At 65.4% G+C, this 102,380-nt stretch carries 92 protein-coding genes and 4 pseudogenes (1 of these 96 running past the window's edge); 47 read left to right on the forward strand and 49 right to left on the reverse strand.

Features of this window, described 5'->3' with window-relative positions; all coding sequences use genetic code 11:
- From AC07UK_RS22770 to cyoA, 7 genes are all read right to left on the reverse strand, one after another.
- A protein-coding gene (locus AC07UK_RS22770) for a quinone oxidoreductase family protein (protein ID WP_436223665.1) crosses the window boundary here: on the reverse strand, positions 1 to 253 show its start. Its footprint begins 728 nt before the window's first position; 253 of the gene's 981 nt are visible here — the first part of the coding sequence; it begins with the start codon at positions 251 to 253; the stop codon falls past the left edge of the window.
- A gap of 219 nt (positions 254 to 472) precedes the next feature.
- Positions 473 to 1,465: a Bug family tripartite tricarboxylate transporter substrate binding protein gene (locus tag AC07UK_RS22775; protein ID WP_436225314.1), complete on the reverse strand. Its 993-nt coding sequence runs from the start codon at positions 1,463 to 1,465 to the stop codon at positions 473 to 475.
- 173 nt (positions 1,466 to 1,638) lie between these two features.
- Positions 1,639 to 2,625 carry a hypothetical protein gene (locus AC07UK_RS22780; protein WP_494686304.1) on the reverse strand — a complete coding sequence of 329 codons (987 nt, stop codon included), beginning with the start codon at positions 2,623 to 2,625 and terminating at the stop codon, positions 1,639 to 1,641.
- 59 nt (positions 2,626 to 2,684) lie between these two features.
- Positions 2,685 to 3,110: a cytochrome o ubiquinol oxidase subunit IV gene (gene cyoD, locus AC07UK_RS22785; RefSeq protein ID WP_436223667.1), complete on the reverse strand. Its 426-nt coding sequence runs from the start codon at positions 3,108 to 3,110 to the stop codon at positions 2,685 to 2,687.
- A complete protein-coding gene (gene cyoC, locus AC07UK_RS22790; RefSeq protein WP_436223668.1) occupies positions 3,107 to 3,763 on the reverse strand; it encodes a cytochrome o ubiquinol oxidase subunit III in 657 nt (218 codons plus the stop codon). Before cyoC ends, cyoD begins: the two co-directional genes overlap by 4 nt.
- Positions 3,756 to 5,759 (reverse strand): cytochrome o ubiquinol oxidase subunit I, encoded by a 2,004-nt coding sequence (cyoB, locus tag AC07UK_RS22795; protein ID WP_436223669.1) that lies wholly within the window; start codon positions 5,757 to 5,759, stop codon positions 3,756 to 3,758. Before cyoB ends, cyoC begins: the two co-directional genes overlap by 8 nt.
- Positions 5,760 to 5,840: 81 nt before the next feature.
- A complete protein-coding gene (gene cyoA / locus AC07UK_RS22800; RefSeq protein WP_436223670.1) occupies positions 5,841 to 6,878 on the reverse strand; it encodes a ubiquinol oxidase subunit II in 1,038 nt (345 codons plus the stop codon).
- 177 nt (positions 6,879 to 7,055) lie between these two features.
- Here cyoA and AC07UK_RS22805 point away from each other — a divergent pair, with 177 nt between their 5' ends.
- The 3 genes from AC07UK_RS22805 to AC07UK_RS22815 all read left to right on the forward strand — a co-directional run bounded on the left by AC07UK_RS22805 (position 7,056) and on the right by AC07UK_RS22815 (position 10,305).
- A complete protein-coding gene (locus tag AC07UK_RS22805) occupies positions 7,056 to 8,375 on the forward strand; it encodes an MFS transporter (RefSeq protein ID WP_316154080.1) in 1,320 nt (439 codons plus the stop codon).
- A 111-nt stretch (positions 8,376 to 8,486) separates the two neighbouring features.
- Entirely contained in the window at positions 8,487 to 9,395 is a 909-nt protein-coding gene (locus tag AC07UK_RS22810; protein ID WP_436223671.1) for a DMT family transporter, read from the forward strand.
- Between the two features lie 349 nt (positions 9,396 to 9,744).
- Positions 9,745 to 10,305, forward strand: a complete 561-nt coding sequence (locus AC07UK_RS22815) for a cysteine peptidase family C39 domain-containing protein (protein ID WP_436223672.1) — start codon at positions 9,745 to 9,747, stop codon at positions 10,303 to 10,305.
- Between the two features lie 320 nt (positions 10,306 to 10,625).
- Here the strand turns inward: AC07UK_RS22815 and AC07UK_RS22820 are convergent, their stop codons facing one another.
- A complete protein-coding gene (locus AC07UK_RS22820) occupies positions 10,626 to 11,672 on the reverse strand; it encodes a hypothetical protein (RefSeq protein WP_436223673.1) in 1,047 nt (348 codons plus the stop codon).
- Here AC07UK_RS22820 and AC07UK_RS22825 point away from each other — a divergent pair.
- Positions 11,671 to 11,913, forward strand: coding sequence for a hypothetical protein (locus AC07UK_RS22825; protein WP_436223674.1), 243 nt, complete (start codon positions 11,671 to 11,673; stop codon positions 11,911 to 11,913). The two genes, AC07UK_RS22820 and AC07UK_RS22825, sit on opposite strands and share 2 nt — an antisense overlap.
- 507 nt (positions 11,914 to 12,420) lie before the next feature.
- Here AC07UK_RS22825 and ppk1 read toward each other — a convergent pair.
- Complete coding sequence (ppk1, locus tag AC07UK_RS22830; protein ID WP_436223675.1) at positions 12,421 to 14,556, reverse strand: polyphosphate kinase 1; 2,136 nt, start codon at positions 14,554 to 14,556, stop codon at positions 12,421 to 12,423.
- A gap of 154 nt (positions 14,557 to 14,710) precedes the next feature.
- Here ppk1 and AC07UK_RS22835 point away from each other — a divergent pair, with 154 nt between their 5' ends.
- From AC07UK_RS22835 to AC07UK_RS22855, 5 genes are all read left to right on the forward strand, one after another.
- The gene (locus tag AC07UK_RS22835) at positions 14,711 to 15,040 is read left to right on the forward strand and encodes a hypothetical protein (protein WP_436223676.1); all 330 of its coding nucleotides are present in this window, start codon (positions 14,711 to 14,713) and stop codon (positions 15,038 to 15,040) included.
- A gap of 88 nt (positions 15,041 to 15,128) precedes the next feature.
- Positions 15,129 to 15,359, forward strand: a complete 231-nt coding sequence (locus AC07UK_RS22840) for a hypothetical protein (protein WP_436223677.1) — start codon at positions 15,129 to 15,131, stop codon at positions 15,357 to 15,359.
- Positions 15,360 to 16,892 carry a CYTH and CHAD domain-containing protein gene (locus AC07UK_RS22845; RefSeq protein WP_494686305.1) on the forward strand — a complete coding sequence of 511 codons (1,533 nt, stop codon included), beginning with the start codon at positions 15,360 to 15,362 and terminating at the stop codon, positions 16,890 to 16,892.
- Positions 16,893 to 17,203: 311 nt separating this feature from the next.
- Entirely contained in the window at positions 17,204 to 18,244 is a 1,041-nt protein-coding gene (locus AC07UK_RS22850; protein WP_436223679.1) for an isocitrate/isopropylmalate dehydrogenase family protein, read from the forward strand.
- Positions 18,245 to 18,431: 187 nt separating this feature from the next.
- Positions 18,432 to 19,754 carry a CitMHS family transporter gene (locus tag AC07UK_RS22855; protein ID WP_436223680.1) on the forward strand — a complete coding sequence of 441 codons (1,323 nt, stop codon included), beginning with the start codon at positions 18,432 to 18,434 and terminating at the stop codon, positions 19,752 to 19,754.
- Positions 19,755 to 19,885: 131 nt separating this feature from the next.
- Here AC07UK_RS22855 and AC07UK_RS22860 read toward each other — a convergent pair whose 3' ends face one another.
- Positions 19,886 to 20,239, reverse strand: coding sequence for a hypothetical protein (locus AC07UK_RS22860; protein ID WP_436223681.1), 354 nt, complete (start codon positions 20,237 to 20,239; stop codon positions 19,886 to 19,888).
- A 177-nt stretch (positions 20,240 to 20,416) separates the two neighbouring features.
- On the opposite strand from AC07UK_RS22860, the gene AC07UK_RS22865 reads away from it, so the two are divergent.
- Together AC07UK_RS22865 and AC07UK_RS22870 are read left to right on the forward strand one after the other, a co-directional pair.
- Positions 20,417 to 21,640 (forward strand): polyhydroxyalkanoate depolymerase, encoded by a 1,224-nt coding sequence (locus AC07UK_RS22865; protein WP_436225315.1) that lies wholly within the window; start codon positions 20,417 to 20,419, stop codon positions 21,638 to 21,640.
- A 353-nt stretch (positions 21,641 to 21,993) separates the two neighbouring features.
- Positions 21,994 to 23,220, forward strand: coding sequence for a cyanophycinase (locus tag AC07UK_RS22870; RefSeq protein WP_436223682.1), 1,227 nt, complete (start codon positions 21,994 to 21,996; stop codon positions 23,218 to 23,220).
- Here the strand turns inward: AC07UK_RS22870 and AC07UK_RS22875 are convergent.
- Positions 23,217 to 24,515, reverse strand: a complete 1,299-nt coding sequence (locus AC07UK_RS22875; RefSeq protein ID WP_436223683.1) for an MFS transporter — start codon at positions 24,513 to 24,515, stop codon at positions 23,217 to 23,219. The two genes, AC07UK_RS22870 and AC07UK_RS22875, sit on opposite strands and share 4 nt — an antisense overlap.
- A 436-nt stretch (positions 24,516 to 24,951) precedes the next feature.
- On the opposite strand from AC07UK_RS22875, the gene AC07UK_RS22880 reads away from it, so the two are divergent.
- Positions 24,952 to 25,395 (forward strand): cupin domain-containing protein, encoded by a 444-nt coding sequence (locus AC07UK_RS22880; RefSeq protein WP_436223684.1) that lies wholly within the window; start codon positions 24,952 to 24,954, stop codon positions 25,393 to 25,395.
- Positions 25,396 to 25,475: 80 nt separating this feature from the next.
- Here AC07UK_RS22880 and AC07UK_RS22885 read toward each other — a convergent pair whose 3' ends face one another.
- A complete protein-coding gene (locus tag AC07UK_RS22885) occupies positions 25,476 to 26,123 on the reverse strand; it encodes a TetR family transcriptional regulator (protein ID WP_035827749.1) in 648 nt (215 codons plus the stop codon).
- Positions 26,124 to 26,285: 162 nt separating this feature from the next.
- Here AC07UK_RS22885 and AC07UK_RS22890 point away from each other — a divergent pair, with 162 nt between their 5' ends.
- A complete protein-coding gene (locus AC07UK_RS22890; RefSeq protein ID WP_436223685.1) occupies positions 26,286 to 29,573 on the forward strand; it encodes a bifunctional cytochrome P450/NADPH--P450 reductase in 3,288 nt (1,095 codons plus the stop codon).
- Between the two features lie 171 nt (positions 29,574 to 29,744).
- On the opposite strand, the gene AC07UK_RS22895 is transcribed toward AC07UK_RS22890, so the two are convergent.
- The 7 genes from AC07UK_RS22895 to AC07UK_RS22925 all read right to left on the reverse strand — a co-directional run bounded on the left by AC07UK_RS22895 (position 29,745) and on the right by AC07UK_RS22925 (position 36,428).
- Positions 29,745 to 31,274, reverse strand: a complete 1,530-nt coding sequence (locus AC07UK_RS22895) for a catalase (RefSeq protein WP_436223686.1) — start codon at positions 31,272 to 31,274, stop codon at positions 29,745 to 29,747.
- Positions 31,275 to 31,441: 167 nt separating this feature from the next.
- Complete coding sequence (locus tag AC07UK_RS22900; RefSeq protein WP_436223687.1) at positions 31,442 to 31,783, reverse strand: zinc ribbon domain-containing protein YjdM; 342 nt, start codon at positions 31,781 to 31,783, stop codon at positions 31,442 to 31,444.
- A 57-nt stretch (positions 31,784 to 31,840) separates the two neighbouring features.
- Positions 31,841 to 32,224, reverse strand: a complete 384-nt coding sequence (locus tag AC07UK_RS22905; RefSeq protein ID WP_436223688.1) for a hypothetical protein — start codon at positions 32,222 to 32,224, stop codon at positions 31,841 to 31,843.
- Positions 32,225 to 32,358: 134 nt separating this feature from the next.
- A complete protein-coding gene (locus tag AC07UK_RS22910; protein WP_436223689.1) occupies positions 32,359 to 33,369 on the reverse strand; it encodes a Bug family tripartite tricarboxylate transporter substrate binding protein in 1,011 nt (336 codons plus the stop codon).
- Between the two features lie 114 nt (positions 33,370 to 33,483).
- Positions 33,484 to 34,542 (reverse strand): beta-keto acid cleavage family enzyme, encoded by a 1,059-nt coding sequence (locus AC07UK_RS22915; RefSeq protein WP_018309550.1) that lies wholly within the window; start codon positions 34,540 to 34,542, stop codon positions 33,484 to 33,486.
- Positions 34,543 to 34,592: 50 nt separating this feature from the next.
- The gene (locus AC07UK_RS22920; protein WP_436223690.1) at positions 34,593 to 35,435 is read right to left on the reverse strand and encodes a TauD/TfdA dioxygenase family protein; all 843 of its coding nucleotides are present in this window, start codon (positions 35,433 to 35,435) and stop codon (positions 34,593 to 34,595) included.
- Positions 35,436 to 35,447: 12 nt separating this feature from the next.
- Entirely contained in the window at positions 35,448 to 36,428 is a 981-nt protein-coding gene (locus AC07UK_RS22925; RefSeq protein WP_494686306.1) for a quinone oxidoreductase family protein, read from the reverse strand.
- A 161-nt stretch (positions 36,429 to 36,589) separates the two neighbouring features.
- Here AC07UK_RS22925 and AC07UK_RS22930 point away from each other — a divergent pair, with 161 nt between their 5' ends.
- On the forward strand, positions 36,590 to 37,588 hold the full coding sequence (locus AC07UK_RS22930; RefSeq protein ID WP_035827764.1) for an AraC family transcriptional regulator: 999 nt from the start codon (positions 36,590 to 36,592) through the stop codon (positions 37,586 to 37,588).
- Positions 37,589 to 37,598: 10 nt separating this feature from the next.
- Here the strand turns inward: AC07UK_RS22930 and AC07UK_RS22935 are convergent, their stop codons facing one another.
- A complete protein-coding gene (locus tag AC07UK_RS22935) occupies positions 37,599 to 38,018 on the reverse strand; it encodes a PaaI family thioesterase (RefSeq protein WP_051591818.1) in 420 nt (139 codons plus the stop codon).
- Between the two features lie 305 nt (positions 38,019 to 38,323).
- Between AC07UK_RS22935 and AC07UK_RS22940 the strand changes: the two genes are divergently transcribed.
- Together AC07UK_RS22940 and AC07UK_RS22945 are read left to right on the forward strand one after the other, a co-directional pair.
- A complete protein-coding gene (locus AC07UK_RS22940; protein ID WP_013952633.1) occupies positions 38,324 to 39,730 on the forward strand; it encodes a selenium-binding protein SBP56-related protein in 1,407 nt (468 codons plus the stop codon).
- Positions 39,727 to 40,392: a hypothetical protein gene (locus tag AC07UK_RS22945; RefSeq protein ID WP_436223693.1), complete on the forward strand. Its 666-nt coding sequence runs from the start codon at positions 39,727 to 39,729 to the stop codon at positions 40,390 to 40,392. The genes AC07UK_RS22940 and AC07UK_RS22945 overlap by 4 nt, the downstream gene beginning before the upstream one ends.
- A 9-nt stretch (positions 40,393 to 40,401) precedes the next feature.
- Here AC07UK_RS22945 and uraD read toward each other — a convergent pair whose 3' ends face one another.
- A complete protein-coding gene (uraD, locus tag AC07UK_RS22950; RefSeq protein WP_010809719.1) occupies positions 40,402 to 40,920 on the reverse strand; it encodes a 2-oxo-4-hydroxy-4-carboxy-5-ureidoimidazoline decarboxylase in 519 nt (172 codons plus the stop codon).
- 124 nt (positions 40,921 to 41,044) lie between these two features.
- Positions 41,045 to 41,989, reverse strand: a complete 945-nt coding sequence (locus tag AC07UK_RS22955; RefSeq protein WP_041228594.1) for a LysR family transcriptional regulator — start codon at positions 41,987 to 41,989, stop codon at positions 41,045 to 41,047.
- A gap of 390 nt (positions 41,990 to 42,379) precedes the next feature.
- Here AC07UK_RS22955 and AC07UK_RS22960 point away from each other — a divergent pair, with 390 nt between their 5' ends.
- From AC07UK_RS22960 to uraH (AC07UK_RS22970), 3 genes are read left to right on the forward strand one after another with little or no spacing between them, the layout of a single operon-like run.
- Positions 42,380 to 43,729 carry an MFS transporter gene (locus AC07UK_RS22960; protein WP_436223694.1) on the forward strand — a complete coding sequence of 450 codons (1,350 nt, stop codon included), beginning with the start codon at positions 42,380 to 42,382 and terminating at the stop codon, positions 43,727 to 43,729.
- Between the two features lies 1 nt (position 43,730).
- A complete protein-coding gene (gene uraH / locus AC07UK_RS22965) occupies positions 43,731 to 44,240 on the forward strand; it encodes a hydroxyisourate hydrolase (protein ID WP_436223695.1) in 510 nt (169 codons plus the stop codon).
- A gap of 31 nt (positions 44,241 to 44,271) precedes the next feature.
- The gene (uraH, locus tag AC07UK_RS22970; protein ID WP_011616942.1) at positions 44,272 to 44,607 is read left to right on the forward strand and encodes a hydroxyisourate hydrolase; all 336 of its coding nucleotides are present in this window, start codon (positions 44,272 to 44,274) and stop codon (positions 44,605 to 44,607) included.
- A gap of 66 nt (positions 44,608 to 44,673) precedes the next feature.
- On the opposite strand, the pseudogene AC07UK_RS22975 reads toward uraH (AC07UK_RS22970), so the two are convergent.
- Positions 44,674 to 44,991 (reverse strand): annotated as a pseudogene (locus tag AC07UK_RS22975) (winged helix-turn-helix transcriptional regulator); the annotation flags it as partial.
- A 167-nt stretch (positions 44,992 to 45,158) separates the two neighbouring features.
- Between AC07UK_RS22975 and AC07UK_RS22980 the strand changes: the two are divergent.
- A complete protein-coding gene (locus AC07UK_RS22980) occupies positions 45,159 to 45,752 on the forward strand; it encodes a hypothetical protein (protein WP_436223696.1) in 594 nt (197 codons plus the stop codon).
- A 17-nt stretch (positions 45,753 to 45,769) separates the two neighbouring features.
- Here the strand turns inward: AC07UK_RS22980 and AC07UK_RS22985 are convergent, their stop codons facing one another.
- From AC07UK_RS22985 to AC07UK_RS23000, 4 genes are all read right to left on the reverse strand, one after another.
- Entirely contained in the window at positions 45,770 to 47,359 is a 1,590-nt protein-coding gene (locus AC07UK_RS22985; protein ID WP_436223697.1) for a gamma-glutamyltransferase family protein, read from the reverse strand.
- A 66-nt stretch (positions 47,360 to 47,425) separates the two neighbouring features.
- Positions 47,426 to 48,403, reverse strand: coding sequence for a Bug family tripartite tricarboxylate transporter substrate binding protein (locus tag AC07UK_RS22990; protein WP_494686307.1), 978 nt, complete (start codon positions 48,401 to 48,403; stop codon positions 47,426 to 47,428).
- A 273-nt stretch (positions 48,404 to 48,676) separates the two neighbouring features.
- Positions 48,677 to 50,128 (reverse strand): NAD-dependent succinate-semialdehyde dehydrogenase, encoded by a 1,452-nt coding sequence (locus tag AC07UK_RS22995; RefSeq protein WP_035827814.1) that lies wholly within the window; start codon positions 50,126 to 50,128, stop codon positions 48,677 to 48,679.
- A 9-nt stretch (positions 50,129 to 50,137) separates the two neighbouring features.
- Positions 50,138 to 51,403 carry a 4-aminobutyrate--2-oxoglutarate transaminase gene (locus AC07UK_RS23000; protein WP_436223699.1) on the reverse strand — a complete coding sequence of 422 codons (1,266 nt, stop codon included), beginning with the start codon at positions 51,401 to 51,403 and terminating at the stop codon, positions 50,138 to 50,140.
- 140 nt (positions 51,404 to 51,543) lie between these two features.
- Between AC07UK_RS23000 and pdxR the strand changes: the two genes are divergently transcribed.
- Positions 51,544 to 53,058, forward strand: coding sequence for a MocR-like pyridoxine biosynthesis transcription factor PdxR (gene pdxR, locus AC07UK_RS23005; RefSeq protein ID WP_494686308.1), 1,515 nt, complete (start codon positions 51,544 to 51,546; stop codon positions 53,056 to 53,058).
- Positions 53,059 to 53,104: 46 nt separating this feature from the next.
- Here the strand turns inward: pdxR and AC07UK_RS23010 are convergent, their stop codons facing one another.
- Positions 53,105 to 53,320, reverse strand: a complete 216-nt coding sequence (locus tag AC07UK_RS23010) for a CDGSH iron-sulfur domain-containing protein (RefSeq protein WP_041228590.1) — start codon at positions 53,318 to 53,320, stop codon at positions 53,105 to 53,107.
- 248 nt (positions 53,321 to 53,568) lie between these two features.
- On the opposite strand from AC07UK_RS23010, the gene AC07UK_RS23015 reads away from it, so the two are divergent.
- Both AC07UK_RS23015 and AC07UK_RS23020 read left to right on the forward strand, forming a co-directional pair.
- Complete coding sequence (locus tag AC07UK_RS23015) at positions 53,569 to 53,910, forward strand: hypothetical protein (RefSeq protein ID WP_153955875.1); 342 nt, start codon at positions 53,569 to 53,571, stop codon at positions 53,908 to 53,910.
- Between the two features lie 63 nt (positions 53,911 to 53,973).
- On the forward strand, positions 53,974 to 55,014 hold the full coding sequence (locus AC07UK_RS23020) for a ribonuclease Z (RefSeq protein ID WP_436223700.1): 1,041 nt from the start codon (positions 53,974 to 53,976) through the stop codon (positions 55,012 to 55,014).
- On the opposite strand, the gene AC07UK_RS23025 is transcribed toward AC07UK_RS23020, so the two are convergent.
- Positions 55,011 to 56,912 carry a potassium transporter Kup gene (locus tag AC07UK_RS23025; protein WP_436225317.1) on the reverse strand — a complete coding sequence of 634 codons (1,902 nt, stop codon included), beginning with the start codon at positions 56,910 to 56,912 and terminating at the stop codon, positions 55,011 to 55,013. The two genes, AC07UK_RS23020 and AC07UK_RS23025, sit on opposite strands and share 4 nt — an antisense overlap.
- A 217-nt stretch (positions 56,913 to 57,129) precedes the next feature.
- Between AC07UK_RS23025 and AC07UK_RS23030 the strand changes: the two genes are divergently transcribed.
- Entirely contained in the window at positions 57,130 to 57,678 is a 549-nt protein-coding gene (locus tag AC07UK_RS23030; protein WP_436223701.1) for a ProQ/FinO family protein, read from the forward strand.
- A 28-nt stretch (positions 57,679 to 57,706) separates the two neighbouring features.
- On the opposite strand, the gene AC07UK_RS23035 is transcribed toward AC07UK_RS23030, so the two are convergent.
- The gene (locus AC07UK_RS23035; protein WP_436223702.1) at positions 57,707 to 58,846 is read right to left on the reverse strand and encodes an acyl-CoA dehydrogenase family protein; all 1,140 of its coding nucleotides are present in this window, start codon (positions 58,844 to 58,846) and stop codon (positions 57,707 to 57,709) included.
- Positions 58,839 to 60,035 carry a CaiB/BaiF CoA transferase family protein gene (locus AC07UK_RS23040; RefSeq protein WP_436223703.1) on the reverse strand — a complete coding sequence of 399 codons (1,197 nt, stop codon included), beginning with the start codon at positions 60,033 to 60,035 and terminating at the stop codon, positions 58,839 to 58,841. Before AC07UK_RS23040 ends, AC07UK_RS23035 begins: the two co-directional genes overlap by 8 nt.
- 116 nt (positions 60,036 to 60,151) lie before the next feature.
- On the opposite strand from AC07UK_RS23040, the gene AC07UK_RS23045 reads away from it, so the two are divergent.
- Together AC07UK_RS23045 and AC07UK_RS23050 are read left to right on the forward strand one after the other, a co-directional pair.
- Positions 60,152 to 61,057 (forward strand): LysR family transcriptional regulator, encoded by a 906-nt coding sequence (locus tag AC07UK_RS23045; RefSeq protein ID WP_436223704.1) that lies wholly within the window; start codon positions 60,152 to 60,154, stop codon positions 61,055 to 61,057.
- A 142-nt stretch (positions 61,058 to 61,199) separates the two neighbouring features.
- Complete coding sequence (locus AC07UK_RS23050) at positions 61,200 to 61,424, forward strand: DUF3820 family protein (protein ID WP_013952607.1); 225 nt, start codon at positions 61,200 to 61,202, stop codon at positions 61,422 to 61,424.
- 18 nt (positions 61,425 to 61,442) lie between these two features.
- Here AC07UK_RS23050 and garD read toward each other — a convergent pair whose 3' ends face one another.
- The gene (gene garD / locus AC07UK_RS23055; protein ID WP_436223705.1) at positions 61,443 to 63,008 is read right to left on the reverse strand and encodes a galactarate dehydratase; all 1,566 of its coding nucleotides are present in this window, start codon (positions 63,006 to 63,008) and stop codon (positions 61,443 to 61,445) included.
- A gap of 391 nt (positions 63,009 to 63,399) precedes the next feature.
- Between garD and AC07UK_RS23060 the strand changes: the two genes are divergently transcribed.
- The 4 genes from AC07UK_RS23060 to AC07UK_RS23075 all read left to right on the forward strand — a co-directional run bounded on the left by AC07UK_RS23060 (position 63,400) and on the right by AC07UK_RS23075 (position 67,508).
- Positions 63,400 to 64,455, forward strand: a complete 1,056-nt coding sequence (locus AC07UK_RS23060; protein ID WP_436223706.1) for a cyclase family protein — start codon at positions 63,400 to 63,402, stop codon at positions 64,453 to 64,455.
- 28 nt (positions 64,456 to 64,483) lie between these two features.
- Positions 64,484 to 65,725, forward strand: a complete 1,242-nt coding sequence (locus AC07UK_RS23065; RefSeq protein ID WP_436223707.1) for an ABC transporter substrate-binding protein — start codon at positions 64,484 to 64,486, stop codon at positions 65,723 to 65,725.
- Between the two features lie 156 nt (positions 65,726 to 65,881).
- Positions 65,882 to 66,157, forward strand: coding sequence for a helix-turn-helix transcriptional regulator (locus tag AC07UK_RS23070; protein WP_436223708.1), 276 nt, complete (start codon positions 65,882 to 65,884; stop codon positions 66,155 to 66,157).
- 4 nt (positions 66,158 to 66,161) lie between these two features.
- Positions 66,162 to 67,508: a type II toxin-antitoxin system HipA family toxin gene (locus tag AC07UK_RS23075; RefSeq protein WP_494686309.1), complete on the forward strand. Its 1,347-nt coding sequence runs from the start codon at positions 66,162 to 66,164 to the stop codon at positions 67,506 to 67,508.
- 28 nt (positions 67,509 to 67,536) lie between these two features.
- Here the strand turns inward: AC07UK_RS23075 and AC07UK_RS23080 are convergent, their stop codons facing one another.
- The 3 genes and pseudogenes from AC07UK_RS23080 to selB form a co-directional block, all read right to left on the reverse strand.
- On the reverse strand, positions 67,537 to 68,130 hold the full coding sequence (locus AC07UK_RS23080; protein WP_436223709.1) for a helix-turn-helix transcriptional regulator: 594 nt from the start codon (positions 68,128 to 68,130) through the stop codon (positions 67,537 to 67,539).
- 444 nt (positions 68,131 to 68,574) lie between these two features.
- Positions 68,575 to 68,739, reverse strand: a pseudogene (locus AC07UK_RS23085) (pyruvate kinase); the annotation flags it as partial.
- A gap of 58 nt (positions 68,740 to 68,797) precedes the next feature.
- Complete coding sequence (gene selB / locus AC07UK_RS23090) at positions 68,798 to 70,708, reverse strand: selenocysteine-specific translation elongation factor (protein ID WP_494686310.1); 1,911 nt, start codon at positions 70,706 to 70,708, stop codon at positions 68,798 to 68,800.
- 612 nt (positions 70,709 to 71,320) lie between these two features.
- Between selB and AC07UK_RS23095 the strand changes: the two genes are divergently transcribed.
- Together AC07UK_RS23095 and AC07UK_RS23100 are read left to right on the forward strand one after the other, a co-directional pair.
- Positions 71,321 to 72,370 carry a Dyp-type peroxidase gene (locus AC07UK_RS23095; protein ID WP_436223711.1) on the forward strand — a complete coding sequence of 350 codons (1,050 nt, stop codon included), beginning with the start codon at positions 71,321 to 71,323 and terminating at the stop codon, positions 72,368 to 72,370.
- Positions 72,363 to 73,181, forward strand: coding sequence for a family 1 encapsulin nanocompartment shell protein (locus tag AC07UK_RS23100; protein ID WP_436223712.1), 819 nt, complete (start codon positions 72,363 to 72,365; stop codon positions 73,179 to 73,181). Before AC07UK_RS23095 ends, AC07UK_RS23100 begins: the two co-directional genes overlap by 8 nt.
- A gap of 128 nt (positions 73,182 to 73,309) precedes the next feature.
- Here the strand turns inward: AC07UK_RS23100 and AC07UK_RS23105 are convergent, their stop codons facing one another.
- The gene (locus AC07UK_RS23105; RefSeq protein WP_436223713.1) at positions 73,310 to 74,848 is read right to left on the reverse strand and encodes an FAD-dependent oxidoreductase; all 1,539 of its coding nucleotides are present in this window, start codon (positions 74,846 to 74,848) and stop codon (positions 73,310 to 73,312) included.
- Positions 74,849 to 75,079: 231 nt separating this feature from the next.
- Between AC07UK_RS23105 and AC07UK_RS23110 the strand changes: the two genes are divergently transcribed.
- The 6 genes from AC07UK_RS23110 (at position 75,080) to AC07UK_RS23135 (ending at position 80,989) form a co-directional block, all read left to right on the forward strand.
- Positions 75,080 to 75,658 carry a DUF1345 domain-containing protein gene (locus AC07UK_RS23110; RefSeq protein WP_436223714.1) on the forward strand — a complete coding sequence of 193 codons (579 nt, stop codon included), beginning with the start codon at positions 75,080 to 75,082 and terminating at the stop codon, positions 75,656 to 75,658.
- Between the two features lie 107 nt (positions 75,659 to 75,765).
- On the forward strand, positions 75,766 to 76,050 hold the full coding sequence (locus tag AC07UK_RS23115) for a CppA family protein (protein WP_436223715.1): 285 nt from the start codon (positions 75,766 to 75,768) through the stop codon (positions 76,048 to 76,050).
- A 113-nt stretch (positions 76,051 to 76,163) separates the two neighbouring features.
- Positions 76,164 to 77,267 carry a malate/lactate/ureidoglycolate dehydrogenase gene (locus AC07UK_RS23120; protein WP_436223716.1) on the forward strand — a complete coding sequence of 368 codons (1,104 nt, stop codon included), beginning with the start codon at positions 76,164 to 76,166 and terminating at the stop codon, positions 77,265 to 77,267.
- Positions 77,268 to 77,781: 514 nt separating this feature from the next.
- On the forward strand, positions 77,782 to 79,116 hold the full coding sequence (locus AC07UK_RS23125; RefSeq protein ID WP_494686312.1) for an MFS transporter: 1,335 nt from the start codon (positions 77,782 to 77,784) through the stop codon (positions 79,114 to 79,116).
- 27 nt (positions 79,117 to 79,143) lie between these two features.
- The gene (locus AC07UK_RS23130; RefSeq protein WP_436223718.1) at positions 79,144 to 79,713 is read left to right on the forward strand and encodes an RBBP9/YdeN family alpha/beta hydrolase; all 570 of its coding nucleotides are present in this window, start codon (positions 79,144 to 79,146) and stop codon (positions 79,711 to 79,713) included.
- Positions 79,714 to 79,825: 112 nt separating this feature from the next.
- Entirely contained in the window at positions 79,826 to 80,989 is a 1,164-nt protein-coding gene (locus AC07UK_RS23135; RefSeq protein WP_436223719.1) for a porin, read from the forward strand.
- Positions 80,990 to 81,125: 136 nt separating this feature from the next.
- Here AC07UK_RS23135 and phaZ read toward each other — a convergent pair whose 3' ends face one another.
- The 7 genes from phaZ to AC07UK_RS23170 all read right to left on the reverse strand — a co-directional run bounded on the left by phaZ (position 81,126) and on the right by AC07UK_RS23170 (position 88,965).
- A complete protein-coding gene (phaZ, locus tag AC07UK_RS23140) occupies positions 81,126 to 81,956 on the reverse strand; it encodes a poly(3-hydroxyalkanoate) depolymerase (RefSeq protein ID WP_436223720.1) in 831 nt (276 codons plus the stop codon).
- A 64-nt stretch (positions 81,957 to 82,020) separates the two neighbouring features.
- Entirely contained in the window at positions 82,021 to 82,440 is a 420-nt protein-coding gene (locus AC07UK_RS23145; RefSeq protein WP_436223721.1) for a phasin family protein, read from the reverse strand.
- Positions 82,441 to 82,499: 59 nt separating this feature from the next.
- Entirely contained in the window at positions 82,500 to 84,236 is a 1,737-nt protein-coding gene (locus tag AC07UK_RS23150; protein WP_436223722.1) for an alpha/beta fold hydrolase, read from the reverse strand.
- 47 nt (positions 84,237 to 84,283) lie between these two features.
- Positions 84,284 to 84,748, reverse strand: a complete 465-nt coding sequence (locus AC07UK_RS23155; protein WP_436223723.1) for a MaoC family dehydratase — start codon at positions 84,746 to 84,748, stop codon at positions 84,284 to 84,286.
- 40 nt (positions 84,749 to 84,788) lie between these two features.
- Positions 84,789 to 86,591 (reverse strand): acyl-CoA dehydrogenase, encoded by a 1,803-nt coding sequence (locus AC07UK_RS23160; RefSeq protein ID WP_436223724.1) that lies wholly within the window; start codon positions 86,589 to 86,591, stop codon positions 84,789 to 84,791.
- A gap of 244 nt (positions 86,592 to 86,835) precedes the next feature.
- A complete protein-coding gene (locus AC07UK_RS23165) occupies positions 86,836 to 87,834 on the reverse strand; it encodes an AraC family transcriptional regulator (protein WP_436223725.1) in 999 nt (332 codons plus the stop codon).
- A gap of 84 nt (positions 87,835 to 87,918) precedes the next feature.
- The gene (locus AC07UK_RS23170; RefSeq protein ID WP_436223726.1) at positions 87,919 to 88,965 is read right to left on the reverse strand and encodes an AraC family transcriptional regulator; all 1,047 of its coding nucleotides are present in this window, start codon (positions 88,963 to 88,965) and stop codon (positions 87,919 to 87,921) included.
- Between the two features lie 175 nt (positions 88,966 to 89,140).
- On the opposite strand from AC07UK_RS23170, the gene AC07UK_RS23175 reads away from it, so the two are divergent.
- The 4 genes from AC07UK_RS23175 (at position 89,141) to AC07UK_RS23190 (ending at position 92,348) form a co-directional block, all read left to right on the forward strand.
- On the forward strand, positions 89,141 to 90,196 hold the full coding sequence (locus AC07UK_RS23175; RefSeq protein WP_114135346.1) for a beta-keto acid cleavage family enzyme: 1,056 nt from the start codon (positions 89,141 to 89,143) through the stop codon (positions 90,194 to 90,196).
- A gap of 70 nt (positions 90,197 to 90,266) precedes the next feature.
- Positions 90,267 to 90,470: a DUF1289 domain-containing protein gene (locus AC07UK_RS23180; protein ID WP_013956807.1), complete on the forward strand. Its 204-nt coding sequence runs from the start codon at positions 90,267 to 90,269 to the stop codon at positions 90,468 to 90,470.
- Between the two features lie 61 nt (positions 90,471 to 90,531).
- The gene (locus AC07UK_RS23185) at positions 90,532 to 91,239 is read left to right on the forward strand and encodes a DsbA family oxidoreductase (protein WP_436223727.1); all 708 of its coding nucleotides are present in this window, start codon (positions 90,532 to 90,534) and stop codon (positions 91,237 to 91,239) included.
- Positions 91,240 to 91,361: 122 nt separating this feature from the next.
- Positions 91,362 to 92,348: a Bug family tripartite tricarboxylate transporter substrate binding protein gene (locus AC07UK_RS23190; protein ID WP_436223728.1), complete on the forward strand. Its 987-nt coding sequence runs from the start codon at positions 91,362 to 91,364 to the stop codon at positions 92,346 to 92,348.
- A gap of 294 nt (positions 92,349 to 92,642) precedes the next feature.
- Here AC07UK_RS23190 and AC07UK_RS23195 read toward each other — a convergent pair whose 3' ends face one another.
- Genes AC07UK_RS23195 through AC07UK_RS23205 form a run of 3 tightly spaced genes read right to left on the reverse strand, consistent with a single transcriptional unit; the run spans position 92,643 to position 96,148 of the window.
- Positions 92,643 to 94,289: a fatty acid--CoA ligase gene (locus AC07UK_RS23195; protein WP_436223729.1), complete on the reverse strand. Its 1,647-nt coding sequence runs from the start codon at positions 94,287 to 94,289 to the stop codon at positions 92,643 to 92,645.
- Between the two features lie 20 nt (positions 94,290 to 94,309).
- Positions 94,310 to 95,158: a TauD/TfdA dioxygenase family protein gene (locus AC07UK_RS23200; protein WP_436223730.1), complete on the reverse strand. Its 849-nt coding sequence runs from the start codon at positions 95,156 to 95,158 to the stop codon at positions 94,310 to 94,312.
- A 9-nt stretch (positions 95,159 to 95,167) separates the two neighbouring features.
- A complete protein-coding gene (locus AC07UK_RS23205) occupies positions 95,168 to 96,148 on the reverse strand; it encodes a quinone oxidoreductase family protein (RefSeq protein WP_035816476.1) in 981 nt (326 codons plus the stop codon).
- A gap of 355 nt (positions 96,149 to 96,503) precedes the next feature.
- Here AC07UK_RS23205 and AC07UK_RS23210 point away from each other — a divergent pair, with 355 nt between their 5' ends.
- Positions 96,504 to 97,412: a 2-hydroxy-3-oxopropionate reductase gene (locus tag AC07UK_RS23210; protein WP_436223731.1), complete on the forward strand. Its 909-nt coding sequence runs from the start codon at positions 96,504 to 96,506 to the stop codon at positions 97,410 to 97,412.
- A 30-nt stretch (positions 97,413 to 97,442) separates the two neighbouring features.
- Positions 97,443 to 98,309, forward strand: a complete 867-nt coding sequence (locus tag AC07UK_RS23215; protein ID WP_436223732.1) for a DMT family transporter — start codon at positions 97,443 to 97,445, stop codon at positions 98,307 to 98,309.
- On the opposite strand, the pseudogene AC07UK_RS23220 reads toward AC07UK_RS23215, so the two are convergent.
- Positions 98,306 to 98,861, reverse strand: a pseudogene (locus AC07UK_RS23220) (flavin reductase family protein). The gene AC07UK_RS23215 and the pseudogene AC07UK_RS23220 overlap by 4 nt on opposite strands.
- Positions 98,858 to 100,036, reverse strand: a complete 1,179-nt coding sequence (locus tag AC07UK_RS23225) for an acyl-CoA dehydrogenase family protein (RefSeq protein ID WP_436223734.1) — start codon at positions 100,034 to 100,036, stop codon at positions 98,858 to 98,860. The pseudogene AC07UK_RS23220 and the gene AC07UK_RS23225 overlap by 4 nt, the downstream one beginning before the upstream one ends.
- Positions 100,037 to 100,182: 146 nt before the next feature.
- On the opposite strand from AC07UK_RS23225, the gene AC07UK_RS23230 reads away from it, so the two are divergent.
- A complete protein-coding gene (locus tag AC07UK_RS23230) occupies positions 100,183 to 101,187 on the forward strand; it encodes an AraC family transcriptional regulator (RefSeq protein ID WP_436223735.1) in 1,005 nt (334 codons plus the stop codon).
- Positions 101,188 to 101,263: 76 nt separating this feature from the next.
- Here the strand turns inward: AC07UK_RS23230 and AC07UK_RS23235 are convergent, their stop codons facing one another.
- Complete coding sequence (locus AC07UK_RS23235) at positions 101,264 to 101,407, reverse strand: entericidin A/B family lipoprotein (RefSeq protein WP_013952585.1); 144 nt, start codon at positions 101,405 to 101,407, stop codon at positions 101,264 to 101,266.
- Positions 101,408 to 101,664: 257 nt separating this feature from the next.
- On the opposite strand from AC07UK_RS23235, the gene AC07UK_RS23240 reads away from it, so the two are divergent.
- Both AC07UK_RS23240 and AC07UK_RS23245 read left to right on the forward strand, forming a co-directional pair.
- The gene (locus AC07UK_RS23240; protein ID WP_013952584.1) at positions 101,665 to 101,937 is read left to right on the forward strand and encodes a DUF2188 domain-containing protein; all 273 of its coding nucleotides are present in this window, start codon (positions 101,665 to 101,667) and stop codon (positions 101,935 to 101,937) included.
- Positions 101,938 to 102,203: 266 nt separating this feature from the next.
- Positions 102,204 to 102,380, forward strand: a pseudogene (locus tag AC07UK_RS23245) (IS110 family transposase); the annotation flags it as partial.

Raw genomic sequence — 102,380 nt, forward strand, 5'->3', positions numbered from 1 at the left:
TCACACGGTCGCCGACCGCCAGATGGCTAACGCCGGCACCGACGGCCTCGATCACGCCAGCGGCCTCGTTGCCGATGCCGCTGGGCAGCGGAACCTTGTAAGTGCCGCTGCGGAAGTAGGTATCGGCAAAGTTCAGGCCTGCCGCCACGTGGCGGACGCGGACCTCCCCCGGTCCGGGCTCACCAACGCTGCCATCCTCAAAACGAAGGACGTCGGGTCCGCCTGTTTCATAAAACTTAACGAGTTTTGCCATGTCGTCTCCTGTGCTCTATCGAATATGACCGTTCACGTGCGGATCGCCGCTTGAATTCGCCAAAGGACAACCGGTTTGGTGACGCAGTGGATCGGTTGATGTCTGAGTGTCTTTCGCGACGATTGAATCATGTGGCAAGGCGCGATGTTCCGCTTAACCTTGCACGCCTTGAACTTTCCTTCTTGTGACAAGGATCCGCTGGCGCAGGGGCGCCAGCTCCTATTCGTCGACCTTGATCCCTGCGTCGTTGGCGATCTTCGTCCAGACTTGCAGATCGTTCCGGACGATCTCGCCCAACTGCGCGGAGGTCTTTACCGGAGGTGGCTCGAAGTTCAGTCTCTTCATCAGCGCCGCGATCTCCGGCAATGCCTGCACCTTGTTGGCCTCATCGGCCAGCCGCTTCACGATCGCCGGACTGGTTCCGGCCGGCGCGAACATGCCGAACCATCCCACCGTATTGAACTTGTAGCCCTGTTCGCTCATCGTCTTGACGTTGGCAAGCTGTGGCGAGCGCACGTTGCCGACAATGGCAATGCCACGCACCTTCCCCGAGCGCAGGAACGGAACCGCCACGCTGGGATCAGTCCAGCCGATCTTCAGCACCCCCGAAGAAAGCTCGGTGAGCAGTTGACTGGATGTCCGATACGCGACGTGCTCGGTCTTCATGCCGGTCTGCTTCTTCAGCCATTCCATCGTCAAGTGCGCGGACGAGCCGGTGGCCCAGCTGCCATAGCTGTACTTGTCCGGATTCGCCTTCACCAGCTCGATGAGTCCTGGCAAGTCGTGCACCGGCAGGTCCGGGCTCACCAGCAGCAACACCCCACCCGCGGCTGTCTGCGCGATCGGCACGAGGCTCTTCCTTGCCTCCTGGGATACGGACTTCATGACAGCCGGCGCAACCACCATGTTGGATGCCGTTGTGTAGAGAATCGTGTAGCCGTCCGGCGCCGCCTTGAGAACGGCATTGGTCCCGATCACCCCGCTGCCGCCCGGCCGGTTCTCCACGACCACAGCCTGCTTCAGCGATTCGGAAAGGCGTTGCGCCATGGCCCGCGCCAGCGCGTCGGTTCCCGACCCGGGAGACGACGGAACGATCATTTGAATCGGGCGCGCGGGCCAGGCTTCCTGTGCCTGCACGGGCCCCGGTGCGCCCAGGGCAATGATTGCCCCGGCGCACAATGTGATGGCGAGCAGCTTTTTCAGTGATGACATCGTCGTCCCCATGTTCTCTCGACTATTTCCCAGCCTGAAAAGTGCTGCCAGCCCGCACCACTGTGCGGCAAGCGATTTCTACCAGCTCAGGCTATCGTGCGCCCAATCATAGCAGTCGTATTTTTTATTGTCGACATGAATATATTGGCGTGTCGTGAGGTGCCGCAATCGACTCAGTCCGGCCTCTTTCCCGTTGGCGCCGTGCCCTCCGCCGCAGCCGCCTCGAAGGCGTCGAACATCAAATCGGGGGCGCTGGTGTTGTGACGCGACCGGACCGTACGGCCGAATCGCACCGCGGTCGCCTGGATTGAAGTGACGGCCATCACCGGCTTCCTGATGGCCTCACCAGCCGGCCCGGTGGTCCAGGTGACTTCGCTCGCGTCTGCGTTGTCGTCGGCAACATACATGGAACGCAGCATTGCAAACGGACGTCTGGCGTCATGGGCCGGCAGAAACCGGACATCGAGCGCCGTACGGATGTCGCTGATTTCAGTGATCGTGACCGTTGCCTGGCCTCCTTCCGTGAAATGCAGCCTGAAGGCCAGGGCCTGCGGCTCGATTTCTATCCGCGCGATGTTGACCACCGGGCGCCCTTCCTGCTCTACCGGCCCCAGCAGGAACGAAGAGCCATACGCATTGACACCCAGATGGCGGGCTGGCAACGGTTTCGCCCGCCAGTAGCCATCGGCGGGATAGAGCACCAGGACCTCGGTACGCGTCCGGCCAGCTTTCCGGAACACCTGGATCAGGTGAAAGCCGGCATCGGCCCTGCCCGCTACCGTGACCGGGACCCGATGTGGCCGCCAGAAGCTGGCGAACGTGATGCCGACAATGGCAATGTTCCTGTCGTCATGAAGGATGACCGTGCGCGGCACGAAGACATGGCGCGGATCAGTCGGGTGAGGCGTCTTGCCGAAGTTGCACCCGGAGAAATCCGGCGCGGAGCTGTCAATGCGGATGGCGTTGACGTAGGGGGGATGCAATGCCTGGATCCGGAACCTGCCAACCGCGGCGGCGGACAGGGCGAACGAGACATTGTCTTCTTCCGCACAAGGGCCTGGCGTGCTGAAGTTCTCGACCTCCACGGCCAGCTGCTGCGCGCAAGCCGGCACGGAAAGCAGCGCCAGGCACAGGGTCGCGACCAGGCGCGTTGCGCGCATGCCAGGCCCCGTGAACGGGAACGAGGCGGGAATCCATTCCCGCCGCCGCGGGCCCGTGCCTACTTGGTCCTGGGCGGCACGATCGCCGTGCCGGCGTCTGTCGTGCGCTCATGCTGCAGGGTCGGCATCATGTTGCTGTTCAGGTGGAACATCACCCATAGCGAACCTGTCAGCGTGATCACCACCAGCACCAGCGTGAACATCAGCGACAGCATGTTCCAGCCGCCCTCCGACCTGGCGTTCATGTGCAGGAAGTAGATCATGTGCACCACGATCTGCACGGCGCCGATCAGCAGGATGACGATGGCGGTGGTGGACGACTTGTCGAACACCTTTCCCATCACCAGCCAGAACGGGATGGCGGTCAGGAAGACGGACAGCACGAAGCCCGTCAGATAGCCGCCCAGCGTGGCGTGCGGCCCCACTTCCTCGTCATGTCCATGGCTGTGTCCGTGGCTGTCCAGCGTTTCGTCGTGCGCGCTCATGGCAACGCTCCCATCAGGTAGACGAAGGTAAAGACGCCGATCCAGACGACGTCGAGAAAGTGCCAGAACATCGACAGGCACATCAGCCTGCGCTTGTTGGCCGTGATCAGCCCGTGCTGCGCCACCTGGGTCATCAGCACGGTCAGCCAGATGATGCCGCACGTCACGTGCAGCCCGTGGGTGCCGACGAGCGCGAAGAACGAGGTCAGGAACGCACTGCGCTGCGGCCCTGCGCCCTCATGGACCAGGTGCGCGAACTCATAAAGCTCGACCGCCAGGAACCCCGCGCCGAAGACCCCCGTGATGGCCAGCCAGATCTGGGTGCCGGCGATGCGGTTCTGCTGCATCTGCAGCATGGCAAAGCCGTAGGTGATCGACGACAGCAGCAGGAACGAGGTGTTCAGCGCCACCAGCGGCAGCTCGAACAGCTCTGCCCCGCTCGGTCCCCCCGCATACTCCCGGCCCAGCACGCCATACGCGGCGAACAGGCACGCGAATACCAGGCAGTCGCTCATCAGGTAAAGCCAGAACCCGAGCAGCGTCCCGTTCTGCGGGTGATGGTCTTCGGGCAGGTAGAACTGGTAGCCGCCCGGCGGGGCCGTGTCCGCGGCGGCGGTGCCGCTCACATGGTTGGGAAAGGTCGTGTCAGCCATGGCCTGCCATCCGTTGTGTGCGCGCCGCCTCGGTCTGGACCACCAGATCGGCCGGGAGGTAATAGTCGCGCTGGTAGTTGAACGTATGGATGATCGCGCCGATGATCGTCGCCGCGAACGCTGCCGCCGCGAGCCACCAGATGTGCCAGATCAGCGCAAAGCCGCAGAGCGTGGAGAACCCCGCGAGCACGATGCCGGCCGCGGTGTTCTTCGGCATGTGGATCGGAATAAAGCCCTGCTGCGGCCGCGCGTAGCCATTCTGCTTCATGTGCCACCAGGCGTCGGTGTCGTGCACCACCGGCGTAAAGGCAAAGTTGTACTGCGGCGGCGGGGACGACGTCGACCATTCGAGCGTGCGGCCGTTCCACGGATCGCCGGTCAGGTCGCGAAGCTCCTCGCGGTGGATGAAGCTGACTACCAGCTGGACCAGGAAGCAGGCGATGCCGATGGCGATCAGCAAGGCGCCGAACGCAGCCAGCTGGAACCAGGCCTGGTAGGTTGCATCCTCGAAATGGCTCATGCGCCGGGTCACCCCATGCAGCCCGAGCCAGTACAGCGGCATGAACGCAAAGTAGAAGCCGACCAGCCAGAACCAGAACGATGCCTTGCCCCAGGACGAGACCAGGCGATAGCCAAATGCCTTCGGGAACCAGTAGGTAATGCCTGCCATCAGGCCGAACAGCACGCCGCCGATGATCACGTTGTGGAAATGCGCGATCAGGAACAGGCTGTTGTGCAAGGAGAAGTCAGCGGGCGGCACCGCCAGCAGCACGCCGGTCATGCCGCCGATCACGAACGTGACCATGAAGCCGATGGTCCAGAGCATCGGGGGCTCGAAGCGGATCTTGCCGTGGTACATCGTGAACAGCCAGTTGAAGATCTTGGCACCGGTCGGGATCGAGATGATCATGGTGGTGATGCCAAAGAACGAATTGACGCTGGCGCCCGATCCCATCGTGAAGAAATGGTGCAGCCAGACCAGGTACGACAGCACGGTGATCACCACCGTGGCGTAGACCATCGACGCGTACCCGAACAGGCGCTTGCGGCAGAAGGTGGCGACCACTTCCGAGAACACCCCGAACACGGGAAGCACAAGGATGTACACCTCCGGATGGCCCCATATCCAGATCAGGTTCACGTACATCATGGCGCTGCCGCCCTGCTCGGTGGTGAAGAAATTGGTGCCGGCGTAGCGGTCCAGCGCAAGCAGTGCCAGCGCCGCGGTCAGCACCGGGAACGCGGCGATGATCAGCACGTTGGTGCACAGCGCGGTCCAGGTGAAGATCGGCATGCGCATCAGCGTCATGCCGGGCGCCCGCATCTTGACGATGGTCACAAGCAGGTTGATCCCGGATAGCAAGGTCCCTACCCCGGCCACCTGCAGCGCCCAGATGTAGTAGTCGACGCCGACGTCAGGGCTGTGGATGATGCCGGACAACGGCGGATAGGCCAGCCAGCCGGTGCGCGCGAACTCGCCCACGAACAGCGACATCATGACCAGGATGGCACCGCCCGTGGTCATCCAGAAGCTGAAGTTGTTCAGGAACGGAAAGGCCACGTCGCGGGCGCCGATCTGCAGCGGCATGACGAAGTTCATCAACCCCGTGACCAGCGGCATGGCCACGAAGAAGATCATGATCACGCCGTGCGCGGTAAAGATCTGGTCGTAGTGGTGCGGCGGCAGGTAGCCAAGGTTGTCGCCGAACGCGACGGCCTGCTGGATGCGCATCATGACCGCATCGGCAAAGCCGCGCAGCAGCATCACGATGCCCAGGATCACATACATGATGCCGATCTTCTTGTGGTCGATGCTGGTGAACCATTCCCGCCACAGGTAACCCCAGAGACGGTAGTAGGTAAGCGCCGCGACCAATGCGCCCCCGCCGAGCACCACCACGAGGAAGGTGCCGAGCAGGATGGGTTCATGCAGCGGGACGGCCTCCCATGAAAGACGGCCGAAGATCAAATTGGCGAGTTCCGAGCGCTCGGGCATGTTTGTCACCTGGGGCCTGAATTAACCAACCATGGCCGATGGGGCTGGCCAGTACCGCAAGGGAAGATCCGGATCCGCGCCTTACTGCAGCATCACCCGGCCGTCATTGCGCGCGAACACCGGTGCTGTGGCCGGGGTGTTGCGCGCCGTGCAGACCGCGCCGGACGGGTCGAATTTTCCGCGGCTGCGATCAAGCGCCATGGTGTCCGCCATACACGGCCCGCCGCCCACGCAACGGTTCAGGATCAGGTCGTAGAGGCCTGGCGCCACGTTGGCATAGCGTTGCACCGCTTCGCGCTCGCTGGGCTGCGCAAGCTTGAGGTAGGTGTCCGTGGACAGCCCCTGGCCCGATGACTTGACCTGCTGGATCCAGCGCTCGAAGTCCTCGCTCGACAGCCCGTGGAACTTGAAACGCATGTGCGAGAAGCCCGCGCCGCTGTAGTTGGCGGAGAAGCCTTCATACACGCCGGACTTGTTGATCACGGCATGCAGCTTGGTTTCCATGCCGGGCATGGCGTAGACCATGCCGGCCAGCGACGGGACGAAGAATGCGTTCATCACCGAGGTGGCGGTGATGCGGAAAGCAATGGGCCGGTCGACCGGTGCAGCCAGCTCGTTGACGGTGGCGATGCCCTGCTCGGGATACAGGAACAGCCACTTCCAGTCCATCGCCACCACCTCCACCGTCAGCGGCTTCACGTCCGCCGCCACCGGCCTGCCTGGTTCGAGCCGCGTCAGCGGGCGGTAGGGATCGAGCTGGTGGGTGCTGACCCAGGTCACGGCGCCCAGCGCGATGATGATCAGCAGCGGCGCGGCCCAGATCGCCAGCTCAAGCACCGTGGAGTGGTCCCAGTCGGGGTTGTAGGGCGCGTCGGTTGCGCTTTCCCGATAGCGCCACGCAAACAGCAGCGTAAGGATGATCACCGGAACGATGATCAGCAACATCAGGCAGGTGGCGATGATGATCAGGTCGCGCTGGCGCACGGCCATGTCTCCGGATGGCGCAAGCAGCACTGCATTACAGCCGGCCAGGCACGCCAGCATGACTGCGGCGGCACACCGAAGCAGTAATCTTCCCTGCACACGTCTTAGCGGCACTACAGCGTCGAAGCGGCCCATAGTCTCGGATGTGGCGTCTGAGGAATATCGGCAAACTGCCGGTGAACCCACCTTTCGTTTTTCTATGGCAGTTTAGGCGCTATTCTTGTCTGTGCGAGACTTAAGAGCCAATTTCATCCGAATGGGGTCGGCTCCACGTGCAGTATCGAAGCACTCCTGCCAGAAGGAGACTTGACGATGGCCAGCCTCACCCACCAGCATCGCGCATCGCCGACTGCACCTCCGGCGCCCGGCCACCACCAGGTGGCACCCGCCGAGATCGCCACCGGGGTGGTGATCGGACGCGCCTCGGAGTACTTCGACTTCTTCGTGTACGGCATCGCCTCCGTGCTCGTCTTCCCGGCGGTCTACTTTCCGTTCGCGGGCGAGCTGGCCGGGCTGCTCTACAGTTTCACGATCTTCTCCTTTGCGTTCATCGGGCGCCCATTCGGCACCGCGCTGTTCATGCGCATCCAGCGGCGTTGGGGCCGGGGCATCAAGCTGACGGCGTCACTGTTCCTGCTTGGCACGGCCACGGTGGGAATTGCATTCCTGCCGTCGTACGCATCGATCGGTGCAGCGTCGATCTACCTGCTGGCGCTGTTCCGCTTCCTGCAGGGGATTGCGTTCGGCGGGTCGTGGGACGGGCTGCCGTCGCTGCTGGCGCTCAACACGCCGGAGAACAAGCGCGGCTGGTATGCGATGGTGGGCCAGCTCGGTGCGCCCACCGGCTTTATCATCGCCAGCTCGCTGTACCTGTTCCTGCATGCCAGCCTGACCCCGCCTGAATTCATCGAATGGGGCTGGCGCTATCCGTTCTACGTGGCCTTCGCCATCAACGTCGTGGCGCTGTTTGCACGGCTGCGCCTGGTGGTGACCCATGAATACACGCAGCTGCTCGAAGAAGACGAGCTGGAGCCGATCAGCACCTTGCAGATGGTGAACGCGCAAGGCTTCAACATCTTCCTGGGGGCCTTTGCCGCGCTGGCCAGCTATGCGCTGTTCCACCTTGTCACGGTGTTTCCGCTCTCCTGGGTGATCCTGCACCGCACGCAGGACATCTCTGACGTGCTGGCCGTGCAGATCGTGGGCGGCTTCATCGCGTTCATCGGCACGCTGCTATCCGGCTGGATCGCGGACCGCATCGGCCGGCGCACCACGCTGTCGGCAATGGCCGTGCTGATTGGCATCTTCAGCCTGGCAACGCCGTGGCTGCTCGGTGGCGGCGCCACCGGCCAGGACACCTTCATCCTGGTCGGCTTCGGCCTGCTGGGCCTGTCGTACGGGCAGGCCGCGGGCGTAGTGACGTCAAACTTCGAACGCCGTTTCCGCTACACCGGTGCCGCCCTGACCACGGACTTCGGCTGGCTGTTCGGCGCCGCCTTTGCGCCGCTGGTGGCGCTGGGGTTGTCATCGCTGTTCGGCCTGGCGGCGGTCAGCCTCTACCTGCTGTCTGGCGTGATCGGCACCCTGGGAGCGTTGCGCATCAGCCGCGCGCTCGGGACACCCGACCAATGACTACGGTCATGGCCTGCGCAAGGCCATGACACATTCCCCCTGGATCTTGGCGCCAGGCGCCCCGGCGCCGTGCATGGCGGATAATGCGCTTTTTACAAGCGCCCCATCCCCATGCACGCAAGCAGCAACATCACTGGACGCATCGACTGGACAACGCTGTTCCTGCTTACCTTCCCGCCCCTGAGCTGGGCCGGCAATGCCATCGTCGGCCGCCTGGCCGCCGGCACGGTGCCACCCATCACGCTGAACTCTGTGCGCTGGGTGCTGGCCGGGCTGCTGCTGGCACCCTTTGCCTGGCGCGGCGTGATCGAGCACCGCGCGGCACTGCGCCGGCACGCCGGCGTCATCACCGCGCTGGGCGTGCTTTCGATCGCCAGCTATAACGCCCTGCAGTACCTGGCGCTGACCACCTCGACACCGATCAACGTGACGCTGATCGGCGCATCCACTCCGCTGTTTCTGATCGTGATCGGCGCGATCTGTTTTGGCGAACGGGTGAAGCCATGGCATGTCGCCGGGGCGCTGCTGTGCATGGTAGGCGTGACCTTCGTCCTGGTACGCGGCGAGCTGGGCCGGCTCGCCCAGCTGGACCTGGTCGCCGGCGACCTGTTCATGCTGGCCGCCACCATCGCCTGGAGCGGCTATACCTGGCTGCTGCGCAAACAGCGTCCCGCCATGCCCCTGCCCGTGCTGCTGTTCGCGCAGATCGTCACCGGCGTACTGGCAAGCGCGCCCGTGACAGCATGGGAGCTGATGACGCTGGACCAGCCCCTGCAATGGAACGGCAAGGTCGCGGCCATCCTGCTCTATGTAGCGACCATTCCTTCGCTGCTCGCCTACTTTGCCTGGGACCGCGCCATCGCCCGCGCGGGCGCTCAGTTGCCGGTGTTCTTTATCACCCTGACACCGGTGTTCGCCGCCCTGCTGTCCACGCTGCTGCTGGGCGACTGGCCCCGCTGGTACCACGCAGTGGGGCTGGCCGCGATCGCGGCGGGGATCTGGCTGGCACAGCGGCGTTGAGGGGGCCGGCCGGTCCGCGCCAGGGAACAGGCATGCCCCGGGTGTTTCAATCCTGAATCATTCTTGCCGCGGCGGCACTAGCCTGTTTGCATGATGGGCTCGCGCACCCTGGTGCACTACCCTCGCAGTAGAGCTCACACCACTGAAGCCGGGGGGAATCATGGGTGAACGGAATCCGCGCGCGCGACATGCGCCGGCTGACCTTGCACTATGCGAGGCGCCAGCAGAAGACATCGAAGCTGAATCAGCGCGACCACGGCGCACCCAGCAACCCAGGACAACGCCTGCGGTGCATCGCGGCACTTCCGACCTGTCTTTCATGACTGGCCGCCGGGAGCCTCCTGCCGCAATGAGCCGGCTCACGGGTGCGGACGATCCGATGCTGGGCTGCCTGCTGTTGCTGAACCGGGCCTTGCAACGGACGGTGCCTGCAGCGGTCCTGCTGGAAGGGCTGCCGCTGGACGGGCAGGCCCTGACGTTGCCGCTGCTCTGCGCCGCGGCGGCGCGCGCCGGCTTGTCGACCCGGCTGGCGGAACGCGAGCTCGACGATATCCCGGATACCTCGATACCGGCCATCCTGTTGCTGGACAAGAACAGGCCATGCGTACTGCTGCAGCGCTGCGAGCACGGACGGCTCCTCGTCGCCCTGCCAGGCTGGGGCGGTGGGGTGCAGGAAGTCAGCCGCGAGGAACTGCTGGCCCAGTACAGCGGGCACGCCGTCTTCGCACAGCCCGCGCTGCAAGCGGACGAGTCAGCCGAAACGGAGCCGGCACAGCCGTGCCCGTTGCCCGGCGACGCGATGCGGCCATCATGGCGGCGCCGTTGGAAGCGGCTGCTTGCCGCGACCCTCAGGGTACTATGCCTGCGGGGCAGGCTGCCGGCTGAAGATGTGGCCCGCGCTGGTGGCTAGCGCGGCGCTGATGACACATCAGCATGTCGGCGATGCCGACGTGTTGCCCGAACTGCTCCGCCAGATCCCCACCGATAGGTCATGTTGAGCGGAAACAGCACGTCGTAGCGGTGGCCGACGTCATCGTTCAGGCCGGCCGGGGCCCTCCCCGATCCGCACTGTCCCGGTATGCAACAGGTCAAACCGAACGGGCTGCACGCAGTCGTTCACCATGCCAGGCACCACGGAAAAAATGAAAGGAGGCAGGACAATTTGCCCTGCCTCCCCTCAGGTGCGCATCTGCCTCCCCCGAGACAGACGCGCGCCCCCATCCAACCGGCTTATTTGACGCAGGCGAGGTTGACGGCGAGGCCTCCCCAATCGGTGGCCTGGTTGTTGTCGACCTGTACCTGCAGCTTGTCGTTGTGGCTGACGGTACCGGCCGGCACCTCTTCACTGCAGTTCTGCAGGCCGTTGGTGACTTTGCAGCTCAGATCCTTGACGGGCGTGAGGGTCACTGACGCGCCGGACCCCGTCACCTTGTACACCGAGATGTCCAGCGTTCCCTGCACCTTGCCGAGTGTGGAGGCAGTGAGCGTGACCTTGGCGCAATCGTAGGGGATCACGACACCGAAATCCGACGGCAACGGCACCGCCCCGCCGGCGCCGGTCATGGCATAGCGGCCGCGGCTGAGCGTGTCTGGCACGTTGAAATTGCCGTTGTAGATGGTGCCTGTCCCTGCGGTCGCGCCCGAGGTCGGCCACTTGCCGCCCGCCTTGGGACCGTACAGCGTCGAGGTCGTGGTGTCGAAATAGAAGTCGCCGTCGACGCCGATGTCGTCGGTCGGCGCACCGCTGCCGTAAAGGATGTGACCGCCATTGCCTGCAGTGCCGCCACCGGTGCCGCCGGTGCCGCCGCTGCCGCCCGGCTGGGTGACCAGCGTGACCCCTGCCGGCCACACGTCATTGGCCTTGGGCCCGTACAGCGTCCAGGTGTTGGTGTCGAGGTAGTAGTCGCCATTGTTGCCGACACTGTTGGCTGGCGCCCCCGCGCCCGTCAGGACGACGCCGCCGCCGGTGCCCGACCCGGTGCCGCCACCCATCTGGACGCCCGGCGGCCACGTGCCGTTTGCCTTGGGCCCGAACAGGGTCGAGGTGGTGGTATTGATGTAGTAGTCGCCGTTGTTGCCGACGCTGGCAGTCGGATCGACGGAGCCGGACAGGATGGTGTTCCCGGCCGTGCCGGTATTGCCGGTGCCCGCTACCGAAACCCCTGCCGGCCACACGCCGTTTGCCTTGGGCCCGAACAACATCCAGGTCACGGTATTCAGGTAGAAGTCCCCGTCTTTACCGATCCCGGGCCCGGGATCGGTGGTACCCGACAGCATGGCGCTGCTGCTGGCCGCGGTCTGCGTTGTTGGCGACGTGGGTGACGTGGGTGACGTCGGCGTTGACGTTGACGTGCCGGTGCCTGGTGCTGTAGTGGCGGCAGTGGTAGAGGTCGAGTCGCCCCCGCCTCCCCCGCAACCTGCGACCGTGATGACGAGACAGGCGAGCGGCAAAGCCGCCAGCTTCATGTGGATGCGTTTCATGGATGGACCCCCTTTCCTTGGCCTTTTGAGCACGTAAATTCGATGGCTTTGGCGGCGCCAACGATGAGGTCAATCTAGCTGGCGGAATTGGAATGGAAAATCGGCCCTATGGACGAGCTACGGTTATAGGGAATGGCGTCCCGCGCGCGGATGAAAATGCGCCGCGCCACCGGCGCGCAGGATAATGTCGGAGCGCGCGGCACTGGTCATGGGGAACAGTCGCCGCGAGGCTGTGGGATTCCCGTGAAGCCTTGCAGGACAAGGCATTGCCGGTCATGGAAAGTCGTTTCCGGAGGTTCCGGCAGGCACCGCGGAACTGGTATCCGGGGCCCCGGAAAATGCGGTCAATCCCCACTGAAGGGGAATACTGGCGCGAGCTGAACGGCTTAGCGAGGAAGTAGTAGACAGGCCGCCAGAGCGATCGAAAAAAGTATGTATAGAAAATGAAACGTCATGGGCCACATCAAATATGCGGTGGCCTGCTTCGATCCGCGGATTCAACCGGCCATTCGCGTGCGGATGATGCGGCGCCCTTATGCAGGGCTCACGTCAAAGCCGCCAGCAGGATATTCTGCGCAGCCTCGCCGTCACGCGAGGCCTGACGCTCGTATCTACCGTCCGGCGTCATCTGCCAGGCATCACACCGGTCTGCCAGGTACGGCTTCAGCCCTTCCGCGATGACGCGCTCCTTCAACCCGGCATCGAGGATGGGAAAGCAGATCTCGATGCGCCGGGACAGGCTTCGTTCCATCCATTCACCGCTGGACAGCATGACCCTTTCCGCGCCGCCGTCGTGAAAATAAAAGATGCGCGAGTGTTCGAGAAACCGGCCCATGACCGATTTCACCGCAATGTTCTCCGACAAGCCGGCAACGCCGGGGCGCAGCGCACAGGCGCCCCGGATGATCAGGTCGATACGGACACCGTCGCGTGAGGCGTCGTACAGCGCCTGGATCAGGTCAGGCTCCAGCAGTGCATTCATCTTGACTACGATCCATCCCTTGCGACCGGCCCTGGCGTGCGCGGCTTCGCGCCGGATCGCCTCAAGCAATGCCTGCTTCATCGTGAAGGGCGATTGCCAGATATGGGTCATGCAATGGGTCTGGCCACGGCCGGTCAGCTGGCTGAACACTTGCGCCACATCCTGCGTCAGCGACTCATTGCATGTGAGCAATCCAAAATCCGTATAGGTGCGCGTGGTCTGGTGGTGATAGTTCCCGGTGCCTAGATGCACATAGCGCCGGAGTTTTCCACCCTCGCGTCGCAATACCATGACCATCTTGGCGTGCGCCTTGAAGCCGACGACCCCGTAGATGACATGCGCGCCGACTTCCTCCAGTTGCGTCGCCCAACCGATATTGGCCTCTTCATCGAAGCGGGCCAGCAGTTCCACCACGACGGTGACTTCCTTGCCGTTGCGCGCGGCCTCGATGAGTGCCGAGAGCAGGACCGAATCGTGCCCGGCCCGATACACCGTCTGGCTGATTGCCACCACATCGGGGTCCTGTGCCGCCTGCACGACAAAGTCCACCACCGGTGTGAACGACTGGAACGGGTGATGCAGCAGGATGTCGCCCTCGCGAATGGCGCGGAAGATATCGGCATGCTCGTGCAGCACCTTCGGCAGGCCGGCCCGGAAAGGCAGGTACTTCAGTTCCGGCCGGTCCACCTGATCCGGCACCTGCATCAGGCGAACCAGGTTGACCGGTCCGTTGACGGAGAACACCTCGCTTGCCGCCAGGCCGAACTGCTGCTGCAGGAACGCAGTCATTGCCGGCGTGCAGTTATCAGCCACCTCCAGCCGGACCGCATCACCATAATGACGGTGCGGCAGTTCGCCTTGCAGCGCCTCGCGCAGGTTCTTGACCTCTTCCTCGTCCACGAACAGCTCGCTGTTGCGGGTCACGCGGAACTGGTAGCAGCCGCGCACCGTCATGCCACTGAACAGCTCGCCGACGTGGGCATGCAGGATGGAAGAAAGGAAAACAAGGCCATGCTCGCATCCGGCGATCTCCGGCGGCAAGGCGATCACCCGCGGCAGCGCTCGTGGCGCCTGCACGATCGCATAGCCGGAGTTGCGCCCGAACGCATCCTTGCCCTCGAGCTCGACGGCGAAGTTCAGGCTCTTGTTGAGAACCCGTGGAAACGGATGCGCCGGGTCCAGCCCGATCGGTGTCAGGACCGGCATCAGTTCGGCGAAGAAGAACTCGCGGATCCATTCCGCCTGTGCTGGGTTCCACGAGGGCCGCCGCAAGAAGCGGATCTGCTGCTCGGCCATGGCCGGAATCAGCATGTCATTGAACAGGCGGTACTGCTGATCAACCAGCTCCCGGACCCGTTGGTTGACCCTGGCATAGACCGCCTGCGGCGTCAGCCCGTCCGGGCCGACCACCGGAGACTGAAGCAGGCACTGCTCCTTCAGGCCGGCCACGCGGATTTCGTAGAACTCATCCAGATTACTGCTGAAGGTACACAGGGAACGCAGGCGCTCCAGCAGCGGCACTGCAGGATCGGCGGCCTGCTGCAGCACGCGGCCGAAGAACTCCAGCTGGCTGAGCTCGCGGTTGATATAGAGCTCATTGCCATTCAGCAGGCCATCCGGGTCGACCGCGGTGCCGAGGCGCTCCTCCCCCGCGGCCATCGGCGACGCATTCTGCATGGGATCGGATTCGGGTTTCATGGTGTGAGTGCCTGTGCGGGGGAATCCTTCCCGATTCTAGCTGGCGTATCGCGCATATCGAGGCGAATCTGATCGCACTGCTCCCGCGAAATACATACCATCTTACGAGCATCCGATGCGTAGAATGATTTGACGCGCCCCACTGGAGCTGCCAATGACACGCGAAATACCCTCTGCAACCGAGACCACCCCGGACGGCCTGAAGCGCTTGATCGAGCATATTGGAGATGCTGCAGCGCAAGGTCACCTTGACCCGGAGTTTGTGCGCAAGCTGGCGAAGCGCATTGCCAACGAATTGCAGGAGATGAAAGCGACCAGGCTGCCGGGTGACCACGAGCTTGCGGGGCTGGACGACAGCATAGAGGCCCTGCTGCTGGCCGCGGACCGCAAGTACGGCGCCAGGCTGACCCGATCACTGCAGAGGTTGCGGGAGCACGAAATCACCATCGCGGGCGCGGAGTCGACTGCAGGCCAGCCGCACTAGCGGTGCTGCCTGGTGACGCAGTGAGTTCACTAAGCAGGTAGTTCAATGATTTTGGTTGTGATTACCACCGCAGATAACCTTGGAACCTATGTCAAAGGCTGACAAGAAGCGATACCTGAAAGCACTTAACCGGCGCCTGAAGAAAGCGTCGGCCGGAAAGTTCGATACGCTCTTTGTCTTCGACCCGCCCGGCTCGAAGCCGAAGAACGCCACAGGCGTGACGGCCAGCGGCCCTGCCAGTGACGAGATCCTTGCAGTGATGAACGCGGTCCAGGCCAAAGTACTCGCAAAATTCGAGGGCACGGCAAAGCTCGGATAAATGGAACGCGAACTCAAGCTCGAGTTGCTGCAGGACCAGGCCGAAGGCCTGATCGGCTTGCCCCTGGTGTCGTCCTGCTGCGTGGAGCCGCCGCACGAAGACAGGCTCGTGAGCACGTATTTCGATACGTCGGATCTTGCTTTCCGGCGTATGCACGCATCGCTGCGCGTGCGACAAGCGGGTGATCATTACGTGCAGACCTTGAAGACCTGTGGCACGCAGCATGGGGCGCTTTACGAGCGGGAAGAGTTTGAGTCGGCGGTTTCCGGAAATACGCCAGATCTTGGAGCACTACGAGACAAGCTGCCCGAGGGCACTGCGTTGGGGACGCTGCTCCGTGAAGGCGACCTGGCAGAACGCCTGAAGCCGATCTTCATCACGGATGTCCGGCGCACGGTCCTGCTGTTGCGCTTGCCACAGGGGGACGAGGTCGAACTGGCTGTCGATCGCGGCATGGTCCGTGCGAACGATGCCACGGAACCAATCCGCGAGCTTGAGCTGGAGATCCAGGCCGGGGAGCCGGCCCATCTGTCAGCGTTTGCCCTGCGGCTGCTCGACGCAGTGCCAATGCGCCTGAGCCGCGCCAGCAAGGGCGACCGTGGCTATGCACTGGTCACTGACGAGGCCAATGAAGCGGTACGGGCGCAGCCCCTCAGGCTGGCCGACGCCGGGTCGGCGGAAGCGGTGTTTCAGTGCATTGCCCGGAACTGCCTGGCGCAAATCTCGGGGAACGAACGCGGCGTGGTCAACAGCTCCAATCCGGAAAGCGTGCACCAGATGCGTGTCGGCCTGCGTCGCCTGCGCTCGGCGCTTGATATCTTTGAGCCGCTGGTTGCCTGCCCGCCGGCATTGCAAGCGGAACTCAAATGGATTGCGGATGAACTGGGCCCCGCACGCGACTGGGACGTGCTCGCCAACACCACCTTGCGTGAGGCGTTCGATGGGGCGCCGGAGGACGTGGGCGCGGGCGCGGTGCTTGCCGCGGCGAAGGCAGTCGCAGCCGATGCCCGGCAACGCGCGGCCCAGGCCGTGAATTCCGATCGTTACACCCGGCTGGTCCTGACGCTGAGCCACTGGCTGGGCAGCGCGGACTGGCACCATGGGCTGGACGAAGCGCAGCGCGCGGCACTTGCCGGATCCGCCAGGGACTTCGCGCTGACCACGTTGCGCAAGCGGCAACGCAGGCTGCTCAAGCGGGGCCGAGGCATGGCCAGGCTCGATGAGCAGCGGCGCCATCGTGCGCGTATCGCCGCAAAGAAGCTGCGCTACGCGACCGAGTTCTTTGAATCCTTGTTTGCCGCGAATAAGTTGCGCCGCTATCGCCGGCAACTGTCGCACCTGCAGGATGACCTGGGATGGCGCAATGATATGGCGGTCGCAGAGGGACTGTTGCTGCGCCTGGGGACAGAGCGGCAGCAACTTGTGATTGGCTGTGGCTATGCGCGCGGCTATATCGCAAAGGGTGTCAGCGTTGACAGGCAGCCGCTGCGCCGCTTCTGGAAACAATTCAAGGCGGCACGCCTGCCCGCTTAGCGCGGCTTCGGGCATCGGCGCACGTGCATCGTCGCGGCCAGTCCCTGCGCACTGCAGCGGCGACGATTTCACTGTCGCCGGCCCCGTTTCGTCAGCCGATCCCCGTCCGCAGAGTTTGTCGCCTCAGCGTAAACCCCAATGACATAGCCGGCACATTGACAGTTTCCTGACAGCCTTCCCCGCCTAGAATCGGGCCCCTGGTTAGCCGGACCGGCCGCGAACGCCGGAATCCCCGCCAGGGACGAGAAACACAGCCTCCCTGGCCCCGGCTGGCCGGCCAGCGAAACGCTCAATTCACGACAGGAACGCAAATGGAAAACGGTGCACGCGAACAGATCCCGGCCACGCTGATCCCCGGCGACGGGATCGGTCCCGAAGTCGTCGACGCCACCGTCCGGGTGCTGGATGCGCTTGGCGCCCCGTTTGCCTGGGATATCCGGCGGGCGGGGATGGCCGGTGTCGAATACAGCGGCGATCCCTTGCCCGAAGACACGCTGGACAGCATCCGCCGCACCGGCCTGGCCCTGAAGGGGCCGCTGACCACGCCGGTGGGCGGCGGCTTCCGCTCGGTCAATGTGCGCCTGCGCGAGGCGTTCAACCTCTATGCCAATGTGCGCCCGGCCCGCACCCTGGTGCCGGGCCGCTTCGAGAATATCGACCTGGTGCTGGTGCGCGAGAACGTCGGCGGCTTCTATGTGGCCCATGACTACTACATCCCGGTTGGCGACGACCCACATGCGGTAGCGGTGTCCACCGGCACCAACACGCGCGACGCCTGCCGGCGCATTGCCCGCTTCGCCTTCGAGTACGCCGTCAAAAACGGCCGCAAGAAGATCACGGTGGTGCACAAGGCCAATATCCTGAAGGCGCTCACCGGCATCTTCCTGGAAGCAGCGCGTGAAGTGGCCCAGGACTATGCCGGCCGCGTGGACATGGACGACATCATTGTCGACGCCTGCGCCATGCAGCTGGTGCTCAACCCGTGGCGCTTCGACATGCTGCTCTGTACCAACCTGTTCGGCGACATCCTGTCGGACCAGATCGCCGGCCTGGTTGGCGGGCTTGGCATGGCGCCGGGCGCCAACATCGGCGACGACGCTGCGATCTTCGAGGCGGTGCACGGCTCCGCGCCCGACATCGCCGGCAAGGGCATTGCCAACCCGATCTCGCTGATGCTGGCCGCCGGCCTGATGCTCGACCACGTGGGCCGACAGGACCTGGCCACGCGCCTGCGCACAGCCATCGAGCTGACCCTCGGCCAGGACCAGGTGAAGACCGGCGACCTGCACGGCACGGCCTCCACGCTGCAGTTTGCGGACGCGGTAGTGAAACGCATCGAATCCGCCAGCTGAGCCACACCCGCGCGGCCCGCCTGGGCCAGCGCACAAGACTGCCTCCCTCCGCGGTCATTCCATACCCGGCACGCCCTGCCGTGCCGGCGGGATCGGCCTCGCCCTTGACCTCGTGCGCCAGATGGACGCACACACACCCGCCCCCAAGCGCCCCACGCTGCAGGGCGGCAAAGAGATACAGAGAAAGATGTTGACCCTGCTCGCCTATTCGATGGTGATCGTGTTCATGGCACTGATCATGACCAAGCGGCTCTCCGCCATGGTGGCGCTGATCCTCGTTCCGATTGCGTTCGCCGCGATCGGCGGTTTCGGCCCGGAACTCGGCCCGATGATGCTGGACGGCGTCAAGAAGCTGGCGCCGACCGGCGTGATGCTGATGTTCGCCATCCTGTATTTCGGCCTGATGATCGATGCCGGGCTGTTCGATCCGGTGGTGCGGGTGATCCTGAAATTAGTGGGCGGTGATCCGGTCAAGATCATCATGGGCACCTTCGTGCTGGCCGCGCTGGTGTCGCTCGACGGCGACGGCTCGACCACTTACATGATCACCTGCGCCGCGATGCTCCCGCTCTACAAGCGCCTGGGCATCAGCCGGCTGGTGCTGGCCTGCGTGATCATGATGGCGGGCGGGCTGATGAACATCCTGCCCTGGGGCGGCCCGACCGCGCGTGCCGCCAGCGCGCTGGGCGTGGATGTGGGCTCGCTGTTCGTGCCGATGATCCTGCCGATGATTGCCACCGGCATGTGGGGCCTGTTCGTGGCATTCCTGCTCGGCCGCCGCGAACGCAACCGGCTTGGCAGCATCGCACTGATGCGCACCGGGGCCGGTGATGACGGCCATGCCATGCCGGAGGCTGCCGCCGGCGATCCGCAGATCGCCAGGCCGAAGCTGCTGTGGTTCAACCTCCTGCTGACCATCGCCCTGATGGTGCTGCTGATTCTCGGCACCTTGCCGCTGCCTGCACTGTTCATCATCGCATCCGCCATCGCGCTGATGGTCAACTACCCGAGCCTGCACGAACAGAAGGAGCGCATGGGCGCGCATGCCGCCAACGTCGTGCCGGTGGTGTCGCTGATTTTCGCCGCCGGCATCTTCGTCGGCATCCTGTCGGGCACCAAGATGGTCGACGCCATCGCCAACAGCGTCATCAGCGCTGTGCCGGATTGGATGGGCCCGTACATGGCCCTGGTGACCGGGGTGCTGAGCATTCCGTTCACATTCTTTATCTCGAACGACGCGTTCTACTTCGGCATCCTGCCGATCCTGGCCAAAGCTGCCGCCGTCTATGGCATCGGGGCGGCGGAGATCGGACGCGCCTCGCTGATCGGGCAGCAGGTTCACCTGCTGAGCCCCCTGGTCGCGTCGACCTACCTGCTGGTCGGCCTGGCCGAGGTCGAATTTGGCGATCACCAGCGCTATACGCTGCTCTGGGCGCTGTCGGCGGCCGTGGTCATGATGCTGGCTACCGTTGCCTTCGGCGTGATTCCGGTCATTGGCCGGGCAGCGTGACAGCGATGAAGCGGGACCGGGCGGGTCAACCACATTCGCCTGCCTGACGTTTTACCCGAACGCAACTTGCAAAAATTTACAAATAGCCGAGCAGACGGCCCGGCTGCGTCCGCCCTGCTGGCAATAGAGGATCACATATCGCCTGCACATAAGGCCGCATTCGCATCGAATGATCCCGCAAAGGTTCCTTCGTTGCCAAGGACGTATGCAAAGGGTTGCAATAGGGTTAGATCGAATATGTTACTGAATGTAAATGGCGTAACTTGATTGCAAGCTGTTCCGCTGGCATTGCGACGCAATGCTGGTGGCTTGAGTAGTAGGGGGGCATCATGCAGCATTCCAGCCGATTCGCGTGCGACCTGGGCCGCGCGCATCAGTCCGGCCGCAACGGCCGCCACGGCAAGACCGGAGCCTCCCGCAGCCAGTCCATTCGACATCGACGGCACCTGAGCCGCGCGCAGCACTTCTCGGTGCACCAGCGCCACCTTCCCACCAACGCACCCGCGGCAGAAGCCTGTCGCCCGCCCGCCCAACTTGCACGAAGCCGGCAGTGCGGCTGTCGGGCACGCCAACTGCGCTGAAGCCCGCATTGCGCAGCACCCGGTTTGCCGGCCCCTGCGCCAGAACAACACACCAACCAATTCAAAAAGGCGGGAATCGCCATGGCGCTCTATGCTCTGCGGGAACTCACGCTGCAGTCCCTTGGCCCGCTCGGGGCGATGATCGAAGCAGGTTATCGCGCAGTCAATTTCTGGGGCGAGTCGGTCGCCTGGCTTCCGGGGCTGCGCGAGGCCGACGCCGCGCTTGAGTTGTTCACCCGGCTGACCAAGGCCTACGGGAAACCTCGCTTTGAGATCGACGAGGTCTTGGTACGCGGGCAACGGGTGGCCGTCACCGAGACCGCGCTCATCGAAGAGCCCTTCTGCCGGCTGCTGCATTTCAGGAAGGACATGGCCAGTCCTGGCCCCCGGGTGTTGCTGGTGGCGCCGCTCTCCGGTCACTACGCCACCCTGCTGCGCCCGACGGTCGAGGCATTGCTGCCCGGTCATGATGTCTATATCACCGACTGGGCCGATGCGCGCGTGGTCCCGCTTGACGCCGGACACTTCGATCTTGGCGGCTATGTCGATTACCTGAAAAAGTTCTTGCGATACCTCGGCGCCGGCACGCATATCGTGGCGGTTTGCCAGCCCGGGGTTCCGGTGCTTTGCGCGGTCGCCCAGATGGCCGAAGACAACGAGCAGGTGCAGCCCCGCTCCATGACCCTGATCGCGGCGCCGATCGACACCCGCGTCAGCCCGACGGCGGTCGACCAGTTCGCGCAGCAACATTCGCTGGCGTGGTTCGAGGCCAACGTCATCGAACGGGTGCCGGCCGGCTACCCGGGAAACGGGCGCCGGGTGTATCCGGGCTTCCTCCAGCTTGCAGGCTTCGTATCGATGAATGTCGCACAGCACGCCGGTGCGCACCTCGATTTTTACCGCCACCTGGTCGATGGCAGGCAGAGCGAGGCAGCCAGGCACCGCAAGTTCTATGACGAGTACAACGCCGTGCTCGACGTGCCGGCCGAGTATTACCTGGAAACCATCCGGAAGGTTTTCCTGGAGCATCACCTGTGCAGCGGCCGCATGGAAGTCGGCCAGCGCCGTGTCTACCCCGAGGCCATTACCAACGTTTCATTGCTGACCATCGAAGGCAGCGAGGATGACATCACCGGCCGCGGCCAGACCGAAGCGGCTCACGCGCTCTGCGCAGGCCTTGCCGCCGACCGGAAAGAACATCTGGTCGTCGACGGCGTGGGTCACTACGGCACCTTCGCCGGCCAGCGTTTCCGGGAGTCCATCCTGCCTGCCATGACGCAGTTCATTCAGCGGTGCGCAGACTGAGCGCTGCGTCGCATTGGCGAGGCCGGTTGCGCAAGCTTTCAAGCGGGAACTGGCAAGCAGTGCAACGCCTGCGTATGCCAGCGAACAGACCTTTCCGATTGCCGTGGCACGCTTGCTCTCATGGCGATCCGGCTGCCTCACCGCATCTCCTGCCGCGGTCAGCGTCGGCTGGAGTTTTTGTGCGCCAGCATCTATAACGGAACGCCTGCACGTCCCTAACCCGTGCTTGGAATAGCGGCCGGGAGCTTTTGCCTGGTGACGTGACATCCGCCAGCCCTTCCAGGGATCTGGCGCATTGCTTTTCTGTCGTCACCGGGTTGTACAAAGAAAATCGCGGCAGGGGGTGTCACGTCATGGAATCCATTTCGCAGTTCACACAGCGTTGCATGGTGGTGGCGTACTACGCGGTCGCCTGCATCAGCGTGGCCCTCGGGGTGCTGATTCCCCCTGCGCTTGCAGGTGACAAGACTACCCCCTCCTACAGCTACTTCGTAACCGGTACACAGTACTTCAAGACTGGCGATCCGGTGCCGGTGCAGACCCTCCCCACACCTCAGCCACAGGCGGTACAGCCGGTGGTCATCATGGGTGGCGGGCCCGATGTCGACGGCGCCTATCGCTGGATGATCCAGCAAGCGGGCATTACGAAAGCAACGGGCGGCCGCATGGTCGTGATTCGCGCGACCGGTACCGACGCTTACGACCCTTACTTCTATTACAGCAACAAGAAGAACGCGACCGATATCCCCGCGGTGGACGGGTATGTCGGTGGCGCGTACCTCGGCCTGACTGCGGCGGAAACGCTGGTCATTACCGACACTGCCGCGGCGAATGACCCGTTTGTCAATGCCGTTGTCGGCAGCGCAAACGCGTTGTGGATTGCGGGCGGCGATCAGAGCAACTACATCAAGTTCTGGAAAGGTACGAAGCTCAACGCCACCATCGCCACGCTCATGCAGCAGAACGTTCCTGTTGGCGGCACCAGCGCCGGGGCCAACGTGCTGGGGCAGTTCGTTTTTTCAGCCATCGAAGGGACGGTCACATCGACGCAAGCGCTGAGCGATCCGTACAACAAGTACATGACATTTGACCCGAAAGGGTTTTCCGGCCCCAGTTTCCTGAACGCTACGGCACTGGACGATACGTTCGTCGATCCGCACTTCGACTCGCGCGATCGCATGGGCAGGCTGGTCACGTTCCTGTCAAGAAGCATTGCGCCATGGTCCGGTTCGGGCTGCGAGGGCGGAGTCCTGAAGAACCCGTCGGCCGCCCGAGGGATTGGCCTTGACGTCGAGACAGCATTGCAGATTCAGAAGATCTCGGGCCGTTTCATTGCACAGCGCGTCTCCAACCTATCCACGACATCGCCCAGCGCTGTTCACTTCCTTCGGCCGCTGACTTCGCCCGCGGTCTGCGCGCCCGGCAAGCCCCTAACCATCTACGGCGTCCATGTCCAGCGACTGGACGACGATACTGCCTTTGATATGACAAACTGGTGGAATGGCGGCAGCGCGGGAATTGAAGCGTATGTCGTTGACGAGAACGCCGGCATCCAGAGTCCGGCCACCATACATTACTAGGTGCCCGCCTCCTCGCCCGCCAGCGCCTGGACCTCCGGGCCTGGTTCGCCATCCTTGGTAGCAATCAATGCCTTTGGCGCCAGCGGGATCAAAAGCAGGATCAGTGCGTACACCACGGTGGTGGCGATCACACAATAGGTGAAACCGTGCGCTGGGCTGCTGTTATAGATCCATGAGCCCAGGAGATCGCCGGCACGCGCCGAGAGCGCGAGAACGCCATCCACCAGCATCATCAAGGTTCCTTGCAGGCCTGGCGGACAGGACCGCATCGCGAGATCGAAGTATGCTGCCGTGGCTACGCCGCCCATCAGCCCTATCGGTGCCGCCAAGACAAGGGCAAGATTGGCTGAGTGAATGAATGCCAGCGGAACCATCTGCGGCACTGCGACGATCGTTCCCCACCACAGCAGCTTGTTCAGCGATACCTTCTTGCACAGAAAGCCATACAGCAAGAATGTCGGGATGAAGGCGGCGGCAAAGATCCCGTTGTAGTACGAGTAAACGGAATCCGATGCATGCAGCTCATTGCTCAGATAGAACTGCAGCGGCGTGGCCGCTCCTGGCGCAAAGTTCCACAGAAAGCAGATGAGAACCGCTGGATAAACAGCCTTATGTTTCACCAGCCGCCTGACATTCCCAACGAGATCCGTGCCCCTGGCTTGCGGCTTCTCGTAGAGATGGTTGAAGACGGAAACGGGCTTCCAGAGCCCCAACAGGGCAATCGACAAGGCGAACATCGCCACCAGGAGGAAGGCCTCTTTCGCGGCAAGATGATCGGAGATGTACCCGGAGGCGAACGCTCCCGCAACAACCGGGACGGAGCCAACCACGTTCAACAGAGCGCTCAGGCGGCCGGACATGAGCTTCTCCTGGCCCACCAGAGCGATCAACCCCTGATAGGCTGCGGCGATAAACCGGGACGACAGCATTGCCAGCAGCAACCCGATGACCAGTCCCGCGTATGAGAAACCTGAAAACGCCATCCAGATGAATGCCACTGCGGTCACCGGAGCGAAAATCAGGAAGAAGCCGCGATCCCGCAGTCCCAGCGGGTTCCATTGGTCGCGCGCGAGACCAAAAACGAACGCAAGATACACCGGTATTCCCGTCACCAGCCGGAATATCGAGATCTGCGTTGCGGTCGCATGCAACTGGTTCTTGAGCAGGTACGACGTCTGTATATCCACCAGGGAACCAGCTGGTGTTGCCAGAGCGATGAACAGGGTCAGGCAACCGAAATACAGCAGGGTTCGGTCGCTGCCCTCGGAACCATCATGACCAGAAGCGGCCAGCATTTTCGTCGCTCAGCGTTGCACGTATCAGATGTCCCACGCCAGGCGAATCCGCTCGCGAATGCCAGCCGGGCGCTCGACCGGCTCATTGGCAAATACGAAGCGCAGGTACCGGGCCATCCATCGGCGTGGCCGCCACCTCGCGGGTCGTATGTGACGCCGGATGAGGTCTTCCCTTCTTTCTCTCAACTCCATTGAAATGGGAAAACGAGCCAGGGGCAAGTGACATTGCGCATGGAAGCAATGTTTGCTGACGCACATTGGCCGCGGCAATCCTCGCTTCCTGGCGATGACTTCCCCTCGTGGGGCGCCTAAGATTGCCAGACACCAAAAAGGGGGCACCGCCTGGCACCGTGGCCGGCTCGCTTTGGAGCGACCGCATGCCTCAGACCTGGCTACCCTCGCCACGGCGACGTTCTCACTGACGGAGCAGAGAAGCATGAAACCAGAACCATTTGCAGTGACTCCGGATGCGTATGCACGCGCGCTCAACGTGGTGGGAGAGAAGATCACGGTGCTGGCATCCAATGCCGCCACGCAAGGTTATGAGGTATTCCTGCAGCAGGGCGAAGAAGGCAGTGGCCCACCGCCCCATAGCCATGACTGGGACGAATCGTTCTACGTTACCAGGGGGACGATCGAAATCGGCTATGGCGATCAGGCGATCACTGCGGTCGCTGGCACCTTTGTTCATGTGCCGGCGGGCACCGTGCACTACTTCCGGTTCGGCATCGGCGGCGGCGAAATGATTTCAGTCACCAGCCACGGCGGAAGCGCATCGCGCTTGTTCACGCGGCTCGATGAGGAAATTCCGCCAGGCGCGCCAGACATGGAGAAGCTATTGGCCGTGGCGCAAGAGTGTGGCATCAAAATTTCAGGGTGAGCGCTCGCCCGGACACACCCCTTCGCTTCGACCGCCGCTTCGGCTGAGGTTCTTCCTTCTGCGTGTTTCGCCACAACCTGCTACGCAGCCACGGCCTTGCGCTCCCTGCCTGATTTCGTTCCCGGCTGGGCATTCGGCCCCGCCGCGCCCTGCAGCAGCCAGCAACTCAACTGCACCGAGCGCGCCATCAGCCTGCGCCGTCCGGCAGCATCGGCTTCGATGTAGTCGACGCATTGATGGAAAAGGTAGGAAACGACGTACGCGCAGACGTCGTCAACGGCCGGACGTGAGAGCTTGGGACACAGCCCCAGCCGTTCGATGTCTTCCGCCATCTCGGCGGCGATGTCATCCAGCACCGTGCGAATGGCAACGCGAAGCGCGGGCTGCGGGCCCGTGATCCCGCACACACCAACGATGAATGCATCCGGGTGATGCTGCGCGTACAAGAACAGCGCTTCGCACGCACGCGTGGCCACTTCACCCGGGTTGTCGCGGGCAGCGGCCCATCGGACCGCACGCAGCATCGGCCGCAGTTCAGCGCTTACCTCGGCCATGGCGGTGATGGCCAGGTCTTCCATGTCGCTGAAATGCCGGTAGAACGTGTTGGGATTCAGGCCGGCCTCGCGCGCGATCTCGCGCAGCTTGAGTGCCGCAAAGCTGCGCTTGGCTGCGGCCAGCCGCAACGCGGCGTCGATCAGGCGGCGTTTGCCGTCGGCAATGGCTTCCATGAATGCGGTTTAGTAGCAGGACTCGGTTTTTGCCCGACATGCTTCGTTGACAGCATGTCTACAGTTGTCTACGCTTGCGCCGGTAGACAGATGTCTACGTTAAATGAAACGGCCGCACGTGGCAATCGCGTGTCAGCGCCCTTCAGGAGACACCGCCCCGCCATGCCGCCGCCCATTGAGCTATCCAGCCCCGACCAGGCCTCCGACGCGCCGCATCCATCCCCTGCCCGCTCCATGCATGCCCCCAGTCCTGAGCCCATCCCGCGCGACCCGGGTTGGCCGCTGGTGGGCAACCTGCTGCAGATCACGCCCGGTGCACTGGGCCAGCACCTGCTGGCGCGCAGCCGCCATCATGACGGCATCTTCGAGCTGAATTTCGCCGGCCGGCGCGTGCCATTTGTGACGTCGGTGGCACTGGCCACCGAGTTGTGTGAAGCCGAGCGCTTCCGCAAGTACATTGGCCCGCCGCTGTCCTACCTGCGCGGCATGGCCGGCGACGGCCTGTTCACCGCACGCTCCGACGAGGCCAACTGGGGCAAGGCGCACCGCATCCTGATGCCGGCGTTCAGCCAGCGCGCGATGAAGGGCTACTTCGACGTCATGCTGCGCGTGGCCAACCGGCTGGTGGACAAATGGGACCGGCAAGGCCCGGATGTCGATATCGCCGTCGCGGACGACATGACGCGGCTGACGCTCGATACCATCGCGCTGTCCGGCTTCGGCTACGATTTTGAATCGTTCGCCAGCGCAGAACTGCACCCCTTCATCGAGGCCATGGTCGGCGCGCTGGAAGAGGCGATGTCCAAGCTGACGCGCTTTGCCCTGCAAGACCGCTTCATGCATGCGGCACACCAGAAGTTCGACCAGGACACCCGCTTCATGCGCGACCTGGTGGACGACGTGATCCGGCGGCGGCGCGCGGGCAACGCGGCGGAACGCAGGGGCGGCACGGCCAACGACCTGCTCGGCCTGATGCTGGAAGCGCGGGATCCGGACACCGACCAGCGGCTGGACGACGAGAACATCCGCAACCAGGTGATCACCTTCCTGATTGCGGGCCACGAGACCACCAGCGGGCTACTCACCTTCGCGCTGTATGAACTACTGCGCAACCCGGGCGTGATGGCACAGGCTTACGCGGAGGTGGACGCCGTGTTGCCCGGCGACGCTGCGCCGGTCTACGCCGACCTGGCGCGGCTGCCGGTGCTGGACCGTGTGCTGAAGGAAACGTTGCGCCTGTGGCCCACCGCGCCCGCCTTCGCCGTGGCGCCGTTTGAAGATACGCTGCTGGGCGGCCGCTACCTGATCCGCAAGGACAGGCGCCTGTCGGTGGTGCTGACCGCGCTGCACCGCGACCCCAAGGTGTGGGCCGACCCGGAACGCTTTGACATCGACCGTTTCCTGCCTGAGCAGGAGGCAAAGCTGCCGCGCCACGCCTACATGCCTTTCGGCAACGGGGAGCGTGCCTGCATCGGCCGCCAGTTTGCGCTGACCGAGGCCAAGCTGGCACTGGCGCTGATGCTGCGTAATTTCCAGTTCACCGACGCGCACGACTACCAGTTCCGCATCAAGGAAACGCTGACGATCAAGCCCGACGGATTCACCGTGCGTGCGCGCCGGCGCCGGCCGCATGAGCGCATCGCCGCGGCGCCAGTCGCCGGGACCGCGCAAGCGCCGCAGGCGGGCCCTGATGTGCAGGGCGGCGGCAGGCCGCTTGCCGTGCTGTGCGGATCCAGCCTTGGCACCGCGCGCGAACTGGCTGAGCAGGTGCATGCCGGCGCGCTGGCGGCTGGCTTTGATGCGACGCTGCGCGACCTGGACGATGTCGCCGACGCGCTCCCGACCACCGGCCTGGCCGTCATCATCGCCGCCACCTATAACGGCCGCGCGCCGGACTCGGCAAGGCGCCTCGAAGCGCTGCTCGATAGCGGCGCCGCCAGCGGCTACCGCGCAGAAGCGCTGAGCGTGGCCGTGTTGGGCTGCGGCAATTCGCAATGGCCGACGTACCAGGCCTTCCCGCGCCGGGTCTATGAATTCTTCACCAACGCCGGCGCCAGTCCGCTGCTGCCGCGTGGCGAAGCCGACGGCAACGGCGACTTCGACCAGGCCGCGGAACGCTGGTTGGCCTTGCTGTGGCAAGCCTTGCAGGCCGGTGACGGCGTGGGCGGGCCGGCCCACGGAACGCCGCCGGTCCGGGTGCAGATAAGAGACGTCGCCGAGATCCGCACGACCACGCTGCCGGCAAGCACCCAGGGCTTCACGGTCCTGGCCAACACCGAGCTGGTGAACGATCCATCCGGCCTGTGGGACTTCTCACGCGAGGCGCCGCGGACTTCCACGCGCGATATCCGCCTCAGGCTGCCCGCAGGCGTGCGCTACGCCACGGGCGACCACCTCGCCGTCTATCCGCAGAACCAGCCCGGGATGGTCGCGGCCCTGTGCGAGCGGATCGGCATCGACCCGGACGCCATCGTCACCTTGTCCGCCTCCGGCGGAGCCACGCGCGGCCTGCCGCTGGGCGAGGCCCTGTCCGTGCGACAGCTGCTGACCCATTTTGTGGAGCTGCAGGACGTGGTGTCGCGCCATACCCTGCGCCTGCTGTCGCAGTCTTCGCGCTGCCCGGTCACGCGCCAGGCCCTGCAGCAGCTGGCCTCGGACGACGCCGGGACCGGGTACGCCGCCCAGGTGGCGCCGCGCCGGCTCGGGCTGGCCGACGTGCTGGACCGTTTTCCCGCCATCGAGTTGGACCTGGCCGGCCTGCTGGCTTGCACCGTGCCGATGCGGCCGAGGTTCTATTCGATTGCCTCATCGCCGCTCGTCTCTCCCGACGTGGCGACCATCACCGTCGGCACGGTCTGGTCTGCGGCGCTGTCGGGCCGCGGACTCTTCCGCGGCGTGGCTTCTACCTGGCTGCAGGGCCTGGCGCCCGGCGCCATGGTGGCGGGCGCCATCCGCACGCCCAATCCCGCCTTCGCGCCCGCCGCAGACCCGGCCACGCCCATGATCCTGATCGGCCCCGGCACGGGCATTGCCCCGTTCCGAGGCTTTCTTGAGGAGCGGGCCGCGCAACAGGCGGCCGGGCAGCCGGTGGCCCCCGTGCAGCTGTACTACGGGTGCCGCCACCCCGCGCACGACTGGCTGTACCGCGACGACGTGGAACGCTGGCAGGCACAGGGCGTGGTGCAGGTCCACCTGGCCTGTTCCGTCGTGGATGGCGAGCCGCGCTACGTGCAGGACCTGTTGTGGCAGCGCCGTGCCGATGTCTGGGCCCGGCTGAACCAGGGTGCGATGCTCTACGTGTGCGGCGATGGCCGCCACATGGCGCCCGCGGTCAGGCAGGTGCTGATTCAGATCGGCGCAGAGCAAGGGGGGATGACACCAGAGGCGGCGTCGGACTGGCTGGCGGAGCTGGTCAGCGCTGGAAAGTACCGGCAAGACGTGTTCAACTGAAGGCAGGCACGCCGGGACGGCCGCCTTCCCTGCTGGCATCTGGCGAATGCGCATGCGGGTTCAGACTGGGCTTGCCCTGCTGTGGAGACAATGCGCGGCTTCCATCGCCGGGACCCCCAGCCCGGAAGCCGCGCATGCCATCAGAGCCCCGGCAATGGGGCTTCGTGGCAGTCAGTCCTGCAGCCTGGCCGCCAATGCCTCCACGCGTGCCGGATCGGCCTGAACGGCCCGGCTCAACGCGCGGCCATAATTGGCGTCCGCTTTCTGGAAGTACGAGAGCATGGTGTACTTCACGCCATCGCTCTTGACCTGTCCCAGGTCGCCTGCAAGATTGCCGATCAGGTTGGCCTGCTCTCTTGCAGACAGCGAACGGTAATAATCACCCGCCTGCCTGAAATTCTGCGTGCGTGCGATGCGTTGCTGCTGGGTAGCGCCGGAAAGCGGCAGCTGGCTGTATTTTTGCGACGCCGAAGCGGAGATATCGGCCTGAGCGCTCGGCTCGTAGTTGACGCTGCTGCTCCTGGCGCCGGCATTCAGATTGCCGTCCTGATGATGGTTGACTGCCGCAGTACGCGGGCGGTTGACCGGCAGCTGGAGCCCGTTGGTCCCTACACGGTACAACTGGGTATCCGCATACGAGAAAATGCGGCCTTGCAGCAGGCGGTCTTCCGACGGTTCAATACCAGGCACCAGGTTCGATGGCGCAAGCGCGGACTGTTCCGTTTCCAGAAAGACGTTGTCCGGGTTCCTGTTCAGCGTCATGGTGCCGACCTTGACCTCGGGCACGCCGGGCCAGATCTTGGTGGCGTCCAGCGGATCGAATTCCGGCGTGGCAAGCTGCTCAGGCGTCATCGTCTGAATATACAGATCCCACTTCGGATAGTTTCCCTTGTTGATCGCACCGATCAAGTCGCGGGTCATGTGGTTGAAATCCGTGCCCTGAATGGCCTCCGCCTCCCTGGCGGTCAGCGTCTTCTGACCCTGCAGGCTCTTCCAGTGGAACTTCACATACTGAACCCGGCCCTGCGCGTTGACGAATTTGTAGGCATGCACGCTGTTGCCGTCCATCTCCCGATAGCTCGCGGGCGTGCCGTGGTCCGTGTAGACGCGCGTCAGCATGTGCGTCGCCTCAGGCTGGTGCGAGAAGAAATCGAAGAATCGGTTCGGATCCTGCAGGTTTGTGTCCGGAGCAGGCTTGAGCGAATGAACCATGTCAGGGAACTTGATGGCATCGCGGATGAAGAACACAGGCAGGTTGTTGCCGACCAGGTCCCAGTTGCCTTCGCTCGTATAGAACTTTGTCGCGAACCCGCGCGGGTCGCGCAACGTTTCCGGCGAATGGCTGCCATGGATCACGCTTGAAAATCGAACGAATACCGGCGTCTTCTCGCCCGGCGTGAATACCTTCGCGCGCGTCAGGTCCGAAATATCCCTGGTGGCAACGAACTCGCCATAAGCGCCTGTCCCGCGCGCATGCACGACGCGCTCGGGAACGCGCTCGCGGTCAAAGCGCTGCAGCTTTTGAATCAGCTGAACATCCTGCAGCAGCACGGGCCCGTTAGACCCTGCCGTCTGCGAATTCTGGTTATCGCCAACGGGTGCGCCGTTGTCGCGGGTCAGGGTGAAAGCGCTCGCCTGAAGGGAGAAAAGCGTGGCGAGGACAAGCAGGGACACGCCGCGAGGGCGTGCGCGAAAAGCCATGAACAACTCCTGACGTGAAAGGAGCCGCAAGCTTAGTCGCCACAATCAGCAGATGAGAATTGGATTCTTCCTATGGATCCGATATGGATTTACTAATGGTCGCCCGTCTGCCAACGTGCCGCGCAATACCTGTCCTGGTACCTGTCCTATGGGGTAAATTCCTCTCGTCAAACCTTCCTGACGAACTCCGATTTCAGGCTCATGGCACCAAAGCCGTCGATCTTGCAGTCGATATCGTGGTCACCGTCGACCAGGCGGATGTTCTTCACCTTGGTACCCATCTTGACCACACCGGCCGACCCCTTCAGCTTCAGGTCCTTGATGACGGTGACGGTGTCCCCGTCCTGCAGGACATTGCCTGCCGCATCGCGATACACCCTCGCCTCCGGTTCGGTCGGCGCCGTGGCCTGCGCCGACCATTCATGCGCGCATTCCGGGCAGATGTAGAGGCCCCCGTCTTCATAGGTGAACTCGGAATGACATTTTGGGCAGGGAGGCAAAGCGCTCATGGGGACTCTCGGGTATCTGGCCAGGGCCGTAAAGGAGCGGAAGTATACCGCCCCGGCCTATGGCAGCATATCGGGCGGCAGCACGCTCCATCCCGAAACACTGCCGGACGTCGTCAGGCGCTGGCTCCTGAGGACGCCGTTCTCGTCGAACTCGAAGAAAACCGTCGACGAGCGGATCGCGCCGCCGGCGAACAGCGGGCCAATGAACGGGATAAAGCTCTCAGGGTGCGGCCTGGAGGCCGCGAACGAATAGATCAGGATGGTTGACCCGTTGACCAGGGTGGTCTGCGACGAGGGCTTCCCCAGCTGGCTGGTAACGTCGTCGAGGGTGGAGAAACCGAGCAGGAAGTTCGACATTTGCGCCTGTTTCACCTCGACGCCCGTCGATACGCAGGCGGCCAACATGACGCAAGTCACAATCAATGCGTGAGCAGGCTTCATGTCGTCACCGCCATACTGTTTGCGCCGTGACGGGAACGCGCTGGAGGCGCCCGGCAGGCCATTCGGAAAGCATACAACTTTGCTGAACGCTGCGCTGAGGCGCCCGCAGGGCGCCTGCCCTCCTTGCCGGCGCCCTACTCCGGCACGAAATGTATCGACCGCAGCAACTCCGCCTGCCGATCATGGGCGGCGCGCGCCTCCTTGGACAGCGCCTCGCTGCTGAGCGGCTGCCCGGCGTCCATGCCCATGGCCTCCACGCGCTCGCGGTAGCCGGGCTGCTGCACGATGGCCAGCGTGGCGTTGCGGATCCTTTCCTGCACCGCCGCCGGCACGTCCGGCGGCAGCCACACCCCCATCCAGCTGGGCTCCGTCATCGCCGCGAAGCCGACTTCGGCGAAGGTCGGCACATCCGGCAACGCGGGGATGCGCTTGGGATACGCCACGGCATAGGCCTTGAGCTTGCCGGACTTGATCAGCGGCAGCGACGTGGCCAGGCCGTCGAACATCAGCGGCACATGGCCGCCCATCACGTCCTGCAGCGCGGGCGGCGATCCCTTGTAGCCGACATGGTTCATGTTCACGCCTGCCAGGCGGTTGAACTGGACGCCGATGGTCTGCCCGCGCATGCCGGCGGCATAAGAGGCATAGTCGATCTGCCCGGGCTTGCTCTTGATGTAGGCAAGCAATTCGCTGAAGTTCTTCGCCGGCAGCTTGGGGTTGGCCACCAGCACCAGCCCGGTACGGGCCACCTGGGCAACGGGTTTCAGGTCCTTGAAAGGATCGAACGAGACCTTCAGCGCCAGCGGCGTTTCGGAGACGATGCCGCCCTGGATCAGCAGCAGCGTATGCCCGTCATGCGGTGCGGAAAGCAGTGTGTTGACGGCGATCGCCCCGGCGCCGCCAGGCTTCTGCTCGACGATCACCGGCTTGCCCAGCGACTGCGTCAGCCCCTCGGCCAGCAGGCGCCCGAGGAAATCTGCGGTGCCGCCGGCGGGGCCGCCGACCACGATCTTGACCACCTTGGTCGGCCACGCCTGGGCCTGGGCGGTCGATGGAAGCGCAGCCGGCAGCGCCACCGACAGCGCCAGGCCGAACATGCATGATAGCGACGCCCTGCGGCGCGCCGACGGTTGTGCTTGATTCATGGTTGTCTCCGAATGTTCGAGGGTCATTCAGGGCAGCAGCCGGCTTCATCGTGAGCCGGTGGTTTGCCACCCTTGCCCTTCTGCTGGCGGATCGCCAGTGCCGACCGGCCCGGGTCAGGCGGCCTTGCGCAGGAAGCCCTGATTGCCGCCATTGCGGTTCGGCGCGAAGCCGTTGGCCTCCAGCGTCTCTTCGACGGTGTCATAGAACACGCCGATCTTCTGGATGTCGCGCGCTTCCTGGGCCGTTGCCACCTTGCGGCCAAATTCGCCCGCGATGCGCACCAGCTGCTCGATCTGCTTCACCGTGCTCATCTTGGCCGTGCGCGACTGGTTCCAGAGGCAGTCCTCGGTCCCGCATCGCGCATGCAGGCCCAGCGCAATCCCCATCATGTTCACAGGCAGCACGTTGCGCACGGAGCTTTCAACGGTCAGCACCGCGCCATCCGGGACGGCGCGAACGATGTTGGCGAGGTTGAAGACGCTGGGCGCATCCATGCCGCCGCTGATCGCCACCCAGTTCATGACCAGCGGGCCCTTGTACACGCCGCGCCGGATCAGCCGCTCAACGGATTCGAAGCTGTTGATGTTGTAGCACTGGAATGCGCTCTGGATGCCGGCAGCGGAAAGACGCCGGATGTGCTCTTCGACCCAGCCCGGCTGGGCGGGAACCGTCATTTCCTTGTACGCATTGAAGATCGCGGGATTCTCACGCGAGGTGCCCTTGAAATCCGCGAGTTCCGCATGCTCCGTCACGTTCATCTGCGACGTGTTTACCGTGACGGTCACCTGGTCCGGAACGGGGTCGAGTTCGGCAAGCATGTGGCGCGTGTCGTCGGACAGCCACTTGGCGGCATCCCCCTCGTTTTCCGGCGCAAAGCTGATCGATCCGCCCACCTGGATGATCATCTCCGGCACCGCCTTGCGCACCCCGGCAATCAGCTCGTTGAACTTGGACAGACGCTTCGAGCCCTTGCCGTCGAGTTCGCGCACATGCAGGTGCAGCACAGTCGCGCCAGCGTTGTAGCAGTCCACGGCCTTCTGGATCTGGTCTTCCATCGTCACGGGGATGTCTTCCGGGAAATCGGACGGCAGCCAGCCCGGTGCGTAGGGTGCCGCGGTGATGATCAACGGCTGCTGGTTTTCAGGGAACAGGGATCCATCGAGGTAATTCACGGCATGTCTCCATTGATAAAGGCACGTGGCCTGGCGGCGGCTGGCGCGCCTTAGAACGGCTTGTCGCCGATGATGGCGGCGCGCTCCATCTTGCGCGGCGCCGGCCAGTAGTCCTGCACCGCGTAGTGCTGGGTGCAGCGGTTGTCCCAGATGGCCACGCTGTTGGGCTGCCAGCGGAAACGCACCTGGTATTCGGGAATCGCCGCCTGGCTGATCAGGTAGTTCAGCAGATGGCTGGCGCCCGGGGTCTTGTCCTGTCCGTAGCGCACGTTCTCGGGCGTATGGAAGTTGGCGAAATGCGTGGAGAAGCCGCAGACGTAGAGCGCCTTCTCGCCGGTCTCCGGATGCGTGCGCACCACCGGGTGCTCGACCATGGGGTACTGCGCGGCAAGGCTGGCGCGCTTTTCCGGGCTCATCGCCGCGCCGAACGAATGCTCGATGCTGTGCTTGGCGCGCAGGCCGGCGATACGCTGCTTGATTTCCTCGGGCAGGTGCTCGTAGGCCGCCGCCATGTTGACCCAGATGGTGTCGCCGCCGACCGGCGGGCATTCGATGCAGCGCAGCACGCAGCCCATGGGCGGGGTTTCGCGCCAGCTGCCGTCGGTGTGGTAGCTGTTCTCATAGTTCTCGCGCTTGTCGCTGCGATAGATCTGGACCAGTCCCGGATGGTCGGGATCGCTGCCCGCGACGGGATGGTCTTCCAGTTCGCCGAAGCGGCGCGCGAATGCCACGTGATCCGCGCGGGAGATTTTCTGGTCGCGCAGGAACAGCACCTTGTGCGTGAGCAGCAGGGACTTGATCTCGGCAAACAGCGCGTCGTCGCGCGCGGCATCGGCCAGTCTGACGCCGCTGACTTCGGCGCCGATATTGCAGGTAAGGGGTTGGGCTCGCATGGGGACGCTCCTTTACAGCACAAAGATCGAAGACCCGGTGGTCTTGCGTGATTCCAGGTCGCGGTGGGCCTGCACGGCATCCTGCAGCGCGTAGCGCTGGTTGATTTCGATGCGGATACGGCCAGCGGCAACGTGGCCGAACACCTCGGCGGCCAGTTCGGCCTTTTCGGCGGGGTCCGCAATGTAGTCGGCCAGCGCCGGACGGGTCAGGTAGACCGAGCCCTTCCTCGCCAGCAGCTGCGGATCAAACGGCGGGATGGTGCCGGAGGCCGTGCCGACGCAGACCATCAACCCGCGTCGCTTCAGCGAATCCAGCGACGCCATGACGGTGTTCTTGCCCACGCTGTCGAAGACCACGGACACGCCCGCGCCATCGGTCAGCTCCCGCACCCGCTTTGCCACGTCCTCATGGCTGTAGTTGATGATGTGGTCGCAGCCATGGGCGCGCGCCACCTCTGCCTTGGCCTCGGTCGAGACGGTGCCGATCACGGTCAGGCCGAGCAACCGGGCCCATTGCGAGACGATCAGCCCCACGCCGCCGGCAGCCGCGTGCAGCAGGATGGCTTCGCCACCGCTGAACGGGTAGATGCGGCGCATCAGGTAGGCAGAGGTCAGGCCGCGCATGGTCATGGCTGCCGCGGTCTCGAAGCTGATCGCTTCCGGCAGGCGGATCAGCGGTGCGGCAGGCACCAGGCGCTCGGTGCTGTACGCACCCAGGGTGTTGATGAAGCCGGTGTATGTGACGCGATCGCCCTCCGCGACATGGGTCACGCCCGGCCCGACAGCCTGCACCACGCCGGCTGCCTCCACGCCCATGCCGCCGGGCAGCGGCACCGGGTAGGTGCCGTTGCGGAAGTAAGTGTCGGCATAGTTCAGCCCGACGGCAACGTGGCGGATCCGTACCTCGCCCGGGCCCGGGTCGCCTACCTCGGCGTCCTCATAGCGGAGGACTTCGGGCCCTCCGGTCTCATACATGCGAATGGCTTTTGCCAAGGCTGTCTCCTGATTGTCGTGTCCTGCCCGCGCCGCTATCATTGGCGCGACGGTAACGATTGTCAGACAGCCATGGCGCGGCACCCTTGACCGATCGCGCCAGGATTTGACATTTGATGACGGACGCGACCGACGCCCCCACCCACTCTCGCGGCAGCCTTATGACCGTCCTTGTTCGCAGCGCTTCCCTGACCAAATACCTGGAGATTGCCCGGGGCGCGGGCCTGGATCCGGTGCGCATGGTGGCCCAGGCCGGCCTGGACCAGGCCTGCCTGTACACCCCGGACCTGCGCATCCCGGAAGCGCGCCTGGCCGAAGTGCTGGAGGCCTCGGCGCGAGTCACGGCCTGCCATTCGCTTGGCCTGATGGTGGGGGAATCGTGGCGCCTGTCAGACTTCGGCCCGGTCAGCCTGCTGCTGCAGCACCAGCCCACGCTGCGCCACGCGCTGGCGGAGATCGAGCGCTACCGCCACTGGCTCAGCGACTCCATCTCCATCCTGGTCACGGAATATCCAGAGATCACGGTGCTGCATGTGACGTTGCAGACGGGCCGCCACCAGCCTGGCAGGCAGGCCATGGAACTGACAGTCGCCGCCCTGTACAGCCTGATCCGCGCCATCCTGGGCGCGTCCTGGAAGCCGCACAGCGTGCATTTCGCCCATGCGGCGCCGGCCGACCTGCAAATCCACCGGCGCCTGTTCGGGCAACACATTGAGTTCGGTTCGGAGTTCGACGGGCTGGTACTCGCCAGCGGCGACCTGGACCGCATCAACCCGCTGGCCGATGCCAGCCTGGCCGGGTACGCCAGGGGTTTCCTCGACCTGCAGCCGGGGGCCGGCAAGCCTTCCATCGCGGCCGACGTCCGGCGCACCCTGCACCAGCTGTTGCCGCGCGGGCGCGGCGCGGTGGAACAGGTCGCGCAAAGCCTCGGCATCAGTCCGCGCACGCTGCAGCGCCAGCTGGAGCAGGATGGCGATACCTTCTCCGCGCTGGTCAATGAAGTGCGCCGCGAGCTTGCGCAACGCTATCTGCAGGATCCGCAGCGGCCGCTCGCCCGGGTCGCCACGCTGCTGGGGTTTTCGGAACCCAGCGCATTCTCGCGCTGGTTCGCGGCACAGTTCGGCAAGTCGCCGACGCGCTGGCGCCAGGACGGCGCCTGAGACGGGCCACCTACTTCAGGTACTTCATCGTGGCGACACCCGTTGCCACCAGCAACTCCCCATCCAGCCACACCTCTGCGCGCGAAAAGAAGATCGAGCGTCCGCGCCGGTCGACCATGCCCTTTGCGGTCAGCAGCTTGCCCGTCCCGTTGCTCAGGAAGTTCGAGGTCAGCGACAGCGTGACCGCATGGCGCGCGGCTTCGCCCGGCGCCGAGTAAAGGCCCGAATAGCCAGTGGCGGCGTCGAGCAAGGTGCAGAGGGTGCCGCCATGCACCACCCGGCTGCGGTTGAGCATATTGGGCGCAAGCGGCAGTTCAAGTTCTACATAGTCGTCGCGCCACTGGGTGATCCTGACACCGATGCTTTCCAGTGCCGGATTGTCCAGGCAGAACTCGCCATCGCCCTCACCTTGAGGTTTTACCGCATCCATTGCTTGGGTTTCCATTTCGCTGATCGTTTCTCTGATACCGGTGCAGCGCGTGGCTTGCTCGCTGGCCCGAAGCCTCATTTCTGCGCGATTTACGGCTTTTCGTAAATCTCTATTTCACGAAGCGCATCTTTTGCCAGCATGAATAGGCACCCTGGGGGCTATTCACTTGCCGCGCCTGCGCCGCCTTTGACTCGGTATTGAGAACGACCTAGGCTAAGTAGGCTTACCCTGCACCTTGGCCATGCACCATGGCAAGTGATGTAGCGGCGACGTTGCGACGTTCTGAAAAACAAAGGAGGCTCACCATGAACATGCGGCCAGACCCGACGTTTCACGCCTCGCCGGAACTCGCGATCAGCGCACCAGCGGAATCATTTGCCTACACGGTGCTGCTAAGCCCCGACGCCTCGCAGCCAGACGCGCTCGCGGTGATCGACGCCAAACCCGGCTCGCCCACCTACAGCCAGGTCGTGCATACCGTGCCGATGACCAACAAGGGCGACGAGTTGCACCATTTCGGCTGGAATGCGTGCTCGTCGTCGTTGTCGCCGCTGACCGGCCATGCGTTTCTCGAACGGCGCTACCTGATCATTCCGGGCATGCGCTCGTCGCGCCTGTATATCATCGACACCAAGCCGCACCCGACCCAGGCACGGATCCACAAGATCGTTGAACCGGACGAGATCTTCCGCAAGACCGGCTACTCCAGGCCCCATACCGTGCACTGCGGGCCGGAGGGCATCTACGTCAGCACGCTCGGGGGCGGTGGCCCGGATGGCACGGACGGCGCGCCCGGCATCTTCATCATGGACTGCGAGACCTTCGACGTGCTGGGCCGCTGGGAAATCGACCGCGGCGAACAGGAGAAGCACTACGACTTCTGGTGGAACCTGCCGCGCGACTACATGGTGTCCAGCGAATGGGCCCTGCCGCCGCAGTTCGAGAACGGGCTGGTGCCCGAGGACCTGCTGGGCAACCGCTACGGGCACAAGCTGCATTTCTGGGACCTGCGGGCGCGCCGCAACGTGCAGACCATCGACCTGGGCGCCAACCACCAGATGGCGCTGGAAGTCCGGCCTGCGCATGATCCGATCCGGGAATACGGCTTTGTTGGCGTGGTGGTCGACACCACCAACCTGGAAGGTTCGATCTGGACCTGGTGGCGCGAAGGCGGCAAGTTCCACGCCGAGAAGACGGCAACCATCCCGCCCGAAGCCGCCGACGCAAGCCTGCTGCCGCCGCTGCTGCAGGGCTTCGGTGCCGTGCCGCCGCTGGTGACCGATATCGATCTGTCCCTCGACGACAAGTTCCTCTACGTGTCCTGCTGGGGCACCGGCGAAATGCGGCAATATGACGTGAGCGATCCGCGCAACCTGAAGCTCGCCGGCTCGGTCCATATCGGCGGCATCGTCCGCCGCACGCCGCATCCCAACGGCAAGCCATTTGCCGGCGGCCCGCAGATGGTCGAGATCAGCCGCGACGGCAAGCGCGTCTACTGGACCAACTCGCTCTACTCCACCTGGGACAACCAGTTCTACCCAGACGGCATCCCCGGCACGCAGGTCATGGCGCATGCCGGCCCTGACGGCGGGCTGACGCTGGCCGATGACTATTGGGTCGAGTTTCCGGAAGGCTACCGCGCGCACCAGATCCGGCTGGAAGGCGGCGACTGTTCGACCGACTCGTTTTGCTATCCGTCGGTCAAGGCTTGACCGGTCACGCCTGGGAACAGATCGGCCTCTGGTCGGCAGTGCTGGCCAGCGGCCTCTATCACGGCATCAACCCGGCCATGGGCTGGCCGCTGGCGGTATCGAACGGCTTGCTGGCGCATAGCGGCCGCGCCCTCCTTGCCGCGCTGGGGTACCTGGCTTGCGGGCACGCGCTTGCGGTATTGGCGGTAACGCTGCCTTTCGGCATGCTGGCGGCCCTGGTCGCCTGGCAAGCGCAGATCCGCATCGGCGCCAGCGCGCTGCTGATTGGCTGCGGCATCGTGCTGCTGCTCAGGCGAGGCCACCCGCGGGCACTGGTGCGCATCGCGCCATCGCGGCTAGCGCTATGGTCGTTCGCAGTGGCGATCGCGCATGGCGCCGGCCTGATGCTGGTGCCGATCTATCTCGGCCTCTGCCGTGTCGAGGCGGACCTGGGGCACCAGGCCGCCGCCACGCTCGCCAGCGCCAACCTGGGCATGGCGCTGGTGGTCGCCGTCATCCACACCCTGGCCATGTTCGCCGTGGGCGGCGGCATGGCATGGCTGGTCTACCGCTACCTGGGACTGAAGTTCGTGTCGCGGAGCTGGTTCAACCTGGAGGCGGTCTGGGCCGCCAGCCTCATCCTGGTGGGGATGCTGGCGCTGGGTCTTGAAGCCTTTGGATAAGCGCTGAACTCAACCGGCCAGCCGCGCCGCCAGCCGCCCGCGCGTGATCGCGGCGATCTGTGCCAGCGCTTCGTCAAGCTCCTGCTGCGTGCTGCGGCCAAGCCGGCGCTCGAACGCGGCGAAGATGCCTTCGCGGGTGTAGTGGCGCACGCAGATGATGAACGGGAAGCCATGGCGCGCCTGGTAGTCAGCGTTGAGCTGGTCCAGCGCGGCCTCTTGCTGCGCCGACATCGCATCCAGGCCGGCACTCTTCTGCTCGGCGTTGGAATCGGCGGTCATCGTGCCCGCGCGGATATTGCGTGCCGACAGCTGCGGGTGCAGGTTCAGGAAATCGCGCTGGCGCGGCTCATCGAGCTTGCGCACCACATCCATCATGGCGCCATGCAGCGCCGTTGCCGATGCGAACGGCCGCTGCGCCCAGGCGCCCTCGGCAGCCTGCGGAAAGTGTTCGAACACGCTGCCGAAGGCATCGGCAAAGGCCGCTTCGTCCAGGGCGTTGACCGACGCCAGGTCGAGTGGTTGAGACATGGATGCTTCTCCCGTAGGGATCCCGCGCATGGGGAATCGTTGGATACGGGGCCGAGTATAGGAACGGCCCGCCGCAGCGGCGAGAGCCCGCGCCCTATAGATCCCATAACAGAAACCGATACCGCTAGCGGCGCATATCGCGCAGGTCGCGCAGCTCCTGCGAGGCGGCGGTCAGCATGCCGCGCAGCCAGACATGCGCGGCCGAGCGGTGGCGCGACGGATGCCACAGCTGGTAGAAGCGCATGAACGGGAACTCGATCGGCGGCTCCAGCACCGCAAGCGGCACATGCTGCGCATGGTAGTTGGCGAAGTGGCGTGCGGTGGTCAGGATCAGGTCGGTGCCGGGGATCAGGCTGGGCGCCAGGTTGAAGTAGGGACAGCTGATGCGGTTGTCGCGGTGCACGCGCATGGTGCTCAGGCCGGCATCGACCAGGCCGCGCTGGTCGCGCGAATACGGCGTGGGCACGATATGCGAGGCGCCCAGGTAGGCCTGGGCCGTGAACTTGCCGGGCTGCGCATGCACGCTGTCCTGCGCCACTACGCACACCACCTCGTCTTCCAGCAGCACGGACAGGTGCAGGTGCTCAGGCGGGTTGGGCCAGTTGCCGATTACGATGTCCACCGTACCCGCCGACAGCGCCTGCTCGTAATCGAAGGTGGCCCCCAGCGGCAGCGCCGACAGCCGCGCGTGCGGCGCCGCACGCCGCACCGCGCGCACCACGTGCGCGAAGAACGGCGGCGCCAGGTAGTCAGGCATGGCCACCACGAAGCTCTGCTCGGTGGTGGCGGGATCGAAGCGGTCGTCCGAGACCAGCAGGTTGTCCAGCGCGCTGAGCGCTGCCTGGGCGTTGCGCGCCAGCTGCAGCGCGCGCTCGGTCGGCACCATCACGTTCTTCTCGCGCGTGAGCAGCGGGTCGTTGAAGATCGCGCGCAGGCGCTTGAGCGCGGCGCTGATGGCCGGCTGCGACTGGTTCAGGCGGATCGCCGTGCGCGACACGCTCTGCTCGGCGATCAGGATGCACAGCACGCGCAGCAGGTAGGTATCGAACGGGTCGTCGGCGCGAATCATATTGGGTCCGTGGCAGGAAAAGTGGAGGCCTGGCGGGTGCGGCTGCCGCCGCTCCGGGCGGCAACGCCATGCCAGGCAATGGCGACTTTGTAGCGTGTCGCGCACCGCACGGCAACCGGTACAACCCGGACGAGCCTGCCCGGTCCGCGTGCGCGCACCCCGGAAAACGGCCTGCCTAGGGTAATCCATAGGTCCGCCAGGGCCCCGCCGGAGCACCCGCAAACCCGCGCCACACAAGGGATTGCAGCCCATATCGGTGCTGCTATGGGGTCTATACCAGCCCCCTCGTTTCGCATTGGCGGGCCATTCATATACTTGCTCCCAACCCGGCGGACGGCATGCACCGCCGCCAAGCAAGACCTGGCAGAACACGACAAGACAGGAGACATCATGTCGATCACGAAACAAGGCATCCCGGTATTTGCCGGCACCGCCGACGACGCCGAGGACAGCGTCTACCGCAAGGTAACCTGGCGCCTGCTGCCCTTCCTTGGGGTGCTGTGGGTACTGGCCTGGCTGGACCGCGTCAACATCGGCTTCGCCAAGCTGCAGATGCTGGATGAGCTGCACTTCAGCGAGGCCGTGTACGGGCTGGGCGCTGGCATTTTCTTCCTTGGCTACTTCTTCTTCGAGGTGCCGTCGAACATGCTGCTGCAGAAGATCGGCGCCAAGAAGACGATCATGCGCATCACCATCTGCTGGGGCGTGATCTGCATGCTGCAGACCTTTGTCACCACGCCCACGCAGTTCTACATCCTGCGCTTCCTGCTGGGCGCGTTCGAAGCCGGCTTCTACCCGGGCGTGATCCTGTACCTGACCTACTGGTACCCGTCGCAGCGCCGCGCGCGCGCCTTCGGCACCTTCATGTCCGCATCGGCCATCGCCGGCGTGCTGGGCGGCCCGCTCGCCGGCTGGATCATGACCAGCATGGCTGGCGTGAACGGCATGCACGGCTGGCAGTGGCTGTTCATCCTGGAAGGCATCCCGTCGGTGCTGGCCGGCATCTTTGCCTGGTTCTACATGACCGACAAGCCGGAGCAGGCGCGCTGGCTCTCCGACGACGAGAAGCGCGTGCTGCAGGACGCCCTCAAGCGCGACAACGCCGCCCTGGGCGAGCGCGGCCACGACTGGCGCACGCTCTTCACCAACCCCAAGGTGTGGCTGCTGATCGCGATCTTCTTCTGCCTGCTGTGCGCCAACTCGACGCTGACCTTCTGGATCCCGACCATCATCAAGGACGTGGGCTTCACCACGCCGATGGCGGTGGGCTGGATCGCGGCCGTGGCCTACCTGTGCGGCGCCGCCGGCATGATCCTCAACGGTGCGCATTCCGACCGCCGCAACGAAGTGCGCTGGCACTTCAGCGGCGCGGCGCTGGTCGGTGGCGGTGCCATGGCCGTGCTGGCCGTCCTGCTGGGCGCGCAGGTGCTGTCGCCGGTGATCGCCCTGCTGGCCATGACTGCCGCGCTGGTCGGCACCATGAGCGCCATCCCCGTGTTCTGGCAGCTGCCCAACCGCTACCTGGCAGGCAGCGCCGCCGCGGTGGGCGTGGCCCTGATCAACTCGGTGGCCAACCTGGCCGGCTTTGGCGCGCCCTATGTGATGGGGCTGATCAAGAACACCACCGGCAAGCTCACCTCCGGCCTGTACCTGGTGGCGGTGATCGAGGTGCTGGCCGCGGTGCTGGTGCTGATCGGCATCCGCAAGCTGGGCGGCAAGCACGGCAAGCAAGGGGCCTGACATGGACGACCACGCTTTTGATCCCACCCGCCGGCGCTTCGCGCTGCAATCGATGACGCTGGGCGGCGGCGCGCTGCTGGCCGGCGCCAGCTGGGGCGCCACGCCGGAGGCGGCGACCCCGAACCAGACCGCTGCGCCGGTGCAGCAAGGCGGCCTGAGCCCGCGCCTGACGCTGCACGCGCTGGACACCTACCACGGCACGCCCGCGGCCGGCATGCGCGTGGAGATGTTCCGCATCGACAATGGCCAGCGCACCCCGCTGCAGACCGTCACGCTGGCCGCCAACGGCCGCAGCGAACCGCCGCTGCTGATCGGCGACAGCTACCGCACCGGCACCTACGAACTGATCCTGCACGCGGACGAGTACTTTGCCGCGCGCAAGGCCAGCCTGCCGCAACCCTCCTTCCTGTCGAAGATCCCGCTGCGCCTGCGCGTCACCGACGCCAGCCAGCGCATCCACCTGCCCGTGCTGTTCGGGCCGTGGAGCTACAACTACTACCGCGGCAGCTGACGCCGCGGCCCAACCCGGAGACACACGCATCATGGCAGGCATCAGCACACATGTGCTCGACGTATCCCTGGGCCGCCCCGTGGCCGGCATGCAGGTGGAACTGTTCGACGTTGCCACCCAGCCGCCACGGCTGATCGCGCGCACCCGTACCAACCACGACGGCCGCACCGACACGCCGATGCTGCCGCCGGCCCAGGCGCGCACCGGCGAGTTCGAGCTGCGCTTCTGGGTGGCGGACTACTTCCGCACCCCCGACGTGTTCGCCGACATCGTGCCCGTGCGCTTTACCATCGCGGACGCCGCGCAGCATTACCATGTGCCGTTGCTGTGTTCGCCGTGGAGCTTCGGGACTTATCGGGGTAGTTGAAGGCAAGAATCATGTCGCCCGTGCTGAAAAGCGGGCGACTATTGACGACCTCGCCACCGCCCGCTCCTAGCGCGGCTTGCGCACTTCCGTTTCCCCGGCCAACAGCACATCACCGTCGCTGGTCCGGGGCATCATCAGCGGCACCGGCTTCCCGGTCCGCTTTTCCACCATCTGCGAGCGCCGCTCGCCGCGCGCAAACAGATGGTGTTCGCCCCATTGGCGCAAGGCCAATACGACGGGGAACACTCTCTCTCCCTTTTTCGTCAGCACATTCTCGTGATACGTACTGCCATCGGAAGCCGGCTGCGTCGTCAGGATGCCGGCTTCCACCAACCGGCGCAGGCGGTCGGACAGGATGTTGCGCGCGACCGCCAGGCTGCGTCTGCGCGCTGGGCGCCGTGGTCAGCTTGCTGGCGCTGGTGTTCTGGGCCGCCACCCGCCGCTTCATGCCGGCGCAAGCCGCGCAGGCAGGCACACCCGTCATTAGCAAGATCAGACGGCAGGAAGCAAGAAAGCCGTAGAATCCCGGCTGACAACTTCTCCTCAAGACCGTGAAAGCACTTTCCCGCCTGAACCTGAAGCAGGTCGCCCTGCTCTGCGCCACCCTGCTGACATCCGTTTCGATCCATGCCGCATCCCCTGCCCAGCCTGACGCAGCCGGCAACACCGCGGCGCCGCTGGGACTGGAGCTGGGCAAGGCCAGGTGCTCTCGCCTGGCGCCGCCGCAGAATCACGCCAGGACCGGCAAATCCGAGTGGGCCGGTGGCGATGCCGTCGAGCTCAGGCACCTGGAGCGCTTCCACCTCCCGGGCCTGACGCGCGTGATCCTGAACTGCGATGCGCAGGACACCGTGGCACTGATCACGATGACGTTCGAGCGCACGGCGCTGGACGAGGTGCGCAAGAAGCTCGACGAACGCTATGCGCCCCTGCGCAAGACCGAAGGCGCGGCGGAGAATGGCTACGCCGAGTGGGCCGCCGCGAATGGCAGCCTGGAACTGCTCTATGGGCGCGACAGCAAGCACTTCACCGTGGCGTACTGGGCCAGGGGCGCGAAGGCGAGGTACTTCTCATATAGCGGCACTGACAACAAGAAGCCCGCCGCGGCCACGCCTGCCAGCCAGCCCCAGCCTGCGCCGCTGTGACCGCGGGCGGCTCGCGCCTAAAACCCCACTGCCTGCCCGTCGCGCCGCGAGTCCGAGGCCGCGATATAGCCGTCCGGCGCCTTGTAGATTAGCTGCGCCGAACCGAACTCCAGGCTGTCGCGCGGCGCCACTTCAACGCGATGGCCCATGCCGCGCAGCGTGGAGACCACGTCCGGCGGCAGATGCGCCTCGACATTCACCACCGGCCCGTGCTCCACGCGGAAGCGCGGGGCATCGCTCATGGCCTGCGGGTTCTGGCCGAAGGCAGCAAGCCGCGCCATCATCTGCACATGGCCCTGTGCCTGCATCGAGCCGCCCATCACGCCGAATGACATCACCGGTTCGCCATTGCGGGTGACGAAGCCCGGGATGATGGTGTGCATCGGCTGCTTGCCCGGCGCCACGCAATTGGCGTGGCCGGGCTTGAGGTTGAAGCCCGCGCCGCGGTTATGCAGCGCGATGCCGGTGCCGGGCACCACCACGCCGGAGCCGAAGCCGCGGTAGTTGGACTGGATATACGACACCATCGAACCCGCGGCATCCGCGCTGGACAGGTAGACGGTGCCGCCGCTCTTCGGAACGCCAGCGGTGGGTGTGCCGGCGCGTTTCATATCGATCAGCGCCGCGCGCTCGGCAAGATAGGCCGGATCCAGGAAGGCGGCGGGCGCGTGCTGCATGGTGGCGGGGTCCGACACGTGGCGGTGCAGGTCGGCGAAGGCCAGCTTCATCGCCTCGATGCTGACGTGGTAGAAGCCGGCGCTGTCGCAGCCCATGCTTTCCACGTCGAAGCGGTCCAGGATGCCAAGGCCGATCAGCGCGGCGATGCCCTGGCCGTTCGGGGGAATTTCATGGAGCGTGTAGCCGCGGAACTGCTGCGCCATCGGCTGGACCCAGGCAGCGCGATGCGCGACCAGGTCGTCGGCGCGGATGGCGCCTCCGGTTTCCTCGGCGAACGCGACGATGCGCGCGGCGAGTTCACCCATGTAGAAGCTTGCGCCATCGCTCTCGGCAATGCGCTGCAGCGTGGCGGCCTGCTCCGGAAAACGCCAGCGCTCGCCCGCCTGCGGCGCCCTGCCGTCGCGCAGGAACGCCTTGGCAAAGCCAGGCTGGCCGGCCAGCACCGGCACCTGCGCGGCCCATTGCCGTGCGATCTGCGGCGACACCAGGAAACCCTGTTCAGCGTACTCGATGGCCGGTGCGAACAGCCGCGCGAACGGCAGCTTGCCGAAGCGGGCCGACAGCGCCTTCCAGCCTGCGACCTGGCCCGGCACGGTGACCGTATCCCAGCCCACCTGGGGCATGCTGTCGTGCCCGGCGAAATGATCCAGGGTCCAGCGCGCCGGCGCCCGGCCGCTGGAGTTGAGCCCGTACAGCTGCCCCTCGTGCCAGACCAGCGCGAACATGTCCCCGCCAATGCCGTTCATGACCGGCTCCACCACGGTCAGCGCAATCGCGCTGGCAATGGCGCTGTCGATGGCATTGCCGCCTTCGTACAGCATGCGCAGCCCCGCCTGCGCGGCGAGCGGCTGACTGGTGCTGACCGCGTTGGCGGCCAGCAGCGGCATTTTTTGCGACGGGTAGGGAAAGGTCCAGTCGAAAGGCAACATCGGGAACTCCATTCAGAACAGATAAGAGGGCGCGCGCGGGCGCGCCCCAGGGTTGCTGCACGCGGCTTATTGCAGGGTCACGCCGGACTGCTTGACCAGCTTTTCGGTGCGCGGGATCTCGGCGCTGACCATCGCGCTGAAATCGCCGACACTGCCGCCGCGCGGCTCGGCGCCGGTGGCAGCCAGGCGTTCACGGAACTCCGGGGCCTTGAGCAGCTTGTTGATCGAGACATTGAGCTTGCTGACCACGTCGGCCGGCGTGCCCTTGGGCGCGACAATGCCATACCACGGCGCGATATCGAAGCCGGCATAACCCTGCTCGGCAATCGTCGGAATCTCCGGCGCGTTGGGCGAGCGCTTTGCGGTGGACATGCCGAGCGCGCGCAGCTTGCCGGCCTTCACATACGGCAGGCCGGTCATGATGGTGTCGAAATACATCGACACCTGGCCCGACAGCAGAGCCGGGATCGCTTCGCCGGCGCCCTTGTACGGCACATGGACGATATCGATGCCGGCCGCGGCCTTCAGCATCTCGCCGGCGATATGCGAGGTAGTGCCGGTACCGAACGAGGCATAGGTCAGCTTGCCCGGATTGGCCTTGGCATACGCGACCATCTCGGGCAGCGTCTTGAATGGCAGCGAGGGGTTGGACAACAGGATATTCGGCGTGACCGCGACCACTGCCACCTTCTCGAACGCATCCGGGTCATAGCTGAGCTTCTTGTACAGGAACCGGTTGGTCACCATCGATGCCGGCCCGGACATCAGCAGCGTATAGCCATCGGCCGGCGCGCGCGCGGCCACCTCGCTGCCGATCATCGCGGCGGCGCCCGGCCGGTTTTCAACCACAAAGGTCTGGCCGTATTCCTTGCCGAGCCCGATGCCGATCTGGCGCGAGATCAGGTCGGTGGCCGAGCCGGCCTGGAACGGCACGACAATACGCACCGGCTGGCTGGGCCAGTCGCGGGCGCCTTGCGCAAGTGCCAGTGAAGAGGCCGCCAGCAGGGTGACAGCAAGCAGGCTGCGGATAGCAGTGGAACGCATCTTTGTACCCTCATCGATAGAAGAAATGGCATCCGTTGACAGGAACGGATGGCACTTCCCAGTCCGCAATATGCGTGCCATTGGCGTTGGGCCGATCCCGGCGCACGTCCTGTCCGCCCCCTTCCGTTTCCTGGAAGTTTGCGCAGGTCTTACACCGCCATCGCCCACCTGGCACCGGCATTTGCCGGACTGTCTTGTCTCCATGGGGCCAGCGCACTGCGTGGGTGCGCCATGCCCCGCCCTGGTGGTGGGGTGTGCTTCACCCCATTGCTGTTATTCGACTTCCATGCAGAGGTACTTCGTCTCCAGATACTCGTCGATGCCATGGCGTGAGCCTTCGCGGCCCAGCCCCGATTGCTTGACGCCGCCGAACGGCGCCACCTCGTTGGAGATCAGCCCGGTATTGATGCCGACCATGCCGTACTCGAGCGCCTGCGCCACGCGCCAGATCTTCGCCATGTCGCGCGAGAAGAAGTAAGCGGCCAGCCCGGATTCGGTATCGTTGGCCATCGCCACCACTTCTGCTTCGCTGGTGAAGCGGAACAGCGGTGCCAGCGGGCCGAAGGTCTCCTCGCGCGCGACCCGCATCGACGCAGTCGCATTGGCCAGCACCGTCGGCGCGAAGAAGGTGCCGCCGAGCGCATGGCGCTGGCCGCCCGTCAGCACCGTGGCGCCGTGCGCGAGCGCGTCGGCGATATGCGCTTCGACCTTGGCCACCGCATCGGCGTCGATGAGCGGGCCTTGCGTGACCCCGCTGTCGACGCCATGGCCCGGCCGCAGCTGTTCGACCGCGCTGACCAGCCGGCGCGCGACCTCGTCGTAGACGCGGTCGTGCACATAGATGCGGTTGGCGCAGACACAGGTCTGGCCGCTGTTGCGGAACTTGGAGGCAAGGATGCCCTCGACCGCGCGATCCAGGTCGGCGTCGTCGAAGATGATCAGCGGCGCGTTGCCACCCAGTTCCAGCGAAAGCTTCTTCACGGTGCCGGCGCACTGCGCCATCAGCAGCTTGCCGATCGCGGTCGAGCCGGTAAAGCTGAGCTTGCGCACCACCGGGCTGGCGCACAGCACGCCGCCGATCTGCACGGCGTCGCCGGTCACCACCTGCAGCACGCCACGCGGCACGCCGGCCTGTTCGCCCAGCACGGCCAGCGCCAGTGCCGTGAGCGGCGTCTGTTCGGCGGGCTTGACGATGATGGTGCAGCCGGCGGCGAGCGCCGGGCCGACCTTGCGCGTGATCATCGCCGCGGGGAAGTTCCACGGCGTAATGGCCGCGCACACGCCCACCGGCTCGCGCAGCACCAGCATCTTCTGGCTGCTGCGCGGGCTGGCCAGCACCTCGCCATCGACCCGCTTGGCTTCCTCGCCAAACCACTCGAGGAAGCTCGCCGCGTAGGCCACCTCACCACGCGCCTCGGCCAGGGGCTTGCCTTGCTCGGCGGTCATCAACCGGGCCAGGTCTTCCTGGTGCGCCAGCATCAGGTCGGCCCAGCGGCGCAGCACGGCGGCACGCGCCTTGCCCGTCTGCGCGCGCCATGCCGGCAGCGCGCGCTCGGCGGCGCGCACCGCCTGTTCGGCTTCAGCCGCGCCGGCCAGGGGCACCGAGCCAATTCGTTCTTGAGTCGCCGGGTTGAAGACGGCGAGTTCTGCGCCGCTTTGCGCCCCGGTCCATTCGCCGTCGATCAGGCAATGGCTGCGCAACAGCGCGGTATGTTGGAGTTCCATGTGTTCCCCTTATTCGGCCAGCGCCTGGGCCAGCACCGCCAGCGCCGCGTCGAACTGCGCCTGCGGGATGGTGAGCGGATAGAGGAAGCGGATGACATTGCCGTAAGTGCCGCAGGTCAGCAGCACCAGGCCGGCTTCCAGCGCACGGGCCTGGACGCGCTTGGCATGCTCGGCGCTGGGCTGGCCCGTGGCGGGATCACAGAATTCGGCGGCGACCATCGAACCCAGCCCGCGCACCTCGGCCACGGCGGGGCAGTGCTTGCGCTGCGCCAGCAGGTGCTCGCGCAACTGCTGGCCAAGGCCGGCGGAGCGCTCGCACAGCTTTTCTTCCTCGATGACGTCGATGACCGCGTGCGCCGCCGCCACCGCCAGCGGATTGCCGGCATAGGTGCCACCGAGGCCGCCGGGCAGCGGCGCATCCATGATCGCGGCCCGGCCGCTGACCGCCGACAGCGGCATGCCGCCGGCCAGGCTCTTGGCCATGGTGATCAGGTCCGGCTCCACGTCGTAGTGCGACATCGCGAACATCTTGCCGGTACGGCCAAAGCCGGTCTGCACTTCATCGGCGATCAGCACGATGCCGTGCTGGTCGCACACCGCCCGCAGGCCCCGCATGAAATCGGCCGGCGCCGCCTGGAAGCCGCCCTCGCCTTGCACCGGCTCAACGATGATCGCGGCCACGCGGCCCGGATCGATATCGGTCTTGAACAGGCCTTCAAGCGCCTGCAGCGCCCGCTCAGTGCTGACGCCATGCAGCGCGCTGGGGAACGGGGCGTGGTAGATGTCGGAGGGGAACGGGCCGAACCCGATCTTGTACGGCGCCACCTTGCCGGTCAGCGCCATGCCCAGCAGCGTGCGGCCATGGAAGGCGCCAGAGAAGGCGATCACGCCGGGGCGGCCGGTATGCGCACGGGCGATCTTGATGGCGTTCTCCACGGCCTCCGCGCCGGTGGTGAACAGGGCCGTCTTGTTCAGGCCCTGGATCGGCACCAGCGCGTTGATGCGCTCGGCCAGCGTGACATAGCCCTGGTAGGGCACGATCTGGTAGGCGGTATGCGTGAAACGCTCCAGCTGCGCTGCGATGGCCTGCATCACGCGCGGGTGGCGGTGGCCCGTGTTGAGCACGGCGATGCCGGCGGCGAAGTCCGTGTAGGCACGGCCTTCCACATCCCACAGCGTGGCGTTCTCGGCGCGGTCGGCGTAGAAATCGCACATCACGCCCACGCCGCGCGGCGTCGCGAGGGTACGGCGTTGGTTCAGTTCGAGGTTTTTCATGGTCTTTGTGCGGTAAGGACTGTCGGCACCGGCCGACTCGCGAAACGGGCACCGCTGGCAGGCGCCCAGCGATGCCAGCCATTTCAACCGGCCTTGGCCCTATAATCCAGTACCGCTTTCGCAATTCCGATGGTGCCAATTTGAAATCGATCTGCGGCGACCAGCTGCTCCAGCGCCTGGGCCCCGAAGGCACGGCGGCACTGGGCAAACCGCTCAACCGCGGCCTCTACGAATGCATCCGCGGCGCGATACAGGACGGCAGCCTTGCGCCGGCCACGCGCCTGCCGCCGCAACGCGACCTGGCCGCCGAGCTGGGGCTGTCGCGCAATACGGTGATGTTTGCCTACGACCAGCTGCTGGCCGAGGGATACCTGTACGCGCGCACCGGCAGCGGCACCTTCGTTGCCGCCACTGCGCCGGAGCGCTACCTGAACGCCGCCGCGGTCCCGGCGACCGAGGTCGGGCCGCAGGCCATGCCCGGGCTGTCGCCGCGCGGACAGCGGCTGCTGGCCAATGCCTCGGCCTCGCCCACGCAATGGGGCGCATTCATGCCGGGCGTGCCCGACGTCACCCGCTTCCCGCATCGCCGCTATGCCCAGATCTCGGCCCGCGTGTGGCGCAACCCGCACCCGGAGTGGCTGAGCTACAGCCATGGCGGCGGGCTGCCGGCGCTGCGCGAAGCCCTGGCGGCGCATCTGCGGGTGGCGCGCTCGGTGCGCTGCGATCCGGACCAGGTGCTGATCACCGAGGGCATTCACCAGGCCATCGACCTGGTGGTGAGGATGCTGGGCTCGCCCGGCGACCAGGCATGGGTGGAGGAACCCAGCTATTGGGGCATCCGCGGCGTGCTTCAGGTCAGCGACATCGGCATGGTGCCGAAGCTGGTGGACGACGAAGGCCTGACGCTGCCCGAAACCGAAGCCGGCCGGGACATGCCCGCGCCGCGATTTATCTTCGTCACGCCCTCGCACCAGTACCCGCTTGGCGCCGTGATGAGCCTGAAGCGCCGGCGCGCGCTGCTGGAATACGCCCGCCAGCGCGGCAGCTGGATCGTGGAAGACGACTACGACAGCGAGTTCCGTTTTTCCGGGCAGCCGATCCCGTCGTTGCAGGGCATGGAACCGGATGCGCCGGTGATCTATATCGGCACCTTCAGCAAGACGCTCTATCCTGGCTTACGCATGGGCTACCTGGTGTTGCCGCGCAGCCTCGCCGGCGCCTTCCAGACCGCGCACGCCGAGCTATACCGGGCCGGCCACCTGATGACGCAGGCAACCGTCGCCGAATTCATGCAGGCCGGCGACTATGCCGCCCACATCCGCCGCATGCGGCCGCTGTATGCCAGGCGGCGCGCCATCCTGGCCGCGTTGATCGAGCGCTACCTCGGCCCCGGGACGCTGCACGAGCACGGCAGCAATGCCGGCCTGCACCTGGTGCTGCGCCTGCCCGACGATGCCGACGACGTGGCCATCACCGCCGCCGCCCGCGAGCGCGGCATCGTGGTGCGGCCGCTGTCGCGCTATTTCATCGGCGATGCCGTCCAGCAAGGCCTGCTGCTGGGGTATGCCTGCGTACCGGAAGAGGACATCGCGCCGGCCTTCGACAGGCTGCTTGGCTGCCTGCCGCGCGGCGGCATGCGCGCCCCGCTGCGTTGAACCATGCAGTGAGAGTTTCATCCTGACAAAAACGATCTCAGGCGGCTCAAGACTTCGGCTGTGGTGTGCTGCTGAACCCCTGCCGCTTGTGCGAGCCATCGCAGAAAGGCTTGTTCTCGGAATGGCCGCACCGGCACAACCAGACCTGCTCGCCTTCAAAAGCGAAGGTGGCGCCTGCCGGGGTCACGATCCTGACGGGACCTTTTATGCGGTACGGCCCATTGTCCTGTACCGTAACGGTGACAACGGTGTCTTCGTCCATGATGCATACACTCCCAGGCGACAGCCACGCTGGCACCCCGGTGGCAACCTTGTGCGCGCCTGTCTCTTCAAATCTACTCCAGTTTGTGGCGGGCGTTAAATAGACTCGCTGTAGGGCAACGTGAGCTCGTGCCTTGCGTGGCAGTCCCTTGCAAAGCACTTTGCGGCCACAGACGGCCAGCTTCCGGCACTCCGGCCACGGTTGCCCGCCGAGCCCGGATGCCCACAACCGTACGGAGGTGGCCTTCGATGAAGCCTCGTCAAGACGCACAACAATGGCGCCGCTTCTATATCCTTGATGAGAAGAACCGGCCAGTGCAGGTAACCGACCACGACGAATGGTCGCGCTGGATGGCGGACAACGACCTGGTATTCCGCCGCACCCTGCTGGAGCAGTCCGGCGGCATGGTGACGACCCGCTTCCGGGGCGTGTCGGAGGCCGCACCGACCGACACCCCCTTGTTCATCACGCGCGTCACAGGGCTGGCTGAGCAGGACAATGAAAGTTTTGGCGCGCAGACGCTTGACGCGGCGCTGGAAGAGCATGAGCGGATCGTGCAGAAGCTGCTGCGCCAGCTGACCGGGCGGTGACTGGCAGCCCGGACCAGCATGCGCCTTTGCCTGAGCCTGGTGCCGGTCGCACCGCGATTGATCATGCGTCCCTTGCTGGAAGCCCGCCTCGTCAACGATGCCTTTGGCGACCCGGGGCTGTTCGTCGACTTCCTGGACGAACGGCGCGCGCTGCTGTTCGACCTGGGCGACATCGCCCGGCTGATGCCGCGCGAGCTGATGCGCCTGTCGCATGTGTTTGTCACGCATGCACACATGGATCATTTCTCCGGCTTCGACAAGCTGCTGCGGGTGCTGCTCGGGCGCAAGCCGCGCATCGTGCTGGTCGGCGGGCCGGGATTCCTGGCGCAGGTCGAGCACAAGCTGCTTGCCTATACCTGGAATGTGGTGCATCGCTACGCCACCGAACTGGTCATCGAAGTGGCCGAACTTGGACTGGACCGGCAGATGCGGCGCGCCTGCTTTTCCAGCCGGCACGGCTTTGCCAGGGAAGCCGAAGCGCGCGCCGCGAGGACCGGCGATATCGTGCACGACGAAGCGACGTTCCGGGTGTGCGCCTGCTTTGTTGACCACGGGACTCCATGCCTGGCCTACCTGGTGGAGGAAAAGGCCCGGCTCGGCGTCAACAAGGAACGCCTGGCCGCATCCGGCCTGACCACCGGCGCCTGGCTGCGCGAACTCAAGCATGCCGTCCTGACCGGCGCAGCCGACGATGCGCCGATCCTTGTGCAGTGGCGGGACCGGCTCGGCGACCATGCGTCGGCGCGAACGGTCGGCGAGCTGAGCCGGCTGATCCTGGATGCCGAGCCCGGCCGGCGCATCGGCTACGTGACCGACCTGCGCTATACGAGCGAGAACGTGCAAGCGCTGTCGCAACTGATGCAAGGCGTCGACCAGCTCTTCATCGAGAGCGTGTTCCTGGACGTTGACCGGGCACACGGCCTGCGCAAGAACCACCTGACCGCTGCCCAGGCCGGATGGATTGCGCGCAGCATCGGCGCACGCGCGGTGACGCCGTTCCATTTTTCGCCACGCTATCAAGGGCGCGCCGATGAACTGGCTGCCGAGGTACGGGACGCCTGGGCCACGGAGTCCTTTGCAGAACAGCTACCGCCTGCGGTCTAGATCTCGATCTGCGTGCCAATCTCGATCACGCGATTTGCCGGTATGTTGAAATAATCTGCAGCATTACCGGCGTTCCTGCTCATCGTGGCAAACAGACGCTCACGCCATGAGGCCATGCCACTGGAAACGCCGGCTGCAGGGACGATGGCCTCGCGACTCAGGAAGAACGAGGTGTCCATGATGTCAAACTCCAGGCCAGCCGCCGGAGGCAGCGCGCCGAGCGCCTGCGCGACATCGGGCCGGTTCATGAAGCCGAAGCGCAGCGTTATCCGGTAGCAGGCGTGTCCGAGCGGTTCAACGGCCGCGCACTCGGTCACCGGCACCGATGGTACGTCCTTCATCTTCACGGTGAGAAACACGACGCGCTCGTGTAGCACCCTGTTATGGTTGAGGTTATGCATCAACGCATGTGGCACCACATCCGGTGTCGGGGTGAGGAACACCGCCGTGCCTGGCACACGCGGTGGTGGTGCGAGAAACAGCGAATCCAGGAACGACTTGAGGGGTACGTCGGTACTTTGGAGCCGCTCCAACAGGGCTTGCCGGCCGCGAACCCATGTCAGCATCACGACGAACATCGCGGCCCCGACAACGAGCGGGAACCAGCCCCCTTCGGCAACTTTCAACAGGCTGGAAGAAACGAAAGCCATATCCACCGCGATAAAGAAGCCGGTCGCGAAAAGGCTTAGCAGCAGGTTGTAGCGCCAACCGTAGCGGATCACAAAGAAGGTGAGAAGCGTCGTCACCAGCATCGTGCCGGTGACCGCGACACCGTATGCCGAAGCGAGATTGGTCGAAGACCCGAAGCCGAGCACGGCAATCAGAACCGCAACAAGCAATATCCCGTTGAGCGTCGGTATGTAGATCTGACCGATCGCCCGCTCTGATGTGTGCACCACGTTCATGCGTGGCAGATAGCCCAGCTGGATTCCCTGTTTCGTCAGCGAGTAGGCACCCGAAATCGTCGCCTGCGACGCGATCACTGTTGCCGCTGTCGCAAGTGCAACCATCGGATAAAGGGCCCACGACGGAAAGAGCAGGTAGAAGGGATTCTCGATTGCTTTTGCATTCACAATGATCAGCGCGCCCTGCCCCAGGTAGTTGAGTGCAAGGGCCGGGAATACCAGGCCGAACCAGGCCAGGCGAATCGGGGCACTGCCGAAGTGTCCCATATCGGCGTAGAGCGCTTCGGCACCGGTGAACGCGAGCAGCACCGCCCCAAGCACCGCGAACGAGGCGAACCCGTGCTGCGTCACGAAACCGAGCGCGTGCAGCGGGCTGAGCGCGCCCAGGATTGCTGGATACCGGGCGATGCCGTGGATGCCCGCGGCGGCAAGGGCGATAAACCACACGATCGTGACAGGCCCGAACAGCGCGCCGATGGCCGCGGTGCCATGCCGCTGGAACAGGAACAGCGCGATCAACACACCCACCGATGCCGGCAAGATATACGGCTGCAGCGCGGTAGTGCCCACCTCGATGCCTTCGAGCGCCGAGAGCACCGACATGGCAGGCGTCAGCACGGCATCACCATAGAAGAGCGCCGCGCCAAACAGGCCCACGAGCAGGATCGGCGTCGGGGAGCGACCGACCTTTTTCACGGACGCCAGGGCGAGCGCGAGCAGTGCCATGATGCCGCCTTCGCCCCTGTTGTTTGCCCGCATGATGAGGATCACGTACTTGAGCGAAACGACCACCATCAGCGCCCAGAGGATCGCGGAGATGCCGCCGAGTATGTTCTCGGTTACGAGGGGAATCCCATGGGCTGGATTGAAGGTTTCCTTGACCGCATAAAGGGGGCTCGTGCCAATATCGCCGTAGACGACGCCCAACGCAGCAAGGGTGAGCGCTGCGCGGGATTGCTGCAGGTGCGACTCGTCTGGCGTTTCACCGTTCATGGCATAGGAATCCACCGCTGCTCCTCGATTTTCGAACGGATGGTCCGCCTGCTCAGGGCAATCATATGAGGACGTCCCGCCGCCAGCCCTTCTGTCCGGGCCCCGCCTTTCGGGAGCGAGAGGCGTATTCGACCCATGCCCGCCGCACGCAAAATGCCGCCGAACCTGTCATTGGCCCAGCCTTGCTACAATTCTGGTTCACAGAACGGCAAATATCATGGGCTTTGAACAACTCGCAGCACTAAGGGATCAACTGGCAAACAAGGCGAAGGCCGAATCACGTACGGAAGGCAAGCGCCGGCGCCCCGCGCCAGCTGCCGCGCCGGCTGCCGCACCCGCGAAGCCGCCCGTCGATCCGGTGGTGCATTCGATTGCCCGGCTGCAGAAGCACTTCCCCAAGGCGTTTCCGAAGAACCCGGCGCCCAAGGTGCCGCTGAAGGTCGGCACGTTCGAGGATCTGGCCCAGCATGCGGGCAAGCTTGCCCTGACCGAGGCGGAGCTGCGTGAAGCGATCCGCACCTGGTGCAGCGGCGCACGCTATTGGTCGTGCATGGTGGAAGGCGCCAAGCGGCTGGACCTGGACGGCAATGAAGCCGGCGTCGTCAGCCTGGCGGATGCCAAGCGGGCCCAGCAGCTGAAGGCGCGCCGCAGTGCGGGCGCCCGGCCGCGGAAAGCCAAGCCTGCCACGCCCGCCGCCACGCCTGACGCACCTGCCGCGCCCGCCGCCACCACGCCTGACAGCCCTGACACGCCTGCCACGGCCTGATCCCCGGCCGTCGGATCTGCAGCGGTGCTTACGCCAGCACCGCGCGTGCAATCACCGTCCGCTGGATTTCCGACGAGCCTTCATAGATGCGCAGGATCCGCGCATCGCGCACCAGCCGCTCCAGCGGCATTTCGCGCGTGAAGCCGTAGCCGCCGTGGATCTGCAGCGCGGCGTCGGTGACAAAGCCGACCATCTCTGAGGCATAGAGCTTGGCCATCGATGCCTGCTCGGTGAAGGGCTCGCCGTCCCGGCGCCGCACCGCCGCCTGCAGGGTCAGCAGCCAGGCCGCCTCCAGCCGCGTGCGCATGTCGGCGAACATCCATTGCAGGCCTTGCTTGCGCGCCAGCGGCTCGCCGCCGACCTGGCGCTGCCTGGCCCAATCCGCCGCGCAGGCCAGCGCTGCCTCGGCAATGCCCAGGCTGGTGGCGGCCACGTCCAGGCGGCTGTTGTCCAGCACCTTCATCGCGGTACGGAAGCCCGTGCCTTCCGGCCCCAGCCGGTTGGCGGCAGGGACGAAGCAGTCCAGCGCCACCTCATGGGCCGGCGCCCCGCGAATCCCCATCAGTTTCTCGGCGGGCGCGATCTGCACGCCCTCGCTGTGCCGGTCCACCACGAAGGCGCTGATACCGCGCGTGCCCGCGGCGGGATCGGTCTTGGCGTAGACGACGATAAAGTCCGCCGCGTCGGCGTTGGAGATGAAATGCTTGACCCCGCGCAGGCGGTAGCCGTCGCCCTCCGGGGTGGCGCGCGTGGCCATGTCGGCCGGGTTGGAGCCGGCGCGCGGCTCGGTCAGCGCAAAGGCGCCCAGCTTTCCGCCGGCGGCCGCATCCGGCAGGTAGCGCTCGCGCAGGCTGTCGTCGCCGCCGATCAGGATGGAATCGGTAGCCAGGTAGTGCGCGCCGATCATCGACGAGGTCGAGGCGCAGGCCTTGGCAACCTCCGCCAGCGACAGGATCAGTGCCACCGGCGAGGTCTCGGTGCCGCCCCAGCGTTCCGGCAGGTTCATCCCCATCAGGCCGAGCTCGGCAAGTTGCGGCATATAGCACGTGGTGGAGGCTTCGGCCCGGTCCACCTCGGCCGCCTTCGGCGCCAGTTCGCTTTGCGCGAAGCGTCCGATGGCATTGGCAATCTCAAGATCGCCCGGCTCTACGCCCAGTCGTTTATGCATGTTGTTTCTCCTTGCTGAACGCTTGCGGAGGCGCCGTGGCAGCGTTGGCCAGCTCGGCCAGGATGGTTTCGGTGTGCTGCCCCAGCGCCGGCGCGGGCGTCACGCGGTTGGCGCCGTAGCCGGAGAACTTCACCGGCTGCGAGGGCAGTCGCACGGTGCCGCCTTCCGGCTCGGGCACTTCGGTAAGCAAGCCGCGGTGGGCGGCATGATCGCTCTCCAGGGCTTCCTTGACGTTGCGGATAGGCGCGACAGGGATGCCCGCCTCGCTCAGCAGGCGGTTCACCTCGGCCACGGAACGGCTGGCCGACCAGGCTTCGAGACCGGCGCGCAGATCGCCCTCGAAGCGGCAGCGCGTCTCGTCGTCGGCAAAGCGCGGATCCTGTGCCATCTCCGGCCGGCCGATGGCATTGGCCAGCGCCAGGAACAGCTTGTTGTTCAGCACCGCCACCACGTAGAAGCCGTCCGCGGCGCGGTACACGCCGAACGGCGCGGACGAGGGATGGCGGTTGCCGACGCGCCGCGGCGCCAGGCCGGTCGCGGCATAGCGCGCAACCAGGGTGGCGCTCAGGCTCAGGGTGGCGTCGAACATCGAGACATCGACATGCGTGCCCCGCCCGGTCTTCTCGCGCGCCAGCAGCGCGGCCAGCACGCCCCATGAGGCGAACAGGCCGCTGACCGCATCCGAGACAGCCTCGCCCAGCATGGTCGGGGTGCCGTCCGGGGCGCCGGTGGCATCCATCAGCCCGCACATTGCCTGCAGGATGATGTCGTAGGCCGGGCGGTGCGATTCCGGTCCGGTCTGGCCGAAACCCGACACGCTGGCGTAGACCACCGACGGATTCAGCGCTCGCAGCGCCTCATAGCCGATGCCCAGCTTGTCCGCGACACCCGGGCGGAAGTTCTCGACCACCACGTCGGCCCGGGCGCAGAGCGAGCGCGCCAGCGCCAGGCCCGCTGCCGTCTTCAGGTCGATCACGATGCTCTGCTTGTTGCGGTTCATGGCAGAGAACAGGCCGCTCTTGCCATCAACAAATGGACCGACCGCGCGGTAGTCGTCGCCGCCCGGCGGTTCGATCTTGATCACCTCGGCGCCTAGGTCGCCGAGCAGCGCCGTGCAGTATGGGCCCGCCAGCACGCGCGAGAAATCGATCACGCGGATGCCGGCAAGCGGCAGGTCGGAATGGGTCACGTCTTGGCCTCCAGGGCTTGCAAGCCCGCGGGCTTGCGTTTCAGTGATACCGATTCTGCGCAGCGCAGGCTATCAAGTAAAATATGGAATTCGACTAGCACCTATAGGATTTCCTGATGCGTGTCTCCTTGCGGCTGTTGCGCTACTTCGCCGCGGCGGCGGAAACCGGCAGCACCACGGCGGCGGCGCGGCTGCTGAACGTCTCGCAGCCCTCCATCTCCGTTGCCATCCGTGAACTGGAGACGCTGTTCGAGGAAGCCCTGTTCGCCCGCGATGTCGGCGCAAGGATGACCCTGACCCGCTTCGGCGTGCGCAAGCTGGCGGAAGCGCGCCACATCCTTGGTGCAGCAACGGCATTTGAAGTGGACAAGAGCGGCGATGCCGCGGCGGGCGAGGTGCAGATCGGCGTCTTCCGCACGCTGGCGCCGGTCTACCTGCCGGTGGTGCTGCGCCTGGCACGCGAGCGCTATCCCAAACTGTCGGTACGCTTTGTCGAAGGGGATCTCGCCCAGCTGGAAGACTGGCTGCACGGCGGGCAGATCGAGCTGGCGCTGACCTACGACGTCGGCATGCCCGATGACATCGAGCGCGAACTGCTGGCAGAGCTGCGGCCCTACGGCCTGCTGCCCGCTGGCTCACGGCTGGCCAGGCGCAAAGGCAGCCTGTCGCTGCACGAACTGGCGCAGGAACCGCTGATCCTGATCGACCTGCCGCACAGCCGTGAATTCCTGATGGCACCGTTCTGGCAATTCGGGCTGCAGCCCGAGGTGCGCTACCGCGCGACTTCGCTGGAACTGGCGCGCGGCATGGTGGCGAACGGACTGGGCGCGGCGCTGCTGATCACGCAGGCGCCGGCGTCGTCCCAGATCACCGCCGTCGTGGAAAAGCCGATACGGGAAGACACCGTGCGCCAGCCGCTGGTGATCGCGCGCACGGCCCGCGCGACGCGCACCCGGGCGTCAGAGTTGCTGGCCGAATGCGTGCGCGCGGCTGTGGAAGAAGCGAAGATCCAGCGCGCGTGACGGCGGGCGGCGTCCATTCCGACGAGTCCGGTCGGGCCATATCCGATCACGGCTCCCATCGCACATTCATCCCTCCGGTCAATGCATGGGCTTATGCTTCCCTGACTGTGATAGCGTTGAGCCCTCCGACTTACCGCCACCCATGACCGATTTCGACGCCGACGCCCTCAAGCGGCTGGTCACAGTCACCATGCCCTTTGGCAAGCACAAAGGCACGGTGATCGCCGACCTGCCAGGCAATTACCTGAACTGGTTCGCGCGCGAAGGCTTCCCGCCGGGGCAGATCGGCGCGTTGCTGGCGCTGATGCATGAACTGGATCACAACGGCCTGTCGCATCTGCTCAAGCCGTTGCGCGGGCGCACTTGAGCTTTTCAGCCCCGGACTTCAGGTCACCGGTGCCGGATTGAACAGCACCAGCGCATTGCGGATCTTCCAGTGCTCGGCCCATGACTTCTTGCCGCTGGCCACGGCCAGCAGCGTGTGGAACAGCTCCCAGCCCACTTCCTCGATAGTGGCCTCGCCGGTCGCGATGCGGCCGGCGTTGACATCCATCAGGTCATGCCAGCGCCGCGCCAGGTCGTTGCGGGTGGACACCTTGATCACCGGCACCTCGGCCAGCCCGTACGGCGTGCCGCGCCCGGTGGTGAACACGTGCAGGTTCATGCCGGCGGCCAGCTGCAGCGTGCCGCAGACAAAATCTCCAGCGGGCGTGGCAGCGTAGATCAGCCCCTTCTGCGTGACCTTCTCGCCGGGGCCGGTGACGCCATGGATCGGGCCGGTGCCGGACTTGACGATCGAGCCCATCGCCTTTTCCACGATATTCGACAGGCCGCCCTTCTTGTTGCCCGGCGTGGTGTTGGCGCTGCGGTCGACCTTGCCTTGCTCCAGGTAGCGGTCGTACCAGGCCATCTGCCGCACCAGCGCCTCGGCGACCTCGGGCGTGGCGGCGCGCGCGGTGAGCTGGTCGATGCCGTCGCGCACCTCTGTCACTTCGGAGAACATCACCGTGGCCCCGGCGCGCACCAGCAGGTCGGTGGCAAAGCCCACCGCGGGATTGGCGGTGACGCCGGAGAAGGCATCGCTGCCGCCGCACTGCACGCCGACCACCAGGTCTGACGCCGGACAGGTCTCGCGCCGGCGTGCGTTCAGGCGCGCCAGGTGCTTCTCTGCCGTGGCCATGATCGAATCGATCATCGAGGCAAAGCCCACGTGCTGCTCGTCCTGCAGGCAAACCACATCGGGCTCGCCCTCCTTCTGGATCGGGATGGTGCCGGCGCCGATCAGGCGCGCGGGCTGCAGCTTCTCGCAACCCAGGCTGACGATCATCACCTCGCCGCCGAAATTGGGGTTCAGCGCGATATTGCGGATGGTGCGGATCGGGATGCCGGCATCGGGCGCGTCGATCGCCACGCCGCAGCCGTAGGTGTGCTCAAGGCCCACCACGTCATCGACATTGGGATACTTCGGCAGCAGTTCTTCCTTGATGCGCCGCACGGCGAACTCCACCACGCCCTCCACGCACTGCACCGTGGTGGTAATGCCCAGGATATTGCGCGTGCCGACCGAGCCGTCCGCATTGCGGTAGCCCTCGAAGGTATAGCCTTCCAGCGGCGGCAGCGGCGCCACGCGCGTGCCGACCGGCAGGTCGTGCAGTTCCGGCGCGGCCGGCATGCGGATCACGCGCTCATTGACCCAGCTGCCGCGCGGCAGGTCTTTCAGCGCATAGCCGATCACCACGTTGTAGCGGATCACCGCGTCGCCCTCGCGCAGATTTGTCAGCGCCACCTTGTGGCCTTGGGGCACGCCCTCGGCCAGCACCAGGCCGCAGGGGAATTCCGTTCCCGCCGGCAGGCCGCCGTCGTTGGCCACGATGGCAACGTTGTCGTTCGCGTGCATCGTGATGTACAGCGGGCGAGCCGCCTGCTCACCTGCCGTCGGGGTCACTGCCATGTCATCTCCAGCCTGGCGCGCGTCGCGCACCTTTAGTGTTACGTTGTCTGACAACATTCTATCCGCTTATGGCCGCCTATGACCCCGGGAATTCCCTATCTCTCATTATTTCAGAACGGATATAAGCCACTTCCCCAGTCATGTTGTACGACAACACATCATGAACCAGCATCGTCCGCCGCTAAGAAGGAGGCCAACTCGCCGAAATCCTGTTGCACCGCAAAATGACCATTCCCCGCAATATGGCCTATAAGGATGCAACCGGTTTCATGCCACGAGAACCGGACAGGAGACCTTCCGCGTGGCCACGCACATCGCGCAGCCACGCCGCACTGATACCCCATACACCGGCCGCTCCCTCGGGCCACGCACACGACAGGAGGCATGACTCATGCGCTGGAAGCAACGTCCGCAAGGTTCCAACTGGGGTGACTTCGGCCCCGACGACCAGCTCGGCCGCGTCAACCTGATCGGCCCGGAACAAGTCGTCAAAGGCGCGCGCGAGGTGCAGGCCGGCATCAGCTTCTGCCTGTCTTTGCCGCTGGACTACCCCGGCGGCAACAAGCTCAACCCGCGCCGGCATCCGCCGGTGCTGCGGCCCACCTTCCGCGACGACATCCCCTATGTGAATTTCCCACTGGCCAAGATGGACCCGGCCGCCACGGACGTCATCAGCGACGACCAGGTGCTGCTGTGCCTGCAATACAGCACGCAATGGGATGCGCTGGCGCACGTGGGCGCGCTGTTCGATGCCGACGGCGACGGCCGCCCGGAACGGGTCTACTACAACGGCTACCGCGCCAACGAGCATATCGTCGGCCCGGTGGACTATGCCGAGGACGACAACTTCGCCGCGCACCCTTGCGGCCACGATCACAGTGCCGCGCAGGCGCTGGGCATCGAGAACTTCGCGGTCAAGGGCATGCAGGGCCGGGGCGTGCTGGTGGACCTGGCCCACACCTTCGGCATGGACTTTCGCAATGTCGGCTACGACGACTTGATGCACGCGCTGGACGCCGGCAAGGTGGAAGTCGAACGCGGCGACATGCTGCTGCTGCGCACCGGCTTTGCCGAGGTGGTGCTGTCGATGCAGCGCACCCCCGATGAAGCAGTGCTGCACCACAGTTGCTGCGCGCTGGATGGCCGCGACGAGCGCCTGCTGAACTGGATCACCGATGCCGGCATCGCCGCGCTGATCGCCGACAACTACGCGGTGGAACGCTACCCCGCCCGCCCCGCGCCCGATGGCGACAAGCACCACCCGCTGCTGCCGCTGCACCACCACTGCCTGTTCAAGCTGGGCCTGCCGCTGGGCGAGCTGTGGTACCTGCGGGAACTAGCGGACTGGCTGCGCGCCAACGGCCGCACGCGCTTCCAGCTCACCGCCCCGCCGCTGCGCCTGCCCGGCGCGGTGGGCTCGCCGGTGACGCCGATCGCCACGGTATGAGCCAACAACAATAAATCAGGGAGACACCATGAACCATCGCCACGCGATCCGCCGCATTGCCGCCAGCGCCCTCGCCTGCGCCGCGGCGCTTGCCTGCAGCACCGCCCAGGCCCAGCCCAGGGCCGCCGTCTCTGACGATGTCGTCAAGATCGGCATGCTGCTCGACATGAGCGGCCTGTATGCCGACGTCACCGGCCGCGGCAGCGCCACTGCCGCGCAGATGGCCATCGACGATTTCGGCGGCAAGGTGCTGGGCAAGAAGATCGAGCTGGTGGTGGTCGATCACCAGAACAAGGCCGACATCGCCGCCAACAAGGCGCGCGAGTGGTTCGATACCGCCAATGTCGACGCCATCCTCGACGTGGCCGCGTCGGCGCCGGCGCTGGCGGTGCTTGAGGTTGCAAGACAAAAGAACCGCATCGTGGTGTTCTCCGGCCCGGGCACTGAGCGCATCACCAACGACCTGTGCACGCCGGTATCAGTGCACTACGCCTACGACACCTACGCGCTGGCCAACACCACCGCACGCGCAATGGTGGAGCGCGGCGGCAAGTCCTGGTTCTTCCTGACGGCGGACTACGCCTTCGGCCACACGCTGCAGGACTCGGCCACCGCGGTCATCAACGAGACCGGCGGCAAGGTGCTTGGCGCCGCGCGCCACCCGCTGGCCACCAGCGACTTCGCCTCTTATCTGCTGCAGGCGCAGGCCAGCAAGGCACAGGTGGTGGGCCTGGCCAATGCCGGCGGCGATACCGTCAACGCAATCAAGGCCGCCTCTGAATTCGGCCTGACCCGCAACAACACGCAGCGCATGGCGGGCCTGCTGCTCTATATCAACGACATCCACGCCATCGGCCTGAAGACGGCCTCCGGCCTGGTATTGACCGAGGCCTTCTACTGGGACATGAATGAAGCCACGCGTGCGTGGTCGCGCCGCTATTTCGACAAGCTCAGGAAAATGCCCAACATGAGCCAGGCAGGTGCGTATTCATCGGTCACACACTACCTGAAGGCCGTGCAGGCAGCGGGCACCGACGAGACTGCGGCGGTGATGAAGAAGATGAAGTCGATGCCGATCAACGACTTCTTCGCCAAGAACGGCCGCATCCGCGAAGACGGCCGCATGATCCACGACATGTATCTGTTCGAGGTCAAGACGCCGGCCGAGTCCAAGTACCCATGGGACTACTACAAGGTGCTGGCCACAGTGCCGGGCGAGCAGGCGTTCATGCCGGTGTCGAAGTCGCAGTGTTCGCTGGTCAGGCGCTGATGGCGGCGCCGGTGGGGATAATCGGTGTATGAGGCGCGGAGCGGAGGTTTCTGATAAACACAGGCCATAGTTTGTACTCAAGAAATACAGCCTATATTGCGTATTACCAGAAAACAACCTATCCTTTGTATATCGAAAATACAGCCTGCAATTTGTATGCCCGACTATACTCTGCGTACTCCTGAGCAGCTTCCCACCCTCTTGCAGGCGTTCCGCAAGGATGCCGGCCTGACTCAGGCCCAGGTGGCGAGCCGCCTGGGCGTCACCCAGCAGACGTTGTCCGCGCTTGAACGCAACGCCGAAGCGGTGAGTACTGGCCGGTTGATGCGCCTGCTGGCGATTCTGGGCGTGGAACTGGTGCTGCGCAAAGATGGTCAGGACCCTGCAACATCAGGGGCCCCTTCAGGCGCGCCGTCCGACCAACCCTGGTGATGCAATGGGACGTCGCTCGCATACTCGGGCCCTCGGCCTGTGGATGAACGGTACCCATGTCGGGACCTGGCAAGTGAATCCGCGCCAGGGCGATACCCTGGTGTATTCCCCGGACTGGGCCTCCTCGGCGCAGGGCCGCCCCCTGTCGTTGTCGTTGCCGTTCACCCCTGGGAACGCGCCTCTGCGTGGCGAGAAGGTGCGATCGTATTTTGACAACCTGCTGCCAGATAGCCTGACCATCCGGCAGCGAATCGCGCGCCGGTTCCAGGCCAGGACCACCGAAGCCTTTGACTTGCTGGCGCAGATCGGCCGTGACTGCGTCGGGGCCCTGCAAATCCTCCCGGATGAAACCGTCCCTGCGGGAGTCCAGCGCGTGGAGGCGCAACCCCTCAGCGAGCGGGAGGTCGCACAGATCCTGCGCGCGACCGTCGCGCCCCCGCCACCTGGCGGCGTCCCGGACGATGACGAAGACTTCCGGATCTCTATCGCCGGCGCCCAGGAGAAGACTGCCCTCCTGCTGAATGAAGGCCAATGGTGCCGGCCACACGGCGCAACGCCAACCACCCACATCTTCAAGCTGCCGATGGGGTTGGTGGGCAACATGAAACTCGACCTGACCGAGTCGGTGGAAAACGAATGGCTCTGCTCCCTGATCCTGAGGGCTTACGGATTGCCCGTGGCCAACTGCGAGCCGTTGCGATTTGAGGACCAGAAGGTGCTCTGTGTGGAGCGATTTGACCGGCGCTGGTGGGAGCGTGGGGGCCGATGGCTCATCCGTGTCCCCCAGGAAGATATGTGTCAGGCGACAGGCACGCCACCACACCTGAAGTACGAATCCGACGGCGGCCCAGGGATTAGCCAGATCATGGGGCTGCTGGACGGCTCCATGCATCGCGATGCCGACCGGCTGCAATTCTTCCAGGCTCAGGTCCTGTTCTGGATGCTATGCGCGACCGACGGCCACGCCAAGAACTTCAGCCTGTTCCTGCGCCCGGGCGGCACCTATGCGCTCACCCCGCTGTACGACGTGATGTCGGCCTACCCACTGCTTGGAGAAGGGCCTGGAAAGCTCTCGCCGCACAGTGCCAGGATGGCCATGGCTGTGCGCTCGAAGAACGCACACTGGCGGATGCGCGACATCCTGCGCCGGCATTGGCTGGGCGTGGGCCAACGCCTCGGCATTGTCACGCCCGATGGCAAGGATGCAAGTTTCGTCGTTGACGACCTGATTGCCCGCACACCGGGGGTCGTGCATGCGGTGCGCGCTCAGCTGCCTGATGACTTCCCCCCCGGGCTGGCGGACAGCATTCTGAATGGCCTTCAGGCTGCGGCGAAGAAGTTGGCCGGATAAGCCCAGGCCAGCAGCGTTTGGTCTGCCGCTACGACGAATCCCTGGTCAGGTTTTCCAGCCACAGGCTCATCAACCCGGCTCGGCCCCTGACGCCGAATTTCCGGAAGATGCCGGTCACATAGGAATGGGTTGTGGAAACGGCCAGGCCGAGGCGCTGGGCAATCTGCTTTTCCGACGCGTCGGTCAGCAACAGCCGCAAAACTTTCTGCTCGTGGGGCGCCAGCGGGACCGAAGAAAGCGCCAGCCCAAGGTCAAGAATGCTCTCCTTCTTCAGCGCAGTGACATCGCGGGCAACCCCGACGCGCAACCGTTCCGACTGGAGCCATCCGGCGGACCACATGATATGGACGGCACTGCCGTCCTTGTGGCGATAGCGGTTTTCAAAACCGATCCGCTTCTTTCCCGACATGACCTGCTTGGCCTCGACAATGGTCCGGTCCCGGTCGGCGGGCATGACCAGATCGATGATGAACTCGCCCGCCATATCCTTCGGCGTATAGCCAAAAATGCCCACGCACGCTGCGCTGACATACTGGATGCGGCCGCCTGTGTCGACCAGGAATACGGCGTCCAGCAGTTGGTCGGCAAACGCAGTGATGTCTTTTCCGATCTCGATACTCATGGCAGTCCAGACCCCCGATACTGGCGCTTTTACTGGCGCCTTGATTGGCCCCTTCGCCCGGATTTCACCCGAACGCGGGTCAACGTGAAGACTAGACCACGCGCCAGCGCATGTACAGTGTTGGCATCAATAAAACCAGGCGAGGTTCGCCAGCCGGAAGGCGTTTAACGGCGCCACTCATGCCTGCGCGCCGTCAAAGGCACCCTGCGGATTAGCAGGATATGACTTTTGCACAGTTTCGATACCATCATGGCCATCATTTGCCCGGTCTTCGGCCAAATAACGATGGCCCCGCCGGGGGCTTCCAAAGCCGTAGTCAACGAGAGTCGGGGCAAATGAGCCAAGCCTCAGCATTGCCTACCCCTTTCGAGGGGGGGAGTCGAGGTCAAGAGGGGAGCGGCCCGGCCCGCTGACGGAGGTGGCAGTGGCCTCTGTCAGCGGGGACCGCCGGTCTTTTTCGGTCATGGCCGACATCGGCAGCACCGCATCGGGCACGTTCACCCGTTTCCGGTCCGAGAGCGTGCCGCCGTTGACGACCGTGGTCTCGGCGGAGTCGGCGCCGCACTGCCCGATGCGCAACCGGATCTTGCCGTCGTCCAGCACCAGCTCCAGGCGACGGGCGCCGCGCATATATCTTTCACCCTGGTCAGGCGTTCTGCACGAAGCCTCAGAGCAACTCCAGCCAACGACTGTCCGTGCGCACCAGATGCCGGCCACGGTCGAAGCGCGTATAGCCAACCCGGTCAAAGAATTCCAGGACCTGAACCGCACGTTTTCGTCCGAGTCCGGTGGCATTGCGAAATGCCCCGGCGACGACCGTGCCGGCGTTCTTGCTGGCGTCGACAGCGGCGAGCAAGGCCAGCTCGCGAATCGCCTCCGGATCGTAGAAGAGGTCGTGCACGACCTGAAACGTCTCGCCATGACGCGCGAGCTTGCGCATCAGCTGCCGCACCCTGTCCTCCGGCACGCCATGCGCGCTCGCCAGCTCGCGCACCCATGGCGGATCGAAGCGCCCCGCTTTCATGTCCTGCTGCAGTGTCGCGGCGAGCGAGCGATCCGCATCGTCGAGCGTCACGGTGTGCTCGGGCAGGTGTAGCCAGGGGCCGTTCCTGACGATCTCGCCGCGCGCGCAGGCGTCATCGACGATCGCACGCCACAACGCATCTCGCGCCAGCGGTGCGGCGATCCTGCGCAAACGCGCCACCTCCGGGCCATGCACATCCGGCGAGCGTTGGTGGAATTGCCGCAGCGCAGTGGTCAATCGGCCCGCCAGCGCCCGCCACGCCGCGCTGGACACCAGCAAGGCATCGTCGCCCGGAAGTTCAATCACGCGCGTGTCCCGCGGCAGTTCGATGGCCGCCGCCGGCATACCGCTCAGCCGCTCCAGCAGCGCGCGCGACAGCCCGTTTGGCGCCTGCTCGAGCAATGCCCCGACCGAGCCAGTGTCAAGCATGGCCTGCATCGCGTCGAGCCACGCCAGCCGCGCCGGAGAACGGCGCTTGCGCGCAGGCGCGAACGGATCGAGTACATCACCGCCGCCGATGGTGCGGCTGGCCTGCGCGTTCCGCACGACAAAGGGATCGCCTGGCAGCGCGCATACCGGCCGCTCGAACACCAGCTGCACGCGCGCGCGCTGCCCGGGCGCAAGCGTCGGGCCATCGAGCAGCGCGACATGCGCCACCTGGTGCTGCGTGCCCAGGTGAACATGCATGGGCGCCCAGTGCTCCAGCGCAGGGGCGTCTGGCAACAGGGTCAGCATCACATCGATGCGCTCCGACGCCCGTGCCAGGCGCACATCGACCACCCAGTCACCGCGCTCGATCGCGCCCTTGTCGATGCCTGCCAGGTTCAGCGCGCAGCGCTGCCCCGCCCGCCCGGCAGCAGCAGGACGATTCTGCGCATGGATGCTGCTCACGCGCACAGACTCGTTCTTCGGTGCGAGCAACACCCTGTCGCCGATATGGATGCGCCCGGACACCACGGTTCCGGTCACGATCGTCCCTTGCCCGGCAAGCGTGAAGACCCGGTCAACCGCAAGGCGGAACAGCCCGTCGTCGCGCCTGGTGCGCGACGCAGCCGCGGCCGCGTGCAGGTGCCGCTTCAACGCGTTCACACCCGGATCGTCGGCGCGCGTTGCGCAGGTTTCAAAAACCGGTGCATCTTCCAGCATGCTGCCGCGCCGGAACGACGCAATCTCCGCGCGCACCTGCCGCAGCCGCGCGTCATCCACGCGATCGACCTTGGTCAGCGCAATCGCGCCGCGCCGGATGCCGAGCAGTTGCACAATGGCAAGGTGCTCGCGCGTTTGCGGCATCACGCCGGCATCGGCAGCGACCACGAGCAGCGCGAAGTCAATACCGCATGCGCCCGCGGCCATGGTGTGAATCAGCTTTTGGTGGCCCGGGACATCGACCAGGCCGAGCACGTCGCCGTTCTCGAGCGGCACGTACGTGTAGCCAGGCTCGATCGAAAAGTCGCGCGCCTTCTTTTCCTTCAGGTGGTCGGTATCCATGCCCGACAGCGCCCTGACCAGGCTGGTCTTGCCGTGATCGATATGTCCTGCCGTGCCGACGATCATGGCTGCGTCAGGGAGCCCGGCAGCCTGATGCGACGGAGACCATCAGGGACTGCCGCGGGAATATCCTCGTCGTGAACATGCATGGTCTCCTATCCTTATCCGAATGGCCGATGAGGCTTGCTCAAGCGTGCATCGATGCCGCTGCGCTTAAGGGTCCTGCATCGTTGGAGACAAGATAATTGCCTGGCCACTTAAGGTAAATTCAGCGATTCTTTGTGTGCCTATAAGCGATGCCTTAAGTGACAACGGGATGGACAGATTGACCCGAGAGACCGGGCTCAGCATGGACATTTTGTCCATCGCGCAGCCCCCGCGCAGCGCTTGCAGTGCGCCTGAACAACCCGACTACCCAGCGATGCCGGCACAGGCATGAGCCTTGCTCTGCAGCCTGGATCGGCTGGCCGACCATGTCGCCGCAAAGCAGGAAAGGAGTCGAACTCTCATGGCGAAAGTCCTCTGTGTCCTTTATCCGGATTTGCAACGGCGATTGATACTGCCTGGTCAGCAGAAAATGAAAGGTCAGAGGCACCACACAATTCGTGTAGGCTTATGCGTTGAATTCTCTTCCGTCAGCCCGAAAACCGTATCGGTTTCACCAACAAGAAGCGCCCGATGCCTACAAATTCCCCCGAACCGCAAGCCGTTTCCGGCACAGTCACCCGCAGCGCCATATTCATCGTTGCGACGCTCACCGACGGCGACGACCACGCCGACACCGTCCGCGCATGGTGTGCCGACGTTGCCGCCATCGTGCGCGCGGTCGGCCATCGCGTGCCGTCAGGCAACCTGTCTTGTGTCTGCGGCTTCGGCTCCGACGCTTGGGACAGGCTGTTCGGCAAGCCCCGTCCCGCGGCGCTGCATCCGTTCCGGGAGTTCGGCACCGGCAATCGCGTCGCCATCGCCACGCCAGGTGACCTGCTGTTGCACATCCGCGCCGATTCGATGGACCTGTGCTTCGAGCTTGCCACGCAACTGCTCGGCAAGCTTGGCGATGCGATCCAGGTTGTCGACGAGGTGCACGGCTTTCGCAACTTCGACATGCGGGCGATGATCGGCTTTGTCGATGGCACGGAGAATCCGGCCGGACGCGAGGCGGTCGATTTCACGGTGATCGGCGACGAGGATGCCGAGTTTGCCGGTGGCAGCTACGTCATCGTGCAGAAGTATCTGCACAATATGACGGCGTGGAATGCCCTTCCCGTGGAGACACAGGAACTGATCATCGGGCGCAAGAAACTGTCCGACATCGAGCTGGACGAAGAGATCAAACCCTCGTCATCGCACAGTTCGCTGACCACGCTGGTCGAGAACGGGCAGGAGGTGAAGATCCTGCGTGACAACATGCCATTCGGGCGCCCGGGCGCGGGCGAGTTCGGCACCTACTTCATCGGCTACGCGCGTTCGCCCGCGCCGATCGAGAAGATGCTCGAGAACATGTTCGTCGGATTGCCGCCCGGCAATTACGACCGGCTGCTCGACTTCAGCAAGGCAGTCACCGGCAGCCTGTTCTTTGTGCCGTCGGCCGACCTGCTTGAAGGGCTTGCGGACCGCGAAGCCCCTGCTGTCAGTGATAGCCAAGCGGCGCCCTCACCGTCGGCCGCACCGCACCGGGAAGGCTCATTGAATATCGGATCGCTCAAAGGGAACCGCGAATATGAATAACCTGCACCGCGAACTCGCCCCAATCACCAGCGCCGCATGGTCTCAAATTGAAGAGGAAGTGGCGCGCACCTTCAAGCGTTCCGTCGCCGGACGGCGCGTGACAGACGTGATCGGCCCCGGCGGCCCCGAACTGGCCGGCGTGGGTACCGGGCACCTGCTGGACCTCGAGGCGCCGCTGCAAGGCGTCGGCGCGAAGCTGCGCGAGGTCAGGGCCCTGGTCCAGCTGACCGTGCCGTTTGAACTCCAGCGCGAAGCGATCGACAGCGTCGAGCGCGGCGCGCGTGACTCCGACTGGCAGCCGGCCAAGGAAGCGGCCAAACAGCTTGCCTTTGCGGAGGACCGGGCCATCTTCGACGGCTATCGGCAGGCGGGCGTCGTTGGCATCCGCGAAGGCTCGTCGAATCCGAAGTTCACGCTGCCGGCCGACGTCAACGAATATCCGCAGGTGATCAGCGATGCGCTCGAGGCGTTGAAGCTGGCGGGTGTCGACGGCCCCTACTCCGTGCTCCTTGGCGCCGACGCATATACCGCGCTTGCAGGCGGGCGCGACCAGGGCTATCCGGTCATTGACCACATCAAGCGGATCGTCAGCGGCGAGATCATCTGGGCGCCGGCGATCAGCGGCGGCAGTGTGCTGTCGACCCGCGGCGGCGACTACGCCTTGCACCTTGGCGAGGATCTCTCGATCGGCTATAGCAGCCATACGGAGCAGGTGGTACGGCTGTACCTGCGCGAAACGCTGACGTTCCTGATGCTGACAAGCGAGGCATCGGTTCCGCTTGAACTGACAGGGCAAGCACCTGGAAAGTAACGCTTGTCGATTGAGCCGACGCGGTCCGTTTCGGCGCGCCGGACGGACTGCGGCCAACCCGCTACGTCAGTAGATTGACGGGTCGTCTACTCACATCCCGAACGCCTGCGGATTGCCTAGGTTGCCGATCACGCCCCGGATCCTGTCGCCTCCTGCTCGAACGCGGCCTCCGCCCGAAGACTCGCCAGGTCGCGCCCGACCGTGGCGACCGCAAGCCGCTTGTCCTTGCTCCAATAGGTCACCGTACAGTCATGCGCGGCGGGATCGCCGTCGACATCCAGGCGATCCCATTGCTCCGCATGGCCTACGTAGTTGATGGCCACATCATAGTGCTGGGTCCAGAAGAATGGCACGGCCGCGAAGCGTTGGCGCTGTCCCAGGATATTCCGCGCTGCCACCACGCCCTGGCGCTCGGCGACCACCCAGTGTTCGACGCGGATACGCTGGCCCGTTCCCGGGTCAGGCCAGCGCGCAATATCGCCCGCGGCATAGATGCCAGGTTCGCTCGTCTGGAGAAATTCATCGACCGCCACGCCCTTGTCCAGCGCGAGGCCGGCGTCCTGCGCCAAGGCCACGTCGGGGCGAACGCCAATCCCGGTCACGACCAGATCGGCGGCCAGCTCCGTGCCGGTCGACAATTTCACCCGATCCGGCTGAATCTCCGTCACCGTGGCCCCGAGATGGAACGTTACCCCGTGCGATTCATGAAGCGCCTTGATCATGCCGCCGAGCGCCGCACCCAGGACCCGCTCCATCGGATGCGCTTCGGGCGCGACAACATGCACTTCAATGCCTCGCGTTCGCAGCGCTGCCGCGACTTCCATCCCGATAAAGCTTGCGCCCACCACGACGCATCGGCGTGCCGTGCCGAGACGCGCGATCAATGCGTCGCAGTCGGCCAGCGTACGGAGCACGCCCACGTGCGGCAAGGATGCGCCAGGAACGTCGAGCCGTATCGGCACGGCACCGACGGCAAGCAGAAGCGCGCCGTAGCTCACGTTGCTGCCATCCGAGAGCGTGACGGATTTTTGCGCGGGGCTGAGCTTGACGACACGGTTGTCGGAGCGCACATCGATGTCGTGATCCGCGTAGAACGTCGGTGGCCGCATTGGCAGCCAGTCCGCGTTTGCCGTCCCGGCGAGGTAGTCTTTCGACAGATTCGGCCGGTCGTACGGCAATGAGCGATCGGCGCTCAACAGCGTGACGGGGCCGCTATAGCCTTCCCGCCGCAGGGTTTCGACCGCGGCAGTCCCGGCTGCGCCGCCGCCGATGATCACCACGGATTCCGGGAGCTGGGCGGCGGCAAGTCGCGGTGGCCGCACCGGCGGCAGCGCTTCACGGACGAAGGCCTTTCCGTCCTGCAGTTCCACGCGCCAGCATTTCAGATCGTCCTGGGCGGGCGGCCCCAGGACCGCGCCGGTACGAAGACTGAAGCAGGCGTGATGCCATGGACATCGGATCGTGTCGCCGACCAGCAGGCCGTCCGCCAGTGGCCCGCCATAGTGGGTACAGGTCGCACCGATGGCAAACAGTTCATCAGCCCGTCGCACAAGCAAGACCGGTTTGCCGCCAACCTGGCCTGTCACCATGCCGCCGTCAGCAATGTCAGCCAGCGGCACGCCCTGGGTGAGATCGGGCTTATCCGTGAAGGAAGAGCTTTTGGTCATGGCGTCTCTCCTTACCGGTCATGGCACAGGGCCATTATCGACCTCGATACCGTCAAATGAAAGGCGCATGCAGCGTTACAAACTGCGCGACGGCACGGATATGATTCACGCATGACCAGCCTCCTTTCCTGACAAGGGGTCACCCCGAATGACTGCCCTATGAATAGACCCTCCCGCTTCGCAATCGGCAAGCGCATTGCACCCGCACGCTTTCTGCTGTGCGGCGCCATATTGATCGTTGCGACCTTTGCCGCGGGTGCGCTCGGCGCAGAGCCACGTATTGCGCTGCTGATCGGCTTCGATCTCGCGGCCCTTGTCTTCCTTGGCGCCGCGCTGCCGCTGTTGCGCGCCGATGCTGCGGCCATGCGGCGTACAGCGGAATACAACGATGCCAACCGCACCGCGCTGCTCACGATCACCGTGCTGCTCTCGATGGTGATCCTGGTCGCGATCGGCACGCTGATCGCGCGCCCCGAGACACCGCACTGGGCCGACATCGCGCTGATCGTCGCCACGCTCATCCTGTCCTGGCTTTTTGCCAACACCGTTTTCACGCTGCACTATGCGCATCTCTACTATCTCCAGACCGCCACCGGCGACCAGGGCGGGCTGCAGGTGCCGGGCGTTAAGGACCCCAGCTATTGGGACTTCCTCTACTTCAGCTTCACGCTGGGCATGACTTTCCAGACGTCTGACGTGACCATCGCCGGCGCCCACATGCGCAGGGTGGTCCTGGGCCACTGCGTGGCCGCGTTTCTGTTCAACATGGGGATTCTGGCGTTCACCGTGAACGCCCTGGGTGGCTTGTAGCCGACTTGGCCACGCGACCAAAGTGTTCCTGGACAAACTCCTTGCATCCCGCCGGATACTGTATATATTTACAGTAACTGTATGGATGAACAGTAGGAGTCCCGTCCATGGAACACCTGATCCGTGTACAAAACGACTATGACCGCCAGGTGCTGGCCTGGCTGCGCGGGCGCATCGGCGATGCCGCGCTGCAGACCGCGGCGCTGCGCCTGGGCGGCCAGCGCAAGCCTTACCTGTCAACGATCTGCCGCAGCCTGGGCATCCGCCCGCCCAGCCGGCGCCAGTTCGCGGCCGAGGCGGCGCGCATGCACCGCGCGGTGGGCGATACCTACCTGGCCCGTATCCGCGAAATCCTTGGCCAGTCACCTGCCGAAGCCGCGCTGGGCCAGTAAGCAGTTGCCGATCACCGGCCACGCCGGCACCGCCGGGCTCGGTCCGGCCGTATCATGAAGCTCCGTTGCCGTCACACAGCACGGGGCTTTTTTCATCCCTAGCCAAGGCCGATATGAGCGAACACCGCATCCCTACCGCCGCCCTGCACCAGTGGGTGGCCGATCTCTGGCTTGCCGCGGGCAGCAGCGCGCAAGAGGCGCGCCTGACGGCCGACCACCTGGTCGGCGCCAACCTGAGCGGGCATGACTCGCACGGCGTAGGCATGATCCCGCGCTATGTGCTGGCCTGGCAGGCCGACGAGCTGCAGCTGAACCAGCAGGTCAGCGTGCTGCACGATGCCGGCAGCATGCTGAGCCTGGACGGCAACCGCGGCATGGGCCAGGCGGTGACGGCGCAGGCCATGGACATGGCCATCGGCCGCGCGCGCGAGCATGGCGTCTGCGTGATGGGCCTGCGGCAGTCGCACCACCTGGGGCGCGTGGGCCACTGGGCCGAGCAGGCCACCGCCGCCGGCATGATCTCGATCCACTTCGTCAACGTGCTGTCCAAGCCCATCGTGGCGCCGCACGGCGGCTACGATGCGCGCTACGGCACCAACCCGTTCACCATCGGCGTGCCGGTGGCGGGCGAGCAGCCGCTGGTGCTGGACTTCGCCACCAGTGCGATCGCGCTGGGCAAGGTGCGCGTGGCCCACAACAAGGGCGTGCCGGTGGCGCCCGGCTGCCTGCTGGACGCGCACGGCGAGCCCACCGCCGATCCTGCCGTGATGTACCCCGCCGACGGCGCGCCGCAAGGCGCGCTGCGGACCTTTGGCGAGCACAAGGGCCATGTGCTGGCCGTGATGTGCGAGCTGCTGGGCGCCGCGGTCACCGGCGGCCACACCATCCGCGCGGAAACGCTGCGGCATGAGCATGCGGTCTGGAACAACATGCTGGCGATCGTGTTCGATCCCGCGCGCCTGGGCACCAGCACATCGTTCGGGCATGAGGTGGCGGCGTTCGCCGAGTGGATGAAGGCCTCGCGGCTACAGCCCGGGCAGGATGGCATCCGCCTGCCCGGCGAGCCCGAACGGGCCTGGCGCGCCGCCCGCGCCACCCATGTCCCGGTTGACGCCGGCACGCTGGCGCAGCTGGACGACGCCGCGGCGCGGGTGGCGGCCGCGCGCGCCAGCGCGCAGCCTGCGCCGGGGCCGCTGTCTGTGCTGGCCTGCGACTGACTAACACCCGACGGCGCGTTCGAATACATCATGCGCACGCTGGATCTTGACGTGCAGTAAAGTCTGGCAACGTTCAGCGATGCCTTCGCATGACTCGAAAATCAGGCTGGATGACGCCTCGGCAATGGAGTGGTCGCCCACGCCTGCGCGCCGCCGGCAACTACATCGGGGTCATTTTGACTTTATGCGTGCCTTCGTCAAGGGGCTTCGGGCGCACGAGGTGTGGGAGCGCATCTTGATTCACCTATCTTGGTCGCAGGCCAACTTCAGCAGCCTGGGTATTGCGTAGCTACAAACGCACGCGCCGTCGGAGCCCCCCCCGCCCAACTCACTCCTCGTTTTCCCCGACTGTCCCAAAATGCAAACAAGTTGTCCCCGCTAGTCAAACTGCTGATAGCCAATCCTAGATACTTCGCCGGTCGCGACAGGACTGTGGCCAGCGTTTGAAAGGAGGGTTTTGCCCCCTGCATGCGTAGCCATGACGCAGTCAAGCGCATCCAGGAAAAGGCTTTTCATGCTCGGGCAAACCACCACGCATTCCCCCATCTCAGCCGGCGCGGCCGGTGCGAGTTCGTCGCGTTCTTACGCCTGGCTCGTCTTTGCGCTGAGCTTTGGCTTGTTGCTGTCGGACTACATGTCCCGGCAGGTGCTCAACGCCGTCTTTCCGCTGCTGAAGGTGGAATGGTCGCTGAGCGACACCGAGCTCGGTGCGCTGGGCGGGATCGTGGCCTTGATGGTTGGCCTGCTGACGTTTCCGCTGTCCATCCTGGCCGACCGCTGGGGCCGGGTCAGGAGCCTGATCCTGATGGCGGCGCTGTGGAGCCTGGCCACGCTGGGCTGCGCGCTGGCCAACAATTTCGGGCAGATGTTCGTGGCGCGGCTGTGCGTGGGGATTGGTGAGGCGGCCTATGGCAGCGTCGGCATTGCCGTGGTGCTTTCGGTGTTTCCGCGCCATCTGCGTGCCAGCCTGAGTTCGGCGTTTATCGCTGGCGGAGCGTTTGGCTCCGTGCTGGGGATGGCGGCGGGGGGTGTCCTGTCCGCTCACTTTGGCTGGCGTTGGGCCTTTGCCGGCATGGCGCTCTTCGGGCTTGTGCTGGTCGGGTTCTACCGTCTCTTCATTACCGAGCCGCGCCTGCAGGCGCAACGCCGTGCGCTGGGCGAGGAACCGGACAGTGCCGCTCGGCGCGAGAGCGTCTCACTGCGCCCGCTGCTGTCTGCCCTCTTTTCGGCGCGTTCGATCCTCTGCGCGTATGTGGGCAGTGCGCTGCAGTTGCTGGTCATGGGCGCCCTGCTCACCTGGATGCCGAGCTTCCTGGCGCGCTACTACGGCATGGCGACGGACCGTGCCGGCGTGACCGCCGCGGCATTCGTGCTGGCGGGTGGCGCAGGGATGGTCCTGTGCGGCGCGCTGACGGACTGGGCGGCTCGCCACGCCCCCGGGCGCAAGTGGCTGATGGCCGTGGCCTACAGCGTGACCTGCTGCGCGCTGCTGCTCACTGCGTTCCACCTGCCCGCCGGCACCGCGCAACTGGTGCTGGTCGGTGCCGGCATGCTGTTTGTCGGTGGCACGGCCGGACCGGCCAGTGCCGCGGTTGCAAACCTGACCCATCCGGCCATCCATGCCACCGCCTTTGCCACGCTCACGCTGGCAAACAACCTGTTGGGCCTGGCGCCCGGACCCTTTGTCACCGGCCTGATCGCCGACCGCATTGGCCTGCTAGGCGCCCTTCAACTGATCCCGCTGGCAGGCGTGCTTGCCGCGCTGTGCTTCCTGGTGGGGCGCCGCACTTACATGGCCGACCTGCTTCACCTGGAAAACCAGCGTGTGGCAGACCCGAACAAGGCCTGATCTTCTGACTGATTACCTGGACGACTGATGAACCTTCCCGCTGATACCACCTTCCTGATGGTTCCCGGCCTGCGCGATCACGTAGCGGAACACTGGCAGACCCTGCTCCAGGCCGAGCTGCCCAACGCCCGTTCGGTGGCGCCGCTGGAGCACGACAAGCTCAGCCGTGATGCCCGCGTGACCGCGCTGGACGCTGCCCTGGCCGATATCGACGGCCCGGTGGTGCTGGTGGCGCATAGCGCAGGCGTGATGATCACCGTGCATTGGGCCGCGCAGCACCACCGCAAGATCCGCGGCGCGCTGCTGGCCACGCCTGCTGATCTTGAAATGCCGATGCCGGCCGGCTATCCGGACCACGCCACGCTGGCCGGGAACGGCTGGCTGCCCGTGCCCCGGGCACAACTGCCCTTCCCCAGCCTCCTCGCCGCCAGCCGCAACGATCCGCTGGCCAGCTATGAGCGCGCCGCGCAGATGGCCAGCGACTGGGGCAGCCGCCTGGTCGACCTCGGCGAAGTCGGCCACCTGAACCCGGCGGCCGGATATGGCCCGTGGACGCGCGCGACCGAGTTGCTGGAAAAGCTGCTGCGCGCCAACTGAGCCGCAATAGCCTTCGCGTAGCGCAACGCCGCCACAGAGATTGCAGTACCCGTAGTACTCACAGAGACGGATTCATCCGCATCGCAACCAAAGGAAAAGAGGAGAAATACCAATGAAGCTCAGGAGCATGGCCGCGGCCGCACTGCTCGCCTGTTCGGGAGGCGCCTTCGCGCAGACGAATGTCACGCTCTACGGCGTCGCGGACATCAACGTGGAGTACGTCAATCACCTCGGCGCGGTACCGACCGCCGCCAACCAGTTCAACCGTGGCCCGGCCAACGACGTCTACCGCATGAATTCCGGCGGGGTCTCCGGCTCGCGCTGGGGTCTTCGCGGCAGCGAGGATCTCGGTGGCGGACTGCAGGCGCTGTTCGTACTGGAAAGCGGCTTCAACCTTGACACCGGCACCTCGCAGCAAAGCGGCCGCCTGTTCGGGCGCCAGGCGTTCGTGGGCGTGCAGAAGGCCGGCATCGGGCAGATCAGCCTCGGCCGCCAGTACACGTCGATGTTCGAGGCGCTGGGCAATTTCTCGCCGACCGCTTATGCCACGCAATACGAACCGGTGGTGCTGCAGTCCGGCCCGAACTTCCGTGAGGACAACACGGTCAAGTACACCGGCAAGTTCGGCCCGGTCACGGCGCTGGCGCACTGGTCGTTCGGCACCGGTCTGGCCCTGCCCGCGACCGTGGGCGTGGCCACGCCGATCGGTGGCAACGGTGAAGTCCCCGGCCAGTTCCGCCGCGATACCGCCTATGGCGCCGCGGTGGCGTACCAGGGCGGGCCGTTTGGCGTGACCGTGGGCTACGACCAGTGGAACCCGACCATCGGCACCAGCAATGGCACCGCGAAGAAGGCCGTGGTGGGCGCGAGCTACACCTTCGGACCGGCCAAGATCATGGGCGGTTACCGCTGGGGCCAGAACAAGAACGCGGCGGATGTCGTGATCCAGCGCGATGACTTCTACTGGATCGGCGCCAACTACCAGGTCACGCCGGCCATCGGCCTGACGCTGGAATACAACTACGACGACGTCAAGAGCCTGTTCGGCAATACCAGCGTCGCCAATCCGTGGCAGGTCGCCTTCGTGGCCAACTATGCATTCTCCAAGCGCACCGACGTCTACCTGAGCACTGCCTATGCGAAGAACGCCGGCCTGATGCTCGAGTCGCTGGCAACGATCTACGCCAACAGCCTGTCGCTGGGCAACAGCTACGCGCTGGCCAACGGCCAGAGCAATATGTTCGGCGTGGCCGTCGGCATTCGCCACAAGTTCTGACCGGTCGCTCCAGTCACCGGATCGACACCGAGCACCTTGCTCGTTAGCGGCCGCCCGGGGATTTTCCCGAGCGGCCGTTTTTTTTGCGAGGAGTAAAAGGAAAAAGCCGCGGACGTGCCGCGGCTTGAGCAAGGGTCTAGCGGCGCAGGAAGGCGCCGACGACGCGCGCGGTGTTCTCCGCGCCGGTCACGAGGAAGAGATGCCCGTCCTCGAGCACGTGCAGTTCCGCATTGGGAATCCGGGCCACGAGGATCCTGGCATTGACCAGCGGCACGATGGGATCGTCGGCGCCGTGCATCACCAGCGTGGGCTGTTTCACCGCGCCCAGCCACGGCAGGCTGCTCCAGCCCCAGGCCGCCAGCAGCTGGTAGAGATAGCCGCGCCCGCGCGGCGGCTGCATGTGCCGCCCATGTTCGTCGAGCAGTGCAGGATCGTCGCGGAAGGCGCCGCCGTAGAGGTCGGCGCCGACGCGTCGCAGGTACTCCGGATCGCTGTAGCGCCGCACGCCGATCATCTTCGACAGCACCGACAGCCTGCCCGGCACCATGAGCACGCCGGGCGACGTTGCCGCCAGCACCAGGCGGCGGCAACGCTGCGGATAGAGCCGTGCGAATTCCTGCGCGAGCGCACCGCCCCACGACACGCCGAGCGTATCGACCTGGCCCACATAGCCCAGGTGCGACAGCAGCCTGTCGGCGAGCACGCAAAGATTGGAGAAGCGGTAAGGCAGCAGCGGCGCGGGGGAGCCGCCGGCACCGGGGACGTCGAAGATGATCACTTCCACGCCCGCCAGCGCATCGACGAAGGGCTCGAGCAATTCGAGGTTGGCGCCGATACCATTGAAGATGAGCAGCGGCGGCCCCGCGTCGCTGCCGGGCCGGGTGCCGACCCTGAGTTGCTGCCCGTCCAGATCTACCGTCTGGACATGCATGTGGCCGGCCATGGTGCCGGCATCGCTTGTTGTCATCTAGTTGTCCTGGAGGCGTTGGGCGCGAAGGCACGGCCGGGAGGCCGGCCGTGCCTCCTGGTACTTATTGCCGGGGTCGCAGGATGCCCTTCACTTCCTCGACGTTCTCGGCAATGCGGCGGCCGACCGTGGCAATGCTGTCAGCCTGGGCCTTGTACACGGTGTCAGTCAGCCCGCGCAGGCCGTTCACGGCCTTGTGCAGCGAGCGCGGCAACACTTCCGAGACCTTGGCCGACTGGCCGTCCGCATCCTTGCCGCCGCGGGCGAGCGCCTGCAGGTCGGCGGCGGTGTCGCACAGGTATTCGCCCTGCTGGCGCACCAGCGACTGCAGGCCAGCCAGCAGCGCGATGTTGACGCTGGCCAGGGCCTCGATGTCCTTGCGGCGCGATTCGAGGATAGCCGCCGGGTCCAGGCGGTTCTGCTTGACGAAGTCAAACAGCTTCTTGTACGGGGCCGATTTGCCCGCGGTGTTGGTCGATTCCATTTTTCATTTCTCCTGACAGGTTGGGTTGCACAAAACGATGGCCCCGCGGGGCCAGGGAACTACGCTTCAGTCACGTAGACGCCAGGGGCTTCGCCGCATGGTGTGTATTGCTGGCTGCCAAGGCTGGCCGGCGCGTTGCGCTTGAGCCCGGAGCGCTTTTTCAGCCACTGGCTCCAGTGCGTCCACCAGGAATCCTGGGTCGTGGTCGCGCCTTCCAGCCAGGTCTCCGGATCCGCAGCCGCCACATCGTTGCGGAAGAACTTGGCCTTGGGGTTGCCGGGCGGGTTGATCAGGCTCTGGACATGTCCGCTGGAGCTCAACACGAACTCCGTGCGTCCGCCAAAGGCGCGCACCGAGCGGTACACAGCCTTCCACGGCGTGATGTGGTCGGTCATGCCGGCCAGCACGTACTTGTCGCACTGGACTTCGGACAGGTCGATGGCGTGGCCCAGCACGCGCAGCGTGCGCGGCGTGGCCAGCTGGTTCAGTGTGAGCATGTCGAGGAACTGGCCATGCAGGCCGGCCGGCAGCCGCGTGGTGTCGTTGTTCCAGTAGAGGACATCGAAGGCCGGCGGCGCATTGCCCAGCAGGTAGTTGTTGACCCAGTAGTTCCACACCAGGTCATTGGGGCGCAGCCAGGCAAAGACGCGCCCCAGCTCCTCGCCGTCGAGCACGCCGCGTGCCTGGCTGCCCTGACGCGCAGCCGTGATGGCTTCCGGGGTGCTGAACAGCCCAAGCTGCGACTGCGCATCCAGCCCGAACACCGACACCATCAGCGTGGCCGCATGCACCAGCTGCTCGCCGCTCGCGGCGCAGTAGCCCATCAGCGCCGACATCGTCATGGCGCCAGAGCAGGCGCCGTGCAGGTTGACGTCGGGGCTGCCGGTGATGTCGCGGATGGCGTGGATGGCTTCGACCAGCGCGCCGACATAGGTATCCATGTCCCAGTCGCGGTGCGCCGCGGTGGGGTTGCGCCAGCTCACGATAAATACCTGCAGTTCCTTGCCAAGCAGGTACTCCACCATGCTCTTGCCCTGCGCCAGGTCGAACACATAGAACTTGTTGACCTGCGGCGGCACGATCAGCTGCGGCCGGGCGTGCACCTTCGCGGTGGTCGGGGTGTACTGGATCAGCTCCAGCACGTCGTTGCGAAACACCACCGCGCCAGGCGTGGTAGCCAGGTTCTTGCCAACGCTGAACGCCTCCTTGTCCACCTGCGCAGGCATGCCGCGGTTGGTCAGGGTATCGGTGACCAGGTTGGTCAGCCCGCTGATCAGGTTCATGCCGCAAGACTCCACGGTCTTCTTGAGTGCCGCCGGATTGCCCAGCAGCGTGTTGGTCGGTGCCAGCGCATCGGCCACCAGCGAGGTGAAATACTCTGCGCGATGCTTGCTGCGCTCATCCATCACCGAGCGCCGTACAAAGCCGCTCACTGCATTGCGCCAGGCCTGGTAGCCCTGCAGCGACATGCGGTACAGCGGGTTGTCCTGCCAACTCGGGTCGCCAAAGCGCCGGTCGCGCGCCGACGGCGACGGTGCCGAGCCGTCCAGCACGCTGACCAGGTCCTGCGCCAGCTGTGCCTGCTGCTCCAGCACCAGCACCGGCTCCTGCATGCACTGCGCGCCGATCTGCTGCGCGGTACTGACCAGGTCTTCCGGGCGCAGCCCCACGAAGGGGTTGGGGCCGGCCATCAGGTCCGGCGCCAGGTCGATGGACTCCACCGCCGTGGCCGCGATCACGGCTGCAGCCTTTCCGGCCTTGCCGGCGTGCTCTCTCGCACTGTTGACCCTTGTCATCTCACGTCTCCTGCCTTATTCCTTGCTTCTTCTGTCTTGCTCGTGCTTCAGGCGACCAGCAGCGCCAGGGCTTCCGCCACCAGCGCCGGCTTGGACTCGCCTTCGATCTCGATCGTGTTTTCCGTGCGCAGCAGCACGCGGCCTGCGCCCTTGTTGTCGGCAGCGAGCAGGCTTACGCGGTTGCGCACGCGCGCGCCCGCCTTCACCGGCGCCAGGAAGCGGGTCTTATCCAGCCCGTAGTTGACCGCGGCGCTGGCATCCGCCGGGACCACGCCCATGTCGAACCACTGGCCCGCCACCAGCGACAGCGTCAGGTAACCGTGGGCGATGGTGCCGCCGAACGGGCTTTCCTTGCTGGCGCGCTCCACGTCCACGTGGATCCACTGGCTGTCGTTGGTGCATTGCGCGAACGCATCGATGCGCGCCTGGTCCACTTCCACCCACTCGGACACGCCGAGCTCCTTGCCGACGAACGCGCCGAGCGTCGCCATGCGGTAGTTTTCGATTGCCATACGGCCTCCTCCATTGATGATCTTTGTGGCGGCTTCCGCTTCAGAACCGGGATTCGTCCAGGGTCAGGAAGCCGTCCTTTCCCGACGCGCCGGTAATGGCAGCTTCCAGCGCCGAAGCGCGCGGCAGGATGTGCTTGGCGAAGAATTCGCAGGTGGCGATCTTGGCGGCGTAGAACGCTTCGTCCTCGCTGCGCTTGTGCGTCGCCACGATCAGCGCGCACGCCATCTGCCAGCCCGTCAGTACAATGCCGGCAAGCTTCAGGTAGGCCACGCTGGCACCAAACACGGCGTTGGGATCCTTGGCGGTGCTTTCCAGCACGAAGTCGACCGCCCGGCCCAGCGCCACGCGCGCGTAGCCGAGTTGCAGGAACATGGCGCTGCACGCGGCGTCAGCGTCGCTGCCGGCGCAGTCGCGGAGCGCGTCGATGGTCTTGTCGACTTCGGCCAGGATGGCGCGCGCGGCCAGGCCGCCATCGCGCACGGTCTTGCGGCCCACCAGGTCGTTGGCCTGGATCGCGGTGGTGCCTTCGTAGATCGGCAGGATGCGCGCGTCGCGGAAGTGCTGGGCGGCACCGGTTTCTTCGATAAAGCCCATGCCGCCGTGCACCTGCACGCCCAGGCTGGTCACGTCCAGCGACATCTCGGTGCTCCAGCCCTTGATGACCGGCACCAGGAATTCATAGGCCGACCTGAACTGCGCACGGGTGTCCGCATCCGGCGCATGGTGGGCAACGTCCGAGTAGGCGGCTGCCACCAGCGCCAGCGCACGCGCGCCTTCGGTCAGCGCGCGCATCTCGGTCAGCATGCGGCGCACGTCGGGATGATGGATGATGGCCACCGCCTCGCGGGCCGAGCCATCGACCGGGCGGCTTTGCACGCGGTCCTTCGCATAGGCCACGGCCTGTTGGTAGGCACGATCGGAGATGGCGATGCCCTGCACACCCACGCCGAAGCGCGCGGCGTTCATCATCACGAACATGTATTCCAGGCCGCGATTCTCCTCGCCGACCAGGTAGCCAATCGCGCCGCCATGGTCGCCAAACTGCAGCACCGCGGTCGGGCTCGCCTTGATGCCGAGCTTGTGTTCGATCGACACGCACTGCACGTCGTTGCGCGCACCCAGCGAGCCGTCGCCGTTGACCAGGAACTTCGGCACCACGAACAGCGAGATGCCCTTGATCCCCTCGGGCGCACCCGGGGTACGCGCCAGCACCAGGTGGACAATGTTGTCCGCCATGTCATGCTCGCCGTAGGTAATGAAGATCTTGGTGCCGAACACCTTGTAGCTGCCGTCAGCCTGCGGCTCGGCGCGGGTGCGCAGCAGCGCCAAGTCGGAGCCGGCCTGCGGCTCGGTCAGATTCATGGTGCCGGTCCACTCGCCGGCGATCAGGCGCGGCAGGAAGCGTTGCTTCAGTTCGTCAGAGCCAGCGGTGAGCAGCGCTTCGATCGCGCCGTCGGTAAGCATGGCGCACAGCGCGAACGACAGGTTGGCCGCGTTCATCATTTCCATGCACGGCGTGCCGACCAGCTTGGGCAGGCCCTGGCCACCAAACTCGACCGGGTGCACGATGCCCTGCCAGCCGCCCTCGCCGAACTGGCGGAACGCTTCCGCGAAGCCGGGGGTGGTCCTGACTTCGCCGTCGTGCCAGCTGCTGGGTTGCTTGTCGCCGGCAACGTTGAGGGGGGCGATCACCTCGCTGTGGAGCTTTGCGGCTTCGCCGATCACGGCTTCGACGGTGTCGGGGGTGGCGTCTTCATAGCCAGGCAGGCTGGCAATCTTTGTCAGTCCGGCCAGTTCACGGATGACGAACAGGATGTCTTTGGTAGGTGCGGTGTAGCTCATTCTCGGCCTCTGTGCGATGTTCACAGCGCCGGCATCCGATTCACTAACCGGTGGCACTGTAACGTTATGTGCCGATCGTAGTGGCGGCACGCACAAAGGTGGATACCCAAACCTGCCCATTCACTGACAAATCCTGCCGCTTTGCGCGGCAGCAGCCCTACGCGCCCGCCGTGCGTCGCAAGAGCCGGCTAATGTGGCCAGATTTGTCAGTCGCCGGCCAGCTTTGCCAGCCGTGCAGGCGGGCCTATAGCGCGCGGCGGTAGGCGTTGGGGGTGCTGCCGGTCCAGTGGCGGAAGGCGCGATGGAATGCGGTGGGATTGTCGAAGCCCACATCGAAGGCAATGGCCGCGATGGGATCCTCGGAGCGCGTCAGGCGCTGGATGGCGATATCGCGCCGCACGTCGTCCTTGATCGCCTGGAAGGAAGTGCCTTCCGCCGACAGGCGCCGGCACAGGGTGCGCACCGAACAGTGCAACGCATGGGCCACCGCCTCGATGGTGGGCGACACCGGCAGGCACTCGGCAACGTATTGCCTGACCCGGTGGGAGCTCATCTGCTCGGCAAAGGAAACGAAGATCCAGTCCTCAGGCGCGCGCGACAGGAACTTCTCCAGATCCGGCTTGCGCTGGCGCACCGGCATGTCCAGGTAAGCCGCATCGAAGCTGATGCGGTTTTGGCCGCAACCGAAATGCACCGGGCCGGGAAACAGGTAGAGATGGTCGCCGGCCAGCGGCGAGTGATGAAACTGGAACTCCACTGCCTGCAGCGGGATCTTTTGGCGGATCAGCCACGACGCCACGCCATGCACGAGCTTCAGCATCAGTTCCCGCCCCAGCACGCTGACGTCGGGACCGGCCGGGTTGTCGGCCAGTTCGACATAGCCTGAGGCACCGTCGCGCCGCGACACGATCCGGAAGTCATCGAGGATCAGGTGGAAGAACTGGCCGAAGCGGTGCAGTGCCACCTCCAGCCTTGGCGCATCCAGCAAGCTCAGGCACAGGTACTTGAGCGTGCCATTGCGCAGCGGCCGGCTGAAGATGCCCGGCATTTCATCGTCGGCCTCCTTGGCGAGCAGGCGGTACAGCGTAGAAAACTGTTCCTGCGTGACGCGTGCGGCCGGCTCGGCCAGCAACTCACCGGCAATGCCTGAGCACTCGGCCAGCCGCGCGATCGCCATGGGATCGGCGCCGGCCAGGAAGCCATTGACGACAGAGATTGGGACGGTAGCGGACAAGCCGTTCACGCGGGGCGCAGGCAGTGCATGCCGGAGAGAAGGTGACGGCGCATTCTGTCACAGCGTGTGCGCGATGGAAATGCGGATCGATGCCTAGAGCAGTCCTTGCGCCGGCTCCGCGCTGTCCGTCACACGCTCCTGCGGCTGCTGCTGCGTGCGCCACTTCGACACGCTGCAGCCGAACTGCCCGCTGAACCAGCGCGAAAACGCACTCAGCGAAGAAAATCCCAGCAGCGTGGCCACTTCCGACAGCGGCCGCTCCGGGTTTTCGATATAGCCGATCACCAGGCCGGCGCGAGCCTCATTGAGGATCTCCGAATACGTGGTGTCCTCCTGCAGCAGGCGCCGGTGCACCGTCCGGCGATCCACGCCAAGGTGCTGCGCCACGCGATCGACCGAGCACATACCGGTTGGCAGCAGCACGTAGACCAGCTTGCGTACTTTGTCCGGCATGGTGCTGTTCGCCTGCGCGAGCAAGGTGCCGAGGTAGCGCTTGACCTGCCCGGCCATCACCGGGTCATAGGAAGGCAACGGCGCATCCAGGTCCGACGCCACGCAGACGAGGCCGTCAAAATCCTGGTTGAACAGCGCCGGCATGCCGAACACGCGCGTAAACGTCGCCAGACTGGACGGTGCGGCGTGCGTGAAACAGATCCCGCGCGGCCGCCATGTCGACCCGAGAAACAGGCTGAGCATGCGGTACATCACCCCGACGGCCAGGTCAGTGGCCTGGCGCAACGTGCCGGGCTCCTCGCTCAGGAGCTGCAGGCGGATCATCACCAGGCCTTCGGCCTCTTCCATGCGCATGGCGAGCGCCTCGTTCTGCAGGCCCATGTACAGCACCATCGACTCCAGCGCCCGGCGCAGCGTCGGCTGCTCGCGCACCACGAAGGCCAGCGGCCCGAGGTTGGAGAACTGGCGCAGCTCGGCCATGCGCAGGCCGAAGTCGTCCACTTGCGAGGCGCGCGCGGAAGCATCCAGCAAGCGGCCCACCAGCCCTGCCGGAATGCGGATATCGGGGTCGAGCAGCACGTCGCGGCTGATCTTGGCCGCACGCAGTTGCTGGTGTGGATCGAGCCCCACCGCGCGGGCAACTTCCACGAAGTTGGTGAGGCTGGCGCTGCGAAGGTAGTAGGACATCGCGTTTTCCCTGACTGTCCCGAAATGTAAATCGATCGTCCCGGATCGTCAAATCGCTGCACGCCGTTACACGATACTTCAGCCACCGAACTTGATACCGCGAACGCGACTGTCCGGTGCCGCCATGCAGGTGGTACCCAGGGCGTTTCGCTCACAACATACCAGGAGCAAAAGCATGCAATTCCTCGACGATTCCCTGCACCCCGAGAACCAGGACAAGGTGGTCATCACCGTGGCGCCGTACGGCCCCGAGTGGATGCCCGCGGATTTCCCGGAAGATATTCCGGTGACGATGGAAGATCAAATCCAGAAGGCCGTGGATTGCTACAACGCCGGCGCCACCGTGCTGCACCTGCACGTGCGCGAACTGGACGGCAAGGGCTCCAAGCGCCTGTCCAAGTTCAACGAGCTGATCGCCGGCGTGCGCGCCGCGGTGCCGGACATGATCATCCAGGTGGGCGGCTCGATCTCCTTCGCGCCGGAAGACGACGGCCAGGCGGCCAAGTGGCTGTCGGACGATACCCGCCACATGCTGGCTGAACTGGACCCGAAGCCGGACCAGGTGACCGTGGCGATCAACACCACGCAGATGAACATCATGGAGCTGCTGTACCCCGAATACCTGAAGGGTACCTCGCTGGAGCATCCCGCCTACCAGGCTGCCTACCGCGAAATGACGGTGCCGGCCGGCCCGGGCTGGGTGGAAGAGCACCTGCGCCGCCTGAGCAACGCAGGCATCCAGCCGCACTTCCAGCTCACCGGCATCCATGCCATGGAAACGCTGGAGCGCATGGTGCGCGCAGGCCACTACAAGGGCCCGCTGAACCTGACCTGGATCGGCATCGGCGGCGGCTTTGACGGCCCCAACCCGTTCAACTTCTTCAACTTCGTCCACCGCGCGCCGGACGGTTGCACCCTGACCGCGGAATCGCTGCTGAAGAACGTGCTGCCGTTCAACATGATGGCGATGTCCATGGGCCTGCACCCGCGCTGCGGCATCGAGGACACCATCATCGACCAGCACGGCGACCGCATGACCTCGGTGCAGCAGATCGAGCAGTGCGTGCGCGTGGCGCATGAACTGGGCCGCGAGATCGCCTCGGGCAAGGAAGCCCGCGAGATCTATCGCATCGGCACCTGGTACGACAGCGCCGACGAAACCCTGGCCGCGCACGGCATGGCGCCGAACCGCAAGGCCGGCCAGAAGAACCTGCCCCTGCGCGCGGCCTGACGCGCGCACCGGTGCGGCAGCGGGCGCAAGCGCCTGCCGCCGCACCGTCGTCCAACCTACCTTGCAAGCCATGAACCCGCCCCTCTCCGTCATCAATCCGTGCCTGAACATCTGCCGCATGGACCTCGCTGGCAAGTATTGCCAGGGCTGCGGCAGGACTGCGGTCGAGATCGGCCGCTGGGCGCAGATGACCGACGCAGAGCGCGCCGAGGTCATGGCTTCGCTGCCGGCGCGCCAGTCGTGGCGCAGCCGCGCCCCGGCGCCCACCCCCTGATATTCCACAGCCTGCTGCGGCCTGCGCCGGGCTCGCCGGCTGGCGTCTTGAAGCTGCTGCCATGAACCATACGTCCACGCTTTCGGTCGAGGCCTATTTCGACCTGATCTGTCCCTGGTGCCTGATCGGCAAGAAGCACCTGGAAAGCGCCATCGCCTTGCTCGGGCGGGAGCGTCCGGACGTCGCCGTGCAGGTGGAATGGCGTTCTTATCCGCTGATTCCGGCCATGCCGCCGGCCGGCCTGCCCTACCGCGACTTCTATGTGGCACGCCTGGGCAGCCCCCAGGCAGTGGCGGCACGCCAGGCACAGGTCTGTGCCGCGGCACAAGATGCCGGCCTCACCCTGGCACTGGATCGCATCGAGACCTTCCCGAACACCCTGCTGGCCCATCGCCTGGTACGCCTTGCCCGGCAACAGGCAGGGGCAGACGCGGCCGCTGCGCTGATCGACGAGCTGTTCACGCGCTACTTCCTGCGCGCCGAGAACATCGGTGATCCGCGCGTGCTGCGGCAGGCCGCCGCGACCTGCGGCGTCGCGATTCCGGATCAGGTGCCGGTTCAACCAGCGGATGCACACCGTGACCTGGACTGGCTGCCGTCACTCGGTGGCCCGCAAGAACCGGTCTTGCGGGCCGGACTAGGCGTGCCGCACTTTATCTTCGACGGCACCCGCAGCGTGTCTGGCGCGCGGCCTCCCGCCGCGCTGCTGGAAGCCATGCTGCACTCGCTGGCGCGCGCGAAGCAGCGCGCCACCCGGGCCACCGCCTGAACACCCTGGCGACGGCGGCATTGCGCCCACGCCTCGATTTTTCTGCAATATCCCGTGTAACTGCCCCGACAAGAAGGCTGGCATGGGCGTATCCATACCCTAGACTTTCAACGGAGACACAGATGCCTCAACGCCCTGCCCTTTTTCGCCTGCGCCACGCCGCCTTAGCCGCCGTCAGCGCCGTCATGGCCCTGTCCATGCCCTCGGCCATGGCGTGGACCAACAAGCCCGTACGCATGCTGGTGCCGGCCCCTGCCGGCGGCACCATGGACGTGATTGCCCGCCTTCTGGCCGACCAGCTGTCGCAGGATCTCGGCCAGCCGGTCGTGGTCGACAACAAGCCTGGCGCCGGCGGCGGCATCGCCATCAGCGCCATGCTGCAGGCACCGCCTGACGGCCAGACCATCATGGTGACGGCCACCAATGTGTTGACTGAAGTCCCCCACGTGCTCAAGACGCCGTACAACACGATGAAGGATATCCGGCCCGTGGCCGCGGTGGCACGCTCGCGCCTGCTGCTGGTGGGCGCGCCGTCCCTGCCCGCCAAGGACTTCAAGAGCCTGGTGAACTACGTGCATGCCAACCCTGGCAAGCTGAGCTTTGCCTCCTACAGCGCCGGCACCGCATCCCACTATGCCGGCGTGATCATGAACCAGAAGGCCGGCCTCGACCTTGCGCACGTTCCCTTTGCCGGCTCCTCGCCGGCGCTGGCCCAGGTGATGGGCGGCCAGATCGCGCTGATGTACGACGGCATGGTGACCTCGCTGCCGATGATCAAGGCCGGCAAGCTGCAAGCCTACGCGGTGGCTTCAAAGAACCGCTCGCCGCTGCTGCCCCAGGTGCCGACCTTCGCGGAGCTGGGTTATCCGGATGTGGAGTTCAGCAACTGGGTCGGCGTGATTGCCTCGGCGCGCGTGCCCGCAGAGCTGGCGCAGAAGATCCAGGCCGCCACTTACAAGGCGGCGGCAACGCCCAAGGTGCAGGAACGGATGCAGGCATTGAGCTATGAGCCGTTGCGCGAGCAGACGCTGTCGGAACTGAGCCAGTCCCTGAATGCCGAGTTTGAGCGCAATGCGGCGATCGTAAAGACCTTCAATATCCAGCCCTGACCCCGGCCACACGCCGGCAGCCTGTGCGCCTCCTTCGGGAGGCGCTTTGCTTTTGCCCGTGACGCGCGCAAAAGAACCCACCGTTGCGGGTTCTCTCCCAGCCATCGCGCAAGCTATACCCCTCCTGGCAGCGAAGCCGGGCCGTAACATCAGTCAAAGCCAGGTGCACCCTCCCGTCGCCTGTTCGTTCTTCCTCAGGGCACTCGAACCGCCCGGCGAAATACCGATCGGCGATAAGGCAAAAAAAGCGGCAGTCCCCGCCCGAGGACTGCCGCGAATTCCCTTTACTACCCTTCAGGCTGCGTCTTCGCGCAGCTGCTTCTTGTTGATCTTGCCGACGCTGGTTTTCGGGATCGCTTCAATGAAGGTGATGCGCTCGGCCTCCGGCACGGCATACTTGCTGATCCGGCGCGAATCCGCGTGCGCCATCAGCTGGTCGCGGATCTGCTCGGCCTTGACTTCGGCGCCCGCCTTGCGCACCACGAAGGCCATCGGCCGCTCGCCCCACTTCGCATCCGGCACGCCGATCACGGCGCATTCCTGCACCCCCGGCACCTCCGTGATCAGGTTCTCCACTTCAATGGAAGACACCCATTCGCCGCCGGTCTTGATGACGTCCTTGATACGGTCGACGATCTGCACGAAGCCGTCCTCGCCCATCACCGCGACATCCTGGGTATGCAGGAAGCCGCCCGACCACAGGTCTTCCGACGCTTGCGGCTTGCCGAAATAGCCCTTGGTCAGGAACGGCGCGCGCAGCACGATCTCGCCGCGGCTCTTGCCGTCGCGCGGCAAGTCCTGCATGTCTTCGCTGACAATGCGGTAGTCCACCAGCGTCACCGGGCGACCGGTCGAGCAGCGCATGCGGACTTCCTCGGCGCGGTCCCTGGGCGTACAACCCGGCGGAATCTGGGCCAGCGACACGATCGGGCCGGTCTCGGACATGCCGTAGCCGGCAAAGATGTCGATGCCCCGCGCCAGCGCCGCCTCGCACAGCGCGGGCGGCAGCGCCGAGCCGCCGATGATGATCTTCCAGCCCGACAGGTCCTGCGCGCTGCCCTGCGCGGACTGCAGCAGCATCTGCAGGATGGTCGGCACGCAGTGAGAGAAGGTGACTTTCTCGGTCTCGCGCAGCTTCAGCAGCGCATCCGGGGCGTAGCGGCCCGGCAGTACGGTACGCAGGCCCAGCATCATGGCAATGTACGGGATGCCCCATGCCAGCACGTGGAACATCGGCGTGATCGGCATATAGACGTCTTCACGATGCATGCGCTGGCCCTCGCGCGGCGAACACAGGCTGGTTGCCGATGCCAGCGTGTGCAGCACGATCTCGCGGTGGCTGTAGCAGACGCCCTTGGGATCGCCGGTGGTGCCGGTGGTGTAGAAGGTCGCGGCCTTGGTGTTCTCGTCGAAGTCCCTGAACTCGAAGTCGGGCGACGCGTCGTCGAGCAGCGCCTCATACTCCCCCGCCAGCGGCAAGGTCAGCGCCGGTGCGTCCTGGCCGTCGGCCATCAGCACGAAGCGCGGGTTGCAGGTCAGCTCGCCGCGGATCTGCTCGAGCACCGGCGCGAAGTCCGGATGGAACAGCACGACGTCCGCGCCGGCGTCGTTCAGCGTGTACAGGATCTGCTGGGGCGACAGCCGCACGTTCACCGTGAACAGCGTCGCGCCCATCATGGGTACGCCAAAGTAGCACTCCAGGTAGCGATGGCTGTCCCAGTCCATCACCGCCACGGTGGTCCCGTGCCCGGCACCGAGCGCGGTGAGCGCCGAGGCCAGCCGGCCGATGCGGCCGCGGAAATCGCGGAAGGTGTAGCGCATCTGGCCGCGGTAGCTGATCTCCTGGTCGCCGTAGAGACTGACCGAGTTGATCAGGAGCTGCTTGACCAGCAGCGGGTAAGCGTAGGCCGACTGTGCGGCCGTAATCAGGTTGTCTTGCATTGCTTGTCCTGCCTTGTCCATCAGTACGGCTTGCTGCCGATAATGCCCGCGCGCTCCATCTTGCGGTGGCAAGGCGGATAGTCCATCACGGCGTAGTGCTGGGTGGCGGTGTTGTCCCAGATCGCCACGCAGTTGGGCTCCCAGCGCCAGCGCACCTGGTATTCGGGGATATACGCCTGGCTGACCAGGTAGCGCAGCAGGTCGCCCGCGCCCGGGTTGGCGTCCTGTCCGAAGCGCACGCGGTCAGCCGTGTGGTAGTTGGTGAAATGGGTGGTGAAGGCGTTCACATAAAGGACCTTCTCACCGGTATCCGGGTGCGTGCGCACCACCGGATGTTCCGCGTCGGGATACTGGGCCTTCAGCGCCAGGCGCTTCTCGATCGGCATCGCCGCGCCAAAAGAGGCCTCGATGCTGTGGCGCGCGCGCAGGTCGGCGATCTGCTCCTTGATGTACGCAGGCAGGCGCTCATAGGCAAGTGCCATATTGGCCCACATAGTGTCGCCGCCAACTGGCGGGCATTCCACGCAGCGCAGCACGGCGCCGAACTGCGGGGCTTCGCGCCAGGTGGCGTCGGAGTGCCAGGCGTTCTCGTAGCGGTCGTTGGGCTGGTCCGGGTTCTTGTAGATGCGGACCAGGCCCGGGTGCTCGGGATCGCTGCCGGCGACGGGATGGTCTTCCAGCTCGCCAAAGCGCCGGGCAAAGGCGACATGTTCGGCGCGGCTGAACTGCTGGTTGCGCAGGAACAGAACGCGGTGCTTCAGCAGCAAGGCGCGGATCTCGGCAAACAGGCCGTCGTCGCGAATCGCATCGGCCAGGTCGACACCACTCAGTTCGGCGCCAAGCGCGCAGGTAGTTTGTTGGACTTGCATGGCGTTGCCTCAGATGACGAAGATCGAAGAGCCTGTGGTCTTGCGCGACTCCAGGTCCTGGTGTGCCTGCACCGCATCTTCCAGGGCATAGCGCTGGTTGATCTCGATGCGGATACGGCCCGCGCCGACGTGGTCGAACAGTTCGCCGGCCAGTTCGGCCTTTTCGGCCGGGTCGGCGATGTAGTCCGCCAGCGCAGGACGTGTCAGGAACAACGAGCCCTTCATGGCCAGCAGCACCGGGTCGAACGGAGGAATCGGGCCCGAGGCGGTGCCTACGCACACCATGGTGCCGCGCCGCTTGAGCGAATCCAGCGACGCCATGAAGGTCGACTTGCCCACGCTGTCGAACACCACCGACACGCCGACGCCATCGGTCAGCGCGCGCACCCGCTCCGCCACGTCTTCATGGCTGTAGTTGATGACATGATCGCAGCCGTGCGCCCGCGCCACCTCGGCCTTGGCTTCGGAGGAAACCGTGCCGATCACGGTCAGGCCCAGCAACTTGGCCCACTGCGAAACGATCAGACCCACGCCACCGGCCGCGGCGTGCAGCAGGATGCTGTCGCCTGCCTTGAAGGCGTGGATGCGGCGCATCAGGTAAGCCGAGGTCAGCCCGCGCATGGTCATGGCCGCCGCGGTCTCGAAGCTGATCGTCTCAGGCAGGCGGATCAGCGCTGCGGCGGGCACCAGGCGCGAGGTGCTGTACGCGCCCAGGGTATTGATGAAGCCGGTATAGGTCACGCGATCGCCGACGGCAACATTGGTGACGTCCGGGCCGATCGCCTGCACCACGCCAGCCGCTTCCACGCCCATGCCCGAGGGCAGTGGCACGCGGTAAGTCCCGTTGCGGAAATACGTATCGGCATAGTTCAGGCCAACCGCCACGTGGCGGATGCGTACTTGGCCGGGGCCGGGGTCGCCCACTTCAGTGCTTTCATAGCGCAGCACTTCCGGCCCGCCGATCTCGTACATCCGGACAATTTTTTCCATAGCTTTGGTCTCCTGGGTCAAGGGCGGCGCGAGGTGCGCCGCGTATGGTGACCAATGTAGAACCGGGCGCGTGCCGGCGCTTTGCAACAGATTCCATCGACTTTGCATTTCATGCCAAGCGCTACAGAAGCCGTGGCCAGGAGCCAAGCGAAAGAGAATCGGGGCGATTTGCATCGCGCACCGCGATATGATCCAAGACATTGGATTTGCGGAAAACCCGCCACAGCAAGCTGTATCCAAGCCAAGAGGCCCGCCGGTGCAGCGCATATGCTGTGACTGACTATCATCAGAGATGAACCCGGCGTCGTGCGCGACGCACGGCCGGCCTGGCGCCTGACCACTACCGGACACTGACATGAGCAAGATCGGCTTTATCGGACTTGGCGTGATGGGCAAGCCCATGGTGCAGCACCTTGTCGACGGCGGGCATACCGTGTTCGCCCATACCCGCAGCGGCGTGCCGCAGGACCTGCAGGATGCCGGCGTGAAAGCCTGCGCAAGCGCCGAAGAGGTGGCAAAGCAGTCGGAATCCATCATCCTGATGCTGCCTGACACGCCCGACGTGGAGCGGGTGCTGTTTGGCGAGAAAGGGGTCGCTGACGGCCTTGCCGACACGGCAGGCGGCGTCACCGTGATCGACATGAGCTCGATCTCGCCGATCGCCACGCGCGAGTTCGCGCGCTGCATCGAGGCGCTCGGCGCCGACTATGTCGATGCGCCGGTCTCCGGCGGCGAGGTCGGGGCCAAGGCGGGCACGCTGTCGATCATGGCCGGCGGCAAGCAGGAAGTATTCGACCGCGTGCTTCCGATCCTGCAGCTGATGGGCAAGAACATCACGCGCGTGGGCGAGGCCGGCGACGGCCAGGTGGCCAAGGTGGCCAACCAGGTGATCGTGGCGCTGACCATCGAGGCGGTCAGCGAAGCGCTGGTGCTGGCCGCCCGCGCCGGCGCCGATCCCGCGCGCGTGCGCGAGGCGCTGATGGGCGGCTTTGCCAGCTCGCGCATCCTGGAAGTGCATGGCGAACGCATGATCAAGCGCACCTTCGACCCGGGTTTTCGCATCGCGCTGCACCAGAAGGACCTGGACCTGGCGCTGTCCACCGCGCGCCAGCTCGGCGTGGGCCTGCCCAGCACGGCGTCGTGCCAGCAGCTGTTCAATGTCTGCAGCGGACTGGGCGGCGCGGGCTGGGATCATTCCGGGCTGGTCAGGGCGATCGAGCACCTGTCCTCGTTCGCCATCGGCGACGAGCCGCCCGCAGCCTGAACCACGCCGCCGCCACCGCCGCCCCGCCGCATGCCGCGCGCGAACACCGTGGTGCTGACCGCACTGGCGATGCTCGCCTTTGCCGGCAATTCGCTGCTGTGCCGGCTCGCGCTGAAAGGCACCACCATCGACGCGGCCAGCTTTACGCTGGCCCGCGTCGCCGCAGCGGCGCTGGTACTGTGGGTCATCGTCGCGGCGCGGCACCAGTTGGTGCGCACGGTCGTGGCGCAGCGGCTGCCGCCGGTGGAGGGCAACTGGATCTCCGCGCTTGCGCTGTTCTGCTATGCCGCGGCCTTTTCCTTCGCCTATGTGCGTCTCACCGCGGGGACCGGCGCACTGCTGCTGTTCGGGGCGGTGCAGGCCACCATGACCGGCTATGGCCTCCATGCCGGCGAGCCCATGCGCGCGCAGCAATGGTTCGGCCTGGCACTGGCGCTGGCCGGGCTGGTGTGGCTGTTGCTGCCGGGGCTGGCCGCGCCGCCGCTGCTGTCCTCGCTGCTGATGATTGCGGCCGGCATCGCGTGGGGCGTTTATTCGCTGCGCGGCAGGCGCGCCGCGGATCCGGCCTCTACCACCGCGGGCAATTTCCTGCGCGCGGTGCCGATGGCGCTGGCGCTGGGTGCGGTGATGCAGGCGCAGCGATCACTGGACAGCGCGGGACTGGGCTATGCGCTGTTGTCCGGTGCCATCACATCCGGGCTGGGCTATGTCATCTGGTATGCCGTGGTGCCGCGGCTGAAGGCGGCCACCGCCGCCACCGTGCAACTGAGCGTGCCGGTCATTACGGCGGGGGGCGGCATCGCGCTGCTCGGTGAAGCCCTGAGCCTGCGGCTGGCATTGAGCGCGGCCGCGGTGCTGGGCGGCATCGCGCTGGTGATTGCAGGCAAGCGCGCCTAGCTGCCGGCAAACCCGCCCGCATGGAACACCAGCGGCGCACCTGGCGTCGAACCATAGGCCACCACCTCCACGACAAAGATCACGTGGTCGCCGACCACGCGCACCGAGCGGTGCCGGCAGATGAAATGCGCCAGCGTGCCGTCGATCAGCACCGTGCCGCACGGCCCGGGGCGGCAATCGACGCCTGCAAAGCGGTCACCACTGCGCGCGGCAAAGCGCTCGCACAAGGCCAGCTGGCCACTGCCCAGCACGTTGATCGCGTGGCACGGCGCCACGCGCAGCGCCGCCAGGCTGCCGGAACTGCGCCAGGCACCACAGCAGCAACGGCGGTGCGAGCGACACCGAGGTAAAGGCATTGATCGTGACGCCGACCGGCTGGCCGTCGGCGTCCGCGGCCGTAACGATGGTGACGCCGGTGGCAAACTGCCCCAGCGCATCGCGCAAGGCCCGCCGCGCCGCGCCATCGTGGCTGATGGCGCGGGCCGCATCATCCTGACCGCTGTCGTTGCAGGCTTGCGTGGCATACGGCAGCGGCGCCAGGGCGGGCATCATTGCGCGGCAGGCCGCACCTCGCCGGGCGGCGCGTCGATATCCAGCCCCAATGCCATGCGCCCCGCGTACTCCTGCTGCGCACCGGCCTGCAGCGGATGGAAGCGCGCGCCCTGCGCATCGCGAAAACGCCGCTCCAGTCCGGCATCGCGATAGAACCCCGCGCCGCCGGCCAGGTCCATCGCCGCCTCGACCGTCGCCAGCACCGCGCGCGCGGCCAGCGTGCGGGCGCACATGATGCGGCTGGTGGTGACCGCGCCCGGCGCCTGCCCCGATGCCGCCGCGAACATCGCATCCAGCGCCAGCTGCGCGGCATCGGCCTCATTGCACAGGCGCCCGGCGGCTTCCACCGCATGCGCGCTCAAGCGCCGCTGGCGCGCCAGTTGCAGCGCAATATCGCGCGCGGCCTCGGCCACGCCGACGTAGACCGCATAGATCAGCGGCAGCGCGATCATCGCCACCGTATGCATCATCGGATGCCACACGCCTTGCGGGCGGCGCGCGCCGATGGCGGTATCCGGCACCAGCACGCCTTCCAGCAGCACATCGTGCGAGCCGGTGCCGCGCATGCCGAGCGTGTGCCAGTTCGACAGCACGCGTACGCCCGGCGACTTCATCGGCAGCGCGAAATGCAGCACCGTGGGCCCGGTCTCCGGATCGTCATGGACGGCGCAGGTCATGAACAGGTCCGCCGCCGGCGCGCCGCTGGCGAAGATCTTGCGCGCATCCACGCGAAAGCCGCCATCCACGCGCGTAGCCTTGCCGCTGCCTTGCAGCCAGTCCGAACCGCCGCTGCCCAGCAGCACTATCTGCTCGCCCGCCACGCGCTTGAGCAGCCCCTCCACCGGCGCTTGCTGATTGCGCCAGCGCCACGCGGCCGTGGCCACCGGGTGGGTGTGCATGGCAAAGGCCAGCGCGGTCGATCCGCAGGACTTGCCCAGCTCGCGCAGCACCGCGCCCAGCTCCTGGTGCGAGAGCCCGGCGCCGCCCAGTTCCTGCGGCACGGCCGCGGCAAAGAAGCGGTGCGCGCGCAGGTCGTCGTAGTTGGCGCTGACGAACTGCCCACTGGCATCGATCTCTGGCGCGCGTGCGTCGAAGGTGCGGCCCAGGGTCGCGGCCAGGCCGAGCCAGTCGGCCTGTGCGCCTGCGCTGGCATCCGCTGCGGAAAGGGTTTCCATGGTGTTGTCTCCTGCTGGTCTGATACGTGCGCTGCGGCGTTGTATGGCGCCAGGCACGGTGCTAGTATCGGAGCCCGGTCCCCTCGCCCGTATGATCGGGCGTCCGGCTTTCTTGCGCGAAACACCGGATCTGGAGGAATGTGACCATGGATGCCTTGTCCGACCTCTTGCGCGCCGTGCAGCTCAGCGGCGCCGTGTTCCTGAACGGCGAGTTCAAGTCACCGTGGTGCCTGATCAGTGAAGCGGATGCTGAATTGCGCGCCGCCTTCCTGCCCCGCGCCGACCGCGTCGTCTCCTACCACCTGATTACCGAAGGCGTCTGCTGGGCGCGCCTGGTCGACGGCACCGGCCCGGGTGTGCGCGTGGACACCGGCGAACTGCTCGTGGTGCCGCAGGGCGAGCCGCACGTGCTGGGCAGCGACCTGCGCCTGCAGCCACTGCCATCCGCTCCGCTGGTGTACGACATGCTGCGCAACAGCCCGGGCGAGGTCATGCGCGTGTCCTATGGCGGCGGCGGCGAGACCACGCGCATGGTGTGCGGCTTCCTGGGGTTCGACGACACCATGGGCAATCCCTTGCTGACGTCGCTGCCGCGGCTGTTCAAGGTGGGACTCGGCAGCGGGCTGGAATCGGCATGGCTGGCATCGGCGCTGGCCTTTGCCACCTCGGAAGCGGCGGAACCGCGTGCGGGCACCGCCACGGTGCTGGCCAAGCTGTCTGAGCTGCTGTTCGTGCAGGCTGTGCGGCGCTGCATCGACACCCTGCCTGACAATGAAAGCGGCTGGCTCGCCGCGCTGCGCGACCGCTATGTGGGGCGGGCGCTGTCGCGCATGCACGCGCGGCCCGCCTATCCGTGGACGGTCGATGAACTGGCTGGCAACGTGGGGCTGTCGCGCTCGGCGCTGGCGCAGCGCTTTACCGACCTGCTGGGGCAGCCACCGATGCAGTACCTGGCGCACTGGCGGCTGCGCTCCGCGGCCGCCGAACTGCGCAGCGGCAACCGTTCCATCAGCGAGGTCGCGGGCGCGGTCGGATACGACTCGGAGGCCGCGTTCAGCCGCGCGTTCAAGCGCGAGTTCGGTCTGCCGCCCGCCAGCTGGCGCCGCAACCACATCGATGCGGGGCAGGCTCCGGCGGCGGCCGCACATTGAATTCGCCGTGGCAATGACAACGGCCCGCGTCACCAGGCGCGGGCCGTAGCAATGCCCGGGCGGCGGGCAGCGGGACTTACATCTTCTGCTTGGTATTTTCCGCCGCGCCCTGCACCTTCTCGCCGCCACGTTCGATGTCCTTGCCAGCACCGGAAATGGTGTTGCAACCCGTGACCAGCAGCACGCCAGCGAGGGCAAACAGTGCGAATAGCTTTCTCATGACGATCTCCTTGCTTCGTGTGGATGCGGCATGCGCCGCCAGGATGGAGTGGATCGGAATGACTTGACCGGGCAGCCGCTTGCCCGACCGGCAATTGGATCGTAGCAACGCGCCGCAGCGCGAAAAGTCGGGTTTCGTCCTACCGGGATGTCAGCCGACGGCGCGACCGGCCAGCGCTTGTAGGACAGCGACGGATATCCCGCGGCGGCACCATCGCTTAAGAATCAAAAGTCAGTCCAAGTCCTCCGGAGAACACCATGACGTCACGCAGCATCCACGTGCTTCCCGCCGCAACCGACAACACCGAATACGCCGGCGACGGCGCATGGGCACTCACCATCGAAGGCCTGGAGAACGGTGGCGACGACACCGCGCTGCATTTCCCGACCCAGGAAGCCGCGATTGCGGCCGGCTGGATGCGCGCGCGCGAGGATGGCCTGCCGTTGTGCATCCACGGCCGCGACGGCCTGGTGCGCGAGCGCAAGATCTATTGCCGGGACGCACGCGGCACCGCCCGCATCGGCTACTGAGCCTCCCAAGCGCCATGCCTGCGCCCGACGTTCGCGAAGAAACGGTTGTGCCCTATAACGGGAACAGCAGCGCCGAGATGACCGAGAGGTCATTGGTGCGAGCCCGTGACGCTATCGGACGCCACGGTGTGAGCCCGCTACTGAGCCTGGTCCGGGATTCGTCGGCGACAGTGGTGAGCGGCGCGAGCCGCATCCCGTTTGAGAGATCGAGTCGAATTCGACGCTTCCCATGGCGCTGCCATTCATCAACGATGGTGGAGCAAGCCATGGCCATGCGCAAGCGAGAAAACGAGGTCTTCCCCAACGCCGCGGGGGTCGATGTTGGGGCCTCAAGCCACTGGGTGGCGGTGCCGCAGCATCTGGCCGAGCAAGCCGACTGCGAGCCGGTTCGCGAAGTCGGCGCGATGACCGATGACCTCAACGCGCTGGCTGACTGGCTGGTA

This window comes from Cupriavidus sp. GW821-FHT07C08, from assembly GCF_059419025.1.

What these genes read in the sequence shown, in the direction of transcription:
- AC07UK_RS22775 (WP_436225314.1), bottom strand. Translation starts at nt 1,465, where the DNA reads ATGTCATCACTGAAAAAGCTGCTCGCCATCACATTGTGCGCCGGGGCA.
- AC07UK_RS22780 (WP_494686304.1), bottom strand. Translation starts at nt 2,625, where the DNA reads ATGCGCGCAACGCGCCTGGTCGCGACCCTGTGCCTGGCGCTGCTTTCC.
- cyoD (WP_436223667.1), bottom strand. Translation starts at nt 3,110, where the DNA reads ATGAGCGCGCACGACGAAACGCTGGACAGCCACGGACACAGCCATGGA.
- cyoC (WP_436223668.1), bottom strand. Translation starts at nt 3,763, where the DNA reads ATGGCTGACACGACCTTTCCCAACCATGTGAGCGGCACCGCCGCCGCG.
- cyoB (WP_436223669.1), bottom strand. Translation starts at nt 5,759, where the DNA reads ATGCCCGAGCGCTCGGAACTCGCCAATTTGATCTTCGGCCGTCTTTCA.
- cyoA (WP_436223670.1), bottom strand. Translation starts at nt 6,878, where the DNA reads ATGGGCCGCTTCGACGCTGTAGTGCCGCTAAGACGTGTGCAGGGAAGA.
- AC07UK_RS22805 (WP_316154080.1), top strand. Translation starts at nt 7,056, where the DNA reads ATGGCCAGCCTCACCCACCAGCATCGCGCATCGCCGACTGCACCTCCG.
- AC07UK_RS22810 (WP_436223671.1), top strand. Translation starts at nt 8,487, where the DNA reads ATGCACGCAAGCAGCAACATCACTGGACGCATCGACTGGACAACGCTG.
- AC07UK_RS22815 (WP_436223672.1), top strand. Translation starts at nt 9,745, where the DNA reads ATGAGCCGGCTCACGGGTGCGGACGATCCGATGCTGGGCTGCCTGCTG.
- AC07UK_RS22825 (WP_436223674.1), top strand. Translation starts at nt 11,671, where the DNA reads ATGGCGCTGCTGCTGGCCGCGGTCTGCGTTGTTGGCGACGTGGGTGAC.
- AC07UK_RS22820 (WP_436223673.1), bottom strand. Translation starts at nt 11,672, where the DNA reads ATGCTGTCGGGTACCACCGATCCCGGGCCCGGGATCGGTAAAGACGGG.
- ppk1 (WP_436223675.1), bottom strand. Translation starts at nt 14,556, where the DNA reads ATGAAACCCGAATCCGATCCCATGCAGAATGCGTCGCCGATGGCCGCG.
- AC07UK_RS22835 (WP_436223676.1), top strand. Translation starts at nt 14,711, where the DNA reads ATGACACGCGAAATACCCTCTGCAACCGAGACCACCCCGGACGGCCTG.
- AC07UK_RS22840 (WP_436223677.1), top strand. Translation starts at nt 15,129, where the DNA reads ATGTCAAAGGCTGACAAGAAGCGATACCTGAAAGCACTTAACCGGCGC.
- AC07UK_RS22845 (WP_494686305.1), top strand. Translation starts at nt 15,360, where the DNA reads ATGGAACGCGAACTCAAGCTCGAGTTGCTGCAGGACCAGGCCGAAGGC.
- AC07UK_RS22850 (WP_436223679.1), top strand. Translation starts at nt 17,204, where the DNA reads ATGGAAAACGGTGCACGCGAACAGATCCCGGCCACGCTGATCCCCGGC.
- AC07UK_RS22855 (WP_436223680.1), top strand. Translation starts at nt 18,432, where the DNA reads ATGTTGACCCTGCTCGCCTATTCGATGGTGATCGTGTTCATGGCACTG.
- AC07UK_RS22865 (WP_436225315.1), top strand. Translation starts at nt 20,417, where the DNA reads ATGGCGCTCTATGCTCTGCGGGAACTCACGCTGCAGTCCCTTGGCCCG.
- AC07UK_RS22870 (WP_436223682.1), top strand. Translation starts at nt 21,994, where the DNA reads ATGGAATCCATTTCGCAGTTCACACAGCGTTGCATGGTGGTGGCGTAC.
- AC07UK_RS22875 (WP_436223683.1), bottom strand. Translation starts at nt 24,515, where the DNA reads ATGCTGGCCGCTTCTGGTCATGATGGTTCCGAGGGCAGCGACCGAACC.
- AC07UK_RS22880 (WP_436223684.1), top strand. Translation starts at nt 24,952, where the DNA reads ATGAAACCAGAACCATTTGCAGTGACTCCGGATGCGTATGCACGCGCG.
- AC07UK_RS22885 (WP_035827749.1), bottom strand. Translation starts at nt 26,123, where the DNA reads ATGGAAGCCATTGCCGACGGCAAACGCCGCCTGATCGACGCCGCGTTG.
- AC07UK_RS22890 (WP_436223685.1), top strand. Translation starts at nt 26,286, where the DNA reads ATGCCGCCGCCCATTGAGCTATCCAGCCCCGACCAGGCCTCCGACGCG.
- AC07UK_RS22895 (WP_436223686.1), bottom strand. Translation starts at nt 31,274, where the DNA reads ATGGCTTTTCGCGCACGCCCTCGCGGCGTGTCCCTGCTTGTCCTCGCC.
- AC07UK_RS22900 (WP_436223687.1), bottom strand. Translation starts at nt 31,783, where the DNA reads ATGAGCGCTTTGCCTCCCTGCCCAAAATGTCATTCCGAGTTCACCTAT.
- AC07UK_RS22905 (WP_436223688.1), bottom strand. Translation starts at nt 32,224, where the DNA reads ATGAAGCCTGCTCACGCATTGATTGTGACTTGCGTCATGTTGGCCGCC.
- AC07UK_RS22910 (WP_436223689.1), bottom strand. Translation starts at nt 33,369, where the DNA reads ATGAATCAAGCACAACCGTCGGCGCGCCGCAGGGCGTCGCTATCATGC.
- AC07UK_RS22920 (WP_436223690.1), bottom strand. Translation starts at nt 35,435, where the DNA reads ATGCGAGCCCAACCCCTTACCTGCAATATCGGCGCCGAAGTCAGCGGC.
- AC07UK_RS22930 (WP_035827764.1), top strand. Translation starts at nt 36,590, where the DNA reads ATGACCGTCCTTGTTCGCAGCGCTTCCCTGACCAAATACCTGGAGATT.
- AC07UK_RS22935 (WP_051591818.1), bottom strand. Translation starts at nt 38,018, where the DNA reads ATGGATGCGGTAAAACCTCAAGGTGAGGGCGATGGCGAGTTCTGCCTG.
- AC07UK_RS22940 (WP_013952633.1), top strand. Translation starts at nt 38,324, where the DNA reads ATGAACATGCGGCCAGACCCGACGTTTCACGCCTCGCCGGAACTCGCG.
- uraD (WP_010809719.1), bottom strand. Translation starts at nt 40,920, where the DNA reads ATGTCTCAACCACTCGACCTGGCGTCGGTCAACGCCCTGGACGAAGCG.
- AC07UK_RS22955 (WP_041228594.1), bottom strand. Translation starts at nt 41,989, where the DNA reads ATGATTCGCGCCGACGACCCGTTCGATACCTACCTGCTGCGCGTGCTG.
- AC07UK_RS22960 (WP_436223694.1), top strand. Translation starts at nt 42,380, where the DNA reads ATGTCGATCACGAAACAAGGCATCCCGGTATTTGCCGGCACCGCCGAC.
- uraH (WP_436223695.1), top strand. Translation starts at nt 43,731, where the DNA reads ATGGACGACCACGCTTTTGATCCCACCCGCCGGCGCTTCGCGCTGCAA.
- uraH (WP_011616942.1), top strand. Translation starts at nt 44,272, where the DNA reads ATGGCAGGCATCAGCACACATGTGCTCGACGTATCCCTGGGCCGCCCC.
- AC07UK_RS22985 (WP_436223697.1), bottom strand. Translation starts at nt 47,359, where the DNA reads ATGTTGCCTTTCGACTGGACCTTTCCCTACCCGTCGCAAAAAATGCCG.
- AC07UK_RS22990 (WP_494686307.1), bottom strand. Translation starts at nt 48,403, where the DNA reads ATGCGTTCCACTGCTATCCGCAGCCTGCTTGCTGTCACCCTGCTGGCG.
- AC07UK_RS22995 (WP_035827814.1), bottom strand. Translation starts at nt 50,128, where the DNA reads ATGGAACTCCAACATACCGCGCTGTTGCGCAGCCATTGCCTGATCGAC.
- AC07UK_RS23000 (WP_436223699.1), bottom strand. Translation starts at nt 51,403, where the DNA reads ATGAAAAACCTCGAACTGAACCAACGCCGTACCCTCGCGACGCCGCGC.
- AC07UK_RS23010 (WP_041228590.1), bottom strand. Translation starts at nt 53,320, where the DNA reads ATGGACGAAGACACCGTTGTCACCGTTACGGTACAGGACAATGGGCCG.
- AC07UK_RS23015 (WP_153955875.1), top strand. Translation starts at nt 53,569, where the DNA reads ATGAAGCCTCGTCAAGACGCACAACAATGGCGCCGCTTCTATATCCTT.
- AC07UK_RS23020 (WP_436223700.1), top strand. Translation starts at nt 53,974, where the DNA reads ATGCGTCCCTTGCTGGAAGCCCGCCTCGTCAACGATGCCTTTGGCGAC.
- AC07UK_RS23025 (WP_436225317.1), bottom strand. Translation starts at nt 56,912, where the DNA reads ATGAACGGTGAAACGCCAGACGAGTCGCACCTGCAGCAATCCCGCGCA.
- AC07UK_RS23030 (WP_436223701.1), top strand. Translation starts at nt 57,130, where the DNA reads ATGGGCTTTGAACAACTCGCAGCACTAAGGGATCAACTGGCAAACAAG.
- AC07UK_RS23035 (WP_436223702.1), bottom strand. Translation starts at nt 58,846, where the DNA reads ATGCATAAACGACTGGGCGTAGAGCCGGGCGATCTTGAGATTGCCAAT.
- AC07UK_RS23045 (WP_436223704.1), top strand. Translation starts at nt 60,152, where the DNA reads ATGCGTGTCTCCTTGCGGCTGTTGCGCTACTTCGCCGCGGCGGCGGAA.
- AC07UK_RS23050 (WP_013952607.1), top strand. Translation starts at nt 61,200, where the DNA reads ATGACCGATTTCGACGCCGACGCCCTCAAGCGGCTGGTCACAGTCACC.
- garD (WP_436223705.1), bottom strand. Translation starts at nt 63,008, where the DNA reads ATGGCAGTGACCCCGACGGCAGGTGAGCAGGCGGCTCGCCCGCTGTAC.
- AC07UK_RS23060 (WP_436223706.1), top strand. Translation starts at nt 63,400, where the DNA reads ATGCGCTGGAAGCAACGTCCGCAAGGTTCCAACTGGGGTGACTTCGGC.
- AC07UK_RS23065 (WP_436223707.1), top strand. Translation starts at nt 64,484, where the DNA reads ATGAACCATCGCCACGCGATCCGCCGCATTGCCGCCAGCGCCCTCGCC.
- AC07UK_RS23070 (WP_436223708.1), top strand. Translation starts at nt 65,882, where the DNA reads ATGCCCGACTATACTCTGCGTACTCCTGAGCAGCTTCCCACCCTCTTG.
- AC07UK_RS23075 (WP_494686309.1), top strand. Translation starts at nt 66,162, where the DNA reads ATGGGACGTCGCTCGCATACTCGGGCCCTCGGCCTGTGGATGAACGGT.
- AC07UK_RS23080 (WP_436223709.1), bottom strand. Translation starts at nt 68,130, where the DNA reads ATGAGTATCGAGATCGGAAAAGACATCACTGCGTTTGCCGACCAACTG.
- selB (WP_494686310.1), bottom strand. Translation starts at nt 70,708, where the DNA reads ATGATCGTCGGCACGGCAGGACATATCGATCACGGCAAGACCAGCCTG.
- AC07UK_RS23095 (WP_436223711.1), top strand. Translation starts at nt 71,321, where the DNA reads ATGCCTACAAATTCCCCCGAACCGCAAGCCGTTTCCGGCACAGTCACC.
- AC07UK_RS23100 (WP_436223712.1), top strand. Translation starts at nt 72,363, where the DNA reads ATGAATAACCTGCACCGCGAACTCGCCCCAATCACCAGCGCCGCATGG.
- AC07UK_RS23105 (WP_436223713.1), bottom strand. Translation starts at nt 74,848, where the DNA reads ATGACCAAAAGCTCTTCCTTCACGGATAAGCCCGATCTCACCCAGGGC.
- AC07UK_RS23115 (WP_436223715.1), top strand. Translation starts at nt 75,766, where the DNA reads ATGGAACACCTGATCCGTGTACAAAACGACTATGACCGCCAGGTGCTG.
- AC07UK_RS23120 (WP_436223716.1), top strand. Translation starts at nt 76,164, where the DNA reads ATGAGCGAACACCGCATCCCTACCGCCGCCCTGCACCAGTGGGTGGCC.
- AC07UK_RS23125 (WP_494686312.1), top strand. Translation starts at nt 77,782, where the DNA reads ATGCTCGGGCAAACCACCACGCATTCCCCCATCTCAGCCGGCGCGGCC.
- AC07UK_RS23130 (WP_436223718.1), top strand. Translation starts at nt 79,144, where the DNA reads ATGAACCTTCCCGCTGATACCACCTTCCTGATGGTTCCCGGCCTGCGC.
- AC07UK_RS23135 (WP_436223719.1), top strand. Translation starts at nt 79,826, where the DNA reads ATGAAGCTCAGGAGCATGGCCGCGGCCGCACTGCTCGCCTGTTCGGGA.
- phaZ (WP_436223720.1), bottom strand. Translation starts at nt 81,956, where the DNA reads ATGACAACAAGCGATGCCGGCACCATGGCCGGCCACATGCATGTCCAG.
- AC07UK_RS23145 (WP_436223721.1), bottom strand. Translation starts at nt 82,440, where the DNA reads ATGGAATCGACCAACACCGCGGGCAAATCGGCCCCGTACAAGAAGCTG.
- AC07UK_RS23150 (WP_436223722.1), bottom strand. Translation starts at nt 84,236, where the DNA reads ATGACAAGGGTCAACAGTGCGAGAGAGCACGCCGGCAAGGCCGGAAAG.
- AC07UK_RS23155 (WP_436223723.1), bottom strand. Translation starts at nt 84,748, where the DNA reads ATGGCAATCGAAAACTACCGCATGGCGACGCTCGGCGCGTTCGTCGGC.
- AC07UK_RS23160 (WP_436223724.1), bottom strand. Translation starts at nt 86,591, where the DNA reads ATGAGCTACACCGCACCTACCAAAGACATCCTGTTCGTCATCCGTGAA.
- AC07UK_RS23170 (WP_436223726.1), bottom strand. Translation starts at nt 88,965, where the DNA reads ATGTCCTACTACCTTCGCAGCGCCAGCCTCACCAACTTCGTGGAAGTT.
- AC07UK_RS23175 (WP_114135346.1), top strand. Translation starts at nt 89,141, where the DNA reads ATGCAATTCCTCGACGATTCCCTGCACCCCGAGAACCAGGACAAGGTG.
- AC07UK_RS23180 (WP_013956807.1), top strand. Translation starts at nt 90,267, where the DNA reads ATGAACCCGCCCCTCTCCGTCATCAATCCGTGCCTGAACATCTGCCGC.
- AC07UK_RS23185 (WP_436223727.1), top strand. Translation starts at nt 90,532, where the DNA reads ATGAACCATACGTCCACGCTTTCGGTCGAGGCCTATTTCGACCTGATC.
- AC07UK_RS23190 (WP_436223728.1), top strand. Translation starts at nt 91,362, where the DNA reads ATGCCTCAACGCCCTGCCCTTTTTCGCCTGCGCCACGCCGCCTTAGCC.
- AC07UK_RS23195 (WP_436223729.1), bottom strand. Translation starts at nt 94,289, where the DNA reads ATGCAAGACAACCTGATTACGGCCGCACAGTCGGCCTACGCTTACCCG.
- AC07UK_RS23200 (WP_436223730.1), bottom strand. Translation starts at nt 95,158, where the DNA reads ATGCAAGTCCAACAAACTACCTGCGCGCTTGGCGCCGAACTGAGTGGT.
- AC07UK_RS23205 (WP_035816476.1), bottom strand. Translation starts at nt 96,148, where the DNA reads ATGGAAAAAATTGTCCGGATGTACGAGATCGGCGGGCCGGAAGTGCTG.
- AC07UK_RS23210 (WP_436223731.1), top strand. Translation starts at nt 96,504, where the DNA reads ATGAGCAAGATCGGCTTTATCGGACTTGGCGTGATGGGCAAGCCCATG.
- AC07UK_RS23215 (WP_436223732.1), top strand. Translation starts at nt 97,443, where the DNA reads ATGCCGCGCGCGAACACCGTGGTGCTGACCGCACTGGCGATGCTCGCC.
- AC07UK_RS23225 (WP_436223734.1), bottom strand. Translation starts at nt 100,036, where the DNA reads ATGGAAACCCTTTCCGCAGCGGATGCCAGCGCAGGCGCACAGGCCGAC.
- AC07UK_RS23230 (WP_436223735.1), top strand. Translation starts at nt 100,183, where the DNA reads ATGGATGCCTTGTCCGACCTCTTGCGCGCCGTGCAGCTCAGCGGCGCC.
- AC07UK_RS23235 (WP_013952585.1), bottom strand. Translation starts at nt 101,407, where the DNA reads ATGAGAAAGCTATTCGCACTGTTTGCCCTCGCTGGCGTGCTGCTGGTC.
- AC07UK_RS23240 (WP_013952584.1), top strand. Translation starts at nt 101,665, where the DNA reads ATGACGTCACGCAGCATCCACGTGCTTCCCGCCGCAACCGACAACACC.